Raw genomic sequence first — 115,343 nt, 5'->3', positions numbered from 1 at the left:
AGCGCTGGAGGGCTGCATATGATTCAGGAAAAAGCGTTGATTTTCGAGTTGAGCCATCCCGGACGGATTGCCTACTCTTTACCGGAGTTTGACGTCCCTGTTGAGGAAACCGAAGAGCTGATCCCAAGCTCGATGCTGCGGTCGGAGCCGGCCGCGCTGCCTGAAGTGTATGAAGTGGACGTCATCCGTCACTATACCGAGCTGTCCCGCCGCAATTTCGGGGTGGACAACGGCTTCTATCCGCTCGGCTCCTGCACGATGAAATATAATCCGAAAGTGAACGAAGATGTCGCCCGTTATCCGGGCTTTGCCAAAATCCATCCGTATCAGCCGGAGGACAGCATTCAGGGCGCGCTTGAGCTGCTATACCGCCTGCAGGACGATTTGGCCGGTCTGACCGGCATGGACGCCGTGACCCTGCAGCCGGCCGCCGGCGCGCATGGCGAATGGACCGGCCTCATGATGATCCGCGCCTACCACGAAAGCCGAGGCGAGCAGCGCGACAAGGTCATCGTGCCGGATTCCTCGCACGGCACCAATCCGGCCAGCGCCACCGTCGCGGGGCTGAAGACGATTACGATCCCGTCGACCAACAAAGGCCTCGTCGACCTTGACGCCCTGCGTGCCGCCGTCGGCAGCGACACCGCGGCGCTGATGCTTACCAATCCGAACACGCTTGGCCTGTTCGAGGAGCAGATCCAGGAAATTGCCGCCATCGTCCACGAGGCAGGGGGCCTGCTGTACTACGACGGAGCCAACTCCAATGCGATCATGGGTATCACCCGCCCGGGAGACATGGGCTTTGACGTCGTGCACCTGAATTTGCATAAAACGATGAGCACGCCGCACGGCGGCGGCGGTCCGGGAGCCGGTCCGGTCGGCGTGAAGAGCCGCCTGATTCCGTTCCTGCCCCGCCCGCTCGTGTCAAAAACGGCTGAAGGCAAATATACGCTCGAAGGCGGCAGCGACCAGTCCATCGGACGGGTCAAAGCGTACTACGGCAACTTCGGCATTCTCGTCCGCGCTTACACCTACATCCGCAGCTACGGCCCGGAAGGCCTGCGCCGCGTATCGGAGTGCGCCGTACTGAACGCCAACTATATGATGAGCCGGCTCGCGCCATACTTCGACATTCCGTATCCGGGCGTCTGCAAGCACGAATTCGTCATGTCAGGCTCCCCGCTCAAGCAGTACGGCATCCGTACGCTGGACGTGGCGAAGCGCCTGCTGGATTTCGGCTATCACCCGCCGACCATTTACTTCCCGCTGAACGTGGAGGAGTGCATCATGATCGAGCCGACCGAAACGGAGAGCAAGGACACGCTCGACGCCTTTATCGATACGATGATCCGCATCGCGAAGGAAGCGGAGGAACAGCCGGAGCTGCTGCTGAACGCACCATACGATACGCCAGTGACGCGGCTGGACGAAACGACCGCGGCACGCAAGCCGGTGCTGAACTGCGCCTGCAGCTGATTTTCGGATTTGGATTCGATATAATTCGGATTCAATTCGGGTTCAATTCGGGTTCAATTCGGGTTCAATGCGGATTCAATGCGGATTCAGATATTGGAGAGAATACCAGGGAGCACCCTTTTCAGGGTGTTCTTTTTTTATATATTTTCTGTAAACCCGAGACATACCCACATGAAAAAAGGCCGGCATTCCGTAGAATACCGGCCAAGCTCGGATAAAGATATGCGTTATGCGTGCAAAGCTTAGCTAAGCTCAGGTTGATAACTGAGGGTTATAACTCGTGATGCCTCTCCAAATCCCCGCTGGTCACCAGCAGAACCATCCGCTACTGATGGCTCTGTACCAGCTGCGTCACTTCCTCCGCCGTGCCGAGCTGCAGCGCCTGTTCGGCGAGCCGCTCCATGTCCGCACGGGACAGCTTGGAGATCTGACTACGCGCGGGAAGAATGGACGAGGCGCTCATGCTGAACTCGTCGAGCCCGAGGCCGAGCAGAATCGGGATGGCCACGGCGTCCCCGGCCATTTCGCCGCACATGCCGACCCATTTGCCCTCGCGGTGCGCGGCGTCGATGACCATTTTGACCAGACGAAGGATCGCCGGATTATAGGGCTGATACAGGTATGATACCTGTTCGTTCATCCGGTCGGCTGCCATCGTGTACTGGATCAGGTCATTGGTGCCGATGCTGAAGAAATCCACTTCCTTGGCGAATACGTCCGCCAGGACGGCTGTCGACGGAATTTCGACCATGATCCCGATCTGGATGTCATCCGCAACGGCGATTCCTTCCACCGCCAGCTTGTCCTTCTCTTCCAAAAGAACGGCCTTGGCTGCCCGGAACTCGGCAAGCGTGGCGATCATCGGGAACATGATGCGGAGGTTGCCGTGCACGCTGGCCCGCAGCAGAGCCCGCAGCTGGATCCGGAAGATGTCCTGCCGGTCCAGGCAGAGGCGAATCGCGCGGAATCCGAGAAACGGATTCATCTCCTTCGGCAGGTCCATGTAAGGAAGCTCCTTGTCGCCGCCGATGTCCAGCGTGCGCACGACCACCGGCTTGCCTTCCATCTGCTCCAGCACGGTCTTGTAGGCGTTGTACTGCACATTCTCCGAAGGCAGCTTGTCGCGGCCCATGTAGAGGAACTCGGTCCGGTACAATCCGACCGCTTCGCCGCCGTTGTCAAGAACGCCTGCCACGTCGTTCGGCGTACCGATGTTGGCCGCCAGCTCCACATGAACCCCGTCCTTCGTGACGGTCGGTTCCGTACGGAGCTGCTTCCACTCCTCCATCTGCTTCGCATAGGCCAGCTGCTTCGCCGTGTATTCGGCGATCACCTCTTCGGTCGGATGGATGATGACATCACCTTCCATCCCGTCCACGATCACCAGCTCGCCGCTTTGCACGGAGCTTAGAACGCTTTTCGTGCCGACCACCGCCGGAATTTCGAGCGAACGGGCCATGATGGCCGAGTGCGACGTTCGACCGCCGATATTCGTCGTAAAGCCTTTCACGAACTTGCGGTTTAAGCCGGCCGTGTCCGATGGAGTCAGGTCCTCGGCGATCACGATGACTTCCTCATCGATCTCCGACGGGCTCACGTATTGAAGGCCGAGCAAATGCTTCAGAATGCGCTTGGTCACGTCCCGCATATCCGCGGCGCGTTCCTGGAGATAAGCGCTTTTCATATTTTCGAACATCCGGATGAACTGCGCTGCCGTCTCATCCAGGGCATATTCCGCATTGACCGCTTCGCTCCGGATTTTGTCCTTCACCGGGTCAATGAGCTCCGGATCGCTTAAAATAAGCAGATGCGACTCGAAAATTTCCGCTTTTTTCTCGCCCAATTCCGCCAGTGTCCGCGCCTTGATGGCCTCAAGCTCCGCCCGCGACTTGGCCAGCGCATCATCCAGCTTCGCAAGCTCGGCCTGAACGTCATCCGCCTGCTTGCGACTTACCGCGTAATCCGGATGCTCCAAGATGAATGCGCGGGCGATCGCAATTCCCGCCGATGCCGCGATTCCCTTGATCTTATTCATGAATCTCGCCCAGCCCCTCGCCAACCATAACCTGCTCAAGCGCTTCCAGCGCTGCGCGCTCATCGCCGCCTTCCGCGATCAGCGAAATGATGTCGCCCTGCTCCAGATCCAGAGACAGAACGCCCAAAATCGATTTTAAAGTGACCTTCTTCCCGCCGGATTCGGCAAAGCACTCCGTATCCTTGAATTTGGTAGCTGTATTGACAAGCGCTGTCGCCGGACGCGCATGGATTCCGTCTTCATCGATAATTTTAAACGTTTGCTGCATGAGGATCATCCTGCTTTCTGCTGAGATTTTGTAAATACAAAAAAGGCATGAGTATCCGCTCGGGATCCTGGTCTCTACCGCTAAGCGTTAGATTGCCCCAGTAATGGGGAAAACAACCAAGATCTACAGGTTTACTCATGCCTGATCGTATCAGTAACACGTATGCATGTTCAATTGGGTTCATTACAGTCAGTATTGTAGCACCCATCCCGCCAAGTTGCAAGCGCTTGATATTCGAAAAAGGCGCCTGCGCTCCTTCCACAGTGAAAGCGGCGGGACCATACACAATCAAAGGCGCCACACCCGCAATCGATCAATCCACGCGCCCCTGCTTTTTGTGAACCAGACGCTGGAGATGGATCGTCAGATATCCCACTTCCGCCGGATATACGGGCCGACAGAGGCGCTCCTCCATCACTCCGGTCAGCTTTTGAGCGAGCCGGTACGTATCCGGATATTCCCGCTGCATCAAGGCGTCGAGCGTGTCTGTTTCCTCTACGGCCTCGCCTCTGCGGATCCGCTCCAAAGCAAAGCGGAGGTGCGTAATCAGGCGCGAGTAGTCCAGCGAATCCCGGGGGACCCGGAATTCCATCTCCGTCTCCACGATGTGGACCAGATCGCTGATCAGCTCGGAATGCTTGCGCACTTCGGAAATATGCTGATTGGTCAGCGCGCCGTGGATATGCAGGGCGATAAATCCGGCTTCCTCTTCACCCAGGTCCACGCCAAGCTTCTGATGAATCAGCCGGACGGCGAATTCCGCCATTCGGAACTCCTCGGGGTACATTTCTTTGGTCTCGTACAAAAAAGGATTATGGATATGAATGCCCTGCTGCATGCGCTTGATCGCAAATGCGATGTGATCCGTCAGGGCGATATGGACATGCTCGTTCAAGGCCCCTGAGCTTGTCTGGTCGGCATGCAGCAATATTTCGTTGACCGCTTCAATCAGTTTTTCGTCGACCTGGGGCAGCAGCTGCTTGTACTGCTCCTGCTCCTCCGGCTTGGTCAAAATAAACATCTTCTCTACCTCAGCCAGCGGAATGGCCTGACCGGTCTTCCGATTAAAGCCGATCCCTTTGCCGATGACCACCACCTCGCCGTGCTGGGGATGCTCGGCAATGATGACATTGTTGTTTAACACCTTGTTCACTTGCAGACTGCTCACACTATGCACCTCGTTTGCTGACGCCTGATAAGTTTATCATCTCTGACAGACAGAAAAAATATCAGAAATCGGCCGATTCGTCAAACCGAACGGACATGAAACCGTGCATTCCCTGTTTTAATCGCCTCGGCCACTATCTTGATGATGCGATGCAGCCAGCCTGGCAAAATAGTTTACGGCAAAATCGCGAAATAGTGCAGCGGTATGCGTCAAATACCGTTCCTGCGGCCAGGACAAGGCAATCGAGCGTTTGCACCAGCTTTCTTCGAGCCGCAGCAGAACGACGTCCGGCCCGGTTGAGCCGCCCCAAGTAATAGCCGGCAGGAAAGCAACGCCTTGACCCGCCCGGATCAAACCGCGAACCATGGCCGGGTCGTCGCTCTCAAACCGGATACGCGGAGTAAAACCGGCTAGGCGGCAAAAAGCATCCGTCGTTTCGCGCAGCGATTTGCCCGGAGGCAGCGAGATGAAGCTCTCTTCTCTCAACTCTTTCAAACTGATTTGCGTATGGTCAGCGAGCGCATGGCCTGCGGGAACCGCAACGAAAATTTCTTCTTCCAGCAAAGTAAGCGACGTTGTTCCCGGCGGCAGTTCGGCCCCGTCGGAAAGGCAAAGATCGAAACTCCCCGCCCCTTCGAACGTCGAATGCTGCAGCAAATGGAACTCGGCGGCTGGGCATTCTTTGCGGAAATCGGCCAGCAGGTCCGGCAGTAAATGCGAGGAAACGCGGACGTCGAGCGAGACGGCGGGAGAAGCAGAGCCGCCGAGGTCCTGCAGCTGCAGCTTGCCGTCCTCAAGGGCTTGCAGGGCGATATCCACTTGGTGCAAAAATAACTTGCCGTGCTCGTTCAGCCGTATGCTTTTGGGCTCCCGCTCAAACAGCTTCGTCCCCAGCTCGGCTTCCAGCGAGGCGATCATTTTGCTGAGCGCCGGCTGCGAAATATGCAGGCTGCGGGCCGCCTGGGTCATATGCTGCATCCGGGCGGCAACCTGAAAATATTTTAGCTGCAGCAGTTCCATTCCATATCCCTCTTTCGATCTCTAACATAACCTATAAGTTATGATAAACATAATTCAATATATATTATAGTTCATGGAATAAACAAGTTATAATAGTTCACAAATCAATAGGAACAGGAGACGAGCACCTTGATCGTACAAACCGCGTCAGGCAAAATTTCAGGAGTACCTTTACAAGGGGCCTATGTATTTCGGGGCATTCCCTATGCAGCGCCGCCGACGGGCAAACGGAGGTTCCAGCCTCCGGCGCCTCCGCAACCATGGCCAGGCGTAAGAAAATGCGATCACTTCGGTCCGCTCGCCCCCCAGCAAACCGATCCTTCAGGTGGAACTACACGTATCCAGTCCGAAGATTGTTTGTATTTGAACGTGTGGACCCGAGGATGTGAAAAGGAACCGATGCCCGTATTGGTGTATATTCATGGCGGCGGATTCGTATCGGGCACCGGCGCGGACTGCGACGGTTTGCGGCATGCGGCGGAGGATGGCATCGTCTACGTATCGATCAATTACCGCCTTGGCGCGTTAGGCTTCCTCTACTTGGGCGAGGTGCTGGGCGAGGCGTATGCAGCCTCGGGAAACAACGGTCTGCTCGATATTACGGCCGCGCTGCAGTGGGTTCAGCGTAACATTTCCGCTTTTGGCGGCGATCCGGCCCGCGTGACTGTTATCGGGAATTCCGCCGGTGCCAAGTGCACCGCTTCGCTTTATGCGATGGAAGCGGCACGAGGTTTATTCCACCGGGCCGTGGCACAGAGCGGCGCCACCCAAGCGATCCGGGATCGGCGCACCGCCAACGTCACCACCCTCCGAATCCTCGAGGAGTTGGGCTTGTCCGGTGCAGATCCAAGCCCGCTGCTGGAGCTTCCGTTCGAGCAGCTCATCGCAGCGCAGTCCGCCGTCGGATCGGATACATCGCGCAGCCTGCACATGTTCGGCCCGGTGGCGGACGGTCGGGTCATTCCCTTGGACCCTTTGGCCGGCATTGCCGCGAGTTCCGGCCTGCCGCCGCTTCTGATCGGCACGAACGAAAACGAAGCGTCGATCTTCATCCGGGACGATTCCACGATCCAGTCCCCAGGCATGGAACTGCTCGACAGATTTTTTGGAAGCCATGCTCCCGCCGTATGGGATGCCTATCAGCATTATGCCGAGGCGATGTCCCCGCCTGATGCATGGTGTACAACGTTAACCGAGCATCTGTACACGATTGGAGCTTTGCAGTTCGCACAGGCCCTCGCTTCCTCAGGAACGCCGGTATGGATGTACCGGCTTCGCGCTGGCAGCGCTCTCGGAGCGACGCATGGCTATGAGGGCAGCCTTATCCATTGGGATCCGGAAACGCAGCCTTCAGCTGCCCTTGCAACCGGCGATCCGTACGCTGTACCCGCCGAGCAATACCCGCTCGCAAGAAGTATGCGGGAAGCCTGGGTCGCGTTCATACGAAGCGGGGATCCCAATATCGATGCGCTGCCTGCATGGCCGGTCTATGGGACAAAACCGGCCATCATGGTGCTGGACACTACCAGCCGCGTTGCTGATGACCTGCCGGAACCGGCTGGAATCGGCGTTCCCCATCAGGTGTGGAGGGTGGACCGATGAAGCTGATCGATATCTCTGCCGTTATGATTCTGCTCGGTCTGCTCCTGGGCTTCGTGGGCGCGGGCGGCTCCGGTTTTATCATTTCGATCTTGACCGTTGTGTTCGGATATCCGATTCATATCGCGCTGGGAACCGCACTGGCGGCGATGTTCTTCTCGTCCCTTTCCGGTTCGGTCAGCCATTACCGCGAAGGAAATATGCTGCTGAAGTCGGGCGCGGTCGTCGGTTTGGCCGGAGCGGCGGGGGCGTGGGTCAGCTCCAGCTGGTCAACGCTGATTCCGGAGGATAAACTGGGCTGGATGACTTCCGGCATGCTGTTCGCCTCGGGGCTCGCTTTGTGGCTGCGAATGGCCGTCGTTTCGCGTCGGCCGGGTGCGTCCGTTAGCCAGGTTCCGCCTGCCGCCAAGGGGCTGCGGTATTGGTCATTCGCGCTGCTGATCGGCGTCGTTACCGGCATGCTGTCCGGCCTGTTCGGCATCGGTTCCACGCCGTTCATCCAGCTGGGGCTCATGCTGCTGCTTGGCATGCCGATGCGCTATGCGGCTGGAACGACGATGATGGTCATTATTCCGATCGCGCTGGCTGGCGGAGCAGGCTATTTTACGATCGGGTACCTGGATTTCCGGCTGCTCATTGCGGTGGTGTGCGGAACGATGATCGGCTCTTACGTTGGGGCGAAGTTTACGAAGCGCGTTCCCGTCCGTTGGCTGAAAACATGCATGGTCATTACCCCGATGATGGGTGCAGCGATACTGCTGCTGTAATGTGAAACAGTGCTTATGATTAACCCCTAAAACAAAAACGGCGACTTCACTTTGGAAAAACACCCAAAGCGAGCCGCCGTTTAAGCTATCATTCTGTTACTGTTTGATCGAGGATCGGGATACCCCGTCGTCTGCTTCGCATGCCGATCATTCGGCTTGCAAAGCGCCGGTTATCCCGCGTAGAGTTCTATGATTCCTTCGTTGCCCCCGCTTCCAGGGTAACCAAATCCTGCTGCGCGGCCGCAGCCGCAGGCGCCGCGGATGCAGCCGGAGGCGTTTTCCGTCCGGTCAAGCCTTGGATGAGGCTCTCCACGTCGATGCCGGACACGTTCTTGAGCATTTCCGGAGCCGTCGACATCAACTCCGTAACGTAATTGCTCACGCGTGCCGCGCCCTCTCCCTTGCCGGTGTCCACCACCGTCAGCTTGTCGATGGAAGCGATCGGCTCGGCGATTTTGCCCGCCAGGTCCGGCAGCATTTTCACGATAATATCGAGGATGGCCGCCTCGCCGAACTTCTGGAAGGCTTCAGCCAGCTTCTCTTTCGCATCGGCTTCCGCAAGACCCCGCAGGCGGATGACTTCCGCCTCGGCGGTACCTTTGGCACGTTCTGCGTCGGCAATGGCCTGGCCGTCCAGCCGCTTTTGCTCAGCCGATGCCTTGGCCTGGGTTTCGATGGAGTACTGCAGCGCCTCGGCCTCCAGCATTTTTCTCGCCTTGTCGGCTTCGGCCGCGACTTCGACTGCATACCGGTCGGCGTCCGCTTTTTTCTTCACTTCGGCATCATACTGCTTCTGCCGCACCAGAATTTCCTTCTCCTGCAGGTCGATCTCCCGCTCCTTGCGAACGAGCTCTACCTTCATCTGCTCTTCGACCATCGTCTGCTTGGCGCGGGCTTCCTGTATGTGATACGCCTGGTCGGCTTCCGCCTTGGCAGTGTCCTGTTCCTTCTTAAAGGAAGCTACCTTCAATTCCTTCGCCTTCGTCGCTTCGGCGATATTCGTATCGCGCAGCAGCTCGGCCTTCTGCCCCTGCTCCTCGGCGTTCGCCTTCTGGATTCGCGCATCGCGCATCGCTTCCGCCTCGGCGATCTCCGCGTCCCGTTTCACCGCCGCAATCCGCGGCTTGCCGAGCGCATCGAGGTACCCCTGCTTGTCGCGTACGTCCTTGATCGTAAAGGAGACGATCTGCAGACCCATTTTTTTCAAATCTCTTGCCGCCACGCCCTGAACCTCCTGGGCAAACTTGTCGCGGTTCCGGTACACCTCTTCCACGGTCATCGAACCGAGAATGGCCCGCAGATGCCCTTCCAGCACTTCCTGCGCCTCGCCCTTCAGGGCTTCGATCGGCTTGCCAATGAACTGCTCGGCCGCGGTCGCGACGTCCTCAATCGAGCCGCCTACTTTGATGATGGCCACGCCGTCAGCGATGACAGGCACGCCCTGCTCCGTGTATACCTCCGGCGTAGACACATCCAGCTTGTGGGAGAGCAGCGATATGAATTCCGACTGCTGGAAGACGGGCAGGATAAAAGCCCCTCCGCCCCGAACGATTTTGATTTTCCGTCCGGATTCATCCTCCGATATGTTTTTGCTTCCCAGAAACGATCCCGTCACAATCATGGCTTCATCCGGTCCCACCGTTTTGTAACGGGCCCAGAATGCCAAGCCAAGCACGACGATTACCCCTATAACGATCAGCGGTATTACCAGGTATTCAGGCACTGTCATCAAACCACATCTCCTTTTCTCTCTTCAAGTCCGGTCACGCGCAGGACGCCGTCCAGCACATCCACGACGACGACGCGGGTTCCGGCGGGCAGCGGAAGGCGCTCCAGACTGGAGGCGATGTGCAGCGTGTTGCCTGCCCCCAGCCTCACCATCACCTCACCGAACCCTTCCGGAGGAATGGGAATCGTCACTTCACCGATGCGGCCTTCGAGCTCGCGGATGGAATATCCCGTGGAATTCTCGCTGTTCTCCATCGGCCTGACATACGCCACATAGACGATACCCGCCATAGCAACGGCACCGATTCCAGCAATGAGTGCGCTTAAGCCCTGGTGCAAATTGGTGTAACGCAGCAGCAGAATACCTGCCCCTCCGAATACGGTCACCGCCGTCGCAATCACCATCGGCTTCAGCACGTCAACGGACAAAAAATCGAGAAGCCCATCCAGCGCATGGCTCAAAATATCGCCGAGCACCACGCTGACCACCGCAAAAATAACCCCGCCTGCCAGGCAGCTCCAATAAAGCGTTTCCATCCTCCGTTCCCCCCTGCGCGAATTCCTGACTGTCTATATAAGGGTATACGTTAGAAGTGCCTAAATTGTTTCAAAATTTTCCTTTTCCGTTAGGATTCCGGGAATTTTCCGCCAAAATCCTCCTTTTCCTTCCGGCTGGCTCACGGTTTCAAGCTCAGGAAGCCGAATCGTTTCGGCTGGTCGGCCAAACCACACTCCGCTTCAGGCGCTATTCCAATCACCTGAGAATCAATGAAATCCAGGATCTGCTGAAGAGAGTCCATCTGTTCCCTGATTTTCGCCCGGTGCTCCAAAATCAAATCGTGCAGTTCCGGATGCTCGCTGATGTCATCGCCGACCGACAATTTCAAAAACGGCTTCATCTCCTCCAGCGGCATACCTGTCTTCTTCAGGCAGGTGACCAGCTTCATCGTCTCCAAATCCTTTGGCCGGTACACCCGGTGGCGGTTTGGTTTGCGTTCTGCGCGCGGCAGAATCCCGATCCGTTCGTAATAGCGAATCGTTTCTTCGGGGATGCCGGTATGCTCCGCGGCTTCTTTGATCGTATATGCATCAGTCATGGCTTTCTTCCCTTTCGTTCTGGTCTGTTCATACCATCATACAACTTGGAGCTGACTCCAGGTCAAGTCCGGTAGGTTTTTCGAAAATAGGGATTGACTTGTAGCCGACTACAAGTTGTAGAGTGGCTTTACCGCAAATACAAAAACCTATTCATCTGCTAGGAGGCACATATGAAAACCAACTCAATTGCACTGATTACCGGGGCAAACAATGGCATCGGCCTGGAGCTGACCCGCAGACTGCTGGGTGAAGGCTGGACCGTTCTTGCCTTGGTCCGTTCCGCTTTCCCCAGCGACGACGCCTTGATTCAGAAAGCTCTCGCCAACCGGCAGCTTCGTCTATATAAAGCCGATCTCGCTGATTTCTCCGCCTTAAAGCGGGCTCTGGACGAGATCAAGAGCAAGGAAGACAAAATTGACGTGCTGTTTAACAATGCCGGGGGCAGTTTCCCTGAGCTTGCGTATTCCAAGCAGGGACGAGAGATGCACTTCGAACTGCAAACCGTAGTTCCCTATATCATCTTCATGGAGCTGAAAGATTTGCTAAAGCAAGGTTCCTTCAAAACGATCATCAACACCTCGTCCTCGACGATGAAAATGGTCCGCCGCTTCGAGCCGGCAGAGCTCGCATCTCCGCAGACGTTCAAGAAGCTGTTCGGCCCTTACGCCTCTACGAAGCTGGCGTTGTCGCTGTGGACCCGCGAAGTTGCCCCCTTGGCAGCCGCCGAAGGTTTGGCGATCCGCAGCGCCGACCCCGGGGGAAACAATACGATGCGGAAAGGAAAAAATTCCGGGCTGCCCTGGTATATAAAATTAGCGATGAAGCTGGTCATGAGTCCTCCTTCAAAGGGCGCTTCGCTTCTGTATGAAGCGGCATTCGGCAAGCACAAGATGCTGAATGGGGTATATCTGTCGAACAACGAGCCAGCGGAGTTGAAGTATGCCGAAGCCGGCAGACCAGTGCTGGAACTTGTTCAGGGCATTTACAAAAACGAGTATGCCGCACGGGCACAATGATTATGAGACGGGAATAACACGACGACCCACATCGCAACCGGGGTCATCAGCATCCTGAATGGGCAGCCGACAGGTGGATCATTTCTAAGCATTACGCAGAAATATCTGCTTGTTAACGGAATTATAATCATACTCAGCGCGTGGTTATTATACACGGTCGCTCGAACCGCCTGGCGCTGCCTTGGACCGTGGAGACCTGACCCTTCCGCCTCGTCCGCAAAATCTTTCAGAGTGATAGCCAACATCGTTCTGGAATTCGCAGGGCTTGTTTAATGTGTTCATATTGAGCATGACTCAGGTCGTGCCGGTATGGCATATTGCAGAAATTTATCAGCCGGACGTAGTCCTTTGGCTGAAGATGATGTCCGTTCTTCTGGCATTGAAGGGAATGATGGAGACGATTCGGTTGGTCCGGCTTTATTATTGGGTGCGGCGAAGCCGCCCGGTGAACCATTGAGAGCTCTCGTTCATTCCTGTCTGATTGCGTGATTCGAATGATCCCCTCGAAACGCAATCAAACGTCCGGTATAATCGTCGTCAGAGGTGATGATTGTGGAACCGTTGACTTCCATTTGTCAGCGATATTTCGGTGAAACCTTATTCGGCCAAAACAACGGAATCTCTTATATGCTTCGATCCGAAGTCGGCACCGGCATAGCATACAAGGTCACAACTTACAGCGGGATCGAAATCGTATACCATGAGGTTCACTATCACAAGCCGTATCCTTTTCGTTTTGCCTCAAAAGGGCGCATGGTTGAACTTCAGTTCACTCTGTCCGGTCAACGGCAGGTAGTGGTATCGGGCCGGGAACACGAAACTCCGGTCGGGCGGGGTACGCTTGCCTTCGTTCAGGACTTTCAAGCCCAGTTTTATCCATCGGCTGAAGAGCCGTATACTTCACTATCACTGGCTATCCCGGTAGCTCTATTCGATTATGCGGCTAATCCATCGGCAGCGTCGCCAAACAACCATTTGGATTTTAACCGGCTCCTGCAAGGGCAAACATTCCGGTCTTTTGATGTTGAACCCGATGCGAGAAGCATGATATTGATAATGCAATTAATCTCGGATTTAAAAAATGCCGACAGATCCCCGCTAATGATGGAAGCAGCTGCATTGGAGCTGCTGAACCGGCATATGCATCAACTATTTGTTGTGACGCCTATTCCGAGCGGTTTGTCTAAAGGGGATGTCCAAAAATTGCACCAGGCAAAGCAAATCCTTGAATCGTGTATGGCAGACCCTCCTTCGCTGTTGGCATTGGCAAAGATGGTCGAGTTAAACGACTTTAAACTGAAGATGGGATTCAAGGCATGCTTCGGCTTGACCGTGTTCGAATATGTAAGACAGATTCGCCTCGACCATGCGATGAGCCTTTTGCGAAACCGGGCCGCCAATGTGACCAAGGCTGCGATGACCGTAGGGTACAGCAACGTTAGCGCTTTTTCCGAGCAGTTTTTCCGGAGATACGGCATGAAGCCTTCCGAGGTCAAGAAACAATTTTAATCCGTTTGACCGCAGTTCCATCCGTAACGAGGGAGAACACTCAGCCCGCTTTGCTTATACTCCTACTCAAATGATCCATTTGAGAAAAGGAGTGCAGCGAATGAATAAAATCAAGGGAAGCGTCTTTTTCAGCGTTTTTGTAGCGATGTTAGGGCTTATGCTTCTTGCTCCAATCACACCGTCACTAATACGGGAATTAGGGCTCAAGGAAATTTACTCCGGAATCCTGATTTCCAGCGGATCGGTCATGATGGCCGTCATGGCTCCGGTATGGGGGAATATCAGTGACGCGAAAGGACGGAAACCGGTTATACTGATCGGGTTTATCGGCATGTGCATCAGTACTTTATTGTTGACGGCCGTGTTTTATGCCGGTCTCCACCACTGGATTAGCGGCGGGCTGCTGCTGTCTCTTATGATCGGGGCCCGCAGCCTGGTCGGCCTCTTCATTCCGGCCATCCTGTCCTCCTCACAGGCTTATATCGGCGATGTGACTGAGGGGAAAAATAGAGGAAGCGGTATGGCGATCATCAGCGCTGCGAATGGGCTTGGGCTTGTTCTGGGGCCGGCCGTTGCCGGCATCTTCACCATCATTGGTTTATTGTGGCCTTTATATTTCGGCATCGCGGTGGCAGCTGTCGCCTTTGCCGTCACTCTGCTGCTGATGCCTGCAGCGAAGCCGGCAAAACGGGAAGGGGCCGTCAAAGTCAGTCCGTTCCAACCCGGTTTACGGCTCTATTTACTTGCAGCGTTGGTGACAATGATCGGGCTCGTCACGATTCAGGTCGTCGGTGGTTTTTATTTGCAGGATCAGCTCGGTCTCCCGTCGGACCGGTTGGCAGGGGTCGTTTCCTTCGGGCTCATGTTTACGGGCCTGGCTATGCTCATCTCACAAGTCGTTCAGTCCAAATGGCTGAAATGGGGACCACGGGCGATGATCCTGCTCGGATCTTTGATTCTCGTCGCAAGCATGTTCCTATTCCTTTTTGCCATTCAGCTTCCTTTTTTCTATTTGGCGTTTTTGGTGTTTGGTTTAGGAGCTGGGCTTATGATGACCGGATTTATGGCAGGCGCTTCTCTGTCGGTAAGTCATGAACAGCAAGGAGGCGTTGCCGGCATGGTTGCAGCCATGCAGGGGATTTCCGCCATTATCGCCCCTATTGCAAGCACTACTCTCTATCAGGTCAACCGATACAGCCCTATGGTCATGATTGCCGTTCTGACGGCCCTCCTGGGCTCAGTGATGCTGGCACGCTCCCGAAAGAAACTGGGCCATCATGAGATCGACCTTATGGAAGGCCGAGAGGCTCAAGCAGGATCAGGAGGCATAAAGTAAGCCTTAAGTTCAGTAAGCTAAGGCTGGGCAACATCAACCCGTATTTTCAACGCAGGAAAAGCAGCAGAACGGCAAAAGGGGCTCTCCCAGGTCGGATCGACCTTTGGGAAAGCCCCTTAGCTATGTTTGTGAGAGGAAGGAAAGTTCCTGCCCCCGATCGCGCTTACGCCTTACAGCGACATTTTGTAAATTTCGATGACGTCTTCCTTGTTCAACTTGCGGAAGTTGCCAAACGGACCGAAGCGGACCGACTTCTCAGCCATCACTTCGATCTGGCTGTCGTCGATGTCGTAATCGGCAAGACGGGCCGGCGCACCGATGGAGCTCCAGAAATCGCGAAGCGCCTGAATGCCCTCTTCCCCGACCTGCTCGTCGCTCTTGCCGGCCGGATCCACGTTAAACACGTTGACGGCAAGGCGCTTGAAGCGGCCTGGATCCACGCTCAGGTTATATTTCATCCAGTTCGGGAACAGGATGGCCAAACCGCCGCCGTGCGGAATGTCATACACGGCGGATACGGCGTGTTCAATGTTGTGGGTCGCCCAGTCGCCGGACATGCCCATGTTCAGCACACCATTCAGCGCCATCGTGCCGCAGTACATGATCGTAGAACGGTACTCGTAGTTTTCCAGATCGTTAATCAGCTTCGGCGCGGTTTCGATGACGGTACGAAGGACCGTTTCACAGAATCCGTCCTGAACCGGCGTGTTGGTCTCCTGGTGGAAGTAATGCTCCAGCACGTGGGACATCATGTCTACCATGCCGTAAACGGTTTGGTCTTTCGGCAGGGAGTATGTGTTCACCGGATCCAGGATGGAAAATGCCGGGAAAGCATACGGGCTGCCCCAGCCCATCTTTTCTTTCGTTTGCTCGTTCGTAATGACCGAGCCTCCGTTCATTTCCGAGCCCGTCGCCGCCATCGTCAGCACCGTGCCGAGCGGAAGGGCCGCCTGCGGAGCGGCTTTGCGTTCCACAAAGTCCCACATATCGCCGTCGTATTTGGCGCCGACCGCAATCGCCTTGGAGCAGTCCAGGACGCTGCCGCCGCCAACCGCAAGGATCAGCTCAATGCCGTTCGTCCGGCACAGGTCCACCCCTTTATGTACAGTCGATAAGCGCGGATTCGGCTCTACGCCCGCCAGTTCGGTCACCTCGGCGCCGATTTCCTTGAGCAGCGCAAGCACATTGTCATACAGGCCGGAGCGCTTGATGCTTCCGCCGCCGTAGACCAGCAGCACCTTTTTCCCGTATTTCGGAACTTCGGTTTTTAATTTATCCAGCTGACCTTGGCCGAAAATCAGCTTGGTCGGGTTATGAAATTCAAATGCTTTCATTGACGGATTCGCCTCCATGATGTAATGAGTTGCCCTAAATATTATAACCCTCCGGCCGCAGAAGAAACAAACCGCCCATCCCATGCAGGGAATAAGCGGTTTGTAATGAAGGGGCGCATCCCCCGAAGATAACATATTACGCCTCGGTATAACCCATCGCAGCAAGGAAGCGGCGGAACGCCTGCTGCCCGGCTTCCGTCCGTTTGTAGACGCCGGCATGGCCCAAAATTTCCACGAAAATGCGTCCAACCTCCTCGCGGACCCATTCCTCGGCAGCAGTTTTGTCCCGCTCCATGCCCTGTTCTTCCACTAGGCGGGTGATCCACGGTTTGTGAACCTGGAGCGGATGGTTGTCGTCCTGAAGCAGCGCTTCATACAGCCCGCGGTTTCCGGACAGAATATCCGCGACCTGATCCAGCTCTTCCTTCAGCCGTCCCGGCAGAATCGCCAGGCCCATCACCTCAATGAGACCGATGTTTTCCTTCTTGATATGGTGCATTTCGGCATGCGGATGGAAAATCCCCGCCGGATGCTCCTCGCTGGTCCGGTTGTTGCGCAGCACCAAGTCCATTTCGTAAGCGCCGTCCGGCGTCCGATGGACGATCGGGGTCACCGTGTTATGCGGCACCTGCTCCCCGTTCTGTTCCGAATAAGCATAAATTTCGGCTTCCGGATCGCTGTACTGCTTCCAGGCTTCGTAGATGGAATCGGCGCATTCCAGCAGGACGGCACTGTCCGCCGACGCAAGCCGCAGCACAGACATCGGCCACTTGACGATGCTGACCGTGACGCCCGGGAACTGCGGGTGAGCGAAGGATGCTTCCTTCGGCGCGTTCTGGATCGGGAACGTATGGCGCCCGCCCTGGAAGTGGTCGTGGGTTAGAATGGACCCGCCCACGATCGGCAGATCGGCATTCGAGCCGATAAAATAATGCGGGAAGACGTCTACAAAAGCGAGCAGGCGGCGCAGGCTGTCCTTCGTCAGCTTCATCGGCACGTGATCGTGGTGGAACACGATGCAGTGCTCGTTGTAGTACACATAAGGCGAATACTGGAAGAACCAGTTTTCGTTGTTCATCTCAAGCGGAATGATCCGCAGGTTTTGGCGTGCGGGATGGTTGACCCGGCCGGCATAACCGACGTTCTCACGGCACAGCTGGCATTTGGGGTAGACCGGCGGCGGCAGCAGCTTGGCAATGGCGATTTCCTTCGGACTTTTCTCCGGCTTGGACAAGTTGATGGTCATTTCGATGTCGCCGTATTCCGACGGGTACGTCCAGTATACGTTTTTGCTGACCCGGTCCATCCGGATGTAGTTCGAGTCGATCGACAGCCGGTAGAACCGGTCGGTCGCCGCTTCGATTCCCTGTTCCCGTGCCGAGCGCTCAAACTCCGCAATCACTTCCGAAGGCCGCGCCATGAGCAGGCCCATAATTTTGGCGTCGAGCAGGTCGCGGTAGGTATCGGTGTTCTCGGGCATCAGTCCGATCTCAAACGCGTAATCCAGCAGCGTGTCGATCATCGGCTGCGGACTGTCCGCGGCCTCCGGCTCAGCTTCGCTCAGAGAAGGCTCGCTTGCGCCGAACAGATCCAGCAGCAGGTTGCGGCTGTAGTCGGCGTCTTCAGCCTGAATGAGCCGGTGATCCAAGGCGAAACGCACGAGGCGGTCGATCGCCTGCAAGGCTTGCTCTTTCAAGGGATTCGTGGTGTCGGTTTGTGAATTCAATGCGCTTCCCCCTTATTCTTTGCCATATCCGTCAGGATGGCTTTGATGCCAGCTCCAGGCGCTCTCGATAATGTCCTCCAGCTTGGTGCGCGAAGGGTTCCATCCGAGCACGGTGCGGGCTTTTTCAGAAGATGCAACGAGCACAGCGGGATCGCCGGCACGGCGGGCCTGCACGACCACCGGAATGTCCAGCCCAGTGACCTTCTTGGCCGTCTCGATCACTTCCTTTACGGAGAAGCCTTCCCCGATCCCCAGGTTAAACACGTTGCTGGTCTCGCCCTTGCGCAAATAATCGACCGCCCGCAAGTGCGCGTCAGCCAGGTCGCTCACGTGGATGTAGTCTCTGACGCAGGATCCGTCCGCCGTCGGATAGTCGTCGCCGAAGACGGCGATGCTCTCGCGCTGCTTCAGCGCGGTTTGCAGCACCAGCGGAATGAGATGGCTTTCAGGACGGTGGTCCTCGCCGATTTTGCCGCTGTCATGGGCCCCTGCCGCATTGAAATAACGCAAGGCTACGTATTTGATGCCGAGCACCTGGTCGAACCAGGACATCATACGCTCCATCATCAATTTGGTCTCCCCGTACACGTTCGTCGGCTGCGTACGGTCGCTCTCGACAATCGGCACCCGTTCCGGTTCACCGTAAGTCGCCGCTGTGGAGGAAAAAACGATCCGGCGCACGTTCGCCGCGTCCATCGCTTCCAGCAGGCAGAGCGTGCCGTAGACGTTGTTATCATAGTACTTCACCGGCTTCTGCATGCTTTCGCCCACGAGGGAATTCGCCGCGAAATGGATCACCGCATCGATCTCGTTCTCGGCGAACAGCTTCGCCAGCAGCTCCTTGTCCCGCAGATCCCCTTCGTACAGCTTGCCGCCGAGCAGCGCCCCTCGGTGCCCCGTTTGCAAATTGTCCAGCACGACAACCTCCTCGCCGCGCTCCAGAAGAGCCGCTACCGTATGCGACCCGATATATCCTGCTCCACCCGTTACGAGAATAGCCATGTTAGTGATCCCCCTTCAGTTCTTTGACTCCGTCGCCTGCGCTGCACACATAGAAATCGGCCTTGAGGCCTGTTCTCGCCTGGTACGCTTCGCCTACCTGCTGAATGAACCGTTCCACCGCATCTTCATGAACGAGCGACACGGTGCAGCCGCCAAAGCCGGCTCCGGTCATCCGCGAGCCCAGCGTGCCTTCGATCCGCTGCGCTTCTTCGACCATAACGTCCAGCTCTTCGCAGCTGACTTCGTACAGGTCACGCAGCGATGCGTGCGAAGCGTTCATCAGCTGTCCGAAGGTATGCAAATCGTTCTGCTTCAATGCTTCCACGGAATCCAGCACGCGCTGGTTTTCTTCGACTACGTGCCGGGCACGTCTTATGACTGTCTCATCGGCGATAGCTTCCTTCAGCGATTCGAACTGATCGGGTGTCAGGCCGGCCAAATACTGAAGCGAAGGCATCTTCACCTGCAGCTGGGCCAAGGCGGTTTCGCACTGCGAGCGGCGTTCGTTGTAAGCCGAATCTACCAGGCCTCTGCGCTTGTTCGTATTGCTGATCACCAGCTTGTAGACCCCGGTCTGGAACGGAACATGCTTGTATTCCAGCGTGTCGCACATGAGCAGGATCGCGTGGTCCTTCTTCCCGTTCGCGACGGCAAACTGGTCCATGATGCCGCAGTTGACGCCGACGTACTGGTTCTCGGCCTTTTGCGACAGGAGCGCAATCTGCACCGTATCCGTACTGCCCCCTTCCATCGACTGAAGTGCATACGAAGTGACTACTTCGATCGAGGCGGAAGAAGACAATCCGGCGCCGTTCGGAATATCGCCGTGGTAAAGGATGTCATAGCCTTTCGTAACCGGACAGCCGATATTCGCGTTCTCGACCATGACGCCGACGGCATAATCCACCCACTCGCCCGTTTTGTGGCTGCCGATTTCCTTGACGGCTAGTTTGTATTCGTAAGGCAAATTTGTGGAGGCCAGCTGAATCACATCGTCCCCGCGCTCCCGAATGAGCAGCGTCGTGCCGAACTCCAGCGCCGCGGGAAGAACGTAACCTCCGTTATAATCGATATGCTCCCCGATCAGGTTAACCCGGCCCGGAGCATGAAACACACGTACTTCCTCGCTGCTGTCACCGTATTTTGTCATGAATTGCTGTAATAAAGTTTCCGATGTCATAGGGATATGCACCCATCCTTTCCTTATGGTTCTGCTCTTTCATTATAAAAGGACTTCCTGTCCGCGTTAATGCAATTATGTTGACTGGATATGGATTTATGTGACCTTGGAGAATATAATGGTGTAAGAAGGACCGCATTTATTTTGATGTTTGTGAAAGGATCGATGAATCCATGATTCCGCAGGAGACCTACTCCGTTGCTTCAAACCCCGTCTATCATGACGACGGCCCGCTGCACGTGCTGTTTGCGGGGGAGAGCCAGACCAGGCCCGTGCATGCCGTCGGGCCAAAAATTTACGATTACTATCTGCTTCATTATGTAGAAGAGGGAAAAGGGACGTTCCGAACCGAGCAGCGCACCTATGAGCTCGGACAAGGGAGCTGCTTTCTCATTCATCCCGGCCAGCTGGTCAGCTACGCCTCCGACGCCGGCGAGCCTTGGCGCTACCGCTGGACCGCCTTCTCCGGCAGGGAGGCGCAGGGGCTCCTGGCGAACGCCGGCTTCGACCCGCTGCATCCGGTGCTCTTTACCGACGGGGACACCATGATCCCCGGCTCTATTGAACGGATGCAGGAGGCGTTCTATACGAAGCAGGAAAGCGCCGATCTGGCGTCGCTCGGCTATCTGTACCTGATCTTCTCGGAAGCGCAGCATATCCTGTCCAGCCATTCCCGGCTGACGGGAACGGAATCGCAGGTGCAGCGGACCGTCAAGCAGATGATCCACTACATGTCTGCACAGTACGCCCATCCGGTCTCCATTGAGCAAATGTGCGACAGCCTCGGTTATAACCGGGCCTATCTTTCGCGGATTTTCAAGAAGGAAACCGGCTGCTCGCCGGTGACCTATTTGCTTAAGCTCCGCATTGATAAGTCGCGCCAGCTGCTGCGCGAACGGCCGGAGCTGTCGATCGAGCAGGTGGCCGCCTCCGTCGGGCTGACGGACGCCCTGTATTTTTCCCGCCAATTCAAGCGGCTGTGCGGGCAGTCCCCGACGGCGTACCGCGCCGTCGTAACGGCTCCGGACCTTGTCGCTTCCTCCCGGCCGGACTCGCAGCGCGGATCCTAAGCGCCAGGCACACAATAACCCGCATGCCTGCCCTCCGGCAGACAAGCGGGTTATTGTGAGTTAGGCTCATGACAAGCGGGTTATTCCGATTAAGAGCCAGACAAGTGAGTTATTCCGCGTAACGCGTAAGATGTGCGTAAAATTAATTCAAACCAGTCATGTACCTGATATACGCGCAAGGTCAACCGCAGGATGGTCGCTAATATGGACTTAAGTTTCCGTCACCGGAATTTGCCTCTCATCGATCCGCAGGATATACACAGGATCAGGATTCGCTTTCCGTTTTCAAAATCGCTTCGATCCGGTCCAGCTCTTCCTTGCTGAATTCCTGATTCTTCAGTGCAGCCACGTTGTCTTCGATCTGGCTGACGCGGCTGGCTCCGATCAGTGCTGAAGTCACGCGCCCTCCGCGCAGCACCCAGGCCAGCGCCAGTTGGGCTAGGCTTTGGCCGCGGGCGGCGGCAAGCTGGTTCAGCGCCCGAATTTTGCGAAGCACATCCGGCGTAATGTTGCTCTCGTTCAGGAAAACCGACGGGCTCGCGGCACGCGAATCTTCCGGAATGCCGTTCAGGTATTTGTTCGTCAGCAGCCCTTGAGCCAGCGGGGTAAAGGCAATCGTGCCGATCCCCTGCTCATCCAGCACGTCCTGCAGGCCGTTCTCGATCCAGCGGTTCAGCATGGAATAGCTTGGCTGGTGGATCAAGAGCGGCGTTCCCAGCTGCTTCAGGATCGCGGCGGCTTCCGCCGTCTGCTCCGCCGAATAATTCGAAATGCCGACGTACAGTGCTTTACCGGAACGCACAATATGGTCAAGCGCCATCATCGTTTCTTCCAGTGGAGTATCCGGGTCAAAGCGGTGCGAATAAAAAATGTCGACATAATCGAGACCCATCCGCTTTAAGCTTTGATCCAGGCTGGAGACGAGATACTTGCGTGATCCCCACTCCCCGTAAGGACCGGGCCACATGTAATACCCGGCTTTGGACGAGATAATCAGTTCATCCCGGTGGCTCTTCAGGTCTTGGGCCAGAATCCGGCCAAACGTTTCTTCCGCCGAGCCTGGTGGAGGACCGTAGTTGTTCGCCAGATCGAAGTGGGTAATTCCTAAATCAAACGAGCGGGTGATCATGTTCCGCGCATTTTCGTACGTATTGATTCCGCCAAAATTATGCCAGAGTCCCAGCGATATGGCCGGGAGCTTCAGTCCCGAACGGCCACAGCGGTTATAAGTCATCTCTTCATAACGTGATTCGCTTGGTGTATATGCCATTGATATCCGCCCTTCTCTCTCACGGTTAATAGACTACTAGAACCATCATAAATCCTCGGCAAGGCATTTGACAAGAAACCGATTACACGGGCTGGAGGTCCCGGCTGATATCCTTCCTGTAAAAAGGGATGGACTAAGCTGTTCCCTCGCTTACCGCGCTATGAACATCTGCCACCCATTAAATACCCAGTTTACGCTCCACCTGCTCCATCACTTCGCCGATTTTATCAGCGATCAGCAGATCCGCTTTGCGGTCATATGGAGTGGGGTCCATATTCAGGAGGACGGTGCGGCTTCCTTGAAAATAGGACACCAGGTCCGCTGCCGGCTGAACCGTCAGGGAGGTGCCGCCGATGATGAGCATATCCGCCTGGGAGATCGCCTCCACCGCACCAAAGAGCACCTGCTGGTTCAGCGGCTCCTCGTACAGGACGACGTCGGGCTTGATAATCCCGCTGCAGCTTGGGCAGCGCGGAACGAGCTTGTTCGTCGCCATGATGTGCTCCAGGTCGTAAAACGCCCCGCAGCCCATGCAGTAGTTCCGGTGAACAGAACCGTGCAGCTCCAGCACCTCTTTGCTTCCCGCCTTCTGATGCAATCCGTCGATGTTCTGGGTTACGACAGCCTTCAGCTTGCCGGCTTGCTCCAGCTTGGCCAGCATCCGGTGGCAGCCGTTCGGGGCCGCATCGGGATGCAGCATTTTGCTGCGGTAAAAATCAAAGAACACCTCGGGAAGCTTCATAAAAAAGGACCGGCTCAGCATTTGCTCCGGCGGGTATGGCAGATGCTGTTCGGTCTGATACAGCCCGGCGGCGGAACGGAAGTCGGGAATGCCGCTTTCCGTCGACGTTCCCGCTCCACCGAAAAAAACGATATTGCCGCTTTGTTCAATCCAAGAGGCAAGCGTATCTATGTTCTGCACGATATGGTGCACCTCCACAAGTGTTGGTCCTTTTGATCCGATCCGCGGCTTCTCGCTTCATATGGAATAAGGGACCAGCCCGCCTCCACATGCGGGACGGCAGGCTGTATGGTGTAGTACCCGTTACGATCGGGTTTGATTCACAATGCTTAGGTTTTACTTATGATACAATGATTCCGCTCACAACATTCCGGCCGGCTTACAGCTCCGCCTTTGCCTTGCGGTAAGCCTCCATGTACTGCTCCGCTTTCGTGCGGACATGGCTTAAATCCCCAGTCTTCACAGCCTCGTTGGTCAGGTCCGAGCCGATGCCCACAGCGACCGCTCCGCCTTTGATCCAGTCGCCGAGATTGGACAGCGATACGCCGCCTGTCGGCATAAAGTCCGCTTGAGGCAGAGGCCCCTTCATCGTCTTGATGATGGACGGATCGTACAGGCTGCCAGGGAACAGCTTCACGATGTCGACCCCGAGCTCGAGTGCCTGCTGCACTTCAGCGATCGTCATGACGCCCGGCAGAATCGGCACCCGGTACAAATTGCACAGCTTAACCGTGTCGGGATTCAGTGAAGGACCGACGACAAACTGGGCTCCGGCCATGATGGAAGCGCGCGCCGTCTGAGGCTCCAGCACCGTTCCCGCTCCGATGATGGCGAATTTGTCCGGGTCGCTCGTCTCCCAGCTGTACATCCGGCTGAGCTTCTCGATCGCATGCAGCGCTCCCGGCACGGTCAGCGTAACCTCGATGACCTTGATCCCGCCGGCAATCGCCGCCTCCGCCATGTCAAACACCTGATCGGCCGAATCTCCGCGCAGAACGGCAACGACGCCGTTATCGATAATTTTTTGCAAAAGCTGGATTTTTTTCACAATGACCGCTCCTTTTGTTCATTATATGGAAAAGCTTGAAAGATGTCTATTTCCAGAGTCCCCCTCAAACTTTCGCCTTATCTCTCAATATGCGCCTTGTTGCCGAGCTTCGCCTCGACCTGCTCCCATGTCGGAAGCGCTTCCCAATCACCCACGGCCTGAATAACCATGGATCCGGTTAGATTCCCCAGACGGGTCGCTTCCACGGCGCTTTCGCCCTTCAATAGCCCGGCGATAAAGCCGGCACAGAAGCCGTCACCCGCTCCGACGGTATCCAGTACGTTGTCGGCTTTGAAGTACGGAACCTCCGTTACGTTCCCCTGCTCCAGCACATAAGTCAGGTCAGGACCGCCTTTGACGATCGATACGGCTTTCAGTTTGGAAAGGCTTGCAAAAATCGCCGCGTTATCGTCCGTATCGTACAGCAGCTTCAGCTCGTCGAGGCCCGGTAAAAAGTAATCTGCCTTTGCGGCCAGACGCAGCAGCACGCCCCGCGCCTCTTCCAGACTCCACAGCTTCAGGCGGAGATTGGGGTCAAAGCTGATTTTGACGCCGGCTGCCGCGGCGATGTCTATAGCCGCTTCGACGCAGGCCAGTCCGGACGGGCTGATCGCCGCCGTAATGCCGGTCACGTGCAAAATTTTGGCCCCGGCAATATAGGAAGCACTCAGCTGATCCGGCTGCATCCGGCTTGCCGCAGAGCCTTTCCGGTAATAGTACACCGATGTGCGGCCCGCCGTATTTTCACGGATCATCATGCCTGTCGGCGCCTCAACGCTGCGGACCGTTTGCGACACGTCGACGCCTTCGCCGCGGATTGACTTGTAAATCATGTCCCCGAGAGGATCCTTTCCCAGCGCCCCGAACCAGCCTGAGGTGTGACCGAGACGGGCGACGCCGATGGCCACATTGCTCTCCGCTCCGCCAAAGGATTTATGTAAGGTGGAAGCATACTCCAGGCCGCGGGAATCCTGCGCCGTGAACAGCCCCATGCTTTCTCCGAACGTGACAAGCTCGGGTGATCCAGGTAGGTTACTATCCTGCATGTTTTCTTCCCCTTTCCGTTACTTGGTCTGTCCCTATTGTCAGCGGAGGAAGAAGGGTTGTCAATATGTAACAATTGAAGCGGAGCCGTATTTCTCTCCTCCTCTCCACAGGCTTATCCGCTAGGGCTGATCTGATATGCCTCCTTCCGACGGGGCTGTATCCAAGCAAGTTATTTACCAATGATTTCATAATTTAATTGTTTCACTCCAGTAGGGCTGTGGTAAGTAAAGGATGCGCGCAACTAATATAGAGTGAGCTAAGGCTAACGTCATCCGCGCCTTCTTCGGAAGGCGGGCACGGACTTCGGGTCCGGAGGTGCACTTTAGTTCAATCTATATCCATCAAAAATACTTTCCAAGGAGTGATTTGAAATGGCACGTAACAACGATAATAACGGTAAAATGAGCAGAGAAGAAGCAGGTCGTATGGGCGGGGAAGCAACGGCCAAAAATCATGACAAGGAATTTTATCAGGAAATCGGCCGCAAAGGTGGCGAAGCCACTTCCAAAAACCACGACCGTGAATTCTATCAGGAGATCGGCCAAAAAGGCGGCGAAGCCACTTCCGAGTCTCACGACAAGGAGTTCTACAAAGAAATCGGCCGCAAGGGCGGTAAAAACTAATCCCTGCCTGACCATCAGCCAACAACGAGTGATGGATTGAACATAAGCCAACAGGCACCTTCATTCCCAGCGAATGGAAGGTGCCTTTTCCTGTTCGCCTGCCTGGGCCTAAAGTTCCCCGAATCTTTCGAACCATTGCTAGAAAAAGCTTTCATTTTGTGATAGACTCATTTAAAACCGTTTCGTTTTATACGGGCACTTTCATAGTTAACCGCGCTAAAGCGCGATACTTACAGTTAGGGGGAAAAAGACATCATGGCAGCTAATAAAATGCGCTCTGACATGATCAAGAAGGGCTTTGACCGCGCGCCTCACCGCAGCTTGCTCCGCGCGGCGGGCGTGAAAGAGGAGGATTTCGGCAAGCCGTTTATCGCCGTGTGCAACTCATACATCGATATCGTTCCCGGCCACGTCCACCTTCAGGAATTCGGCAAATTGGTCAAGGAGGCCATCCGCGAAGCCGGAGGCGTTCCATTTGAATTCAACACGATCGGCGTCGATGACGGCATCGCCATGGGGCACATCGGCATGCGTTATTCCCTTCCGAGCCGCGAAATCATCGCCGACTCGCTCGAAACCGTCGTCTCTGCACACTGGTTCGACGGCATGGTCTGCATTCCGAACTGTGACAAAATTACGCCGGGCATGCTGATGGGCGCGCTGCGCGTCAACATCCCTACGATCTTCGTCAGCGGTGGTCCGATGAAGGCCGGCGTAGACAGCAAAGGACGCCGCCTGTCCCTGACATCCGTATTCGAAGGCGTCGGTGCCCACCAAGTCGGAAAAATCAGCGACGACGATCTGCTGGAGCTTGAACAATACGGCTGTCCTACCTGCGGTTCCTGTTCGGGCATGTTCACCGCGAACTCCATGAACTGTCTGGCGGAAGCCCTTGGACTGGCAATGCCGGGCAACGGCACGATTCTGGCGGTAGCCGAAGAACGCAGAGAGTTCGTCAAGCAATCTGCACGCCAGCTGATGGAACTCGTGAAGATGGACCTGAAGCCGCGTGACATCGTGACCAGGGAATCCATCGACAACGCCTTTGCGCTCGACATGGCCATGGGCGGCTCCACAAACACCGTGCTTCACACCCTGGCTCTCGCTCAGGAAGCCGGCATCGATTATCCGCTGGAGCGGATCAATGAAGTCGCCAACCGCGTGCCGCATATCTCCAAGCTCGCACCGGCTTCGGATTACTTCATCGAAGACGTTCATACCGCAGGCGGCGTAAGCGCCGTGCTTAACGAGCTGCTCAAGAAGCCGGGCGCATTGTACGGCGACTGCATGACGGTTACCGGCAAGACGCTGGCCGAGAACGTAACCGGCTGCGAAATCCAGGACAAGAACGTCATCCATCCGATCGACCAGCCATACTCCGAGCGTGGAGGCCTGGCGGTCCTCTACGGCAACCTGGCTCCGGAAGGATCCATCATCAAAGTCGGCGCCGTGGATCCATCCGTCGGCGGCTATCATAAAGGTCCTGCCATCTGCTTCGACTCCCAGGAAGAGGCGCTGGAAGGCATCGCAAACGGCAAGGTTAAAGAAGGCCACGTCGTCGTTATTCGTTACGAAGGACCTAAAGGCGGCCCAGGCATGCCGGAAATGCTGGCGCCTACGTCCCAAATCGTCGGCATGGGCCTTGGAGCCAAAGTCGGCCTGATCACGGACGGACGCTTCTCCGGCGCATCCCGCGGGATCAGTATCGGCCACATCTCTCCGGAAGCAGCTGAGGGCGGTCCGATCGCCTTCGTCGAAGACGGAGACATCATCGAGCTCGACCTGAACAACCGTAAAATCGAGCTTCTTGTCAGCGACGAAGTGCTGGCCGAGCGCCGCACCCATTGGAAAGGCTTCGAGCCGAAGGTGAAAACAGGCTATCTCGCCCGTTACTCCAAGCTCGTTACCAACGCCAGCCAAGGCGGCGTCATGAAAATCTAATCCACTCTGCATCGAAATGAGATACATCCGAGGTGCTTCATAAGTCGCTCCGACTTATGAAGCACCTTTTTTATATAAAGCATAAGACTTTAAATAGTAAGGCTGCTTCATTCGGTTTCCGGTTCAACATCAAAAGGGCTGTCTCCAGCTGCGTTCTTTACCACAGCCGGGACAGCCCCGATCCATATTTTCGTATAAGTGCTGTTTGATTTACATAGCAGGCGGCGTGCTGCCGATACCCTGCGACGAAGCAACCAGATTCAGGTCAAGCAGCTCGCCCTTCTTCTCCTCTTGCGGATCGGACGGCTCCTTCACTTGCTGCCGGCGGTGAGATCCGCTCTCGGAAAACCGCTCGATTAGCTGAGCAACAGACATGACCAGCAGTTTCGGAACCATCTGTTCCGCATGGTCCTTCAGCCGTTCCTGTCCGGACGGATTAATGATCCGCAGCAGGAACTTCAAATACATCGTCGTCGATCTAGCGAATAAGCCGTCTTTCAAATCGACGATTTTGAATCCGAAGTTTTTTGGCCCCCGGTTAATCATCGTGATTCCGTATATGGCCTTCGCCTGCTGCAGTTCAGGGTCGCTCAGGATGATCCGGGCCAGTTCCGGGAACTGATCTTCGGTGGCGCGGATCATCTGGATGGCCAGGTGCACCATCGATCTGGACCGGACACCGAGCCGGAACAGCTTCTCGTTATCGAAGTGCAGCTCGATCACTTTATCTCCCTTGGACAGCGTTGCGCCGTCATTCATCTCCACCGTTTGTCCCTTATAGGTGCGCAGCCGGTAATGGATGAACGGATCATAAGGCCGGATTGATTTCAACCGGAACATCGCATGAAACAGCGTTTCCCACAGCAGCCAAACTTTGACCGAAGCCCGTTTCAGCCGCGGCAGCTTTCGCTCCGGCGCTTTCTCCTTCGCTTCGATCATCTCGTCGATCCGGATGGCTTTCATTCCGCGGCGCTCCGCTTCCTCCAGCACCCGCTCCAAAGCAATCAGCATCTGCTGCGGCGCGTCCGGGTTGGCTCCGGCGGTGAGGCCGCAATCATGCAGCAGCATCACTTCTCCGGGCTGAAGCTTGTTCAGCATCCGCTCGGTCAGCCGGTCCGCGCCGATGCGTTCCCGCCAGTCGCCGAACATGGACGACCACAGGACGATCTTGAACTGACTTCGCTTGGCAAAATCGAACAGGTTCACGATTCCCCACGGCGGACGGTAATAAGAACTGCGCTCCCCGGTAATCGTATGAATAACCTTGTCGGTCTTCATAATCTGTTTCTTGACCGTTCCCGGCCGCATGAGCCAGTTCGATTTATGGACATAATTATGAATGCCGATCAGATGACCTTCGTCATAGATTCGCTTGACGATTTCGGGATGCTGCTCCGCGTGCGAGCCGACGACGAAGAAGGTGGCCTTGGCGTTGTATCTTTTCAGCAGGTCCAGCAATTTCGGAGTGTACACCGAATCGGGACCGTCATCGAAGGTCAGCGCGTATTCATGCTCCGTGATCCCTCTGCGAAATACGCGGAAACCGAATATCCGGGTGATCAAGCCGGGAATAAACGCGTAAAACGATGAGATGTAAAATAACCAAAGCAGCAAAGTCTGCATGTCATATCCCCACTTTTCTCTGTATTGACTTTGACTTGCCGAAAGGCATGTGTTATTTGATAACTTTAATTTTCATAGGCACCCTATAAAAATCGCTACCTCTTATTTTATCACAGTGACTGAAGAAATAGGCGTTTTTTTATAAATCGTGTACAATGAAAAATAATCTGTTGTGAAAAGGAGAGATCCGCCCGCGATGCTTCCACTGTACAAAAAATACTGGCGAACCTTTGTGGATATCGGGTTCATCGTACTTACCGTTTTCCTCGTCATGTACATATTCAGCAAGCTGTACCAAATCGCCGCGCCCGTATTTTTATCCTTCGTCGTTTTCTTTATGATCGAACCGCTGGCCAAGTTTTTACACAAGAGGGGCATGCCCAAACCGTTCGCTTCCGCCATTTCCGTACTGGTGTTTATTCTGGTGATCCTGGGGATCCTGTTCGGAGTCGGACTGATCGTCGTTTCCCAGTTCGCCCAGGTCCAAGATAATTTGCCCAAATACACGCATATGATTCAAACGGAATTTACCAAGCTGACGCAATTTCTTCAGGAAAAAATCGCAGCCCTGCCGCCAAATGTCACTGCAAAAATGAACGAGTATTTTACAACGTTAACGGATTATGCCAGCGGGTGGGCCACCGCTTTCTTTAAATATATGGTCGGACTGTTCAGTTCGTTCTCGTCCTTTATGGGCAACTTCGGCATCGCGATCATCCTGGCATTTTTCCTCAGCACCGAAATCGGCAGCTGGAGAAAAGTGATGCGGGACAAGTCGCCGAAGACGCTGAAGAACGCCTATACATTTCTAAAGACATATGTCCTGAAAGCCATCGGCTCCTACATCAAGGCCCAGCTGATCATGGTGCTCATCACCCTCGTGCTCGTATATGCCGGGCTGTTGATTCTGCGCACAGGCAACGAGCTTGCACTAGCCTTGGTTTGTGCCGTATTTGATATTCTGCCGCTCGTCGGGGTTCCGGTTATCCTGATCCCATGGATCATTTATTTGTTTATTGTCGGCAATCTCAGTCTGGCGATCGGCCTTTCCGTCCTTCTCGTCGTGGTGCTTCTCACCCGCCAGCTGCTCGAACCGCGGATTACAGGCAATTCGATCGGCGTGTCGTCGGCATTCCTGATGCTCTCGTTCATGATCATCTCCCTGTCGATCTTTGGCATCGCCGGACTGATCCTCTCTCCCGTGCTGCTGATCCTGATCAAGGAACTGCTCCAGCAGGGATATTTGCAGAGCTGGATCCGCCTTCCGAAGGAAGAGTTCGACGTCTCGCCGTTTGATATGACCACCCGCACGCCGGATGCTACGCCGCCGGATGAGCCGCAAGCAGGTTCATAATGCGTCCGAACAGCACCGTCGCCTGGTTCCGGGAGGACGGCGACATATTTTGATACAGTACTGCAGCCGCGTATTTCGGTTGGTTCACGGGTCCGTACCCGATGAACCACTGATGATTACGCGGCTGCCCGTTTATGGTCACCTGGGCCGTTCCCGATTTGCCGGCAAGCGGCCATGCCGTGCCGCGGATCGACTGACCCGTTCCTTCGGTGACCACCTTCTCCATCCAACCGGTAATCAAATCCGCAGTTGCCGGCTGGACGGTACCAAGGGACGATGGGGCTAAATGGGGCTTCAGCTCTTTCATCAGCTGGCCGTTCGCATACGAGACGCTCTCCAGAATTCGTGGCGCGTGGACTTGTCCCTGCTGAAGAAGCGTCACGATCATGTTGGCGGCCTGCAGCGGGGTCACCTGTACATCGCGCTGACCGATGCCGGTCTGTGCGCGGATCCCCCCGTCCCTGTCGGCCTTATCCGGATCGGCAAAGATTTTTCCGCTGTCCTCATGATCGAACGGGCGCAGAAGAGGCAGGCCAAGGATGTCCTTTTCCTCCCAGCCCACCGTTCTGGCCAGGCCCAGCTTATGAGCGGCCGCTTCGATTTCGCCCGCTGTCAGCCGCTCCGCCAGTTCGGCAAACACGGCGTTGCACGATTCAGCATAAGCCTCAGCGAGGGTAATCACGCCATGCTCTTTGGGGCAGGAAAGTCCATATTTACCGTATGCGCCGGTGCACGTAAAGGTTTCACTCGGAGTAGTGACGCCTGCCTCCAGCGCCGCTGCCGCGATGACCGTTTTGAATATGGAACCAGGCACGGTTACCTGCAAAGCGCGGTTATTCCATGCCCTTTGCTGCGGATGGACGTCCAAGGGATTGTAGAACGGCAGCGATACCATGGCCACCACATCGGCCGTCTGTGCATCAAGGAGGACAACGGCTCCCTCCTTCATCCCCGATTCCTTGGCCAGCTGCTCGATCTGCCGCTGCAGCTCCAGATCCACCGTGGTGCGGAATTTGAGCGGATAATAGGCGTTACCTGGTCCTTTAATCCGGATGCCCGTACCCGGAATGGGCTGATCGCTTCCATCGACGGTATAATAGGCGGTCGTCGGACCCATCCCGCGCAGGAGCGGCTCCAGCGTCTTTTCCAGCCCGGCCGCCCCTTCCTGGAAGGCATACCCCGTGTGGATCAGATGCTTCTGTCCGGGCTGCTCCGTTAAATAGCCGAGCCACTGCATCCCGCTGGAAGCATCCTCATACCGCTTAGTATACGGCAGTACTTCGATGCCGCTGATTCCGGCCGTCCTTACCTGTTTCGCTTCGCTGTCCTTCAACGCCAGCGGATCGCTCTTGCGGGAGTCCGGCCACACGAGAGGGACGCTCAAGTGATCCCATACCTTCAGGAAGGCGGCCTGATCCGTCTTCAGGACCCGGGTGACTGCATTCAGTTTGTCCTTCGCCTCTTGCCGGATGGAACCGGAAACCGGGAACAGCACGGCGGCGGAAACCGTCTTCCCTGTTAAGGGCTCGCCGTTTCTGTCATAAAACTTGCCCCGCCCGGAGTCCAAAACCACGCCGCGCTCCCGCTGCAGCACCGACATTTCCTGCATCGTAAACCGGCTTCCAGGCAGCTCCGACACCCTCATAACGAGCTGGATGTAGGCTAACCTCAATATGAGTACCGTCATCATAAACGAAAGGATGACCAGCACATAGAAAATGCGCTGCTTATGTTTTACGCTCAAGAAGAACCCCTCTTTATGCCTTTTCCACTCAGTATATCCTTCAGCAGGCATGTCCAACCCGCCAAGCTTAGACCAGCCCATTTCCCGGAGAGAATCAGAAAGCCAACGCATCCCCGAGCGGAGGACACGTTGGCTCACTGTGAAAACTGTTTATTGGGTTAGGCACTACACTGCCAACGTTGCTGCATCGAATAAAGCTAAGCTTTGAACATGCTTCCTTATGCTTCCTTATGCTTCCTTATGCTTCCTCTAGTTCAACGTAAACCGGGACAGCGATTCCTTCAGCTGAATCGATACATTTTCCAGCTTGGCGGAGAGCTCAACGAGATGATCCCCTACACTTTGCTGCTCATTGCTGAGCGAGGCGACTTCCTCGGAGGTCGCCGAGGATTCCTCTGCGACCGCGCTGACGTTGCTCATGCCTTCCGAAAGAACGCTGTGCGAATCATGCAGCGCTGATATCGATTCGGTTACGGATTGCAGCCGCTGCGTGAAATCGCCCATCTGCTCCTGAACCGATACGAAAATTTCGTTCGTTTCCTTCACCGCAGTCATTTGGTGCTGGAACAGCGGATAAGCGTCCGACAGCGCTTCGACCGTTTCATTCATCTCGGACATGATTTGACCGGTGATCTGCCCTACCATGTCAATCGATTGTCTGGACTGGTCTGCAAGCTGGCGAATTTCGTCTGCAACGACCATGAAGCCTCGTCCGGCCGCCCCGGCCCGCGCCGCTTCGATCGTTGCGTTCAGGGACAGAATATTCGTCTGCTTCGTAATATTTTGCAGCACGACCAGCACTTTGTTGACAGAGCTTGCCGTCTGCTTCAAGGCATCCACCTTGTGCATCAGCTCACGCGTCATTTCTTCCGTTTGATGCGTTTTGTCCAGCAGCTCGTTCAGCTGTTTGGTTCCGTACTGGCTGGATTGTTCAACATGCCGCGCGGCGCTGCCCATTTCCTCATTGGCCGTGATCACCAATCCCATCTGCTTGGCCATATGCTCGGTCATCTCGTTTCCGCGCTCCGCCTCGGTAGCCAGACTGCTTGCCCCGTTGGCGATTTCCTCGGTCGCAATGGCAATTTCTTTGGCCGAGATCGCCGTCTTCTTGGAAGCATCCGTCAGCTCGCCTGCCGTTTCAAGCACGAGCTGGGCCGTCGTATTCGTCTGCTGAACAAGCTTCGTAATTTGGTCCACCATCAGATTGAAAGCTTGTCCCAGCTGGCCGATTTCATCCTTGGACTTATGCTGTGTCCGCACGTTCAGGTTGCCCTTGGCTCCCTCCAGCATCAGATCCTTCAGCTTGCTGAGCGGAGTTGCGATCATACGGGCCATCCAGAACCCGATCAGGATGGCGACCACGATCGCTCCAACGGCCATTCCCATGGTCAAAACCAGAATTCCCTTAGCATCCTTGACCAGCATTTCGACCGGAACGGTTCCGACCAGCCTCCAACCTGTCGTCTCGAGTGTGTTGTATACGGCAAGGATTTCATTCCCTTCGTTATCCTGCGTTTCCAGGGTCTTGGCCGGTTCTGTCTGGCCCTGCATGAACGAAAGTGTGGCTTTGGTTCCTGCTTCACTGTTCACGGTAGAGGCAACGACTTGACCGTTCGCGTCGCCAACCTGCAGCTTGCTTCCGTCACCCAGGCTGATTCCGTTGAGCTGGTTTTCGATGACGTCGGTCTTAAGCTCCACGATAATGACGTAGGCTCCGCCGCGGGACAAGCTCTGCAGCGAGCGGACCAGCTCAAAGGAAACGCTTCCATCCTTACCCTTTGAAGAAGGAACCCATGATGTCTGATTTGTTTTCTTCGCATTTTTAAACCAGTCGACTTCGCGGATCGTATTGATGTCCAGGCCGCCTGAACCGGAAGAGATGATCCGCTGCGACTCTTCGGGCGGAACCAGATAAATCGCTTTGATCGAAGAGTTGCTGTTCAGCTGGTTTGACAATTTTTTATTGATCTGATCCGTAAGTACGAAATTCTGGTATTCATCCTGCCGGTTCCGTGCCAGCTCGTCGATGACGCTCTGCATTTCCGGATCAAAAAACATCTGCATCGCCATATCTTCATACTGCTTCAGAATGATATCCAATTTTTCCTGAGTTTGCTGGATCGTCTGGCTGTTCGCCAGCGCCGTATTGTTCTTGATGGTGCTTTTGGCTTTGCTATAGGATGTTAGACCCAGGGTCAGCACGATCGCCGCTATCGCCACGAAAAAAATCAGGAACAGCTTCACGCCCACCGACTTGAACGGGTTTAAATTTTGCAGCTGTGCCCCGCTGATGCCCGGCAGGCTGGCGAACCGTGACGGCTTTTTCGGATCTCCCGGCCCTCCTGATGCTGCTGAAGCCTTCCGCTTGCTGCCGCTTCGCTCCTTTGAGCTGGAGCTATTCTGTTTCTGTTTTTCTTCCCCCATATCTTTCTTTCGAATCCATCCCACTCTCACTCACCGCCGTTTCAATTTCTTGCATTACGTCGTATGTAAGTTTAAAAAACGAATGCCTACTTTATTCTTCGACATTTTCCATCTCGAACCTTTGCTTTTTTGGCAATTTTTTTATAACTTTTTTCCTAAACCTCATAATTCTATTGAACTATGCATTGGAATGCCCATTAAAGATGATGAAACAGAGGCTGCCAGAGGCGGAAGACCTTATTATTCGACGAAAACAGTCAAGCCTCTTCTTTCTCTTTCGTATGAGAAAGGAACCATGCGGATGCTGCGTTCTCCTTCCAATTACATATTTTTTACATTTAAAATATTATTTTACAAAATAACATATTTATTTTATGGATAATATGGTATAAATTGTATTACATCAGCTGATAGATTTGGAGATCTCCCAAAATATCGACAAAGGAGCGTGAATTCTTGCGGAGGTTGTTTGCCTTAAGCTGCGGATTTTACCTGCTGATCGGAATCACCAGCGTGGTGCTCGGCGCGATGCTTCCCGTCCTCCTGGCCCATTACCATAAGGATTACGGTGACGGCGGAACGCTGCTCTTCCTGCAGTTTCTCGGTTTTCTCGCCGGAGTTACGGCTTCGCCTTTCATGTCGGCCCAGCTCGGCCGAAAGCGGATGCTTGCTGTTTCCTTGGCCTGCATCATCGCAGCCTGCATTGTCATGGGAAGCCTTCCGTCCTGGACCTGGATCATTCTGATGACCCTGCTCGTCGGTTTCGGTTCCGGCATCATTGAGTCTTCGATCGGCGCGTTTACGATTGAATTTGCCGAAGAACAGAAAGCGGTCGCCATGACCAAGCTCGACGTTTACTTCGGTCTGGGCGCGCTCCTTATTCCCGCGGCGGTCAGCCTGTTTCTTATGATGGACGCCTGGTTCCTCACCTTTTTTACGGTTGCCCTGGTATCGCTGATGCTGTTGATCCTGTGGCTGGCCATGCCGGCAGAGAGCTCCGTACGGCTGGACAAGGCGGTAACCGCTGATTCTCCGGAGAAAAGCCGCTACCGGGGTAGATACGCCGGGCTGCTGGGTATATTCATCATCTTTTTCTTTGTATATATGGGTCTCGAGCTGGGGCTGATGAATTTTCTGCCTTCCATTCTGATCGAGAAGGTGCACGTTAAAGATTCACTCGCTTCCCTTGGCGTCACCATCCTGTGGATTGCTATGGTCATCGGGCGGCTGTTCGTGGGTAGAATCGCGGAAACGGTAAGGTATATCCCGTTTTTGGTCTGGAGCACGGCGGCTACCCTGGCCTTTACGATCGGGTTCGCTCTATGGGCGAACGAATGGACAGCCTACCTGCTCGTCTTTGGAGTCGGCGTCTCGATGTCCGGGCTGTTTTCCATCGCCCTCGTGTATGCCAACGTGCTCATTCCGGGAATGACGGAGACAACCACCAGCATCCTGATCGCATCCGGCGGGATCGGCGGTGCGGTGCTGCAGTATCTGATCGGCTGGTCGATGGATCAATGGTCGGCCGGAATGGCTGTCTGGATCCTTGCCGGATTCAGCTTGATCCTGCTGGCGTCCCTGATCCTGACCAAGCAGCGGCAGTCCAGGAAACATAAGCTGGGAGGCAGCATTATAGGGCACGGCCACGAGGGATGATGGGCCCCTTTTTGGGAAATCCGATGTCCATACGGAAAATACGATATTCTTCTAACAACGTATTATCGTAATCAAAACTAACCTTTGGAGGGAAGACGGATGCAAACCTTAACCACAAACCGTTTCAAGTTTGGAAAAGGGATTACGTTGGTCGATGATGCAGGCACGGAGTATTTGGACGGCGTGTCCGGAACGTTCAATCTTTCGCTCGGCTACAACCATCCGCATGTCGTCGAAAAGGTTCAGGAGCAGGTGGGACGCCTGACTCACATGTCCTCCACTTTTACCGAGCCGTATGTGAACGAAGTGCTCGACCGATTGACCGAGCACGCCCCGAATGGGATCGATACCGGCTGGATGCGGGATATTACCGGCTCCACGGCCAACGAATGCGCGACCAAGATTGCGCAAAAATATACGCAGGCCACCGACATCGTCAGCCTGTTTCTGTCCCATCACGGCCAAACCCAGTTTGCCACCGCCATCTCCGGCAACGCCTTCCGGCGCAAGCACTTCCCCAACTCGACTGCTGCGAACAGCGTACACGTTCCCGCTCCTTACTGCTACCGCTGTCCCTTCAACGCCTCCCGCCCGAACTGCGGTTTTCAATGCATCGAATCGATCCATGACCACCTCGAATACGCAAGCTCCGGATCGGTTGCCTGCATCATCATCGAGCCGATCCTCGGCAACGGAGGGAATATCGTTCCACCCGAAGGATATTTCAAGCTGCTGCGCAAGCTTTGCGACGAACACGGGCTGCTTCTGATCGCCGACGAGGTTCAGACCGGAATCGGGCGGACCGGTTACATGTTCGCCAGCGAACGGTTCGACATTCAGCCGGACATGATCACCCTTGCCAAGGGCCTGGGCGGTATCGGCGTTCCGGTGGCGGCCGTGCTGATGCAATCCCGCCTGGACGTGCTGGAGAAGCACGAGCACTCCTTCACCTCGGGCAGCAATCTGATATCCGTTACAGCAGCCAAGTCCACCCTGGAGGTCGTATCCGAGCCTGGATTTTTGGATGAAGTCAAACTGAAAGGGGAAATACTCGGCGACCTGCTGCATGAGCTTGAGACCAAATACGGCTGCATCGGCGAAGCACGCGGAGTCGGGCTGATGTGGGGTTTGGAAATCGTGGACGAGGACGGGGCACCGGATGTCGCCAAGACTAACGCGGTCATCGATCGCGCCTTTGCCGATCAGCATCTGATCCTTCGCGGGTCCAGATACGGATTCGGAAACGTGGTCAAGGTCAGACCGTCCCTGACCGTAACGACGGATGAGATCGTAACGATCGTGGAAAGACTGGACGCGGTTCTGGCCAGCGTCGGTTAACAGGTCTGCTAATGTTCGCGAAAGTCAAATATCCATATCCAAGGAGGTAATACGTGATGCAGGCATTGGTATACAAATCGGCATGGGACGTAACGCTTGAGGAACGGCCGGAGCCGTCCATTACAGAGGAACATCAGGTTCTCGTCCGCATTCGCGCCACCGGCGTGTGCGGGACCGATCTGGGCATTGTGAGCGGCAAATATCATGCGGTATCTTCCGTCATCCTGGGCCACGAATCGGCAGGAGATGTCGTTAGCGTCGGCAGAGGAGTCACTACGCTGAAGCCAGGCGACCGGGTCGTGATCGACCCGACTTATTACTGCGGGCACTGTGAGATGTGCCGAACCGGCCGGCAAAATCACTGCATCCATAAATCTGTGACGGAAACCGGAGTCAGTGCCAACGGAACCTTTACCGATTATTACGTCACCGAAGACCGCTTTTTATATCCATTAAAAGATCATGTCAGCTACGAGGAGGCCACCTTAACGGAGCCGCTAAGCTGCATCCTGACAGGAATCAACCAAATCCGGCTCCTGCCGAATTTTCGCACGGTTGTTCTCGGAGCCGGGCCCATCGGCATTCTGTACAGCTATGCCCTGGCCTCCAAAGGCGTAACGGGAAGCATTGTGGACATCTCTAAAGAAAGGCTCGCCATCGCCGGGAGTATCGCCCCGGAACGCTGGAGAACTTACGATTCGTTCGAAACGGCCGTAGCAGAGGCTTCATCCGGCGGCGGACAGGTGGATCTTATCGTAGATACGACTGGCGTGGTCGGAACGCAGGTGCTTCCAAGCCTGGCAAACGGCGGTTACCTCATGCTTGTCGGCTTAAGAGACGGCGTCAGCACCTTTAATCCCAAAGAGGTCGTCGACCGGAGCCTCAAAATCATCGGCTCGATCGATTCCCTGGGCACCTTTTCCACCGCCCATTACATGATCGAACGCCAAATTATTCCCGCGCAAAAAATCATAACCCACACCTATCCCTTGGCCCAATACCGGGAAGCATTTCAAGCCCTGGGCTGTGATCTGGACGGGCGTTCGCTGAGCCCTTCGTCCCAGGCGATCAAGGTCATTCTGCAATCGGTCTGATGCCGTTTAGGCGCGAAAAAATAACGACAAAGGAGCGTTAAGCGTATGACATTGCAGAAGCAAGAATGGCAGAGCCCGCCGGTAAAGGCCGTTATTTTTGATATGGACGGCGTGCTCGTAAACAGCGAACCGATCTATTTTGAGATTGAACGCAGCTCTTTCGCCCACTTCGGCGCTCCCGTAACGGAAGAGGAGCATCACGGCTACGTGGGGGTAACGCTGGAGTCCATGTGGAGGCAGGTGCTGGAGAAGCATAAGCTCTCCTTCCCGCTGGAAGAAGTGCTCGCCTATCATCAGAACAACGTGCTGGACATCATGGCAGCACACCCCGAACTGCAGCCGATTCCCCACGTAACGCCGTGGCTGTATTGGCTGCGCAGCCGTCAGGTGCCGCTTGCGGTAGCTTCTTCCTCGCCCCCGTCCCTGATCCGGCTCATCATGGAACGTACCGGACTTGGAGCCTTTTTCAGCGTGCGGCTTTCCGGGGAAGAAGTGAAGTCCGGCAAACCGGCACCCGACATTTTTCTGCAGGCCGCCAAGCTGCTGGGAGCCGAGCCCTCATCATGCCTGGTCATCGAGGACTCTCGCAATGGGGTCAAGGCGGCGAAGAGCGCAGGCATGCGCTGTATCGGGTACCTTAACCCCGGATCCGGCCGGCAGGATTTGTCCCAGGCGGACCATGTCATCACCAGCTACCTTGAAATGGAAGCGATCCAGGACATGCTGTCCTTCGAGCCGCTCGCTCCAGTCCCTTTGGATTTGCAGGCATAACGCTGGCGGCTGTTTGATACGGCCCGGCTTCAAGAAACAACCGATTTGAATTCAACCACCAAAAGGCTGCAGCCTCCGTCCGGGTTCGGACAGGAGTCTGCAGCCTTTTTCGCCGATGAAGTCGACCTGTTCCAACGAAGGGCAAGCTCAGCCGTCAGGCATGGCCTTCATTGCGACTCCGGCGGCTGTTCATGCACATCCGTATCCGGCTGCGCCGTTGCCCATCGGGTAAAAGCCACTTTGAGCCCAGCACTCGTCGGCGCGCACAAATACGGTCCCGCTTGCCATTCATCCGGAGTAAGCCGGCATACGCGGACGGTTCTCCAGTCTTCCCCTTCCGTCCGCGCTCTGATAATAACCGCATCTTTCAGACGGGATGCCCGGATCGTCACGATCTTCTCCATCCACTCCGGGACAGGCGCAAGCGACCAATCCGAATAACCGTGGGTCACGACCGCTCCGAGATGAGGGACGCCGTCATTCATCTCGATTCCGGCTTTGATCCACTGCTGCCCATGGCTCCATAACATCAGCCCTGCCTGATCATACAAATGATCGAAGGCAGTCAAACGAAAAGTTACCTCTACCGCTTCTTCCCCATCCCATGGCAGCAGAAGCGAGTGGCCGTTGTCCCGTTCAAAACCGTACATGGTCGTTTGCCAATAATCACTGCCCTGGCACGCTTCAACGATCAGCTCCCCGTCCTTCTCTTCACAAGCTGCCGGTTCCGTCGACCAGCGGCCGCTAGTCCACGGTATCACTTGTCTAGTCATATTCATGCCACCCTCTCTCCAAACGAATTCTAACATTTTGAACGATTCCCAGGCGAAACTACAGTACTTAAAAAGCACCCCGGACCCGGCGGAAGCGCGTGTCTCCGGCAGAGTCTGAGGTGCTTTGATGCTCGCAGCGGCAAATGGATTCTGGGCGATACTTGCCCCGCAGCTACTGCTTCGCATTGCTGTTGCTTTTCTTGATGTTGTTCAAATGCTCCTGGTACGTCTTCGCAAATAGATGCTCATGCGAGCCGTCCTTCTTGGTCACGTAATACAAATAATCGGAAGCTTCCGGCGATAATGCGGCTTCGATCGAAGCGATGCTCGGACTGCAGATCGGTCCTGGCGGGAGCCCCGGATGCAAATACGTGTTATATGGACTGTCCACCTTCAGGTCCTTGTACAGCAGCCGTTCCTTCGGCTCCTTCAAAGCGTACTGCACCGTTGCGTCGATTTCCAGCTTCATCTCCTTGTGCAGGCGGTTGTAAATGACACCCGCAACAAGCGGACGCTCCTTGTCGACGACAACTTCCCGTTCGACGAGCGAAGCCACCGTCAGCATCTCGTGCAATGTAAGGCCATGAGCCTTCAGCTTCTGCTCCAGATCAGGGATCTGATCCAGCTTGCTCTGCATTTGCTCCAGCATTCGGGTCAGGATCTCTTCCTGCCCGGTTCCTTTTTTGAATTCGTACGTGTCCGGGAATAGGTACCCCTCGGCCTTATGCTTTAACGAAGTATCCGCGGGGATCTCCTTAAAGGCCGGTACGTCCGTCTGACCGCCGGTATCCGCCAGCTTTACGAACGCGGCCGGATCACTCTGGCTTGCTTCTCCCACCGTCTTTGCGATCTGCTCCACCGTATAGCCTTCCGGAATCGTAATGCGGATCATTTCCGCCTTCACCACTTGGCCGCTGTTCAGCTTGGCAATCAACTCGTCGTAGGTTACCCCCGGCTTCGCCTCATAGGTTCCCGCCTGAAAACGGGAGCCCTGGTTTTTCCATTTCAAGTAGATTTTAAAGAACATATCGTTTTTAATGAGTCCACTTTGTTTAAGAACCCCGGCTATTTGCGAAGTTCCCATTCCCTGCTCAATGGTAAACTTGACGGCATTCTGCGAAGCCTTCACCGGCTGCATGCCGTTCCAGACGTAATAGGCCCCGCCGGCAATGATCACCAAGATGATCACCAGCACTACCAGAGCCTTTTTGGCAGCTTTCAAACCGATCCAACCCTCCATAACCAAAAAAATCCCCACAAAGCAGCGCAATGCTCCGTTTCACGCATTCCGCTGTCTTTGCGGGGACTCCGGAGTTATCAATTTTGGTACTTGATCAAACCTTGTGCCCGATTAATCTTCGCTGTCCTCAGGAAAGGTCATTTCATCGTACAGCTCGCTGATATTTTCCCATTCATCGTCATCATCTATGGTGACAAGCCCAAGAGTTCCTTCAGGCGAGGAGACCACTTTCAGGATATCGAATTCTCCGCTTTGATCTCCTGGCTTTTGGAGCACAGCATAGCTCTGACCGTTGATTTCAAACTCAGCTGTAAGATCGTAGACGGAAGTGACTCCGTCCTCATCTTCCAGTTCCACAGTTGGACCAAAGGCTTCCTTCAGCTTGGAAGTCCATACGGCCTGATCTGCAGAGAAATCATTCATGTTCATTCCCTCCATCAAGTTCGGCAACCAGCGTATTGAACGTTTCCTCGACGATTTCCCACTCTTCGTCGTCCTCGATCATATACAGCTTCAGATCGTCTCCGTCCTCCTCATAGCGAAAGGCATAGACCTCGTCGGAGTCATCATCCTCGGAGTCCAGCGGAACGACCATCATATACTTGGAGTCCGAGCCGTCGACCTCGAATTTCATGATGACTTCAAACTCCTCTTCATTGCCTTCGTCATCGGGAATATAAATAATTTCCGGTTCTTCTTCTTCCATACGATTACGGTCATTAGCCATTTGTATCACCCTCACCTTTTACTCTTAGAGTCCAAATAGTTTTGCAAAATCAAGCTGGCAGCCATTTTATCCACGACCTGCCTGCGTTTCTTCCGGCTGACATCCGCTTCAAGCAGCGTCCTTTCGGCGGATACCGTCGTCAACCGCTCATCCCACAGATGAACCGGCAAGTTCAGCATGTCTCTCAGCTGGTCTGCAAACGCAATGCAGATTTCGCCGCGCGGACCAATGCTGCCGTTCATATTCTTCGGGAGGCCAACCACGATTTCTTCCACTTCCTGCTCGCGGACCAGATCCGCAATTCGCTGCATTTCCGCCCCGTCGCGGCGGCGTTCGACCACTTCAAGCCCCTGGGCGGTCCAGCCGAACATATCGCTCACGGCCACCCCGATTTTGCGGTCCCCGTAATCGAGTCCCATAATTCTCATAAAGCTCTCCTATCGGTGATTGGCTAGATAGAACCGGACCAGCTCTTCAATCAACTCATCACGCTCTTTTTTTCGAACCAGGCTTCTCGCGTTGTTCTGGCGCGGTATATAAGCGGGGTCTCCGGATATCAGGTAGCCGACGATCTGGTTGATCGGGTTATAATCCTTCTCCACCAGCGCGTCGTATACCGTCAGAAGGATATCCTTCGCGGAGGCCTCCTTCTCATCACCCTTCACGTTAAACTTGACTGTCTTATCCATGGAATCCATTTGTGACACCTCGCTTCTTCAAAAACATGTCCATGCATGTTTTGACGAATTGAATCTTTAAGGTTTCCTACTTTTTCTATCATACCATACCGGGCCGCGCCGAAGGAAATTCCACGGAAATAAAAAACAAAAATTTTACAAAATCCCGGGTAGCCGCCGGAGTCTTTACAATGTATTGGATGCAGAAGGCATAGATGATATGCCTAAATTCCAGATCCAACCAATTGTTCAGCCAGCTTCAAAGCGTCTTCCAGCTTGCTGGCGTCCTTGCCGCCAGCCTGGGCCATGTCGGGACGTCCGCCGCCTCCGCCGCCGCAGACTGCCGCGATCTCCTTCACCAGCTTGCCTGCATGAAGCCCCGACTTCACGAGCTCCTGCGGAACGGAAACGACGAAGTTCACCTTCTCGTCCATCGCTGCTCCGAGAACCAGCACGGCATTCGGGAGCTTGCCCTTCAGTTCGTCGGCAATCGAGCGCAGGCCGTCCATACTTCCCGCATTGACGCGGACAGCAAGCAGCTCTCTTCCGTTCACCTGCTTCACCTGCTCGGTGAGCTGGCCGGCTTCGATCGTGCTCAGCTTGCTCTGAAGCGACTCGTTCTCGCGTCCCAGCTCTTTCAGCTGGCTGTGCAGCGCTTCAATCCGTCTCGGCACGTCGTGCAGATTCGATTTAAGAAGCTCTGCGGACTGCTTCAGCAGCGACAGCTGGCCTTCCAGGAATTCGTATGCCATGCGGCCGGTTACCGCCTCGATCCGGCGTACCCCCGAGCCGATGCCGCTTTCGCTGACCAGCTTGAAGATTCCGATCTCGGACGTGTTGTTCACGTGGCAGCCGCCGCACAGCTCCAAGCTGTAATCGCCGACCTGCACGACGCGGACGATGCTGCCGTACTTCTCGCCAAACAGCGCCATGGCGCCCATCGCTTTGGCTTCGTCGAGCGATTTATATTCAATTGTTACATTAGTGCCCTTCCAAATTTGTTCATTCACGCGGCGTTCGATATCCGCCAGTTCTTCCGGCGTAATGCTGCCGAAATGCGAGAAGTCGAAGCGCAGGCGCTGCGGCTCAACGAGCGATCCGGCCTGATTGACGTGGGTGCCGAGTACTTCCTTCAGCGCTTTATGAAGGAGGTGGGTCGCCGTATGGTTCTTCTCGATGTCTCTGCGTTTGTCATGATCGACCTCCGCCTTGACAGTCTCGCCGACCTTGAGCTCCCCGGCTTCCACCGTCACCTGATGCACATGCTGTCCGTGCGGGGCCTTGAAGAGACCTTCCACTCTGGCCGTCACCGATCCGCCGCGCAGCAGACCCTGGTCGCTGACCTGGCCGCCGCTCTCCGCATAGAACGGAGTGACGTCAAGCACCACCTGGGCGCTCTGTCCTTCCCCGGCGATGTCCACCATGGCGTCATCGACAATGATCGCCACAATTTTCGACTCGGTTACCGTGTCATTATATCCAACAAATTCACTTTTAACCGTATAATCGGACAGGACGCCGCCCTGAACCTTCATGCCGCCGCTCTCCTGACGCGCTGCACGCGCGCGGTCGCGCTGCTCCTGCATCGCTGCGTCAAAGCCTTCACGGTCAACGGTCAGCCCATGCTCAGCCGCATAGTCTTCCGTCAGGTCGAACGGGAAACCGTACGTATCGTACAGCTTGAACGCGTCGCTGCCGCCGATCTGCTTCGTGCCCTGCTCCAGCGCCTGCTTGCTGATTTCCTCGAGGATCGCCAGGCCGTCGGACAGCGTCTCATGGAAACGTTCTTCCTCCGTGGAGATCACCTTCTCGATGAATTCGCGTTTCTCCACCACGTTCGGGTAGTATACGCCCATAATGTCGCCGACGGTTTCCACCAGGCTGTACAGGAACGGACGGTCAAGACCCAGCACTTTGCCGTAACGTACGGCGCGGCGCAGCAAACGGCGGATGATGTAGCCGCGGCCTTCATTTGACGGAAGCACGCCGTCGGCCACCGCAAATGTAACGGTGCGCACATGGTCGGCAATGACCTTCAGTGCGACGTCTCCCTCTACACTGGCATTGTATTTAACGCCGGCCAGCTCTGCTGTTTTTTGAATGATCGGCTGGAACAGGTCGGTGTCGAAGTTGGAGTCGACGTTTTGCAGAATGGATGCAAAGCGTTCCAGGCCCGCTCCGGTATCGATGTTCTTGTTGGGAAGCGGCGTATAGGAGCCGTCCTTGTTGTGGTTGAACTGCGAGAAGACGAGGTTCCACACTTCCAGGAAGCGTTCGTTCTCCCCGCCCGGGTACATTTCCGGATCAGACAGGTCACCATAGGCTTCGCCGCGGTCATAGAAAATTTCCGTACAAGGACCGCAAGGGCCTTCGCCGATGTCCCAGAAGTTATCCTCCAGCTTCACGATCCGCTCGGCCGGCAGGCCAATCTTTTCGTTCCAGAGCTTAAAGGCTTCTTCGTCCTCCGGATATACCGTGACCGACAGGCGCTCCGGATCGAATCCGATCCATTCCTTGCTGGTCAGAAATTCCCATGCCCATGTAATAGCCTCTTCCTTGAAGTAGTCGCCGATGGAGAAGTTGCCGAGCATTTCAAAGAAGGTGTGATGCCGGCGCGTCTTGCCTACATTTTCGATATCGTTGGTACGGATACACTTCTGCGAGTTCGTGAGCCGGGGATTTTCGGGACTGATGCGTCCGTCAAAATACGGCTTCAGCGGGGCCATACCCGCGTTGATCCACAGCAGGGAGGGATCGTTATGCGGCACGAGCGAAGCGCTCGGCTCGATCTGGTGTCCCTTGCTTGCGAAAAATTCAAGCCATTTGGAACGAATTTCACTTGCTTTCATAGTAAACAGCCTCCAGCTCTCTCGTAAATTGCATGCAAATGGACGGTTAAACGTAAAAAACGCCCCTGATCAGATCAGGGACGAATGAATTCGCGGTACCACCCTGGTTACCGCCTGAACGACTGCCGGGCGCCATACGCCGGCTGCCAGCTTGAATGATCAGGCGATCGCCTTGTTAAGGCCGTTAACGGGGCCAGCCGGTGAATTTGTCACACTCCGAAATCAGCTTTCCGGACAGTATCGCTTGGGGGCTCTTGCAGCCGTCACGCTTACCGTGAAGGAGCCCTTCTCTGAACAAGGAGGAACTGCCGTACTTCATTTCATCGCCGTTTTGTCCATTTTTGCATAGTATTGTCTGAATTATATCCGATAGCGCGGACGCTTGTCAAACCGCTCTACGTCGTCTTCCGCTTGACGTAATAGGCAAAGAAGTGCTGAATGATGACCTTGAGCACCGCGAATAAAGGCACCGCCAGAATGAGTCCGACGACCCCTGCAATCTCTCCGCCGACCAGAAGGGCAAAAATAATCAGCATCGGGTGCAAATGCAGCTTCTTCCCCACGACCTGGGGCGATACGATATTGCTCTCCAGGAGCTGGCACAGCCAGTTCACGATGATGACCATCAGCACCATTTTCCAGGATATTGTCGAAGCCATGACCACCGCAGGCGCCGCGCCAAGGAACGGTCCGAGATAGGGCACGATGTTGAATACCGCGACGATGCTCGCCATCAAGAGGGCATACGGCATGCCGACGATCATATATCCGATATAGGCCAGAATGCCGACGATGAGACATACCAGGAACTGCCCGCGGACATAATTCCCGAGCGCCTCATCGATCTCCTTCAGCAATCTGACGGAAGCCTTGCGCCGCGTGCGCGGCAGCAGCGATACGACCGCCCGCTCAAAAACGTCGAAGTCCTTTAATATGTAGAAAATCAAAAACGGGATGATGAAAATGTTCAGCACGATGTTAATGGTACTGCCGATATGGTCCATGAAATTGGAAATGCCTTTGGCCAGCCGATCCTCCCACTGCAGCAGCCACTGATCCACGCCCTCCTTGATCCCCACCGGAACCCCTCGATTATCCAGGTTGTTCATGATGTTCTGGGCATGCATCGTCATCTCCGGCAAATGCTCGTTCAGTTCCTCCATCTGCTCGATCAGCATCGGGATCAGATTGATCAGAATCACCGCAAGGCAGGTCAGAAAGACGGCGTAAATGAGCAGCACGGCGATTCCCCTCGGCATTTTCCGCGCGGCCAGCATGCATACGACCGGATTGAGTACATAGGAAATGATCATCGCCACGACAAAGGGGGCAAGGATCGCTTTCAGAAATTGATAGATATTCATGAACATCGGCCGCAGCAGCCAAACGAAATACAGAATAATCAGACCAAGCAGGACCCAAATCATCCCCCGGAACCATTTATTGGCCGTCAGTTTATCCACCTTGTCTCCTCCTTCCGGACGTGCTGTCAAGTTAGTATATGTCCCGAAATTCGAATTTAACCTATTGGCGGCCTTAGGAGGAGATATATAGGCAAACGCAAAGAAACCCGGATACCGGCGTCCGCCATGGAGGCAAAAACGGGTACGGGTTTCCAAGATGACGGCAATAAGACCGTGTATCGTTCTTCCGCGCTATGGATGCTATGTAACCAATAAAAGGAATGAAGCTGCCGGGGTGAATCCCCCTTGCGGGCCGTGGCAAACTGAAGACAAACCACAATTAGCGGAAGGGGCGGCTCCATTTACGCAGCATAAATCAGAAAAATATTCGTTAGGACCCGAGAGTCTGCGGAAATGTTCTGACCGGTACATGCATATTGTTTAAGAGGAAGCGTGCAAATGAGGAAAATCCTGAGGAATCTCCTCAAAGAACAAATCGTCCAGCGAGCTGAGCGTACCGTCCTCTTCTACCTGGTATACGGACATTTTCTCCCCGTTCACCGTCAGTTCAATAAAGCAGCCCCAGCAGTAAAATTGGTGGGAACCGATTTTTCCTATATCTTTGGAATTGCAGTTAGGACATCTCATATTCATTGATCACCTATCCGTTAACAGAATTAATGGCTTTTTCCAAACGCTGTTCGCTCATAGGCGGAACCATGACCGCATTCTCCCCTATGGACATTTCCGTGGTGCAAGGCAGCCATTTCCGCCCCTCAATCAAATCCGAAACAAATCCGTCGCTTATTTCGAGACCTAATATTGTATTTCCCATTTCCTGGTCAAAATAAACGTCCGTCACCTTACCGAGCATCGTACCGTCCTCAGTAAGCACGTCCAGATCCTTTAATTTATTTTTACCCAAAAGATAGGTGTATTGTATGTCGTCGGCATCCGTCTTGCGAACAGCCTGTTTATTACGAATCATCACAGCATCTTCGCCATAAGCAACGACGTCCTCCCAGGACACCGTCTTCGCTGTGTTGGAGAACAACCCTTTGCCTTCCAGCTCAAGACCTTGAATTTTCCAATCTTCGGTGATGATAATATCGTATATTTTGCCGATCTCCTTGCCTTCTTCCACATCAAATACGGCAAGTCCGATCATCTCTTGGAATTTCATGGCCAGGATCCCACCTTACCCTCTTCAAAATTGAAACGAACCCCTTCACGTTACCACCGAAGTCAGCCAATCCAATGCGGCACGCGCAGGTCGATTTGTCTCGCGAACGGTATGGAGCACTCATCCCTCCCTCTCCATCCATGGAGAATCCCTACCTTTCTTACGTAAGACGACGCAGAATGGTTTCAATTTTTTGGGCTGTGTACTCCATATCTTCAGTAGTATTACCCAAACCAAAGCTGAATCGAATCGCCGAACGCAAAACATTTTGAGGCAGCTGCATGGCCTCCAGCACATGGGACAACTCCAGCGAGCCTGAAGTGCATGCCGAACCGCTGGCCGCGGCGATGCCCTCCATGTCGAGATTCATCAGAAGCGTCTCCGTATCTGTCTGCGGGAAGCTGATGTTCACGATGTGGGGAAGGCATTCCTCTTGGTGGCCGTTGATTACAAAAGCGTCCCTGCCGATCTCCTGCTCCAGCGTGCTGATCAAGGCCTGACGCAAACGAAGATCATGCTCTCTTCGCTGCTCCATCTGGCGGGAAGCAATCTCCACGGCTTTGCCGAAGCCGGCGATTCCGGCCATATTTTCCGTTCCGGCGCGCCGCTTTTTCTCTTGGAGTCCGCCGTGAAGGCGCGGTGCGATGACCAGTCCTTTGCGGACGTACAGCGCTCCTACACCTTGGGGTCCGTTGATTTTGTGCGCGGAAAAGCTCATCATGTCGACCGGAAGCTCATGGCAGTTGATGGGCAGCGCTCCAAGAGCCTGAACGGCGTCCACATGAAAAAGAATGTCTCTGCTTCGGGCGATTCTCCCGATTTCTTCAATCGGCTGAATCGTTCCTACCTCGTTGTTCGCATACATGATGCTGATCAGAATCGTATCCTCCGACAATGCTGCCTCCAGATCCTCGGGCCGAACCCGTCCGGTATGGTCTACCGGCAGGTAGGTGACACGGAAACCTTCCTTCTCCAGCTCTTCACAGGCGTGAAGCACAGCATGATGCTCGATGGACGACGTAATGATGTGGTTCCCCTTAGACCTGCGCATGGAGGCTGCGCCGAATAAAGCGAGGTTGTCGCTTTCCGTGCCCCCGGCGGTAAAGACGATCTCATCGGGCAGGCAGCCGAGAAACTTGGCGATCCGGTCCCTTGCCCCGCTGACGGTGCGCTTGGCCGCACGGCCGAATGCGTGAACGCTGGAGGCGTTGCCGTATTGTCCGGTCATGACGCGCATCATTTCTTCCGCCACTTCCGGATGTACCGGAGTGGAGGCCGCATGGTCCAAATAGATTGATTTCATGATTACACCACCTTGGTCTTGTGTAGTATTTCGCTTATGATGTCCAGTGAAATTGTTGTATTCAAATCAGGAATTTGGAGCCTGTTCATACAGAGTTTGGCTCGGATAGAACGGTTTCCGGGCAGTCATAATATGTCGGTAATCCAATCCCGATATGGAGGTAATGACATGAACCCGTATTCCCAATCCCAGCAAATCAACCAAATCATTCATCAGCTGACGCAACAAACCCAACAAGCTTCTATGGCTTACCAGCAAATGCTGAAGCAGGAGCAGCAAAATGCGATGCAGCTGGAGCAGCTCGCTCAGCGTGAGCAGCAAACGTCGCAAATGATCCAAACCGCTCTTCAAGGCCACCAGCGCGCCATTCAACAGCTGCAGCAAATCTCCAGCCTGGCCCAGCAAATGGTGAGCTCCGTTTCCCAGCCGGTATCGGGATATATGGAAACGCAGCAGCCGCAAGGCTTCCAAACGGGGTTCAACAACCAGTTCCGTCAACAGTAACAACCGGAAACAGACTCGCCGAAGCGGGTCTGTTTTTAATTTGGAAAACATTTACTTACAAAACTTTGGAAGTTGACGATCCTTACAGAAGGCCCGCTCAGAAGGTACGCCGTTTGCAAAGCCGAATGCCACTCGCAAGGGGCGAGTGGCTGCAGCTTGTAGTCTAGATGTAGAACATGTAGTTCTCAGACGTCTCTTTCTCCTGGTAGGAAATCAGGTCGGCAAGCGTCGTCGAATCCAGCACGTTGGCGATTCCGTCACGGATCCGCAGCCAAAGATTACGTTTGGCCGGATCATCCTCTTCTGTAAAATCGACCGGCGAAATCGGCCCCTCGAGCACGCGAATGACATCACCGGCTGTAATCTCGGAAGCTTCACGCGATAAGATGTAACCGCCATAAGCGCCGCGGATGCTCTTAACGAGTCCGGCGTTCCGGAGCGGAGCGATCAGCTGCTCCAGATAGTGCTCGGAAAGTTGGTTTTTCTCGGCAATGCTCTTCAGGGATGTCGGCCCTTCGCCGTATTTGGCGGCAAGCTCCATCATGATTGTCAAGCCGTAACGGCCTTTTGTCGATATTTTCAAAGGTGGCACCTCTCTCAAGTAAAATTCATGGTATCTAATATAGAATGAACTCAAAAACTTCATGTTGAAGGGCTTGGATAAGCCTATTACAACAGGGGATTCAAATTTCGAAACTTGAGTTGCATCTATTTAGCTCTTACTCATGTATCGTTATCAATGGTTTTGGTTCAACATGCGGGTGGTGAATCCAAGAGAATACAGCTTATGTAAGCTTTTTCCATATCTGCGTATTCCGATCATTTCCCTAGCCTATGTTAACATATCCGGCTCCGTTTTGGTTTAAAAAACAATGACAAAACAAAGAAATGTTCGCGACCGGTGGACAACCTATGTGGTGTGATCTGTGGACAAATGTGTTAAAATAGTAGCTATGGGCACAATCTCATATGAAAATGGTGATGACTTTTGTCTACAGATAATCAAAATATACGTGTCGTCGTCGGGATGTCCGGCGGTGTCGACTCATCCGTCACCGCGCTGCTTCTGAAGCAGCAGGGCTACGACGTCATCGGCATTTTTATGAAAAACTGGGATGACACCGATGAATTCGGCAACTGCACCGCGGAAGACGACGCCGAGGACGTCCGCCGCGTCTGCGAGCAGATCGGCATTCCTTATTACACGGTGAACTTCGAAAAGGAATATTACGATAAAGTATTTTCCTATTTTCTCGATGAATATAAGTTGGGCCGCACACCAAATCCCGATGTCATGTGCAACCGCGAGATTAAATTCGGCGAATTTTTGACGAAAGCGTTGAATCTGGGCGCCCAATATGTAGCCACCGGCCATTATGCCCGTGTTGTCGAGCAGGACGGCGTCTATACGCTGCTGCGCGGCGTGGACAGCAACAAGGATCAGACCTACTTCCTGAACGCGCTCAATCAGCAGCAGCTGTCGAAGGCGATGTTCCCAATCGGACATCTGCCTAAGCCGGAGGTCCGCCGAATTGCGGAGGAAGCCGGGCTCTACACTGCCAAGAAAAAGGACAGCACCGGGGTATGCTTTATCGGAGAACGCAACTTCAAAGAGTTCCTGAGCCAATACCTGCCTGCCCAATCCGGCCAAATGGTCGATATCGCCACCGGCGAAGTCAAAGGCCGACATGACGGCCTCATGTACTACACGCTCGGACAGCGCCAAGGCCTTGGTATCGGCGGTTCCGGCTCGGGTGAACCGTGGTTCGTGGCCGACAAGGATCTGGAGAAGAACATTTTGTACGTCGTGCAGGGGGATCAGCATCCCAGCCTGTACTCCACCGGGCTCATCGCTTCAGGCGTGAACTGGATCGCGGGACAAGGGGCCGTGCCCAAAGAGCCCTTCCAATGCACCGCCAAGTTCCGCTACCGCCAGCCCGACCAGAAGGTTACACTGGAATGGCTGCCGGACGGCAGCGTCCACGTTACGTTTGCCGAGAAGCAAAAGGCCATTACACCCGGCCAAGCCGTCGTGTTCTACCAGGACGATGTGTGCCTGGGCGGCGGAACGATCGACAAGGTGGAAAAAGTTCAATACGAAGCTGCCATCTAAACGCAAAGCATATGTGCAATCCGCCGGCTCTTTCGAGGGCCGGCGGTTTTTTGCATGCCGTCCTTAAAGATTCTCCCCGCCATCATTATTATCCTGCTGTCATCGCAAAACTAATCCCCAATCGAAGTAGGTTCCCAGGCATTGGCAGTTTAAGACTGATCCTTCCGGAGCTGCTGGTTATGCCGGATTTTCGCCTCGTTGCCCTGCTCCGACGCTTCATAGAATACCCGGCCGGCGATTTCCTTCGGCAGGTAGTCCTGCTTCACATAATGGCCGGGATAATTATGCGGGTACTTGTACCCTTCATGGCCCAGCTTGACGGCGCCCTTATAGTGCGTATCCCGCAAGTGAAGCGGCACTTCTGCGGATTTGATCTCGTCCATGGCGGACATCGCATTCGAAATCGCCGTATAGACCCGGTTGGATTTGGGGCTCTCCACCGCGAATAGGATCGCCTGCGCGATGTTTAGCTTCGCCTCCGGCCAGCCGTTGTTCCGGTAAGCGTCCAGCGCGCTGACGGCCTGAACCATCGCCTGCGGGTTGGCCAGCCCGATATCCTCGCTGCTGGCGGCAATCAGCCGGCGGATGAACACCATCGGGTCCATGCCCAGCTTCTCCACCGCGTAGAGGAACCAGAACAGCGCGGCATCGCTTGATCCGCGGATGCTCTTATGAAACGCCGAAAGCACGTCATACTGGGTCGACTCATCCGCACGTACGATCGGCCGGCGGATTGACTCCTCCGCCACTTCGAGCGTGATATGGACGGTTCCGTCCGCCTCGGGAGGCGTCGTCAATGCCGCCAATTCCAGCGCATTCAGCGCGCGCCGGATATCCCCGTTCGCCATCGTCGCAATATGATCCAGAGCTTCCTCGTCAACCTTCAGGTTCATGAAGCCGAGCCCCTTGTCCGGATCCTGCAGCGCCCGCTTCATCGCCAGCATGGAATGCTCCTTCGTAAGCGGATGAAGCTGGAACAGCGTCGAGCGGCTCATCAAGGCGCCGTTCACATAATGGAACGGGTTCTCCGTCGTCGCTCCGATAAAAATAATCGTTCCCTTCTCCACCGCAGGCAGCAGCGCGTCCTGACGCGAGCTGTTGAAACGGTGCACCTCGTCCAGAAAGAGGATCGTTTTCGTTCCGTACATCGATTTATTGGTCTGGGCCTGGTCGATCACCTCGCGGACATCCTTGACGGAAGCGTCTACCGCGTTCAGCCGGACGAAGTCCGCCTGCGTATGCTGCGAAATAATATGGGCGAGCGTCGTCTTGCCGCATCCCGGAGGCCCGTACAGGAGGATCGAGGATACCTGGTCGGCTTCGATCGCCCGGCGGAGCAGCTTGCCAGGACCTACGATATGCTCCTGCCCGATATATTCATCCAGCGTGGTCGGCCGCATCCGGTCGGCCAAGAGCCGTGCGCCCGGATTCGCGTCCTGCTGGAAAGAAAATAAGTCCATTCGATTCACGTCCTTGAAAGTCTAAAATGCTTGTCCCTGCGGACCAAAGCTGTTCTTCTATCATACCATACCCGGCCGGGATAGTTCATTCCCTTCTGTTTCCGGGCGAACAGGCGGGACGCTCATGACTTGCTCGGACGGCGGTAGGCCTTTTCGTGAAAGCGCAGGATCGACTGAAACAGCTCCTCGCCGCCGTCATGCGATTCGACGGGATGCTCGGGATCAAGACTGAAGTACATCGCCCGGTACGTTTCAGGCACCCAAATGTACGAATGTACGTACGCCGTCGGCGTAAAACCGGCCTTTTTCCAAAAGGCGATTCTGCCGGCGTTTTCTTCCGACGGATCGGCTTCCGCTTCGATCACGATACCTCTGAAGCCCCTGCCGCCGGCCCATTCACGCAAATCCCGGAGGCAGGCAAGTCCGACACCTTGTCCCCTTGAACTTCCCCGTACCGCAATATAATCGATGACCAGCAGGTTTTCCTTGGCATCCGTCCCCGTCAGGGCCATGGCCGCTGCGGTTTGGCCTTCGCTCCAGACGTGCAGTGCACACAGTCCCCTTTCAAACATGCGCATGATGATCGCTTTCGTTTTCCGCCCATGCTCCGGAAAAGCCTCCTCATAAACCGGCTCCGCCTGCTGCCACATCGCTTCGTCCCAATGTTCCGTCACCTGATGCTGCATCGTTCGTTGTTCTCCTTCTTTGTAGAAAATGGATGGTCATGCCTTTATTATAATGGCCCGCATGACGAAAAACACCGCAGAGCCGGCCAGCCGGACTGCGGTGTGATATGAACAACGGCTCTCTTCGTTGCGGCGAGCTGCTAAGCTTCGGGCTTCCCCTCCAGCGTCGCTTGGACCAGCACGGCGATCGCCCGGTCCAAGGCTTTGGCGAAGCCTTCAGGGTCCGTCATCGCCACCAGCCGGGATTCGCGGACAGCTGCCATGGCTTGCTCCACCGTCTCGTCCCGGATCCCGGCGGATTGCAGCAGCTCCAGCCCCTTCTCCAGCGTATCCGCGAGCCGCATCGGCCCGTAGGACTGGGGCTCACGGTAGAGGGCGCGGGCGCTGGTCAGCACATAGGCCGCAAAATCCAGCATTCGCTCCCGCATATCCCCTGCACCCGGGTTAGTTTCCGTAGCGTTCAAATGAAATCATCTCCTTCGGCGGCTTGGACATTTTCGGACGGGGCGGCTTGTCGGCGTAGCCGAGGCTGATCAGCAGCTCGGGCTTCACTTCCTCCGGCAAACCGGTGATGGCCGCAATGGACGGGGCGTGGAACGACCGAACCGGACAGCTGGACGCGCCGAGCGATTGAGCGGTGAGCATGATCGCGGAAGCGGCGACCCCCAAATTAATGAACCTAAGCGTGTCGGCACTGTCTGCTCCGCCCCGTGCCAGCGCCTCCTGATGGTTGCTGCAGAGAACGACCACCGCTGCCGGCTGCCCCGACAGCCCCTGCGCAAACCGCTTGATATGGCGGATCTGCATTTCGTCCTGAACGATGACAAAATGCGATTCCTGCGCATTGCTCGCCGACGGGCTGTGAAGAATGGCTTCCTCGATCGCCTCGACGATATGCGTCTCAAGCCGCTGGCCAGTAAAAGAACGCGCGCTGCGCCTTGCCTTGATGGTTTCCAGTACATCCATGATGTTATCCCCCTCTCGCCTAACGCAAGGAAAATCCTCTCCGCATCAAAACTTCCCGTAAATTCTCTCTCAAGCTTGACGATGCCGCGATCGTCTCCGGTCGCGTGCAGCGTCTGGCCGTGTGCTCACACCAGCCATAATCCGATCCTTCCTTCTCCGGCTCGCCGGCAATCGAGACCCGGCGGCCGTCATACGAACGGCGTGATATCATTTGCTCATCGTACGCCTCCAGCCCTTCATCCAATGCGGCGGCCGAATACCGTTCTTCATGAACCGTAACGCTCCGCGGCAGGCGGGGCTTCACCCCTCTGCGCACCCCTTCACGCTCCCGGCCGACCGCCAGACCAACCACGGCAAACATCCCCTCGGGAAGGCCGAGCTCAAGCGCCAGCTCCTCCGGATGGTTGCGGACGGACCCGACCGGGACGGCGCCATAACCGAGCGCTTCGGCAGCGACCAGGGCGTTCTGCATCGCCAGCGCGGCATCGACGGAAGACAGCAGGAACATTTCCAGCGTATCCGCCTTAAAGTCGTAGCCCTGCCGCTGCGTTACATATTTCAGCCGATGGATGTCCGCGCAGAAAACCAGCATCACCGGCGCTTCCTGAATAAATCCCTGGTGGCCCGACAGTGCCGAAATTCGCGATTTCCGGTCCGCGTCCCGGACAACGATGATGCTGTAAGCCTGCAGGTTGGAGGATGTAGGCGCGCTTCTGGCGGACGTCAGGATCGCTTCAAGCGCAGCCGGCGGCACCTCCTCCGGCGTAAAGCCCCGGACGGACTCATGGCTGGTCAGAACCTGGATCGTCCCGTTCAGGTGCGTTTCGTCCAACACGCTTCCTTCCAGCTCGAAGCGGTTTCGTATCATGTTCCGTCCCATGTCTCTCCCCCTCAAGCAATGGCATTCCGCTAGAACACTACAGCGTTCAGCCGTTCAATTCCCCACTCTTCATGATTTGACGGCCGTCCAGATACACATCCGGCTTGCCGACGACGCAATCGATATGCACACCTGCGGCGACGACGCCGCCGAACGTATTGTTGCTGCCGAAGGCCACGTGGATGGTGCCGTACACCTTCTCGTCTTCCAGCACGACGCCGGTGATCCGGGCCTTCTCGTTCGTGCCGATGCCGAACTCGCCAAGCAGACGGCCGTCCCCGTCGCCAAGCATCTGCAGCAGCTTCTCTCCCTCCGGTCCGCCTTCGGCCGCGGTCAGGCGTCCCTTTTCCACGGTCAGCACGATCGGGCCCGACAGCTTGCCGATGCCGGCAATGGAGCCGTCAACGACGATTTGACCTTCGGCCGTTCCTTCGACCGGAGCGATATAGGCTTCACCCGAAGGCAGGTTTCCGGATTGCCCCGGCTCCAGGTACATGCCCGTGCTGGGCACCCCGTCCCGCCCCTGGATGGAAAACTCCAGCGAACGGCCGTCCTTCTCGATGCGCACCGTTTGGGCGCCTGTCAGCATATCCGTCACTTTCTCGGTCAGCGCTTTGACCTGCGTATAATCGGCGGCAATAGCGCCTTCCAGGAACATGTCCTCGGTGATGCCCGGCATGGTAGCCAGACGCGCTCCGGCGGCTGCCGCCTGCTTGCGGGCCTGTGTATGCGTCAGCGAGTGCTTCGTAATGCACACCACGACCTGCGCTTTGGCCATTGCGGCCGCAATCGCCTCAGGCGGCTCCTCTCCCGACTTCGCGCGCTCCTTCATGACAGCCAGCATCGACTCGGCTCCGAGGCGCTTTCCGGCTTCATGCAGCGCTTCGGCCAGCTCCTTCCGGCTCTCATCGGTAACGACCAGAAAAGTTTCTCCGGATTTCAAGCCAAGGCAATCGGCCAACGTGTTCATACTGATTTCAACGATCTTTTCATTCATTGTGAAACAGCTTCCTTCCATATAAAAAATAGGGCTCGACCGGCTCAAATCATTTCCGATACGATTTTAGCCATAATAGCATTCGACAGAATGACCGGCAAGCCGGAGGCTTCGGCCACGATACGGCGCGCTTCCTCCGTATATCCCATGCAGTCCAGCAGGATCAGATCCGTCTTGTCCTTCAGCGTGCGTGCGGCAGCTTCGAAATTCCCTTCCTCAACAATGTACGGCGAAGCAACGGCAAACGCCGGATGCAGTCCATGAAGCTCAAACTTTGAGTTCATGCTGTCCTTCTGCTCCTCCAGCGGAACGATGACGCCCAAACGTCTTGGGCCGACCATCGCTTTCACCGCCGGGGGAATGATATGATCCGGCTCGATCAAATAGGAAGATTGGGTGGCGAGTCCCGGAAATACGCCTGTGCACAGCAGCAAAATCTGCCGGATGCCCTGCTCTTCCATGGCATAAATTTTCTGCTGAAGGAGCGGCTGCATCTTGCTTCTTCCCATCACGACCGACTGCCCTGTCGTTAACCGCGATGTGAGCGTATGGTCCCCTTCCTCCGGCTTCAGCTTTGCGTCGATTTCTTCCTTGGTCATTCCGTCCAGCACGCCGGCCTGAACGATGTCCACCCCGCTTGGCAAATGCTCCTCCAGAATCGGCGTAACGTCCTTCCGCGGCGCTTGCCCGATCGTAATTACCCCCAGTTTCGTCATACCACTGATCCTCCTTCACCATGATCGATATCGAATGAAGCTTCCCCATTCCACATTGTTCATGGTCCCCTGGTTACGTCATGATTGAATAGTCCCCAAGCGGGGTTCTCCCTGCTGAAAAAGGGAAGACAGCCGTTTGGCCTCTTCCCTCTTCCGTGCTGACTCAGGCATTCCCCGCCGTCTGCAGCACTTTCATCGAACCGTACAGCTTGACGATCCGGTCATATTCATCCGGATTATAAAACGCGCAGGTTCCGTTCGTGACCTCTTTGGCGACTTCCACCGCAAAGCGGACCGCGGCGGCGATGTCGATCTCGTGGCTCGCCCCCGTGCCGCATCCCGGGACGACCGACTGAGCTGTTACGGCTACCCCGACGACCGGTGCCGAGGTGGCCACGGCAGGCTGCAGGATCGAGTTAATGTGGTACAAGTCGTTGCCGTAAGGTGTAATGTCCTGCATCGTGATCGGGAACGTCACCGGCAGCAGTCCCGTCGTCATTTCCATAATGCGCAGCAGGTCCTCGCTCACCCGCAAAATGTAACCTTCCTTGACGGTCGGCGAAATGGCGAAGCCTTTATGGTTGATGACCCGGTTGCCCTTCGTTGTGTCGATCGAGAGGACCGCGTCCATTTCCGGCAGCACCTCGTGGGCGTTCATCGCACCGATATCGACCGGCGAATCCATAAAATCTACCGGCTCATGCGGACGGGTCGGGGCGTCCGGACAAATATGCGTCGTCACGATGACGTCGCCTTTGAGCCGGTCTCCCTTGACCTGCATATCCGCGAGCTTGAGCGCGGAAGCAACCGCCGCTACTGCTCCGTCAGCGTCGGAGACGAGTCCAATCCGGTTTGGACGGGCGCCGATGCCGCCAAGGCGTCCAACGATGCCGAGGGTCGGAACGGACCCGCCCTTGGACTTGCCCTCGGTTCCCGGAATGACGATTTTAATAAAATCGGTGCTTCCCTTTTCGCCGGTTACTTTTTGTACGTGGGCGGAAATCTCCGCATAATCGGCGAACAGCGCTTTGACCTTCTCTCCCGTTACATAGCCATCATCCATTGTATCCAGCGAAATCATCGTTTGCTTGAGTGTCATATGACCGATACCTCCATCGTCTGTCTGTTGTGCGGGTGTTCTCTCTGTAACTTTCGAACGATCCGTAACGATTTAGAACAAATAATCCAGAACCGGCTTCTTGATAATGTCTTCCACCGGCAGCATCAGCTTCTTGTTGCGCATCGTGGTGCTGAGGAGCAGCTTCTCCTTCGGCACGACGATCACGGCGAGCTGCTGTCCCTTCTCCAGAGCAGCAGTCACGACCGGTCTGGCCGTCTTGGCGTCCAGGGTCATGATCAGGTCCGGGAATGTCGCGAAGCGTTCCCCGTCCTTTTCCAGCGTCATATATTCATTCCAGAACGTCATTTCGAACCCGTCAATCTGCACGGTCCCGACATCGAATCCGCCGGTGGTCTCGATCTGGAAATCCGTCACTTCTCCGGCCGCTACGATCCGGCCGCCCAGCTTGGCGACAACCGCTTCGATAGCTGCTTCACCTTTGGCGCCGAGCAGCGCCCGGCCGACTTCGATCGCCTGCGAGATGGCTCCCGGAGCGCCGTTTTGCTTCGCATAAGCTGCGGTCACCGGATTTCTCGCCACTGCGACCAGGCCGCCCGCTTCAACCGATGCCTTGCGGACCATCGATGCCGCTTTGCCGAGGGAGCCGGAAATGCTGAACTCCAGATAGTTGTCGCCTTTGCCGCCGATGGCCGTTTGATGGGACACGTAATCTTCCACCTCCGTTAGATTCAGCGCGCCCATCGTGCCTGTCGGATGCGCTCTGCCGTTGCAGGCGAAGTCGACCAGCGGAATTCCGGTAATGACCGACTGCAGCCATCCGTTGACCGTTGTGCCGGCCCCGTTCTCGTTGGTGTGAATGGCCGAGATCGGCTTGCCGAGCAAGCCGGCCAGCATGTCCAGCGCTTTGGAGTAGTGAATGGGCTTCAGATACTTATCCTTTGCCCCCGGCGCACCGACCAGCGATACGGTCACGAGCGTATCGTTATCGGCGAATTCGTCGATGGTGCGCAGCTCCGGCTGCCCCAGCTCGAGCGCAAGCCTGCCGATCTGAAGGCCTTCCTCGATCCAGCCGCCACCGCCGCCGCCCAATACTGCGCCGCCATAAACGGCGCTCTCCATCATGCTTTCATCCAAAGGTATACGTGCCATTGGTGTATGCACCTACTTTCTGATTTTGAATATCGAGTTAAAGAAGCTGTACAGCGCGTCTCCTGCGATAAAACCGGCCGCCAGGATACTCATTGGCGTTTCGGCTTCCTTCCCCTTCACTTTCAGGACAACGATCCGGATCAAGAGACCCGCAAGGACCGCCCAGCAGGCGTTCGGTGTCGCAATGAGGAGGCCTGTCGCGAACATGACGCCGATCTGGCGCTTGGCGCCGCCGATGAGCTGCAGAATGGCGCCAGGAATGGCCCACAGCAGCAGCTTCATCGCCACGTCGCCCGAGGTTCCCGCTTGAATCGTCGATACGTAAACCGTATCGATCGGCGGAACGAGCTTTTGCGAGAAGTAGGAGTTATACGTCAGGGCAACAACGATAACGGCTACGCCGAAGGCGATCATGCCTGTCATGTACTGCTGCTTTCTGCCCCGCTTTTCAAATTCGGGGTCTTCCCCGTTGCCGCGCAGAATGTAGCCTGTCTTCAGGTCGTATCCCATGTCCGCAAACGCTGGGCCGGTAGCGGCACTGAATCCGGCCAAAAGGGCCAGCGCCACCGGTGGAAAGCCGATCAGCATACCGAACAAAAGCGTAATGAACGCGACGGCAAACGCCGGGAACCAGCCGGAATGCATCGCCGCGATGCCGACGATAATTTCGTGCACAAACGCGGCAAAGGCCGCAAAGAACAGGAAGCCGATCAGCATGCCGAGCGACATCTTCGTCATCAGGCCGCCGATGATGGCGATAATAAGTGCGATGATCAGGTAAGCGACAAAGCCCAGTCCCAGGGAGCGTCTCGCTTCACCCTCCGTACGGGTATACTTCGAATCGTCAGCTTCCCGTTCCGATTTTTTCGGCCGTTTGAAAATCAGAATCGCGGCTTGAACGAGGGCGACGATCCCTGCGCCGATCATGACGCCATGGGCGATATAGAGAGCCTCCACGTTAATGTTGAACCACGGAATAGAATACTGCCGGATCAGAAGGCCGATGCCGAACATGCTGAGCGCCCAGATGTTGCCGATAAAGGCGACGCCGAAGGCCGACATCGAAATGTGGAAATAGGAACCGATGAGTCCGAGTACCGTACCGACGCCGAGCAGTCCGGCGCGCTTGCCGCCCTTATCGCCGGCTATGATCGATTCGGCTGTCGCTACGCCCGGAGCCCATGTCCCTGACGCGGGGAACAGCTTCGAGTCGAACAGCTTGTACAGCAGCGCCGCATCCACGAACATGGCCAGCGCTGCACCGATCAGCATCGGAACGATCAGCTTCGTTTCCCCCATCACGAACGGAATGCCGATCGGAATAAACAAACTGTTGGCCGCCCCGAACGTGGCCGAGGATATCGAAGTCTGCACCATATTTTGCCGGTGTACCGACTTGTATTTTTTAAAGACCGCAATCGGAATCCTCGCGATCAGCATCGCTACGAGCGCTCCGATAATAGCCGTATTCGGCGTAACACCAAGCGTGGTAACGATTTGTATCCCGACGATGGCACCCAGGACGGCGGTAACGATGTTGAGTATCAAGCCAAAGGGCTCAAAAATGCTGGGGTGCTTCTCTTTGCCGCCTGCTTGTTCTGCTTCGTGTTTTACTTCGCTCATGATAACGCCTCCAATATATATGAATTTCACTTGGCACTTTAACATTCATTTCTATAGTTCAATCTATATTGCAGGCCGCATTTGAAGGATATGTTTTATGCCACGCCACAAGCGGTGTTGCTGGGCCCGGATGCCCACTCAGAGGTTAAGGGAAAGTATCTTCTTCCCAATCCTTATGAGAAGGGAGATTCCACCGCCTCGCATCAGGGTAATACAGTACTGGCAAATTCGAGCGATCAGGAAGCGGAAATAATCTGCTTATAATAGTTGGCGGCCATCAAGCCTTCCGCTTCGACGATATCAACGACGGGAACCTGCAGCTCTTTCCGGATCACATCGGCAAAATGAATAGTAGAGAAACCGGTACAAGCGAATACAATCGCTTTTGCTCCCTTCTCCACCAGGGACCGTGCTCCTTCCAGCGCTTTCTGCCGTCCCGCTTCCGTCATCAGATCCGTCGTATTGGTCACGCCCTCAGGCCGGGAGTATCCTACGATCAGCTCATCCAGCAGTACTTTCATGACCGGTGGAATCCCTTCGGTGATCCCCATTAATCCGACGGGCTCGCCGAGCGAGAGAGCGACCAAGGCAGCCGAGCTGCCGGCCCCGATGACGGGGATCGACACGCGGCTGCGCAATTCCCGGACGCCCGGATCGGCGGCGCAGCTGACAATCAGCAGGCGGCAGCCTTCCTGCTCCATCTGGATGCCCAGCTCTACGATTTTCGGAAGTGCTGCTTCCTCCGACGCATCATCGTAAATGCCCAGCGGTTGATCAGGTATGCTTCTGCTCATGACAGGGACTTCAAATTGCTCTTGAATCATGTTTCCGTGCGCTTGCAGCACTTCATTATCTTTCGCCGTAAATACACGAATTAATCCTATCAAGTCGATCACCCCTTCGTTCCTTTAAACTATTGATGTTAAAATATATTACATTAGATTTTATGCCTTTCACCCCGATGGAACAATGTACTCATCCACCAAAACTGAAAGCGACCCTTTGTGCTCATGGCACAAAGGGTCGCTTTGATCCGCTAATGATTTATTAAATAAAATGTCGTACATAAGTACAATTCGAAACGGCACCTTGGATTGTTCAAATCCAGGCCGAGAATCGATTTAATCCGGTCCATCCGGTAATTTACCGAATTGCGGTGAATAAACATCCGCAACGACGTTTCGTTCAGGCTGCCGCCTGTCGCCATATAATGATATAGCGTCCTGACGTAATTTGTGCCGTGGGTCCTGTCATGTTCAGCTAGCACGCCTACCTTTTCCTCAACGAACCGGTTCAGGCGGGCAGGGTCGGTCGATTCCTGCAGCAGGTGGATCATCTCCACTTCCGTGTAGGTGAACATCCGGCGCTCCTGGTTCAGCCGGTATCCGATTGACACCGCCGTTCGGGCTTCGCCATAGCTTCGGTGTGCCTCGACTAGGGAGCCCGGACGGCCGATGCCCATCCGCACCCCTTCCCAAGAGCTCAGCTGCCCGGAAAGGGCATCGCACCACGGAAGCGGCACATCCTTGTCCACGATCCGCCGGTCCTGTCCCGCAGGCTTGGCGGAGGGCAGAAACAGCACGATCCTTCCCCCATGGATTTGGAGCTGGGACCGGACTTTCCGCGCGGCAGACTCCTTACGTATGAACGCCTGAATATTCGTGACGACCGTACTGTCCTCATTGTAAAAAGGCTCGTCCGCCTCGACGACAGCCACTTCCCACAGCCACTCGGGCGAAAGACCGAGCTGCCGTCCCCTGGAGGCCGTCACCCGCTCATCGGACACCGTGTTCAAAATCAGCTCCTCGAAAAACGTGCCCCGCAGCCGGTTTTCCGTGTCCTTGGCGATTTTGTTCCTCATCAGCTCAAGCGAGAAAACGAGCCTTGCCTGCTCAATCAGCATGAGATCCAGCTCATTCAGCTCCCGCTTCTCCACCACAAATTTACCCAGCATTTTGTTGTCGACGCTAACCTCCCACTGGTGATGCTTCCCCGAAGACCGGTAAGGGTACCCTTCCGGCGACGACGCCAGCACCTCTCCGGCCTTACCGATGATCCATATCGGCGAATCAATCAACTCCGAGACGTTGTCAGCGACGACTTGAATGCCTTTATTGTTTAATACCAGCCGGGTCAGCGCCTTATTGACCTCTTCGGCCCGCCTTAGCAGCACGGCCTGTCGGTTTAAAATTTGATCCATAACATGATATGTTATGTCGATGTAAGCCATCCCGATAGGAAGCTGAATGATCGGAATATCGTATTGGTTGCTTTTATCGATCATTTCCTGCGGGATATGGGGAATAAAGCGTTCCGGCTTAATGGCCACCCCCGCCCCGTTCACTTTGGCGAGCTGTTCGATCATTTCGACCAGCAGCGACGGGTCGTTCCGGGTCGAATAGCCTGTCGTCAGCACCATCTCGCCTTCCCGCAGCCAATTTCCGATATCGGGAACCTCCCAAATATCTATATATTGTACGATACGGTCAAGACCACGTTCCCCGCTGATCAGCTGCGCATGCTCCATCACCGGCAGCTTCAGCATTTCCCTGACCGTCAAACCTTTCGGACTCATTGCATCACCTCGCGGTTCACGGATATCTGGGTGCAGCATGTCCTTTTGCTTTCGTAACCGCTTGAATATGCCCCCTCTTCATTGTACCTTACTGCTTAGCCCCGATGCTATTGCTTTGTAACCGCACCCAAAAGAAGGAAAGAGGCGGACTTCCGGGCATAAGAAAAACGTCTATCGACGTACTTCCAAAGAAGACAGACCGCGTTTAGCTGAAGTTTTTCTTGCGATTATAGAATGGTTCAGCTTCGCTGAATTTTATAAATTCTATAATCTTAAACAGCAAAAAACCGTTCAGCATCCGAACGGTTTCTTTAGAAACGGCCCGCCTGCTGAGCCATTTCGAGCATATGAAAAAGAGGGTTTAACGCTGCGCGCACTCTTTACTGCTGCCGCATTTTGGAGCGGAACAAACGTGAGAGCATACCTGTCCATGGACTGTTCCATCCGCCGTACAGCTGTACTGTGCTTTCCACAGGTTTTTCCTTTGCACGCAGCAACCGGCTCCTTCGTCTGTGCAGATCCGCGTGCTTGTATTCCATCAATTTCTCTTGTACATAGTGGTGTTCCATCATATTTTTTCTCCTCCGATCTATATTACGCATAGATGGGGAGGTGTTCGCCTACTGGCGTGCCGACACTTTTTGTTTCGAGGCATCCGCGGCATGTTCCGACCGTTTCTTAAAAATCACCTTACGGATGCTCTCCTGAGACAGGTGGAAAGCCTGTTTCAAGTATTCGATTGAATGACCTTGGCAATGAAGAGCAAAGATCTCCTCGTTTCTGCGTTCGATCATTTGCCGTGTCCCGCTGTTTACACCCCATCCGACGCGTTCGTTGCTTCTCTTTGGGATGTAAATCAGCTCGCCCTCAATATGTTTCTGAAGTTCCTTCAGCAAACTAGGGGGAAGCACATCCCTCCCGTTTTTGTAATTCACGATAAACGTCCTCCTTAAACTTCAACAGATGTCCAGTTCCGACGGTTGTTTCAAACCCGCTAAATGCTTGGATCATGCTGTTTTCGCCTCCTTTCGAATTATGTACCCATATATTTTAATAAAACGGTATAAGGGGAGCCGATCGGCCCCCCGATACTGCGGGGCTTCGCTTACGCGAAGACCACCTCGTATTGTGTGATCAAATTGCATCAGCCTCCTTTCATACAGAATCGTCGGCCGTCCGACACCTTTATTAACTCATATTTTGGGAATTCCAGCAAGTGAAAGAACGGATATAAATATTCTTTACCTCTTCAATGATGATAGGATATTCCTTACCACCGCTGCTGTACCGGGCTACCGTAGGAGAATTCCCATCAGAAGGCCGCTCTCATTCCGCCAATAATCCGGCTGTCCCGGTACCTCCTGCAGCATTAAGCCCGTCAGCGCAGACAGATAGAGAAACAGCAGCCGGCGGGGGTCTCCTTCGCGAAATTCGCCTGCTTCCTGGCCTTTGACCAGAATCGGGACCAGCTGCTCAATCGTATCCTCCGGCGAATACCGCCCGATCATTTCCTTCGCCCGCTCCGGAACATCGCTCGAGGTTTGAGCCTGGTGGATCAGCAGAAAGGCATCCTTATTATCACCCTCCAGCATAGCCTCCGTCAGGACGCGGATTTGCTCGGCAGGGCTTCCCGGCATACGCCCCAGCTCCTTCATCGAGTGCTGCGCCTCCTCCATCGCCTCCTGCACGAGTTCGGTAAACAGCTCTTCCTTGGAGCTGAAGTAGCGGTAAGACAGCCCTTGGCTGATTCCAGCTTCGGCGGCAATCATGCTCATTTTCGTTCCGTTGATTCCGTGCCGGGCGAACACCTTCAGCGCCGCCTTCTTGATCTGTTCCCTGCGTTCATCATGAATTTGTTCCAACTGCTGCTCGTTCAGCGGTGCCACGTCGGCGACCTCCTTTTTATCAGTCGTCATCCCTGCTTTTATTGTATCCGTCGTAAGCCCGGTCCGGCAAGGAGTCCGGTCTGCTCTTCACTCACCTGCCATAGACGGCTCGCGCCGGCTTCATCCCGCGCAGCATTGGATGGCGTCTGCAGCTTCATGTCCGCGTAATAACCGCCGCTCTTCAGCAGAAGCTCCGATGATTCTGCGAGCCATACGAGCGTCTGCGCCCCTTGTTCAGGCGTTCGGGAAAAAGGCTTCATGCAGGCCATCGTCAGCCGGGCCAGCCCTCCGTTATCCTGGTTGAAGTTGGTCGCCACCAGACCGGGATCAAAACAGTGGGCCGTAACTCCCGTATCCTTGAGCCGTCTGGCCAGCTCGGCGGTGAACAAAATGTTCGCCAGCTTGCTCTGGCCATAGCGGAGGTTCGCGCCTCCGAGAAGCGCCTTTGATCCGCTGTACAGGCGGTCACCGTTCATATCGTTGAAGTCAATGCCCCTTCTCGCCATTTTATGACCATGGGAGGAAGTCGTAATAATCCGGGCATCGCCGCTCGCTATCAGCCGATCCAGCAGCAGGCTGGTCAGGAGAAACGGGCCCAGATGGTTCACCGCCCAGGTCATTTCCAGGCCGTCCTCGGACAGCTTCTTCTTGACAAACATCGTTCCCGCGTTGTTGATTAGGCGGTCGATCCGTGGAACGCGGTTCAATATTTCGGCCGCTGCACGGCGGATATCCTGCTGGGATGACATATCCGCAATGAAGCAGTCTACCTGGGCTTCCCCGTTTGTCAACTTACCCAGCTCTGCCGACAATTCAGCAGCTTTACTGCGGCTGCGGGCCACGATTCCCAGCTTCGCCCCTTTCAGTACCAATGCCTTTGCCGCCGCGTAACCAATGCCGCTGGTGGCTCCTGTGATCACGATATATTTGCCTTCTAGCGTCCGGTTACTGCTCAACCCTACCGTATGATTCATATTCGATCGACCGCCTTTACTCACGATTTATGAATGAATTATTCATTCATTTGTCTTCAGTATATCTTCCCTCCCAGGTACTGTCAATCGTATTTTGAAAATTGGGCTGCAAACCGGCATCAAAAAAAGAAGACCGTCCCTTGAGAAAGGAACGGTCTCGTTCGATGCTATTTCCACCCGCTTGTGACGATATCTTCCTGCGGGTTGTTCAAATATTGCGGCACCGCATCCTCATGCATAATCCACAGCTCGTGCAGCGCGCGCGTACAGCCGACGTACATCAGCTTGGCATCCCAGGCCTGATCGCCGTAATGGGCGAGATCCGCATCGGCCACGATGACCGCGTCGAATTCCAGACCTTTGGACAAATACACGGGTAGAACCGATAAACCGCCTTCGTACGCCTTTTTGCCGCCGTCTATCAAATGCAGGTCGGGTATTCCAGGGGCCAGCTGCTCATGCAGCCGGGCGGCGTCGGCCAGCGTCCGCGTCAGAATGGCTACCGTCCGGTAATCGCCGCCGGCCAGCTGCTGCAGCCCTTCCTGAAGGGAGCGCACCCTCCCCGCTTCTCCCGTATGATACGGAAGAATGCGCACCGGATTGCCGCTCCGGAAAACGGGCACGGCGAGCAGATCGCTCTTCACGCCATTTTCCAGGATGCCGTTGGCGAATTCGATAATTTCCATCGTCGAACGGTAGCTTCGCGTCAGGGCAAAGTAGGCGGTGTTCTCCGGAGCGAACAGCGAGCTCATCTCCTCCCAGCTGTGGACGCCGCGGTAGGCGTGGATCCCTTGCGACAAGTCGCCCAGGATCGTGAAGGAGTGTCCCCGCACAAACAAGTCCAGCACCGCCACCTGAAACGGGGAGAAATCCTGCGCTTCATCGATGACGATATGGTCAAAGCGCTGCTCCCCCGTAATGTCGTTCAGCAGGTAGTGCATATAGAGGAGAGCCGGAAGATCCTCTTCCCGGATGATGTCCTTTTTCAAGTCGGACTGGGTAGACTTCAGCACCGCGGCAGGGATGCCGCTCAGCGCTTCCTCGGGCCAGCCGCCGGCGGTTTTGACCGCTTTGAACATCTGCTTGTACAGCAGCAGCGGCTCGTACTTCGGCCATTTGTTCGCATACGACTTTTCACGCTGCGCCGCCTTCTTCTTCCGGTCCTTGAGCGCTGCCGCCGAAGGCGACTTTTTCAACTCCATTTCGATCCAGCGGTGGATTCTGGCCATGACCCTTTCTTTTCGCTTCGCCAGCGGGTATGGCTTATATTCCTCATTGAACCAATGCAGAATCGTCTCCCTAGCCAAGGTTGCCCCTTCCCACGGCATAAAATCGCCGGGAGGCACTGAACTCGATTCCATAGACGACAAGCAGTCACGGATCATCTGCATAAATCCAATCGACCCCTTGAACCGTCCAGGCACGTTATCGGTAATTTCCGGCATGCCCCCCGGCGTCTCGAACCAATACCGCAGCGTTTCTTCGTTATCGGCCAGTGGAAGGTCAAGTCCCAGCAGCTGGAGTGCCCAGTCCGCAAACGTGCTTTGCTGAATATCCCCGACCCCAAGCTCAGGCAGCACGTCGGAGATGTAATCCAGGAACATATGGTTCGGGGCAAAAATGATCATTTTGTCCGCCGACACCTGGTCCTTGTACTGGTACAGCAGAAAAGCCAGGCGGTGCAGCGCCACGGTTGTTTTACCGCTTCCCGCCACCCCCTGGATGATGAGCGCCGTGTTCCGTGCGGCCCGGATGATCCGGTCCTGCTCCGCCTGGATCGTCGACACGATGTCCCGCAGGCGGTTGTCCTTGTTCTCACCCAGCCGGTACACGAGAAACTCGTCGGACACGGCAGGCTGGTCGCTCTCGCGGTTGTATGTATCGGCCACCCTCTCCAAAATCTGCTTGCGGATCACCACGTTCCGCTTCAAATACACCAGCCCTTCGATGATGCCCTCAGGCGCTTCGTACGAGGCCGTTTCCTCCCCGCCCGTAAACGAATAGAACAGGCTGGCCACCGGCGCCCGCCAGTCAATGACCATCGGCTGGTCGCCGACCTCCGCTTGGTCCACGCCGATTTTTCCGATGTAGAGCGGCTTGCGCTCCCCGCTTCCTTCCTGGAAATCCAGTCTGCCGAAATAAGGCTCCTGCAGGCTTTTGGCCAGGGCCTGGCGCTTCTCTTCCCGGCCCGCCTCCAGCACCTGTTCCGTAAAATCATGCCCGGTGTATACCGGAATGCCGCGCAGCCTCTCAAGCTGGCGGTCGATCTCAGTGATCGTCGCATTCAGCCTACTCTCTTCCTCTTGATAGGCACTTTGAAAATCGGTCTCCACTTTCAGTTACCTCCTAAAAGTATTCAGGAGCGGACGAACCGCTCCTGCTCTTGTAAGCCAATGCTTAAGGTTTATCCATAAGCCGCGCTTAAAAAGGATATTCAGTATATCATAACCCGGAGGCATTTTACCATAGAGATTTCAGATTCCCTGGAACCAAGGAAAAGAATACAGATGGCCCATGTTTCCCGCGCTGCGGCTTTTGCAGCGTTACTGCAGCTTATGCTCGTACCTGACCTTTCCCTCCCGGTCCAGTCCTTTGATGGATTGCCATGAGAAATCCCGCCCCTCCGTTTTCCACACAAACAGGAACATGCGGTTATCCGATATGCGCTGCCGCTCCGATCCGGACGTCGCTGTATTGCTGTCGCGGTCCTCCATCACCACATCCAGTTCCACGGTAACGATGTCGGGATCGTTGACATAACCGTAAAATTTGGCCAGCCCGCCATCCGATCCGGTGCTCTTCATGTCCCAGCTGTAGGCCAGCGGTTTTTCCGGGTTTTTGGGTACACCGGCAACACCTCCGCTGGGGTGCCATTTAAAATGGCTCCAGGTGACCGTATCGGCAGAAAACCACTGCTTGTAGGTGCCCAGGAACACCACCGTATCCTGGTCCACCTGAACTTTCCTCACCACCTTGGAAGGCCCGTAATGATAGCTTCGCTCGGAAAGCTCATGGGCGCCCTGCGCCGTAAAGCTGCCGCGATCCAATCCGGATACCCACAGCAATATGATGAACAAAATCAGGACCGCACACCATTCCAGCACTCCGCCCAGCCTGCTGATCTTCATTTGGCGCCCTCCTCCTTCTCCAGGAGAATCGGCAGCTCACTCTGCCGGTCATACCAATCATAGCGGAGGGTCAGCTTCTTCGTCCCCGCAGGCAGCGGGTCAAAATAGATCCATCCGTTCTCTCCCCATGGCACTCCGGTGCTGCTCGCCCCGTGCTGGATCAGTTCGTTTCCTGACGCGTCCAGCAGCTTGACGGAAGCCGTCGGGAAGGACCACCCGTCCCTCACCTTTTTACGGAAGGCGTAGCGGATCGCGGTTCGCTTGGAGGTGGTGTACAGCTCCTTTAAAGTAAATGTATCGTCATCCATGCTCAGTTTCCGGTTCACCGGATACGCCGTAACCCGGCCGTCGTTTTTCAAGTCCGAGATCATAAGCCGGTTGCCGTCTCTCCATGGGAGCCAGTCGACCAGCTGAAACAGCAGCAGTGCGGCAAAAACAAAAATTAGCAGCCTTCGTATAATCATTCCCACCGGTACAGTTCTCAAGGGCATGCTCCTTTATTTCATCATGGATCTCAATAGCCATTTGTATTGGTGAAGATTTTACCATAAACCGGAAAAATCGCAATCTGATCCCTGGGCAGTAATCGACCCTCCGCTCAGCCGCTTCTCAGACGGTGGAAGATCCGGCTGCCCAATGCGTTGTTTTTCCGCTGAAGATCAAAAAACAGCCAGGGCGGGTTACCGCACACTGACTGTTTTAACATTCCCCATTATTGATGAATTCAGGATCGTATATCGTATAAAGTCCGGAAATCAGACGAAAATGCTCACAACGTTAAGCCTTGCCGTATTTCGAACGGTAGAACGCCTTGTTCTCCAGCGCCCGTACGGGCGTGGTCCATTCATCCGTCATGGACATCGTATCGATGGCATCCTCGGCGGCTTGCAGCTTGGCATCCATCTGGTCGATGAGATGCAGGGCAAGCGCCTCCGGTATTTGCGGCTGCACCGGACTGCCCCACTCAGCCAAATTATGATGGGCCAGAATAACGTGCTGCAGCAGCACAATTTTCTCCGCGTTCAGGTCCATGCCGTGAAGCACCGCCGCCTCCGTGATCCAACTGACCGCAAGCGGAATGTGGCCGATCAGCTTACCGGTGAAGCTGTACTCGCTGACGATGCCCAGCTCCGCCGTCAGTTCTTCCGTCTTGGCAATATCGTGCAGAATAATGCCCGCCACGAGCAGATCCCGATTCAAAAACGGCCGCTGCATGCACACGAACTCGGCCAGCTCCAGCATACGCACGACATGGTAGGCCAGGCCGGCATAAAAAGCATGGTGCATACCTTTGGCAGCCGGATAATGCATGAGCTTATCCCCAACCTTGCTATAGCAGTGCTCGATAATTTTGCGGAGCTCCGGATCCTGGACGCTTGCCGCCGCCGCCTTGATCGTATAGACCAAGTCCGCCGGCTGTACGGGAGCCGACCGTACGAAATCGGTGATGCTGTACCCGTCTTCATCCTTGGCCGGCCGGATCTGCGTTACTTTAAATTGCAGCCGCTCCCGGTACAGCTGGACGATGCCCCGCACTTTGACGAGCATCGGCGCGAAGAACGTCTCCTTGTCCGTCGAGGAGGTATCCCACAGTTTCGCCGGGATTTCCCCGCTCGTATCCGATAAGATCATATCCAAATAATCCTTGGGCGGCGTGGCGTTCGTCTGTTTGACCTGCAGCGATTTCAGCAGATAGAAGCCCGTAATTTCCTGCCCTTCGGTAAACGATTGAATAAGTGTCATCTCTTGAAATCCTCCTAAATAATTCACTGAAAAAACGGTTCAGGACAGCTGCTTAGCTGTCCCTATCCATTACCCCAAACCGGAAAGATCCACCCGCTCATAAACGGGTCCCCTTTCACGCGCTTCCACTTCGGCGATTTATGCCTTAGAGGAATGCATGCAGCACGAAGTTCGCCACAAACAGTACGGCAATGCCGTACAGCACAGGCGAAACCTCCCGGCCTCTGCCCTGGGCCAGCTTTACCACCGGGTAAGCGATAAAGCCGAAAGCCATGCCGTCCACAATGCTGTACGTAAAAGGGATCATGACCATAATGAGAAACGCCGGAAACGCTTCGGTCAAATCCGAAAACTCCATCTCTTTGACGTTCTGGACCATTAGCCCGCCGATCACGATCAGTACGGGCGCGATGGCACTGTCCGGTATGTAGCTCAGAAGCGGAATGAAGAAAAAGGTCGCTCCGAACAGCAGGCCGGATACGAGCGCCGACAGCCCGGTTCTTCCCCCTGCGGCAATCCCGGCGGAGGTTTCCGCAGCCGCCACTACGGGACTGCTCCCGAATATTCCGGCGAAGATGTTCGATATCGACAGCGCTCGGAGGCTGCCTTTAAAATGTTCCGGCCGGCCGATCATCTGGGTTTGCGCCGCGATGAGGCCGATATTTTCAAAGACGACGATCAGAAGCAGCAGAAAGACGGCGATCCAGAACACCAGGCTGCCGATCCCTGCCGCTGACAGATGGCCGAACAGCTCCCCGTACTGGCGGAAGGTATGTCCGGATTCGAGCTGTACCGGCTTGACGGCACCGAGCAGATAAGCCAGTCCCGTTCCCAGCAGAATGCTGATGAGCAGTCCTCCCTGCACGCCACGGATAAACAAAATCAGGGCAAGCAGCAGCGTAAAGCAGGACACGATGACGGCCGGATCGCTGAAATGCCCGATGGTGACAAAAGTCGTCTGGTGGGCGATCACGATTTGGCTTTTCTGCAGCCCGATAAACGTCAGAAACAGCCCGATCCCTACCGTGATGCCGTGCTTCAGGTTGTGCGGGATGGCCTCGCTCACGATCCGGTACAAGGACGTAAAGGAAACGACCGAAAATAATACGCCCGTGACCGCGACGACCATCAGCGCTTCCTGCCAGGACAGCTTCATGGAATGCACCAGGGTGTACGTGAAGAAGGCGTTGATGCCCATGCCCGGTACGACCACAATCGGCGATTTGCCGCCAAAGGCCATCAGGAGGCAGCCCACAACCGACGTCAGCAGCGTTCCCACCATGGCGGCCTTCAGCGGCATCCCCGCGTCGTGCAAAATATTCGCGTTAACCATCACAATATATACGACGGAAAAATACGAAACAGCACCCGCAATCCATTCTTTCTTCCAGCTGTCCCCCGGCAGCAGCCCCAGGCTGCGGTGCCAAAAACTAGATTTCAACAGTAGTCCTCCTGTTCGACAAACGGTGTCCAACCTAATTTATTTATACCATATTTGTAAAATAAAAGGCGCGAGCGCCGTTATACGGCCTCGCGCGCCATCACTTGCTTCAGTTATGCCCGTTATTTCGCGAGCGTCTGCCCGGTCGGCTCCGGGATTTCGTTATACCTGAATTTCTGCTTTGGCCAGCAGGTCCTTCACGGCAACGCTCACCATGATGAGGCCGACGACAGGAGGTACGTAGGCGTTGCTGGCCGGCGGCTGCTTTGCCTTACGGATTTCCGGTGCGTTCTCCGGAACGATTTTTTCCGTCACGTCTACGCGCGGCTTGATCGGCTCTTCGGTCGAGAACACGACCTTGACGCCTTTTTTGATGCCGTCTTTGCGCAGCTTCGTCCGGATGACCCGGGCGATCGGATCCATCGTCGTCTTGGAAATATCCGCAACCTGGAATTTGGTCGGGTCCATTTTATTGGCCGCGCCCATGCTGGAAATGATCGGGATTTTGCGGTTCAGGCACTCTTTGATGAGATGGATTTTGTAGGACACGGTATCCGAGGCGTCCAGCACGTAATCCAGCTCATACTTAAACAGCTCCTGATAGGTTTCTTCGGTATAAAACATGTTCAATGCGATCGCATCGATGTCCGGATTGATCAGTTTGACACGCTCTACCATCAGATCCGCCTTCTTCTGGCCGATGGTCGTCGTCAATGCATGGATCTGGCGGTTGATATTGGTAATGTCAACCACGTCTTTATCGATCAAAATAATGCGGCCGACCCCGGTGCGGGCCAGGGCTTCCACCGCAATGGACCCCACCCCGCCGATGCCGAGGACCGCCACCGTGCTGTTTTTCATGACTTCCAGGCCTTCCGGCCCGATGGCCAGCTCCGTACGTGAAAATTGATTAAGCATATCGTCAGGTGGCCTCCCTTAACTTAAGAATGAACTTTCTTTTCTTCTCCCGGCTTTTTCACGACCTTGATGTGAAGCTGTTCAAGCTGCCCTTGGTCGACCGGCGACGGTGCATCCATGAGCAGATCGGTCGCGCTGGCCGTTTTCGGGAAGGCGATCGTTTCGCGAAGGTTGCTGCGTCCGGAGAGCAGCATCACGAGCCGGTCCAGGCCAAATGCGATGCCGCCGTGAGGTGGCGTGCCGTATTCAAAGGCATCCAGCAGGTGGCCGAATTTGTCTTTGGCATCCTCAGGCGACAAGCCGAGGGCCGCGAACATTTTCTCCTGCATGTCGCGCTTGTAAATCCGCATGGAACCGCCGCCAACTTCGTAACCGTTCAGCACGATGTCGTAAGCCTGGGCCAGAATGCTGCCCGGATCGGTTTCAAACAGATGCTGGTCTTCGTCGCGCGGACGGGTGAACGGATGGTGCAGAGCAACGTAACGTTTCTCTTCCTCATCCCACTCGAGCAGCGGGAAGTCGACCACCCAGGCAAATTTGAACTCATTTTCGTTGATCAGGCCGAGCTGTTTGCCGATTTTCAGGCGAAGCGCGCCAAGCACGTCAGCTACGACTTTTTTATTGTCAGCGGAGAAGAGCAGCAGGTCGCCTTCTTCGGCTCCGGTGCGCTCTTTCAGCGCTTCGATCTCTTCAGGCGTAAAGAACTTCACGATCGGCCCTTTGAATTCGCCTTCCTTGACTTGAATCCAGGCCAAGCCTTTGGCCCCGTAACGGGCCGCAAACGGACCCAGATCGTCGATTTCCTTACGGCTCCAGGTGCCGCAGCCTTTGGCGTTCAGCACTTTGACCTCTCCGCCTTTTTCGACGACGGAAGCAAACACCTTGACGCCGCTGGAAGCTACCAGGTCGCTGACTTGGATCAATTCCAGCCCAAACCGGAGGTCCGGTTTGTCAGAGCCGTATTTGTCCATCGCTTCGGCATAAGTCAGGCGCTGGAAAGGCAAAGGAATGTCTACGTTAATCGTTTCTTTGAACAGGCGGGCCATCAGCTGCTCCATCATGCCCAGAAGCTCGTCCTGGTTCATAAAGGACGTTTCGATGTCCACCTGCGTGAACTCCGGCTGCCGGTCGGCGCGCAAGTCTTCGTCCCGGAAGCAGCGGGCGATTTGGAAATAACGCTCGATGCCGCCTACCATCAGAAGCTGCTTATATTGCTGAGGGGACTGCGGCAAAGCGAAGAACTCGCCTTCGTGCACCCGGCTCGGTACGAGATAGTCGCGTGCGCCTTCCGGGGAGCTTTTTGTCAGGATCGGCGTTTCGACTTCAATGAAGCCTTCTCCGTCCAGGAAGTCACGGAAGATCTTCGATGCTTTGGAGCGGAGCAGCAGCGTTTTTTGCATTTCCGGACGGCGAAGGTCCAGGTAACGGTATTTGAGGCGAAGCGACTCGTCGACTTCCACGCCGTCTTCGATGAAGAACGGAGGCGTTTTGGCGCCGTTCAGCACTTCGATCTCGGTAATCTGCACTTCGATTTGGCCGGTCGGCAGGTTCGGGTTGACCGTTTCTGCGTCGCGCTGCACAACTTTACCTGTGACGGACAGCACGTATTCGCTGCGCACTCGGTCGGCGATAGCCAGGGCCTCGCCGGAGTATGCCGGATTGAATACGATCTGCACGATGCCGCTGCGGTCGCGCAGGTCGATAAACAAGACGCCCCCGAGGTCACGGCGGGTTTGCACCCAGCCGTTTAATGTTACCGTTTCTCCAATGTTCGCGGTGGTCAGGCTACCGCATTGATGGGTCCTATGCATGTTTTGTCATTCCCCTTTGAATTGGTATATTTATTCAGCCTTATCGGCGGATTTACGTAATGCCAAATGCAGTTCGCTGAGCTTCACCGTCTGCTGCTCACCGGTTTCCATCGACTTCAGGGCGATTTCCCCGCGCGACAGCTCGTCATCCCCAAGAATCGCGGTATAACGCGCCTTCAGGCGGTCAGCGGACTTCATCTGCGCTTTCATCTTACGGCCTAGGTAGTCACGCTCTGCGGCAAAGCCTTCCTTGCGCAGCAGGTACAGCTGCTTGGTGATCTCGCGGTCGGCCGCTTCGCCGAGGGCCACCAGGTACACGTCCAGCGGCTTCACCGCTTGAAGGTCGATCTCCTGCTTGTCGAGGATCAGCAGGATCCGCTCCAAGCCGATACCGAAGCCGATGCCCGGCTGGTCCGGACCGCCGATTTCGCCGACGAGGCCGTTATAGCGCCCGCCGCCGCCGATCGTATCGATCGCGCCGATGCCCTGCGCCTTGTATTCGAAGGCGGTGTGGGTGTAATAGTCCAGGCCGCGCACCAGCCGGTGGTTGACCTTGAAGTCGACCTCCATCGCTGTGAGGTATGCCTTCACCTGCTCGAAGTGCGTGGTGCACTCCTCGTCCAGGCTGTCCAGAATCGATGGCGCATCGATGAATTTGTCCTGGTCGATCTTGCAGTCCAGCACCCGCATCGGATTACGCTCCATCCGCGACTGGCAGTCCTTGCACAGCGTGTCTTTCATCGGCGTCAGAAACGCGAGCAGCTTCTCGCGGTACGCCGCCCGGCTGGCGGGATTGCCCACGGAGTTGATCTCCACGGTCACGCCCTGCAGGCCGAGGTCTTTGCAGAACTGGTATCCGAGCGAGACGACTTCCGCATCGATGGCCGGATCCAGGGCACCAAACGCCTCGATCCCAAACTGATGGAACTGGCGGTAACGTCCCGCCTGAGGACGCTCGTAGCGGAACATAGGGCCGATGTAGTAAAGCTTGGTAACATCGGGTTCTCCGTACAGTTTGTTTTCGACGTAGGAGCGGACCACGCCGGCCGTGCCTTCCGGGCGCAGCGTCATGCTGCGGTCGCCCTTGTCCTTGAACGTGTACATCTCTTTTTCGACGATATCCGTCGTTTCGCCAACACCGCGCTCAAACAGTTCGGTCTGCTCGAACATCGGCGTGCGGATTTCGCGGTAATTGAACCGCCGGCACAAATCTCTGGCTTTTTCTTCGACAAACTGCCATTTCTCCACCGTGCCCGGCAGCAAATCCTGCGTGCCCGTCGGTTTTTGGTAAGCCATAGCAACCCCTCTTTTCATAGATCATTTGTGGCTAACAAAAAAATCCCTCACCCCTGCGCTTGAACAAGCCAACAGGGACGAGAGATCGTTATTCATTGATTCCCGTGGTACCACCCACATTCCGGATACTCCTTATTCCTTATGTATCCGCTCCAAACGATTAACGCCCGTTCAGCGCAGCACGGCTACTCATGATCTGGAACAGCGCACATCCTGCGCTGCAAGCCACTTTCGCCGTCTGTTCTCGGGGAAGTCATTCATCCGGTCATCCATAGAATCCTCTCAGCCTAAGGGATTCCTCTCTGCATGGTGGGGCACGGACTACTTGGTCCCGTCATCAAATCGATTTTAGATTATTTTTAGATTGTAATGAACCGCTGCACTAAAGTCAAGAGCCTCTGTCACAAATTGGATGCAGCTGTCAATTTACAGACATTTCTGCAAAGAAAAAACCTACAATCCATATTGTAGGTTCAATAAGGTAATATATTAAAAAAGGGGGTCATGCTGTTATTATAGACAGCCAATATTAAGGAAATATGAAACTAATATTACAGTTATATTACATAAAAGAAAGCGCTTTACCCAGCGCTTTCTTTGCATCGGTTTCTGAAGAAATCAGTCGAAAATTTCCACATAACCGCCGCTTGCCCGCAGTTTATTGACAACTTCCTGATAAGAATCGTCAGGCACTTTGGCAGCAAGGACGTATTCCAGGTCCCGGTAGTCCTCATCGTCCGGGGACACGTCCACCGCTCCCGATAGCAGGTCGCCTCCCTCGTCCGCACGGCGTTCGCGGTCCTCCTCGGACAGCTCGTCCGGATCCCGGTCGTCCACCACGGGGATGCCTGCGGCCGGGTAAGCGGTAGGCACACCTACCGCACCTGACGTTCCTGCAGCATTGGAGCTGCCGCTAAAATTGACGGGGGCGATGGGAAGCAGGATGCGGCGGTCACTGCCGATGCCCTCTCCAAGCCGGCTTACCTCCAGGTGCTCCGTTTGGAAGCCAATCAGCTTCGTTTTTGCGCTTTCCGCGTCATCCTCGGTTTTGAAGTACGCTTGAATTTGCTTCGTCATGATACATTACCTCCATCTCTATTTAAAATCATGAATCACAAAACGAAAGCTTCCAAGGCACTCCCGGAGCCTTACAGCACGTTCAGCAGTTCCCGGACAAAGGCCGGTTCGTCTTTGGGAGTCCGTGAAGTGATGAAGTTGCCGTCCAGGACGACCTCCTCATCCTTGAATTCCGCGCCGGCGTTCACCATGTCATCCTGCAGCGGAGGGTACGAGGTGATCGTTCTGCCTTTCAGCAGACCGGCGCTGATTAAAATTTGCGGGCCGTGGCAAATCGCGGCGATCGGCTTGCCGGCGCTGTTGATCTCCTTCACGAAGTTCAGCACATCTTTGTTCAGCCGCAGGTTCTCCGGAGAAGAACCTCCGGGAATGACGACGGCGTCATAATCGGCCGCCTTCGCGTCCGCGATAGCTTTGTCCGCCGTATACGAGGCTTCGCCGTTTTTGCCGGTCAGCTTCTCACCCTGCTGGAGGCCGATAATATCCGTGTCATGGCCCGCTTTGTTGACTTCATCATATGGGACTTTCATTTCCGAATCTTCAAATGCGTTCGCTAGCAAAAATGCAACCTTACTCATGGAATATCGTTCTCCTTTCATGGATAAGTGGTCCACGCCTTGTTATTACCCGAAACGCGCACGTTTATAACATGCTCGCGGATTCATTCGCGAGGAAAGAAAGGAGAAGAGGCGGAATTTTCGGATTGCAAGCTGGGCAAGTCAAAATGGGGGGATGATTTTCGTAATAAACTTTGGGTGGATCATCTCAAATAACTGAAAAAGGGCTCTTTTCTACAGAAAAGAACCCTCTTTCGCAACAAAAGAGGGTTCTGCTCGGTTCTATTTACTTGAAACAATCATGGGCCGACTACCGGATGGTCTGCTGCCGGCCGATACCCTTCGTGTACAAGGTCCATAAGGGAAAAGGGATTTCCCGCACGGCCTGCATCGTCTTGGCGGCCTCGTGCAGCGAGGCGACTGGCGCAAGCGGCAGCGACTGCAGCGTTTGGGTCTGAACGGATTGGCGCATATTGGATGAACTCCTTATGTGTATATAAATGGCGGATGCTCATCCCTATTTTGCCCGATATTTACCGTTTCTATGCCCCTTTGCTGTCGATAATCAGCGTGACCGGTCCCCAATTGGTAAAGGTGACGTCCATCATCGCCCCGAACCGGCCGGTGGCGACCTCAAGCCCTTTGTCTCTGAGCTCGCGGTTGAATTGTTCGTACAAACCTTCCGCGATATCCGGCTTGGCCGCGGCCATGAAGTTCGGGCGTTTGCCTTTGCGGCAGTCGCCGTACAGGGTGAACTGCGACACGGACAGTATGCCCCCGCCAACTTCCATGACGCTGTAGTTCATTTTCCCCTCATCATCTTCAAAAATGCGCAGTCCGGCAACCTTATCAGCCAAATATTTCGCGTCTTTCTCCGTGTCCTCATGGGTCACGCCGACGAGCACCATCAGCCCCTGGCTGATCGCCCCCGTGACTTCTCCGTCTACCATAACCTGCGCTTCCTTACAGCGCTGTACAACCACTTTCATGCTGTCTCTCTACGCTCCTTCGCTTGTTCCGCTCCCCCGGTTACCTTGAGCTATCAATGAATACTCAGGTGTGCGACGTGCATCCCCAGGCTTCTTACTGAATGATCCGGTGCACGGTGTACACATCCTTCACACGCTTGATCCGTTCCACAACCGACTGCAAATGATCGGTGTTGCGGATCAGAATCGTCATGTGAATGAGCGCCATTTTGTTTTTGTCCGAGCGCCCGGTCACCGCTGAAATGTTCGTTTTGCTCTCCGATACCGCCTGAAGCACCTCGTTCAGGAGTCCATTCCGGTCATGTCCCGTAATTTCGATATCGACGCTGTAATTCGCCTCGATCTCGGTTTCCCACTCGACTTCGATCACGCGTGCGGCTTCTTCACCGTCGCCCGACGCCGGAATGTTCGGACAGTCCGCGCGGTGCACCGATACGCCGCGGCCGCGGGTGACGTAACCGACGATATCGTCGCCGGGCACCGGATTGCAGCAGCGGGCGAACCGCACGAGCAGGTTGTCGATTCCTTTGACCCGAACGCCGTTGGTCGGGCGCGATCTCTTCTCGGCCGGCTTGATTTCCTTCTTCTCGGTCGTGAGCTCCAGCAGGCTGGCTTCCTCCTGCTCCTTGCGGAGCCGCTCCGTCAGGCGGGTACAAATCTGTGCTGCGGTGATGCCGCCAAAGCCGACGCCCGACAGCATGTCTTCGATATCGTTGAACGAAAACTTCTTCGCCACTTCCAGCAGCTTCTCGTCGGTCATCCATTCAGAGATGTCCAGGCCGCGGCCTTTCAGCTCGCGCTCGACCATTTCGCGGCCCTTCTCCACGTTCTCTTCCCGTTTTTCCTTCTTGAACCACTGCTTGATCTTGCTTCGCGCATGCGAGGATTGGGCGATCTTCAGCCAGTCGCCGCTCGGTCCGTAAGAATGCTTGGACGTCAAAATCTCGACGATATCCCCGGTTTTGAGACGGTGATCCAGCGGTACGATCCGCCCGTTCACCTTGGCCCCGATGGTCCGGTTTCCGACCTCCGTATGAATCCGGTAAGCAAAATCCAGCGGCACCGAGCCGGAAGGCAGTTCAATGACCTCGCCTTTTGGCGTAAACACAAAAACAAGATCCGAGAAAAAGTCCATTTTGAGCGATTCCACAAATTCCGAAGCGTCCTTGGCTTCATGCTGCAGCTCCAGAATCTCGCGGAAAAAGGTCATTTTATTCTCAAAGTTGCCGCCGACGGCCGTTGTACCTTCTTTATATGCCCAGTGTGCCGCGATTCCGTACTCGGCGGTCCGGTGCATTTCCCAGGTCCGGATCTGAACCTCGGTCGGCTCGCCGTTAGGCCCGACTACGGTCGTATGCAGCGACTGGTACATGTTGGCCTTCGGCATCGCGATATAGTCCTTGAACCGGCCCGGCATCGGCTTCCACAGCGTATGGATAATTCCCAGGGTGGCATAACAATCTTTAATGTTATCCACAATAATACGGATCGCGAGCAAATCGTAGATTTCGTTGAACTGCTTGTTTTTGGTCGTCATTTTATTAAAGACGCTGTAGATATGCTTCGGCCGTCCCGACAAATCGCCCTCAATGCCCATCTCCTCCAGCTTTTCGCGGATCCGGACGATGACGTTTTCGACGAACTGCTCACGCTCAGCCTTCTTCTTGTGGATCAGGTTGGCGATGCGGTAATACTGCTGCGGATTGAGGTAACGGAGCGACAAATCCTCCATTTCGCTCTTGATCGCTGAAATACCGAGACGGTCGGCAATCGGACAAAAGATTTCGAGCGTCTCATAAGCGATCCGCCGCTGACTCTCCTCGGACTGGTATTTCAATGTACGCATGTTGTGCAGGCGGTCAGCCAGCTTGATGACGATGACACGAATATCCTGCGCCATGGCGATAAACATTTTACGGTAATTCTCGTTCTGCTGTTCTTCCTTGGAACGGAACTGGATTCGCTCCAGCTTGGTCAGTCCATCGACAAGCATGGCACAGGTAGCGCCAAATCGGGTACGGATATCCTCGAGCGATACGGTCGTGTCCTCGACCACGTCATGAAGAAGCGCGGCGACGATGGAGGTCGTATCCATCATCAAGTTCACGACAATATCTGCAACCGCAAGCGGATGCAGGATATAAGGCTCGCCTGATTTGCGCACCTGACCGTGATGGGCCTGTTCCGCAAATTCATAGGCTTCCCTGATGCGGTCCAAATCCGGCTCTTTTATATAGGCTCCAGCCTTTTCAAGTAATCGCTCTATGCCCATTCTAGTCGTTTCCGTTTCCCTTCTATATAAAATAGAACCCGCGTCATATTCCATCTTTGCAGGTTCTGTCATGTAATGATTTTATATAATTATGACGCTTGAACGGCGTTACGTCAACATTTCCTGCCAGGAACAGGAAGCCTGGGAACAACAAACAAGTTTTTTGGCCAAATTACGCTCCGGGAGTGAAAAAAAAGATTGAAAAATGTCATAATTCCAGATAAATTAGATTGAATGAATTTATTGATATGGACGAAATCACGTATGGGAGTGAACGAATTGCAACGCGAAATTCAAGTGAATGAGAAGCTTCCGTTTGGACCGGGGTTGCTGCTCAGCCTGCAGCACCTCTTCGCCATGTTCGGAAGCACGGTGCTCGTGCCGAACCTGTTCGGCGTCGATCCGGGCATGATCCTGCTGATGAACGGGATCGGCACCCTGCTGTACATCCTGATCTGCCGGGCCAAGATTCCGGCGTATCTGGGCTCCAGCTTTGCTTTCATTTCTCCGGTGCTGGCCGTGCTCGGCAACAATCCGAAGGAAAATTACCCGCTGGCCTTGGGGGCCTTCATCATTACGGGCATCATCTTCGTCATCGTGGGCCTGATCGTCCAGTTCGCGGGTACGAGCTGGATCGACGTCGTGTTCCCGCCGGCCGCCATGGGCGCAATCGTCGCCACGATCGGACTGGAGCTGGTGCCGACCGCAGCTGGCATGGCCGGACTGCTTCCGAAGGCAGACGCGGCTTCCGGCGCGATGACCTATGACATGAACAGCATTATTTTATCCATGACGACGCTTGGCGTAACCGTCATCGGTGCGGTCCTGTTCCGCGGATTTCCGAAGATCATCCACATTCTGATCGGTATCGTCGTCGGATACGTCCTGTCCTTCTTTATGCCAGGCATGGTTAATAAGGACGCGATCGCCAGCGCCCACTTCTTTACGATGCCGACGGTCACCACACCAAGCTGGAATTGGGCCGCCATCGCGACCATCATCCCGGTATCCCTGGTCGTCATCGTCGAGCACATCGGCCACCTTCTAGTAACGAGCAACATCGTGGGCAAAGACTTGTCGAAGGACCCGGGACTGAACCGCTCGCTGCTGGGCAACGGCATTTCGACCATCCTCTCGGGCTTTGTCGGCTCCACGCCGAACACGACGTACGGGGAAAATATCGGCGTCATGGCGCTGACCAAGGTATATTCGGTCTTTGTCATCGGCGGCGCGGCCGTCATCGCGATCCTGCTGTCCTTCTCGGGAACGGTCTCCTCGGTCATCTCGAACATTCCGACGCCGGTTATGGGCGGCGTATCCCTGCTGCTGTTCGGAGTCATCGCCGCTTCCGGTCTCCGGATCTTCGTCGAGCAGAAGGTTGACTTCTCCAAGCCGACCAACATGATCCTGGCGACACTGGTTCTGGTCGTCGGCATCAGCGGCGTGCAGCTCAACATTTGGCATGTTCAATTGAAAGGCATGGCGCTCGCCACGATCGTGGGCATCGTGCTCAGCCTGTTCTTCAAGCTGATTGAGGTCACCGGGTTGTCCAATGAACCGGGCGGCAAGGAGCAGGAACTGGTAGAAAAAATTCCGGATTGAGTGACAACGAATCGGAAGACAGTAAATCGGATGGTGTCACATTGAATCGGCTGTCTCTCAGTGAATCGGAACAACCGTATAACCGCCAACTCTAATATGAAAAGCATATGCAAGAAAGCCGGACAAGCACCCGAAAGATGCCGTCCGGCTTTTTCGTATATTTAGGGCCTCAAACAGGGCATCTACATTTCCAATGTCCCTTCCGGCCAGTGAAGCTGAACCCCATATCGCTCCAGCATCGCCTGGTAATCGCATAAATGCGCAGCCGAGGCCCTTACTTCACGCGGAGGAATGCCGTGTATCACCGAGTAAGCGGCTAATAGTCCGGCGGATTCGCCGATGTTCCATTCCGTCGGATGCAGCCGGTAGCAGCCATTGGCGATCTGCGTCATGCCGATATTTTTGCATGCCGGAAGCAGGTTGGTCATCCGCACCGGAATCAGCGATCCGAGCGGAATTTCATAAGGATAGTTCGGAATAAAGAAAGCCCGCTGGTTCACCGTCGTCGGATGCAGGTCCAAATAATAGCTTCCGACGCCGACGCTGTCCTCATACCGCTTGATTCCCTTCGCGCCGCGAAGCTCCTGGCTGACATCATGCTCGGTGATCGTGTACTGCGCGCGGATCCGCCTCGACTCCCGGATATAAGGGGACTTCGCCAATCCGTCTTCCGTGCCGAGTACATCGCCGCGCAGCCGGATGCCTGAATACCCGTATCCCCCGTCAAGCCGGGGAGCTTCGGTCTGCAGCCAGTACACAAGCGACAGCGTAAGCCCGCGGGCCGCCTCCAGATGACGCTTGCGCTCCTGCTCCGAAACGCCGATCACAGGCCCCAGATAATAATCGTTCATCGGCCAGTTAAGCAGCGTCACCTCGCCGTCGCTCAGCGGTACGCGCCATAGGGAGGGGTCCACGATCCGCCGGTAATCCCACAGCGACATAATCCCCTGATCGTTCGGAAACATCGTAAACCGCCGCAATTTGGACGTATCCTCGGCTTCGTTCGCATACCAGCTTAAGATCGGATAAGTAGAAAATGAGGGCTTGTATTCATGCCAAAAGTCATAGCTGTCCGGCTTTGGGATCGTAAAGTTTCCGTCTGGGATGTATTCCACAGCCGCCACATGGGTGATGGACTGCATATCGAGCGGATCGGCTACCTCCAGCGCGTGCGGCTCGTTCGTTTCGCTGCGCGCCTCAGCTCCGCTCACATATTCCGCACCAGCCAGGGGAAGAAGCTCTCCGGTTTCGGTAGCGTCCAGAAAATACGCGCCTCTCAGCTTATACCTGGTCTGCCCATCCATCTTCTCAACCGTTACCGACGCCACCTGATCACCTGTCGTCTCGCAGTGAACAGGGCGCGTGTTAAGCAGCACCTGGATCCGGCGGGTGTTCACGTATGGGGCCAGCATATCCTCCAGCACCTGCAGGGCAACCTTCGGCTCATGCGCCACCCTGCTGACCCAGGCGTTCCCCGGATTGAGCTCCGGGTCGTTTAATGCCTGCTCGTTGAGCGGGTAGTTGCGTTTGTAATAATCCCTGACCCGGTTTCTGAACTCCCGGTAGGATGCCGTGCAGCCGAAGCTTTCGATCCAGCGGTGCTCATCGGGAGGAACCGCCTGCGAGGTCAGCTGCCCTCCGAGCCAATCGGTCTCCTCGGTCACAACCACCTTCATCCCGGCTTTGGCCGCCGCCAGGGCGGCTGACGTTCCGCCGAGTCCTCCGCCGATGATAATGACATCAGCCACCAGCTCTTGAATCAACGTTATCCACGCTCCTTTCCTTATTAACCAGTCATATTCAGTGGACGCCCGTCCTTCTCATGCTCTCAGCGACTGGGCTGCCTTCCGGGCCGCGTTCGAGAAGCGCCGCGTGATCTGCTGCGGTCTGGAAATGGCCCCGCCCACCACGACGGCGTGCGCGCCGAGCTTGAGTGCTTCTTCGACCTGGTAAGGCTCGTGAATCCGGCCTTCGGCAATGAGCGGAATGCTCAGCCGGGCCGCCGCTTCTTCGATCAGCTTCAGGTCGGGACCTTCGAGCTGCGGCGAATAATCCGTATATCCCGACAGCGTCGTCGATACGCAGCTGACGCCGAGGGAGGCGGCATGAACGGCTTCATCCAGCGTCGAAACATCCGCCATGCTGGCAACGCCCGCCTGCTTCATCCGCTGGATCAGATCCTCCAGCCGGGCTCCGCCGGGCCGACTACGTCCCGTCGCGTCAAAAGCGATCATGTCCGCACCAGCCTCAAGTAGCTCCTCCACCTCCTTGAGCGTAGGCGTAATATAAACGTCCGATCCCGTATACTCCCGCTTGATGATCCCGATGACCGGGATCGAAACCGCGGCCTTGATCGCCCGGACGTCGTCCGCCCCGTTGGCCCGGATCGCCGACGCTCCGCCTTCTTCGGCGGCCTTGGCCATGCGGGCCATAATGTGCGCACCGTGCAGCGGCTCATCCGGCAGCGCCTGGCAGGATGCGATCAGGCAGTATCGCAGAGATTGCAGTATTGGCTCCAGTATGTCCACCCTCTCTCATCTTTTTATGTGACTTATCAAAGCCACTATTATCTATATATCGGCGGTTTCACATGAAAGCGCGCTTGTAGTCCCACTTCGAAGGTACGGTTCCAGGGCATGAAGCAATCCGTGATCTCCACCACCCCTTGATCGCTGTTAATGCGCTTATCCAGCATTTCTCCAAGGCGTTCCTTGACCAGCCTGGACACTTCACCTCGCTGGCCGTCCAGTTCGAACACGCTGAGCCCCAGCTGTTCAACCAGACCGGCGTTCAGATCCATCCGGACACCTGCGCAATAGCAGACATCCTCGGCATACCGCAGCGCCAGAAAGTCAAGATGCTCCTGCGTTCTGCCATAATGCAGGTACAGCATGGATTGTGAAATGACCGTTCCCAGCGAATTGGAGCTCGTATTCCATCCGGCATAACCCGCCAGATTAAACAGCATCCCTTTTTGCCGCAGCAGCTTCACTAGCTTCAAATCGCCGCCGTTCGCATAGCCGACGTCCGCGACAGCCGCCGGCTTGCTCTGGACCCGCATCACGTAATCCCCGTACTCCACCAGCTCGATAATGTTCCGGTTGATGTCGTAACCGAAGAACGGGTGCGCCTGGGATACGGCTTCGACCATCGTTTCACCCGGCGTATTCACGAGCAGCACCAAATCCGAGTCGCTGCAGCCGGATCCGATTAAGCCGCCCGCCGCCATAATTTGATACTTCAGCGTCTCATAGAAGTACCGGTCCTCGTACAGCGGTGTGACGAAGCTGCCCTGAATCGCCGCTAGGCGCGGATAAATGAGCGGCGTGCTTCCCTTGATTTCGTTGACCATGCGAGCCAGCAGGGTGCATCCGACCTCATCGGCGCCGGGATACATGTATGCCCGCAACTCCACATCGAGCTCAGAGATTTGTGCTCTGACCTTCTGCTGATCCTTGGCCGTATAACCGTATGGCGCCGAATCGTCTTGAGGGAAAATCATAAAATCAATGCCGCCGTCTGCAATCACATCCAGAACGCGGCCGATCGCCTCGATGTTCACCGCCCTGCGGTCCAGGTAATCCTGCAGCACGTCAGCGGGCAGCCGGGTATCGATCTCGGCCAGTTCCATGCTTTCTTCCACCGTGGCCAGCCCCAGCTCCTGCCGGTGGCTGATAAAGCCTTTGCGGAAGATTTCCCGGCCCCAGTCGCCGTAGTAATCCGGCTCCTCGTCGGCGATCGAATACTGCGGACAGCGCATGATCAGCTGAAAGGCAAAGAGCCTCAAGTTCGGATTCCGTGCCTTCAGCCGACGCAGCCGGTCCACCCGGTTCGCAAGCTCCATCGGCTTCAGGTAATGCAGGCGCGACGGGATGATGCCTCCATACAGCAGCGTGTCTATGGCGATGATGGCCCCGTCGGCGTCAGCGGCCTCTTTCTCCAGCCAGGCCCACAACCTTTCGGTATCGCCCGGGCGCTTTTTGAGACCCATCATGCCCATCGGCGGCCGGACCATCTCAAACTCGGTTCCCTGCGCCAGCATATACGGGAATTCATAGTTGCAGGGACGTTCGTCTAGAGGGACGAACACCAGTTTGTGACTCTTCTCCATGTCTGCAAGCTTCCTTTCCTAGCGTAAATTAGCCTCCTCTTACCCTTTGATCGCGCCTGCCATGCCTTCCATGTAGTAACGCTGGGTAAACAGGAACACGATAATAATCGGCAGCACCGAGATCATCGTTCCCGCTGCGATCCATCCGAAATTGTAGGAAAACTGGCCGTTTAGGTAGGTCAGCGCCGCGGCGAGCGGATACTTCTGCGGATCGTCCAGCACGACGATCGGCCACAGGAAGTTGTTCCAGAACGCCATCATTTCCAGCAGCGAAATGACCGCAATCGCCGGTTTCACCAAGGGCAGGATCAGCTGCAGCCAAATCCGGAACTCGGAGGCACCGTCCATTTTTCCCGAATCCCGCACGTCCGAAGGAATCCCGAGAAACGTCTGGCGCATCAAAAAGATGTTGAACACCGACACGGCCGAAGGCAGTACGACCCCCAGAAAGGACCCGGTTAAATGCAGAGACTGAATCGTCAGATAATGCACGATCATCGCTGTCGAAGACGGGATAATCATCGTGGCCACCAGTAAGGTAAACACGAGATCCCTTCCTTTGAAGCGAAAGGTCGCCAGCGGATACGCGGTCAGGCTGGAGAGAACGACGTTCGTCACAACCCCGAGCACCGTAATCACGACCGTATTATAGATATACTTCGGAAAGTTCATGAACTGCCAAACCTTCACGTAATTATCGAAGTCAATGAACGTCGGCAGGATGGCCGGCGGGTTGGCGAACACGTTTTTCCCCGGCATCAAAGACACGCTGAGCAGCCAGAGAAACGGTCCCATCATAAACAGAGCCAGCGCGACCAGCAAAATATAGACGATCGTCAGCCGAACCCCTGTCTTCACTTGCTTCATCCCACGATTCGCTATCATCAGTATGGATTGACACCGCCTTTCCGGTTAAATCGGAACACGAGCACGCTGAATATGGCGATAATGACGCTGACGATGAGCCCCAGCGCCGAGGCGTACCCGAAGTTGAACTGTTCCAGACCTTTTTGGAAAATATAGACGCTCGATGTCAGCGTTGATGTACCCGGTCCGCCTTTGGTCAAAATATAGACCTCGTCAAAGACGCGGATCGCCCCCATCAAAGAGATCAGGGTACAGAATAAAATGTGGGGTCTCAGCAGCGGAATCGTGATGTTCAGGATCAGGCGCAGCCTGCTTGCTCCATCCACCCGCGCCGCCTCGTACAGATCCGAAGGAATGCCCTGGAGTCCGGCCAGGTACAGCATCATGTAATAGCCCAGGCCCTTCCACATCGTAATGAACATAAGCACGAACAGTGCTGTATTGCTGGTGGCGAGCCAGGATACCTGGTCGCTGATGATTCCTATTTTAATCAAAAGAAAATTGACGACCCCGTTGTTGCTCAGGAGCCAGCTCCAGATCAGCGCCACGGCGACCATGGAGGTCACGACCGGAATATAATAAGCGGTTCGGAAGAACTTCACGCCCGGAATTTTCCCGTTGACCAGAATTGCCATCAGGATGGACAAAATCTGGATGATCGGCACGACGATCACATAAAGCAGTGAATTCCACAGCGAAATGATGAAATTGTGGTCTTTAAACGCGTTCACAAAGTTATCGACACCGACGTAATGCGTTTCGGAAATAACCGAGTAGTCCGTGAAGGACAGCGGGATACCGTAAATAATAGGCCAAAATACGAATACAGCGACAACCAGAAGTCCCGGGGCCATAAAAGCCCATGCCGTGAATGACTCCGACCGCATCCATTTGTACACTCTGTGATCACCACCTAACTAGAATGTACGGGGGAACCCAGTCCCCCCGCACGCCTTCCGTCAACGGGTCCCTTACTTCTTAAGCACCCCGTTGACTTCCTGTTCCATTGCATCCACCGTCGCTTTGACATCAGCCCCGTTCAGGAAAATTTTCTGCAGGCCGCGGGCGATGGCGGAGTTGATATCCCCTGCGTTCGGCACGCCGACCATGTAGTCGACCGCCTTATCCAAGCTGTTGGCCGAAGCGATCTTGGCTTCCGCCTCCAGCGACTTGTCGGTTTCCGTAAAGAACGGATCCTTGATCGATTCCTTGGTGGACGGCAGCGTGTTGGCCGCTTTGGAGAACGACGTCTGATTTTCGGCATTCGTTACGAAGACCGCAAACTTGACCGCTTCCTTCTGATGCTTCGACTTGGCCGGAACGACCAGGTTCATGGAGTTGGACAAGCGGACGTCGGCTTTTCCGGTCGGCAGCGGTACGGCAATCGTGTTCTTATACACGTCCGGAGCCGAAGTCTTCAGGAAGTTGATAAAAGTGGGACCGGCCAATTCGAAGGCGACCTGCTCCCCGGAGTAATATTGGATCTGCTTCGTGAACGGAACGTCTTCTTTCATGATGACGCCGTCGGCGATATTTTTCTGAATCGTTTCGATCATGCTGGTCATCTCAGGTGTGTTAAAGGCTGCGGCCGTTTTGTCATCATTCAGAATCGGAATGCCGTTGACCGGAAGCAGCTTCGAGGCGAACTGCTGCGAATATCCGAGCTTACCGGTTTTCGCCTTCACTTGGCGCGCCCAATCGGCCAGCTCCTCCATCGTTTTCGGCGGATTCGCCGGATCCAGGCCGGCTTCCTTCACGATTTTCGTGTTAATAAAAAGCACCTCGGTGCCTGTATACCAAGGTAGGGCATAAGCCTTGCCGTCGATAACGGTGGAGTTGAAGATGCCGTCGAAATAAGCTCCCTTCTCTTCATCCGTCAGGAACCCGTTCAAATCGAGCACGGCTCCTTTGGAGCCCATCTGGCTGGCAAATTCGGTGTTCAGGTTCACGACGTCCGGGCTGTTGCCGCTGGCGATGCTGGTCAGCAGCTTGTTGGTCACCGCGTCATAAGGATAGTCTTTCCAATCGATCGTGACGCCCGGATGACTGCCCTGGTAATCGGCAATGAGCTTATTGAAGTAGTCCGTGAATGTAGGCTGCAGCGCGATGGTCCAAAATTCCAGCTTGACCGGATCACTGCTCTTGGTCTCGGTGGACGGCTGCGGTTCGGAGGATTGCGATGGCGGAGCATCCGCCTTATTCCCTCCTCCACAAGCGCTGAGTACGACCGACAACAGCATGACAGACAGCAAAGTCAGAACAAAACCTCTACTTCTACCTCTTCCCTGTTTCCTCATTAGCAATGGCCTCCCCTTTGATCATAAAAGATGATTCCAAGCATGTGTTTCCTGCTTTAGGCAGATTATAGCAAACCGCATAAAAATAAAAAAGATATTTTTCATATTTATTAAAAAAAGTGGAGTTATTTTCCCAAATAGATTAATCCAGCTCCGTTCCTAATGCAGCCACTTTTCAACAAAAGCTCAACATATTGCAGCGGCAAACTCTGCCGCTCCACAGCGATCCTGCGCCAAGCCTGATGAAACGAAATCAACGTTGCTCCTTCATGTGCGAGTAATTCCTCCGGTATTATAAGTAGACTCAACTATATACTGAGTGCACTTGGCGCCGGCAATCTAATCACAATAACAAAAAAAGAGCCGCCTGAAAGTCATTTCGACTTCAAACAGCTCTTCGTTTATTTCCCGGGAAACGAACTCCCGGTTTTTAATCTTCGTAGGACATGAGGGAGAATACTTCCACGCCAGGCAGCTTGTCGCGTCCCTTCAAAGCTTCAAGCTCAATCATGAACGCCGCCCCAACCACGTTGCCGCCCAGTTGGTTAACCAGATTTACGGATGTGGAAATGGTTCCGCCCGTGGCAAGCAAATCGTCAGCGATCAGAACGTTTTGGCCTTTCTTGATCGCGTCGGTGTGCATGGCCAGCTTATCCTTGCCATATTCGAGATCATAACCAACTTCAATCGTTTCGTAAGGCAGCTTGCCGCTCTTGCGGATCGGCGCGAATCCGACGCCCAGCGCATAAGCAAGCGGCGCCCCGACGACGAAGCCCCGGGCTTCCGGACCGGCAATGACATCGATCTGCAAATGAGACACCATGGCCTTGATGTCATCGATGGCCTTTTTGTACACTTCCCCGTTTTGAAGCAGGGTCGTAATATCTTTAAAACTGATTCCAGCCATCGGGAAGTCCGGAATCACCCGGATATAATCTTTGTAATTCAACATAATCTCTCCTTCTAGAGTTTTACGAAGTAAAACGGACTCCGTAAGCGTTACTTGGTTTTACGAAGTAAAACTGACTTCGTAAGCGTTGCTTGAGATCACGAAATCATACGGACCCTCGTAAGCATTCATTTCGACCGATCGTCCCCGGTCACGAAGCTCCCTGCATGCGGGAAATGAACCAGCTCGTGACCTGCGGCGTGCTGGCATACAGCAGATGCTGTTCCATTTCCGCCAAGTTCCCTAGCGCAAGGAAATGGCGGGATGAAGCCAAATCACGCTTGGGCGGTTTAGGAATAAAACGGATAAGGCCTTCCTGCCTGTCTATGAAAGAAAGCTCCTCGAACACATCCATCATCTTCGTCACCATGCGGATGCTGCACGATGCCTGCTGACTGAGCCTCGATAAGGCGGTTTCTTCTTGGACGGGCTCGGCTGCGATTCTTGACAACAATATATAGAGCTTCTTGAACTGATCCCTGTCCGGCACAGCGAGTCTCTCTCTCTTATGTACCTGATGAAGCAGAAATACGTTGGACAGTTTCGGAAAAGAAAACAGAACTGCATCCAGCTGCTCCGGCGTCTCCGGCGCGTTCAGCATGAACAGCGTCGTCACGTCGTCCTGGCCGGACCGCTCCTCGTTCGGATGATACGCCAAAATTCCAGCATTCTTATCATATACCCAAAGGGTGGATTCATTCAAACGGATTTTTGCCGGATCCAGAATCTCCCGTTCCAGCACCGCCGCCACCTGCGTCGGCCCCAGTCTGAAATGCGATCCGATCAGCTGGCTGACCCGATCTATCTCCTGCCAAGGATCCTTGGATCCGCGCAGGTCGAACACCTGCGGCTGCGTAAGCTTCAGATCCTGCAGCATCAGCTGCGGTCTGCGCGAACCGTTCCATTCATTGACGCTCATTTCGCCGAGCAAATCGAGCTCCGCGCCTTCCGTCAACACTTCAGCCAGCTCGCCTTTGCCGAATGCGACCACTTCAAGGCGGATGCCTTCCTGCTGAACGACCAGCTTGAGGTGCTTGCTGTCACGTCCCATCTTCCGGGTCTCGAGCAGCCTGCAGCCTCGAAAAATAAACTTGGGCACAGGATTGGCCATACCGAAGGGCGACAGCATTTCCATCTCATCGATGACCGACAAGGGAACGTCCGACAGCCGCCACTCTCCGTCTGATGCCGCGACGGGAATAAAATCGGATTCGGTCAGAACCCCGGCGGCATACTCGTTCAGTGCCTGCTCGAAGGCGTCCAGCTGATCCCTGTGCAGGCTCATACCCGCAGCGGACGGATGCCCGCCGTAATGGTCCATCAGCGATTTGCAGGAGGTCAGCGCCTCATAGATGTCGAGCCCCGGAATGGAGCGGGCTGACCCTTTGCACATGCCGGTATCCGGATCTATTCCCAATATGATGACCGGGCGGTAATACCGTTCCAAAATTTTGGAAGCGACAATGCCGACGACGCCCACATTCCAGCCTTCTCCTGCCAGCACGATCACGTCGGGCACCCGACTTCCATCGGTCTTGGCCAGCAGCTGGCTGGTCGCCTCCTGGACGATATCGTCGACCACCTGCTGCCGCTCCTTATTGAGTTCATCCAGTCCATGGGACAATCTTAATGCCTCGTCCTCGTCTTCCGTCGTCAGCAAGGCTACGGCCGATCCTGCATGATCCAGCCTCCCGCTGGCATTAATGCGCGGGGCCATGCCGAAGGCGACATTGATCGATGTAACATTCCGCATCGTAATGCCCCCAACTTCCATAAGGGCACGGATCCCCGGAAACGCAGAGTTGCGCATCTGCTCTAAGCCGCGGCTGACCAGAATGCGGTTCTCGCCGCTCAGTGGCATTAAGTCCGCAATGGTACCGATGGCCACAATTTCCGTCCATTCCACCGGCGGCTGGCCGAGCATCGCCTGGGTCAGCTTGTAAGCCACCCCGACGCCGGCCAGACCTTTAAACGGGTACGGGCAGTTTGGCTGCTTCGGATTGATCAGCGCATAGGCGTCGGGTAGCACTTCCGGAGGCTCGTGGTGGTCGGTGACGATCACATCCATCCCGAGCGAGTTGGCATACGCGATCTGCTCGACGGCGCTGATGCCGGTATCAACCGTGATAATCAGGCTGACTCCCTGCTGATGTGCCCAATCCAGCGCATGGTTGTGCAGTCCGTACCCCTCATTGGAGCGGTGCGGAATATAGATGTCGTAGGACGCTCCAAGATAGCGCATGAAATGAATCATGAGCGAAGTACTGGACACACCGTCAGCGTCGTAATCCCCGTAGATTAATATATGTTCGCCGGTCTCGACCGCTTTTTGAATCCGCGGAACAGCCTCCTTCATGCCGAGCAGCAGGAACGGATCATGCAATGCGTCCAGGCCTCCGTTTAAAAACATGGCGGCTTCCTCTGCACTGTTAATTCCTCTGGCCGCCAGGAGCGAGCCTACCAGAGGAGAGACCGACAGCTCCTGTGCCAGCCGTCCCGCCTTCTCCGGATCCGTTTCGGAAGTCCGCCATTCATATTTTGAATCAAACAATCGTCTTCACCTTTCTTTCCCCGTCCCGTCTTCTGTTCGTATACGTCATGAGCAAGCTATTGGAGCAGTGTCGGCTGCTCATTATCCGTCAGATGATGGTTCGACTTGTACGGATAACCGGGATCATAAGGGACGACCTGGATATTTACGATGCTGACATGCAAAAAACGGTGCATCAGAAGCTTCTTGACCCGGTCGGCGATCTCGGCGCCTTCCTGGACGGTAATCCGCGGATTGACGCTGATCTTCAAATCGATCGTAATATAATGTCCCTGCTCCGATGCTTTCAGGTCATCCACCGTAATGACGCCGTGAACCCGCTGCACCGTATCAATAAAATTAATCGCGTCCTCCTGCTCGGTCTCCTGCACCAGCTGTCCGTACACGGAGCTGACGATGAGCCGGTAGCCTCTGCGCAGCAGCAGCGCCGCGACGATCAGAGCCGAGATGGAATCCATATACTGCAGCATGGACCAATGAAAGGCGCTGCCGGTCATCGTCAGAATGACGCCGATTAATACCGTGATGGACGAATACAAGCTGAAGCGGTGGTTGTCGGCGTACATCGTATGCATGCCGTCACCCTGCTTCTTGGATTGGCGGTACTGGAACTGAAAGAGCGCTTCTTTGACCGCAAGCGAGACGAGAATCGCAATCAGCGTAAACTGCCCGGGTGTCTGCACACGGCCTGAAGCCAGATCGCGGACCGCCGCTACGGCAATTTGCAATCCGCCCATCAGCACAAGAACCGAAAACAAAATCGCCAGAATCGGCTCTGTTCTTCCGGCCCGCAGATCAGCCTGCTGCGCACTCCGGAGCTTTGACGACGTCCGCCATGGAATGCGCCGGGCCAGTGCGCCGGCTGCGTCCGATGCGGAATACAGCGCATCTCCCAGCAGTGCCTTGCTCCCTGTAAAATATCCGACCACGCCTTTGAACAAGGCAAGTAACAGTTCACCGGCAATTCCCGTCCAGGCGACGGTACCCGATGGATTTGAACGCTCTATACTCATGAAAGCCTCCCCCCGGCAATCTGAATACCGATTCTGATCTGTTATTTGAAAAAGATATGACATTCACGACAATAAGTTTAGATAAAGTCAGATAAGTTCCAGCGGAAAAGCCGCGCCCAATCAGACGCGGCTTTCCTTCATAACATTCGCTTCACAAGGTTAAGCCTTGGAAGGTTTGGCTGGCTTGGCACTGGTCTTTTGTTTGCTTTTGAATACGAGCCACAGCGGACTGGCGATAAAGATCGAAGAATACGCTCCGAACAACAGCCCGATAACCATCGCCAACGAGAACATCTTGATCGATTCCCCGCCAAACAAGAACAGGAAGAAGGCCGCAATAAACACCGTCAGCGCCGTATACAAGGAGCGCATGAGCATCTGGCTCACGCTCTTGTTCATAATAGCTTTCAAATCGTCTTTGGTCTTCTGCTTGCCGAACCGCAGATTTTCGCGGATCCGGTCGAAAATAACGATCGTATCGTTAATGGAGTAACCGATGATGGTCAATACCGCCACGATAAACGTTAGGCTGACTTCCAATCGGAAGATCGAGAAAACAGCCACGACCATGAAGGCGTCATGCAGCAGCGCCACGATGGCCGCCAGGGCGAACCGCCATTCAAACCGGATACTTACATAAATGATAATCCCGATACAGGAAATCAGAACCGAGTAAATGGCATTCCGCCCGAGCTCCTTGGCCATTTCCGTATCGACCGTGTTGATTTCGAACGATGCTGTTTTATCCAGCTCCTGGATCGCCGACTTGAGCTGTTCACTCTGGTCTTCGTTAAGCTCTTTGGTAAAACGGATGTTGACCCGCTTGTCCCCAGGGGAAACCGTTGCACCGTCGCTGAGGTGGATCTTGTCCAGCAGCGGCTCAATTTCAGCCTTCGTCACGTTCTTCGACAGCTTGACATCCACATTGGAGCCTGCTTGGAAATCAACGCCGTAATTTAATCCAAAAGCGGAAAGGGTAATGATTCCCGCAATCGTCAGGACGATGGAGAAGATGAACGCGTACTTGCTCATCTTCATAAAATCGTAATCTTTTTTAAAGTGCACGAATATCACTCTCCTTTACCCCGAACTGCTTCGGCTTCTTCAGCACGCCGGCTTTAACCAAAAGGCTGAGCAGGTAATGGGTGAAGTACACATTCGTGAGAATACTGAGTACGATTTCCACGATCAGTACCAGCGCAAAGCCTTTGACGGCGCCTGTACCGAAGGCAAACATAACCGCTCCGACGATAATGGTTGTAATGTTGGAATCGAGAATCGTACGGAAGGACGACTTGTTCCCTGCTTTGACCGCAGACATGACGCTCTTGCCATTCCGCATTTCTTCCCTGATCCGTTCATTCGTAATGATGTTGGCGTCAACCGCCATGCCGATACCGAGAATAAACGCCGCGATCCCCGGCAGGGTCAGCGTAAAGTCGGCCCAGACGAAGACGAGAATGAGCAGCCAGGTGTGGGCAATCAGTCCAAAGCTGGCGATGACACCCGGCAGGCGGTACATGCCGATCATGAAGATCAGAATCAGGATGGAAGCGATGATGCCCGCTTCGATCGTTTTATGCAAAGACTGCATGCCCAGCGTTGCGCCCACGCTCTGAGAGTATTTCTCCGTCAGCTTCAAAGGCAGCGCCCCGAGGTTGATCGTATCGCGGATCTGGTTAGCTTCGTCCATGGTGTAATTACCCGTGATCGAGGCTTTGCCGTCCGTCAGCTCCTGATTTACGGTCGGAGCGGATAAAAGGGTATCATCCAGGAAAATAGCGAGCTCTTTGCCGACCAAACGCTTGGTCACGTCGGCAAATTTCTTTTTATCTTTGACTTTGATATCGATTTGCGGCTGGTTCAGCTGGTTATAACCCACCTGTGCGCCGTTTTCCACGAAATCGCTTCCGATGAGTTCGGTTTTACAATAGAGATCCTTCGGATCTACCGTGCCGTCTTTCCCCGCTTCGGGAGTCTTACAACCATCCGCACTTCGGAAGGTCAACGACGCCGGTTCCTTCATTTTCTTGCGGACTTCGGCTTCGTTCGTCACGCCTGCGATTTTCAGACGGATCCGGTTTGTGCCCTCAGTCGTAACTTCAGGCTCGCTCGTTCCGAGTGCGTTGGCGCGTTTCTCCAAGCTTTCCGCCGTCCGTATGAGGGACTCTCTCGTAATCTTCTGCCCCTGCTCCAGCGGCTGGGCCTCATACAGAATCTCAAAGCCCCCTTTAAGATCGAGACCGAGTCGTACGTTGTCGAGCAGCGCAGGGCTTGTCCCAGCCATGACCGCAATCGATACGAGCACGACGATGATGAAAGTGACAATTCTTTTCATGCCGTTCCTAGTTCCCCTTTCGTTCTCAATATTCCTATTATAGCCATGCGCCAAAAGGCAGTCAATTTATCAATATTTGTCGTTTTCCGATTTTACCGTATCCCTCATCCCTTTTAACACAAGCAGAAAAAAAGATCCCTTTCAATCGAAAGTGGATCCTTTATATGCGGATATGGTCATAAAATTCATAAATGTCATCACTTTCAAAGAGAGTATATCGTTAACCAGCTTGTAGAGCGGCGGAATCCCTTCCTTCTCGTATTTGACGCTGATGCAGTTCCAAATGTCCTTGCTGGTTACATGCTCATAGCCGACGAGTCTGAATTCCTCCGCCTTGCTGCGGCAGAGCGTTTCAATCGCTTCCTCCAGCTGCCTGTCGTTCATTTCCTCAGAGCTCACTCTACGGCCTCCTCTCATTGCCTCTTTCCACGCACGATCTGTTCTGGATGTCCTACAGTCCATTGTAGCACTGATTTGTTCTGTATTCGACCCCATCGCCTTCGATTCCTTCTTTTATCCAAATGTTACCGGAAAGGATGAATGAGTTGGGACAGGTTCAGCATATCCATTAAACAAGGTCTGACATTACCAAAAGTGGCAGCACAGCTTCGACACGGGAAGAGGGAGTGGACAATTGAACAAGCATCCTAAAAATCCAGGCATCAAAAAGCAAACCTTTATCCAAGGCACGATGATTTTGCTTGCCGCCGGCATCGTGAACCGCATTCTCGGGTTTATACCGCGCATCGCCCTGCCCCGGATCATCGGCGCCGAAGGGGTGGGGATTTATCAGCTGGGTTATCCTTTTTTCCTGGTGATTATGACGCTGATCACAGGGGGTGTCCCGCTGGCGATCGCCAAGCTGGTGTCGGAAGCGGAAACCGAAGGCAAACCGCAAAATTCAAAGTATGTCCTGCGGGTCAGCCTCGGGTTGACGGTGGGTCTCAGCGTGCTGTTTATGGCTTTATGCCTGTGGCTGGCCCCTTGGATCACGACAACGATTATAACGGATTCCCGCGTGTACTACACCTTTGTCAGCATGACGCCCATGCTCGTTATCGTGGCCATCTCGTCCGTCTACCGCGGGTATTTCCAGGGAAGGCAGAACATGATTCCGTCCGCGACCTCTTCGATTATCGAGACCGTTTTTCGGATCGTGTGCACGCTGTGGTTCGCCTACCTGCTGCTGCCAAAAGGAATAGCTTATGCAGCTGCCGGAGCCATGCTTGGCGTGATGGCCGGAGAATTTTTCGGGCTGCTCGCCCTGCTGTGGCAGTACCACCGGGACGAGAACTGGCTGTCGTCCAGGCAAGCCCGGAGAGAGAAAGCAAAGCAGCACAAAAAAGCCGGCCTTCAAGACAGTTCCGGCAGCCAAATCAGCCGCGGATTGTTTCCACGCCTGCTTGGCATCACCGTACCGGTCACCGCCGGGCGTTTGGTCGGCTCCTTTTCCTACCTGCTTGAATCGATTATTACAGCCCAGAGCCTAGCGCTCGCCGGAGTCGTCACTGCTGTAGCCACCGCCCAGTATGGCGCGCTGCAAGGCATGGTCATCCCGCTGCTGCTGCTTCCGGGCGTACTGACCTCGTCCCTCGCGGTCTCGCTTGTGCCTTCGCTGTCTGAAGCCGCCGCCCGCAAAGACAAGCTTACGATCCACAAACGGTTAAACCAGACGATCCGGCTCGCGCTCGTCACCGGCGCCCCCTTTGCCGTCATTATGTATGTCCTTGCAGAGCCGCTGTGCCTGCTGCTGTACAACAATGCGGACATCTCCAACATGCTGCGCACGATGGCGCCATTTGCGCTGTTTCTGTACGTTCAGGCACCGCTTCAGGCCACCCTGCAGGCGCTGGACCGGCCAAGCCGCGCCCTGTTCAACACCTTGGTCGGAGCCGTCCTCAAGCTGTTCCTGATCTGGTACCTGTCCTCCCAGCCGGAGTACGGCATTTACGGGGCCGTTATCGCGATTATCATCAACAGCATTGTGGTCACGTTCCTGCACGGGTTCAGCGTCAGCCGGCTGCTCGCCTACCGTTTCCGGATGTTCGATCTGCTGAAGCTGGCGGGAGCCATGATTATCATGACGGGCATTACCCAATACGGCTATCTTCACCTGCCACTGGGAGGAATCGTTTGGATCCGCTTTTTGGCAGCCATGTCTATAGGCATGATCGCTTTTCTGGCCGCCGTGTTTGCTTTAAAGCTGGTGTCCCTGCGAGATCTGTCCCGTATGCCCTACCTTGAAAAATGGTTCAAACCTAGAAATCCGAGAAACCCCAAGACACCTGCCGCCTGATCCGCTGCACGGAAATTTCCGTCTTATTTGCGGTCGATGTAAAGCCGGCCTTTATGGTCGATGGAGCAGAGAAACACGTCTTTAAACTCTTTGATTCCCTGCTGTCGAATCTGATTTTTCAGCCAGAAACGATTTTTGTTCAGCCGCTCCAAATTGTCGTCCTGTACTTTTCCGTCCATAATGAGCGGGATCGGCAGTATGCCATAGGTGAATTTTCCGCTGGGAACCAGAATTTTTTTGCTGCGGTTTCTCGCCGGGACCCGGGACGGATCGGCATATGGGGTTCTATAAGTCTGTTTTGGCTTGCCGGCGATCTCCTCTGAACGTGAAATGGCTGCCGCATTGCCAGAGGAGCTTTGTGGTTTGCCGTTTCGATTTGACTTCTCCGGGGAAACGGGCATGTCGTACTTTTCTCTTTTTTCATTCCGTTTGGATTTAGGAATAACCGTCAACTGCCCGGAGTTTTCCAGAATCGCAAATTCCACATCCGCCACGTTTTCGATACTTCGCCCACGCAATTGAAGAAGCAAATCGTCCAGATTATACCGATGCTTCCTCATTTCTTCACGGTTGAGCTTGCCTCCCGATACGAGGATGGCCGGTTTTCCTTCGAATAACAGGCGGATTTTCCGACTCTTCAAGCTGATGAAAGCAATCGTGATCTGAATCAAGACAAGCGTAGCCATCGGAAAGAGTCCGTCCGTGATCGGACGCGCCGTATCCTCCAGCACAAAAACGCCGATTTCAGCGATCATGATCGAGATGACCAGGTCAAAAATGGACAGCTTCCCGATCTCCCGCTTGCCCATGATCCGGAGGGTCAGGTAGATGACAAAGTACATCAGGACGGTTCGGAAAACAGGAATCAGTATATCGGACATCACGGCCACCTGCTCCTTTCTGCGCCATTCATCATGCCAATTAAGGATATTTTGACCTTTCGGGAACACAGACATTCAGAAGCCGGAGCGATAAATTATTGGAAAATTACTTGTACTACTGGGGCAAGCCGTCACATAAATTTACATTAAATTGTGGAACTATGAAGGGGGTTCTCTTATGCATTTGATCCGTCGCCTGTTCTCTTTTCGGATCTCCAATCCCACTTTGTCGGGACTGTATTATTCCTTTTTCTGGATGATGGTCGGGGCGCTTATTCTTTCTTTCCTGTTGTGGTCCAGCGGCATGAAAGAACAAAGCCTGTCCCGCTACATTTACGTGGTTCATGCTGTCGCCGCGGCATTTGGAGGTCTTGTATCCGGGAAGCGTTCAGGCAGACGGGGTTGGTACCAGGGCGGATTAACCGGCATTTTGTACGGTCTCATGATCATCATAATCGGATTTCTGGCCCTTGACAGCAGCCTTCGGCTTGGAGATTTGCTGTTGATCGCAGCCGTTATTGCTTCGGGAGCCATCGGGGGCATGTTCGGGGTGAATTTAAAAAACAAATCGTAACCATTAAACTCCTCGCATGTGCTACACTAAGTGCACTTAAAGCAAGAGGAGGACGTCCCCGACGTGTTGTATGACTCTATGAATTATATTTCGGCAGCAACGCTTGTTATGGCGATCGGGCTGATCTGGCTGGGCACCCTGCGCAACCCTATGAGGGCCGGATGGCTGCTGATCCGGGAGTTTGGAATCAATCGCAAATTTTTGGGTCTATTTGCTTTGATGGCTGCGATCCTCCTGTTCAACAGGTACGAACTGCAGATCGAAGCAGCCATGCATGTGAAGCAAGACTTCACCCCATGGGTATTCGGGATCGAGGGGCATTTCGTACAGCACCTGCAGCAATTTTTTCACAGCCCTTACATTACGCCCGTATCGGTATTTTTTTACGTAGTGGTGTTCCAATCCTTACTGATCGCTATGCTTGGAATCTTTGCGGCCGACGGGAACAAAGCCTTTCTCATGGCTGCCTGCATAGCCGTCTTCATCAATTATGCGGTGGCCATCCCGTTTTACCTCTTCTTTCCCGTGAACGAGGTTTGGTCCTTTCCGCCATCCGGCACGTCGTTCTACATGCTGGAGGTTTTTCCGAAATTCGAACAGGCGTACCGGCCGCTATCCGGTATTAACAACTGCTTTCCAAGCCTTCACACTTCGATTTCCATCACCATGCTGGTGCTCGGAATCCGTTCGGGGAATCCACGACTGGCCCTCATGACGCTGGTCAGCGCCGTCATCATCATTTTCAGCATCTTCTACCTCGGCATCCATTGGCTGACGGATTCGGTCGCCGGTACCCTGCTCGGTCTGCTTGCCGCTTCCGCCGGGATCTACTGGGGACGGAGGCTTGCGCACCCGAAGCAGCAACAAGTAAAGCCCATCGTATCCGATCTCTAATACAAAAAGGCTGCACCCTTGTCCGTAGACAAGCTGTGCAGCCTTTTGTCATCCGTAAGTATGAACATCGGCGACAGCAGCAGAGCTCCCTCTGCCGCTATCGTTATGTGATGTGCTTGGTCTTACTGGAAATGTTGCTTATGAACGCTCTCCCGTGTATCCGGATCGTCTTAGGACGATTTCTCGGATTCGCCGGAGCTCGAGCTAACCGCGTGGCTGATGGAACCGCGATCGAAGGTCAGCTTCGTCACGTCGTTCACCCGCAGGACCACGATATCGTCCGTAATTTCCATAATCGTTCCGTGCAGGCCGCCGATCGTGACGACCTTATCCCCCTTCTTCAATGCGCTCAGCATGGAAGTCCGGGTCTTCTGTTTCTTCTGCTGCGGACGGATCAACAGGAAGTAGAAAATCGCGAACATCAGGACGAGCGGCAAAATCAAGCCGACAAGGCCGCCTCCTCCGGAGCCGGTAGCACCAGCTGCTAATTCAAAGGTTTGAGTTTGGTTGAACATATGCTTTTCCCCCCTTTCAAATACAATACTGCAGTTGAAGCTTAAAACCCTTTATCATTGTCATAAAGCCCATATTGTTCAAAAAACTCATCGCGAAAATCAAGCAGCCTGTCCTCCATAATGGCCTGGCGCACCTGCTTCATCAGATTGATGAGGAAATGCAGGTTGTGGTAAGTGGTCAAACGGAGTCCGAAGGTTTCATCCGCTTTGATCAAATGCCGCAGATAGGCTCTTGAATAGTTCCGGCAAGTATAGCAGTCACATGCTGGGTCAAGCGGGCCAAAATCTCTGGCGTATTGCGCATTGCGAACGACTAGCCGTCCCTGGCTGGTCATGGTCGTTCCGTTCCGGGCAATCCGTGTCGGCAGGACGCAGTCAAACATGTCCACGCCCCGGATGGAGCCCTCGATCAGTGCGTCCGGCGACCCTACGCCCATCAAATAGCGGGGCTTGTTGTCCGGAAGCAGCGGAACGGTGTAATCCAGCACTTCGTACATCAGCTGCTTGGACTCTCCTACGCTGAGTCCACCAATAGCATACCCCGGGAAATCCATGGAAGTCAAATCACGTGCGCTCTGTTTGCGCAAGTCTTCATACATGCCGCCCTGAACGATGGCAAAGAGCCCCTGATCATGCGGTCTGGCATGGCTGTTAAGGCAGCGCTCTGCCCAGCGGGTCGTGCGTTCCAGGGACTTCTTGACGTAGTCGTACTCAGCCGGATACGGCGGACATTCGTCAAAAGCCATCATGATGTCCGAGCCAAGCGCGTTCTGGATTTCCATGGCCACTTCCGGCGACAGAAACAGCTTGTCTCCGTTCAAGTGGGACCGGAAATGCACGCCTTCTTCGGTAATTTTGCGCATCTCGCTCAAGCTGAACACCTGAAATCCGCCGCTGTCCGTCAGAATCGGACGGTCCCAGTTCATGAAGCGGTGCAGTCCCCCGGCTTCGCGGATGATGTCATGGCCCGGGCGTAGGAACAGATGGTACGTGTTGCTCAAAATGATCTGCGCATTCATTTCCTTCAGTTCTTCCGGGCTCATTGTCTTGACCGTGGCCAGCGTTCCAACCGGCATAAAGATCGGCGTCTCGATCACGCCGTGGGGCGTATGCACACGCCCCAGCCGGGCTCCGGATTGCTTGCACGTTTTAATATGCTCATAAGTAATTGCTGCTGCCATGATTAAATACCATCCTCTTATATGCCGATCAACCGGTCTTAATAGATAAACATCGCATCGCCGAAGCTGAAGAAGCGGTATCTTTCCTTCACAGCCTCCGCATATGCGTTCAAAATATGCTCGCGTCCCGCCAGCGCGCTGACCAGCATGACCAGCGTCGACTTCGGCAGGTGGAAATTAGTGATCAGGGCGTTTACGACTTTGAACGTATACCCCGGATAGATGAAAATATCGGTCCAGCCGCTGCAGGCTTCGAGCAGGCCGCCTTCAAAGCGCGTCCCGATCGTCTCAAGCGTCCGGCAGGAGGTGGTCCCTACGGCAACGATTCTTCCTCCGCGGGCTCTGGCCTCGTTCAGGATATCCGCTGTCTCCTGGTTCACCGAGTAATACTCCGCATGCATGACATGATCCTCTACGCGTTCAACCGACATCGGCCGGAACGTGCCAAGACCGACATGAAGCGTAATGAAAGCGACCGTCACGCCTTTGGCACGGATTTGATCCAGCAGCTCTTCGGTAAAATGAAGGCCGGCGGTCGGAGCCGCAGCGGAACCTTCATGCTTCGAATAGACCGTCTGGTAACGCTCCTTGTCATCCAGCTTCTCCTTGATATAAGGCGGGAGCGGCATTTGGCCCAGCCGGTCGAGAATCTCCTGGAAAATCCCTTGATAGGTAAAGGTCAGCTTCCGCTCACCCATTTCCCCCTCATCCTCTATGACCGCCTGGAGCTCGTCGCCGAACCGGATCACGCTGCCCTTTTTCAGCTTTTTCCCAGGCTTTACGAGCGCTTCCCAGGTGTCCCCCTGCAAATTTTTCAGGAGAAGCACCTCGGCTTTGGCCCCCGTCTCTTCTTTCACGCCGAACAGTCTCGCCGGAATGACCCGGGTATCGTTGAGAACCAGCGTGTCGCCGGGCTGAAGCTCATCTGCGATATCTTTGAAGGTGCGGTGGGCGATCGATCCGTCCTGCTTGTTCAATGTTAACAGGCGGGATGCCGTCCGCTCCGGCAAAGGAGTCTGTGCGATTAATTCTTCTGGCAACTCAAAATCGTATAAGTCTACATTCATCTGTTCGTCATTCCTTAACAATAGTTACATTCTGATAATAGTGTTTCAAAATGTCCTGGTACCCATACCCGGCGTCCGCCATTCCTTTGGCTCCCCACTGGGAGAGTCCGAGGCCATGGCCGTTGCCGCGGCCCACAAACAGAAACGCTTCCCCGGCTTCGATCCGGCGCGCCTTCGAATCCCCGTTCATGACGATCGTGCCTTTTCCTGCGATGGAAGAAGTTCCTGAAGCGGAAATGACCGACGTGTCGGACGTGCCGGAAACCTTCGTCGTAGTCCCGTTTGCGCTTAATACAGTATAGCTTCCTGTTGGTACAATATCAAACAATGTGCTTGGCAGACCGTTCAAAGCCGAACGGAACATATCGGGATATTTCACATCTAAAATTTGCCCGTTGGCCTTAATTTGGATCGCCCGTCCGGACGGTCCCCGCTTGGTAACCTCCAGCGTGCTGATCGTGGAAGGTGCAGCCGTTGAGGTCTTGCCCTTCAGCGTTGCGACCAGCTCGGCCGAAGTATAAGGTCCCCGAACCCAGTCGTAGGTTCCCGATTCCTTCACCTGCTCCAGAACGACGGCGGTATCGCCGGGGGTCATCTGCGCGGCAGGCTCGACGTTCGATTGAATAAGCGGAAGCGGACGCACGTTGGTGTTCTTGGCCGTCACCGTGATTTTTGCAAGTCCGGCAGCCGTCGCCGTACCGAGTTCCTTGACGTTGTCCTCTCTGACATAACCGGTAATCCCGTTGCTGAGAAGAACGTGATACCAGGTTTTAGCCCCGTTTTGCGCGGCTACGTCTTCCTTGCTCTCGACGGTGCCGAACGCAGCTCCACCGCTGTTCCATACTTCGGTCGGGTCGGCCGATGCGCCCCCGGCATTGGAAGAGAAAACGGCCTCGACAACATTGCCGTTTTGCAGCAGCACTTCGCCCTCTGTGGCGTCTACAGCACCGATGACGCTTGGCGCTTCGGAGGCAACGCCGTTGTAAACTTGGCTGAGCGTCGTATCCACGACATCCGCCACCTTGAACTTATTATTGCTGCTGCTGATCTGGAAAGCAGCATAGCTGCGCGCAGCCACGGCTTGGGCTTTGAGCGACTCCTCCGGCCAGGACGACGGCACTTCGCCGCCGACGACCGCATAGAGGTATTGCTCAAAAGGCAGTTCGTTCACGAGCGCCAGCTGGCCGTTCACCATGCTGATCTCCATGCCGCCCCGGTATGTACGCCCCGATCTTTCCGCCACTTTAAGTTGGTCACCGCTGCTGGTAATCCAGCCTTTGGCATTGGTCCCGCTGACCACGATATGTTTCACCGCGGCGGTGCTTCCCGGGCTGCTCCCGGCATCACTGCGGATGATCAGCGCCGGCTGCGATGCATCCACCTCCGACAGCGTGGCCGCTGGGAGCTTTGCGCTTACCGCGCTGCGCACCGCCGCAAGGCCGGATGCGTCTGCCGCTTCGCCGACCCATACCGCATAACGGCCGCCGCCGTCTCCGCCCGGCTGAACCGCCACAAACGCATCGGCGCCGGCTGCCTGGATTTGCTGGGCCGCTGCTGCCGCTTCAGCCTCCGATGCATAGGTCCCTGCCGACAAGTGATTGCCGCCGGTCACGATCGGAGTCTGTCCGTTCAGCTGTCCCGCTGCTGTCTTGGCTGTCCGCGCCGCGGCATCGTTAGCCGCCTGCAGGCTCGCATACATGCCGGTATACACCTGATACACCGTTCCGGCACCAGTCGATGCGGCAAAGATGACCGGCTTGTCGGCCGTCGCGTTCAATTTTTTATAGGCATCCGCCGCCGTTTTGGCATCGGAAGTGGCGAGTACTTTCACGCGGAAACCATCCACGCTGAATTTAGCCGTCTCGTTAGCCCCAAAGGACACAAGAGCCGGAGCCCCCGCAGAAGCCGATACCCCTGCAGACCATGATTGTCCCGATGACAGAGTGACGACAGGCGTCGTTGATTTATAGGTACTTCCCAAGTCGAGGAACAAGCCTACGCGGATTTGATCCAAGTTCGTTCCAGCAGCTTCTGCGGTCTCAGCCGGCAGCTGTAGGACTCCCGTTGCGAGCACGGCAGCCAAAATCCCCTTGCTTCCCCACTGGCCCGCTTTCGTTCTCCACCAATTTCCCACTCGTCATTCTCCTCCCACTTCTGTCTGAAAATGTGTTCGAACCATTTCACGTCCGGCAGCCTCGTAACAATTACGCTTTACTGGTCAGTCGGCATCGGCAGACCTAAATGCTGATAGCCCGCAGCCGTTACCATTCTTCCCCGCGGCGTCCGCTGGAGAAATCCGATCTGAAGCAGGTAAGGCTCGTATACGTCTTCGATTGTCTGGCTCTCTTCGCCGATGGTGGCTGCGATCGTATCGAGTCCGACCGGACCGCCACGGAAGCTCGTGATCATGGCGTGAAGCATTTTATAATCGATCTGATCCAGTCCTTTCGGGTCGACCTGCAGCATCTTCAGCGACTCCTCCGCAATGGCCGGCGTAATCATGCCGTCCCCCCGGACCTGGGCAAAATCCCGGACCCGGCGCAGCAGCCGGTTCGCGATCCGCGGCGTCCCCCTGGACCGCAGGGCGATCTCGTCGGCCGCATCCCCGATAATTTCGATGCCGAGAATGTCAGCACCTCTGGAGACGATGTAGCTGAGCTCGTCCACCGTATAAAACTCGAGGCGGCTGACGACGCCAAAGCGGTCCCGCAGCGGTGCGGACAGCAGCCCGGCCCGTGTCGTCGCTCCGATCAAGGTGAACGGGGGCAAGTCCAACCGCACAGACCGTGCACTGGGCCCTTTACCGATCATGATGTCCAGTGCAAAATCCTCCATCGCCGGGTAGAGCACTTCCTCTACCGTCCGGTGCAGCCGGTGGATTTCGTCAATGAACAGCACGTCCCCTTCCTGGAGATTCGTCAGCAGTGCCGCCAGGTCACCCGGCCGCTCAATGGCCGGCCCCGACGTCGTCCGCAGGTTCACGCCCAGCTCGTTGGCAATGATATTGGCCAATGTCGTCTTTCCGAGACCCGGAGGCCCGTACAGCAGCACGTGATCCAGCGCTTCATTGCGCATTTTGGCTGCCTCAATATAAATTTTCAGGTTTTCCTTCACCTGGTTCTGTCCGATATATTCCGCAAGATAACGAGGACGCAGGCTAAGCTCTACCGCCTGGTCCTCCATCATCAGGTTTGCCGATATGATACGGTCATCCATTGCTATCGCTCCTCTTGTAACGCCCGCTTACCATAACTATCCCGCATAGAGCTGCTTGAGCGCCCGTTTCATTAAAATGTCCACCGAATCCCCAAACGCCGTGTCATCCTTGATCTTGTGCCATACCCGATCCAGCTCGACGTCGGTATAACCGAGCGCCTTAAGGCCTTCGCGCGCTTCGGACCAAGCCGATCCGTCGCCTTCCACCGGTTCAGGAACCGCAAACAGACCTGTCGCCATAGCTGCCGTGCCAAAACCGTCGAGCTTGTCCTTCAGGTCCAGAATCATGCGCTGTGCGGTCTTCTTGCCGATCCCCGGCAGCTTGGTCAGGAACGTAATGTTCTCCTGATAAATGGCCGTCACGACATGATCCGGCGTGCCCCCGCCGAGAATGCCCAAGGCTACCTTAGGGCCGATCCCCGACACATCGATCAGCTTGCGGAACAGCTGCTGCTCCTCGCGCGTTGGAAAGCCAAACAGCAGAATGGCGTCTTCCCTGACGTGGTGGTGGGTATATACGGTGACCGGACCATCCGTCTTGGCGAACACGAAAGGGTTCGGGCAAAATACCCGGTAGCCTACTCCCTGCACGTCAAGCACAATGTACTCATTCTCCAGATGGACCACAGGTCCTCTCAAAAAATCGATCATTTTCTCAATACCTCATTTATTCTGGAATTTAACGTGTACGAATGGGCGTGGCAGATCGCCACGGCCAGCGCGTCGGCCACATCATCCGGCTTGGGTACCGCCTGCAGCTTCAGGAACATGCGAACCATTTCCTGCACCTGCTTCTTCTCCGCTTTGCCGTATCCTACAATGGCCTGCTTCACCTGCATCGGGGTGTACTCGGCGATCGGCAGCCCGCGCTGCGTTGCCGCCAGAATCAGAACGCCGCGCGCCTGACTGACGGACATAGCCGTCGTGACGTTTCTATTAAAAAACAATTTCTCGAAAGCTACCGCTTCCGGCTGATACTTATCAATAAGCTGGAGCATCGCCTCATAGACGTGCAGCAGCCGTTCTTCATCAGGTGTATGGGCTTCCGTCTGAATACATCCATACTGAACCGGAGTGACCTTACTTCCGTTTTTATCGATAAATCCGAATCCGACGATCGCAATCCCCGGGTCAATTCCTAAAATTCGCAAGTCATTTCTCTCCCTTGGTATAAAGCGAACATATGTATTCGTTCTCTTCATTATAATGTAAAACTTCATACCAAGTCTATGATTCTACTAAAAGAGGTATGCCTGCATCCGGGACCAGCCTACACAGACTCCGTCCCGGAAGTAGAGAACGTCCGGATGAGCTCGTTGATAAAAGCAAGCATCGCTGTGCTCAGAAACGTCTGCTTCCGGTAAACGATGCCGACCTTTTTCTGGGGGACGGGCTCAACGATCGGTACCGTGCAGATCGACGGATCGGAGTCTTGTACAAGGTAAGACCGGGGGAGTATGGTCGCGCCGACCCCGAGCCGGACCATCTGCAGCATGGAGTCCATCGTCGACAGCTCAAACGCCGGTTGAAGCTGCACCCCTGCTTGAGCGCTGTAGCTGTCCACCATTTGACGTACCAGAAACTTTTCAGGAAAAAGGATTAGCGGAACCTCTGTCAGTTGGTCCAGTTTCACAGCTTCTGCGGCTGCGAGGTGATGCTGCTTCGCGACAGCCAGGCACAGCTCTTCGGTGTAGAGCTCTTTGCTGACCAGCTGCTCGTCCTCCAGCGGGAGAAAAACGACTCCAAGATCCAGCTTGTTAGCCAGCAGACCAGCCCTCGTTTCCTCCGTCGCCAGCTCCACCACCGAAATCGAGATGCCTGGCTGCTTCTGGTGAAAAGAAATCAGCGTCCTCGTCAGCAGATGGTTGCCTGAGCAGCCGATCGTCAACCTCCCCCGCTGCATCCCTTTCAGTTCATTGATTTCGGACTGCGCCTGCTCCAGCTCATGAAAAATGTTCAGCGCATGCTCCTTCAGCGTTTGCCCCGCTTCCGTCAAATAGTTCCGTTTTCCGATCCTTTGAAAAAGGGGCATGCCCACCCTCTCCTCGAGCAGGCGGATTTGCTGGCTGAGCGTCGGTTGGCTGATGCCCAATTGAACGGCTGCTTTCGTAAAATGAAGCTCTTCGCATACGGCAAGAAAGTATTCCAGCAGGCGGAAATCCATAAGCCTCCCCCTTCACCCTAACCATAGTTAATAACTATTATTTTAATTGATAACATTGAATTGACCAATCATTTTTTATTCCCTATAGTGAGAATAATAAATTTTTATAGATGAGGTGAGCGTTGCAATGACACAAGAGATCAGCATTCAGTTAACCACCGAGCCGCGAACACGTCCGGACAGCGAGAAGCTTGGCTTCGGCAAGTATTTTACAGATCACATGTTTATGATGGATTATATGCTGGAGAAGGGATGGCATGATCCGCGGATCGTTCCTTACGCCCCGCTGCAGATGGATCCGGCTTCGATGGTATTCCATTATGGGCAGGCTGTATTCGAAGGTCTGAAGGCATACCAAACTGCTTCCGGCGAGCTTCTTCTGTTCCGCCCTGACAAAAACATGACGCGGCTGAACCGCTCCAACGAACGCTTGGGCATTCCTGAAGTGTCGGGCGACTTTGTCATTGAAGCGATTCGCACCCTCATTAACATCGATCGTGCTTGGGTTCCGACGGCTCCAGGAACATCGCTGTACATCCGGCCTTTTATCATTGCTACGGAAGCTTGCCTCGGCGTGAGAGAATCCCACACCTACCAGCTGATCGTCATTCTGTCGCCTGTAGGCGCTTACTACTCTGGCGGGCTTGCCCCGGTAAAAATTAATGTGGAGAGCTCCTATACCCGTGCCGTGCAGGGCGGAATCGGGCATGCGAAGGCAGCCGGCAACTACGCGGCAAGCATCAAAGCCCAAAGCAATGCCAAGAAAGACGGCTACTCCCAGGTGCTGTGGCTCGATGCGCTGGAAAAGAAGTACATTGAAGAGGTCGGCAGCATGAACATCTTCTTCAAAATCGGCGGTAAAGTGATCACCCCGGCCATTAACGGCAGCATTCTGGAAGGTGTGACCCGGGCTTCGGTTCTGGAGCTGCTCGGCAGCTGGAACATCCCGGTGGAAGAGCGGAAAATATCGATTGAGGAGATTTTTGAGGCCAATGCCAAGGGCGAATTGGAGGAAGTGTTCGGCACGGGGACTGCGGCTGTCATTTCCCCTGTCGGCGAATTATATTGGAATGACCGGCAAGTCCTCATTAACAACGGCCAAATCGGTCCGTACTCGCAAAAGCTGTATGACACCCTAACGGGTATCCAGACCGGGCGGCTTCCAGATCCATTGAAGTGGACGATGCCCGTTTAAGTCCCTATAGGATGAATGCAAAAAAGCTTTCCTGTTCGCCTCATCGCTGGCAGGAAAGCTTTTTCATTTGCGTTCTATTCCTTTTATCGATATTACGTTTAAAGCAAAGGACATCGAATATCCCGGTCCTTACCCTTTTCGGGCATAATCGCTGAATGTGGACAGCACGCTGTTGTATTCGTCAATGTCCTGCACCCGGATGCCGTCATACAGCTGTTGCACGGCTCCGTCTGGCAGGGAGGATTCCATCGAGTTGATATCCAGTTGGAAAAAGGTTTTAATGACCTTTTCGTGTGTCGGTGGTCCCTCGAACAAGGTCAGATTCCCATCTTTGTCGAGGCTGATGTAAGCCTGTTCCTTACAGGTCGGGGATAGATCCGAAATGGTTTCCTCAAACCGGATTTGTCCCTTCCCGGTAAACTCGCCTTTCCAGGTTGGATGCTCATTCATCAGGGAGTAGATGTCATCGCTGCTCAGTTGCCCGAGCACCTGTTCCTCCTCACCGCATATATAAACTTGGCGAACGGTTACTTCGTTTGTACCCTTCGTTTGATTCAACGTCTTCCAGAATTCCGAATTATCTACAGTGTCGTCGGAACCTTCCGTCTGCTCATAATGCTGAAGCGTTTCAATGGCAACCGGCGGTTTCGTGCTGAGCAGGCTCTGTACCTGATCCGGAAGATAGGATCCGAGCCAGACCAAAGCAAGCATTAACGAAGAGATCCCCAGCGTCAACGCTCTGCGTCTCCAACGTCTCCATTGCTTTTGTATTTTCTTTTTAATTCGCGCTGCATTCACGGTAATCCCCTTCTATTCTCTATCTTTTTCCTTTATTGTGACCGGGGAAATACCAAATTATACAGCAAAAAACCACCGAAATTCATTCGGTGGTTGATCTGATCGGGACGACACGATTTGAACATGCGACCCCCTGGTCCCAAACCAGGTGCTCTACCAAGCTGAGCTACGTCCCGTTATTCATCTGAAAATGTTAAAATGCCGGTGAAGGGACTCGAACCCCCACGGTTTCCCTCACGATTTTGAGTCGCGCGCGTCTGCCAATTCCGCCACACCGGCTCGGTAAAACATAAATACGCGCCCTAAGAGATTCGAACTCCTGACCTTTTGATTCGTAGTCAAACGCTCTATCCAGCTGAGCTAAGGGCGCCGGTAAAGGCAAAAAAAATGGAGCGGACGACGGGAATCGAACCCGCGACCCTCGCCTTGGCAAGGCGATGCTCTACCGCTGAGCCACGTCCGCAAAACCAAAAATAAAACTGGTGAGCCATGAAGGACTCGAACCTTCGACACCCTGATTAAAAGTCAGGTGCTCTACCAACTGAGCTAATGGCTCTTAATTCAAGAGGATTCTCATCCCTGAAGTAAAGATCATGGCGGTTCTAACGGGATACTCTCTCTTCGTTCGAGACTGCGATGAAGCGCTAACGAAGCGAATGCTTCGACGAACCCGTTAATTCGGATTCTGATCCCTTGAAGCAATTTAAAATGGCGGAACCGACGGGATACTCTCTCTTCGTTCGAGACTGCGATGCAGTGCTAACGAAGCGAATGCTTCGACGAACCCGTTAATTCGGATTCTCACCCCTTGAAGCAATTGAAAATGGCGGAACCGACGGGATTCGAACCCGCGATCTCCTGCGTGACAGGCAGGCATGTTAGGCCTCTACACCACGGTTCCACGGCCTTTGGGATCTCCATCTTAAGGAGATAATTGCGGGGGCAGGATTTGAACCTACGACCTTCGGGTTATGAGCCCGACGAGCTACCGGACTGCTCCACCCCGCGTCATTAAAAATTATTTATTTTCTTTAAAGTATACATGGTGGAGGCTGAGGGGATCGAACCCCCGACCCTCTGCTTGTAAGGCAGATGCTCTCCCAGCTGAGCTAAGCCTCCATAATGAGTAAACGAAGTAATGCTCCGACGAACCCTTTTTGGGATTCTCATCCCTGATGCTATTAAAGAAAGTGACCCGTATGGGATTCGAACCCATGTTACCTCCGTGAAAGGGAGGTGTCTTAACCCCTTGACCAACGGGCCTCGCTATGAAAATCCAAGCTGGCGGAGAGAGAGGGATTCGAACCCTCGAGACGCTTTTGGCGCCTACACGATTTCCAATCGTGCTCCTTCGGCCAACTCGGACACCTCTCCACAAGTGGCTCCCCGAACAGGACTCGAACCTGTGACAACTCGATTAACAGTCGAGTGCTCTACCAACTGAGCTATCAGGGAATATGTATCGCTTGGCAACGTCCTACTCTCCCAGGACCCTTCGGTCCAAGTACCATCGGCGCTGGAGGGCTTAACGGTCGTGTTCGGGATGGGTACGCGTGGAACCCCTCCGCTATCGCCACCAAACGGAGCATTGGTTAATCACCAAATGCATAATTCAGGTTTCAGCATCGCCAAATGCTGAAAGTCATGCACGCTTCTCTCACCCACTTGGAGTGAAATCAGCAATTTTGACTCCCTGAAAACTAGATACGAAACGAATCTGTGTTTTATATTTATTGGATAAGCCCTCGACCGATTAGTATTGGTCAGCTCCATGCATTGCTGCACTTCCACCTCCAACCTATCTACCTCGTCGTCTACAAGGGGTCTTAC

At 54.9% G+C, this 115,343-nt stretch carries 103 protein-coding genes, 11 tRNA genes, 2 rRNA genes and 1 pseudogene (1 of these 117 running past the window's edge); 23 read left to right on the top strand and 94 right to left on the bottom strand.

Going from position 1 to position 115,343, the window contains the following annotated elements:
• Positions 1-22: the 3' end of an aminomethyl-transferring glycine dehydrogenase subunit GcvPA gene (gene gcvPA / locus C7820_RS00580; RefSeq protein WP_181908915.1), read on the top strand. It extends 1,331 nt beyond the left edge of the window; only the last 22 of its 1,353 coding nucleotides appear in the window; its start codon lies beyond the left edge, outside the window; its stop codon occupies positions 20-22.
• The gene (gcvPB, locus tag C7820_RS00575) at positions 19-1,476 is read left to right on the top strand and encodes an aminomethyl-transferring glycine dehydrogenase subunit GcvPB (protein WP_116229413.1); all 1,458 of its coding nucleotides are present in this window, start codon (positions 19-21) and stop codon (positions 1,474-1,476) included. The genes gcvPA and gcvPB overlap by 4 nt, the downstream gene beginning before the upstream one ends.
• Positions 1,477-1,801: 325 nt before the next feature.
• On the opposite strand, the gene ptsP is transcribed toward gcvPB, so the two are convergent.
• The 4 genes from ptsP to C7820_RS00555 form a co-directional block, all read right to left on the bottom strand.
• Entirely contained in the window at positions 1,802-3,511 is a 1,710-nt protein-coding gene (gene ptsP / locus C7820_RS00570; RefSeq protein WP_116229412.1) for a phosphoenolpyruvate--protein phosphotransferase, read from the bottom strand.
• Positions 3,504-3,779 carry an HPr family phosphocarrier protein gene (locus C7820_RS00565; RefSeq protein ID WP_076169674.1) on the bottom strand — a complete coding sequence of 92 codons (276 nt, stop codon included), beginning with the start codon at positions 3,777-3,779 and terminating at the stop codon, positions 3,504-3,506. Before C7820_RS00565 ends, ptsP begins: the two co-directional genes overlap by 8 nt.
• A 313-nt stretch (positions 3,780-4,092) precedes the next feature.
• Entirely contained in the window at positions 4,093-4,947 is an 855-nt protein-coding gene (glcT, locus tag C7820_RS00560) for a glucose PTS transporter transcription antiterminator GlcT (protein ID WP_116229411.1), read from the bottom strand.
• A 117-nt stretch (positions 4,948-5,064) separates the two neighbouring features.
• Positions 5,065-5,967 (bottom strand): LysR family transcriptional regulator, encoded by a 903-nt coding sequence (locus C7820_RS00555; RefSeq protein WP_116229410.1) that lies wholly within the window; start codon positions 5,965-5,967, stop codon positions 5,065-5,067.
• 129 nt (positions 5,968-6,096) lie between these two features.
• Between C7820_RS00555 and C7820_RS00550 the strand changes: the two genes are divergently transcribed.
• Positions 6,097-7,569, top strand: coding sequence for a carboxylesterase/lipase family protein (locus C7820_RS00550; protein WP_116229409.1), 1,473 nt, complete (start codon positions 6,097-6,099; stop codon positions 7,567-7,569).
• Positions 7,566-8,333 carry a sulfite exporter TauE/SafE family protein gene (locus C7820_RS00545; protein ID WP_116229408.1) on the top strand — a complete coding sequence of 256 codons (768 nt, stop codon included), beginning with the start codon at positions 7,566-7,568 and terminating at the stop codon, positions 8,331-8,333. The genes C7820_RS00550 and C7820_RS00545 overlap by 4 nt, the downstream gene beginning before the upstream one ends.
• Positions 8,334-8,520: 187 nt before the next feature.
• Here C7820_RS00545 and C7820_RS00540 read toward each other — a convergent pair whose 3' ends face one another.
• From C7820_RS00540 to C7820_RS00530, 3 genes are all read right to left on the bottom strand, one after another.
• Complete coding sequence (locus C7820_RS00540; RefSeq protein ID WP_251677329.1) at positions 8,521-10,062, bottom strand: flotillin lipid rafts scaffold protein FloT; 1,542 nt, start codon at positions 10,060-10,062, stop codon at positions 8,521-8,523.
• Entirely contained in the window at positions 10,062-10,598 is a 537-nt protein-coding gene (locus C7820_RS00535; protein ID WP_116229407.1) for an NfeD family membrane protein, read from the bottom strand. Before C7820_RS00535 ends, C7820_RS00540 begins: the two co-directional genes overlap by 1 nt.
• 140 nt (positions 10,599-10,738) lie before the next feature.
• Entirely contained in the window at positions 10,739-11,158 is a 420-nt protein-coding gene (locus tag C7820_RS00530) for a MerR family transcriptional regulator (protein WP_116229406.1), read from the bottom strand.
• A gap of 171 nt (positions 11,159-11,329) precedes the next feature.
• Between C7820_RS00530 and C7820_RS00525 the strand changes: the two genes are divergently transcribed.
• The 4 genes from C7820_RS00525 to C7820_RS00510 all read left to right on the top strand — a co-directional run bounded on the left by C7820_RS00525 (position 11,330) and on the right by C7820_RS00510 (position 15,020).
• Entirely contained in the window at positions 11,330-12,175 is an 846-nt protein-coding gene (locus C7820_RS00525; protein WP_116229405.1) for an SDR family NAD(P)-dependent oxidoreductase, read from the top strand.
• Positions 12,176-12,464: 289 nt separating this feature from the next.
• Positions 12,465-12,632 carry a hypothetical protein gene (locus C7820_RS33365; protein WP_181908914.1) on the top strand — a complete coding sequence of 56 codons (168 nt, stop codon included), beginning with the start codon at positions 12,465-12,467 and terminating at the stop codon, positions 12,630-12,632.
• A 170-nt stretch (positions 12,633-12,802) separates the two neighbouring features.
• A complete protein-coding gene (locus tag C7820_RS00515; RefSeq protein WP_116229403.1) occupies positions 12,803-13,684 on the top strand; it encodes a helix-turn-helix transcriptional regulator in 882 nt (293 codons plus the stop codon).
• Between the two features lie 100 nt (positions 13,685-13,784).
• Positions 13,785-15,020, top strand: a complete 1,236-nt coding sequence (locus C7820_RS00510) for an MFS transporter (RefSeq protein ID WP_116229402.1) — start codon at positions 13,785-13,787, stop codon at positions 15,018-15,020.
• A 170-nt stretch (positions 15,021-15,190) separates the two neighbouring features.
• Here the strand turns inward: C7820_RS00510 and C7820_RS00505 are convergent, their stop codons facing one another.
• The 4 genes from C7820_RS00505 to C7820_RS00490 form a co-directional block, all read right to left on the bottom strand.
• Positions 15,191-16,354: an iron-containing alcohol dehydrogenase gene (locus tag C7820_RS00505; protein ID WP_116229401.1), complete on the bottom strand. Its 1,164-nt coding sequence runs from the start codon at positions 16,352-16,354 to the stop codon at positions 15,191-15,193.
• A 136-nt stretch (positions 16,355-16,490) separates the two neighbouring features.
• The gene (locus C7820_RS00500; RefSeq protein ID WP_116229400.1) at positions 16,491-18,080 is read right to left on the bottom strand and encodes a UDP-glucose--hexose-1-phosphate uridylyltransferase; all 1,590 of its coding nucleotides are present in this window, start codon (positions 18,078-18,080) and stop codon (positions 16,491-16,493) included.
• A gap of 12 nt (positions 18,081-18,092) precedes the next feature.
• Entirely contained in the window at positions 18,093-19,082 is a 990-nt protein-coding gene (gene galE / locus C7820_RS00495; protein ID WP_116229399.1) for a UDP-glucose 4-epimerase GalE, read from the bottom strand.
• A 1-nt stretch (position 19,083) separates the two neighbouring features.
• On the bottom strand, positions 19,084-20,262 hold the full coding sequence (locus tag C7820_RS00490) for a galactokinase (RefSeq protein WP_116229398.1): 1,179 nt from the start codon (positions 20,260-20,262) through the stop codon (positions 19,084-19,086).
• Positions 20,263-20,435: 173 nt separating this feature from the next.
• On the opposite strand from C7820_RS00490, the gene C7820_RS00485 reads away from it, so the two are divergent.
• Positions 20,436-21,332: an AraC family transcriptional regulator gene (locus C7820_RS00485; protein WP_116229397.1), complete on the top strand. Its 897-nt coding sequence runs from the start codon at positions 20,436-20,438 to the stop codon at positions 21,330-21,332.
• 265 nt (positions 21,333-21,597) lie between these two features.
• Here the strand turns inward: C7820_RS00485 and mgrA are convergent, their stop codons facing one another.
• The 4 genes from mgrA to C7820_RS00465 form a co-directional block, all read right to left on the bottom strand.
• Positions 21,598-22,602 carry an L-glyceraldehyde 3-phosphate reductase gene (mgrA, locus tag C7820_RS00480; RefSeq protein WP_116229396.1) on the bottom strand — a complete coding sequence of 335 codons (1,005 nt, stop codon included), beginning with the start codon at positions 22,600-22,602 and terminating at the stop codon, positions 21,598-21,600.
• Positions 22,603-22,780: 178 nt separating this feature from the next.
• Positions 22,781-23,524 (bottom strand): NAD-dependent protein deacylase, encoded by a 744-nt coding sequence (locus tag C7820_RS00475; RefSeq protein ID WP_116229395.1) that lies wholly within the window; start codon positions 23,522-23,524, stop codon positions 22,781-22,783.
• 199 nt (positions 23,525-23,723) lie between these two features.
• Positions 23,724-24,392: a bifunctional 2-keto-4-hydroxyglutarate aldolase/2-keto-3-deoxy-6-phosphogluconate aldolase gene (locus C7820_RS00470; RefSeq protein WP_116229394.1), complete on the bottom strand. Its 669-nt coding sequence runs from the start codon at positions 24,390-24,392 to the stop codon at positions 23,724-23,726.
• A 77-nt stretch (positions 24,393-24,469) separates the two neighbouring features.
• Positions 24,470-25,438, bottom strand: a complete 969-nt coding sequence (locus C7820_RS00465; protein WP_116229393.1) for a sugar kinase — start codon at positions 25,436-25,438, stop codon at positions 24,470-24,472.
• Positions 25,439-25,810: 372 nt separating this feature from the next.
• Between C7820_RS00465 and C7820_RS00460 the strand changes: the two are divergent.
• Positions 25,811-26,056 (top strand): annotated as a pseudogene (locus C7820_RS00460) (KGG domain-containing protein); the annotation flags it as partial.
• A 261-nt stretch (positions 26,057-26,317) separates the two neighbouring features.
• Positions 26,318-28,003, top strand: a complete 1,686-nt coding sequence (gene ilvD / locus C7820_RS00455; protein WP_179232034.1) for a dihydroxy-acid dehydratase — start codon at positions 26,318-26,320, stop codon at positions 28,001-28,003.
• 210 nt (positions 28,004-28,213) lie between these two features.
• On the opposite strand, the gene C7820_RS00450 is transcribed toward ilvD, so the two are convergent.
• Entirely contained in the window at positions 28,214-29,626 is a 1,413-nt protein-coding gene (locus tag C7820_RS00450; protein ID WP_076169655.1) for a polysaccharide deacetylase family protein, read from the bottom strand.
• 196 nt (positions 29,627-29,822) lie between these two features.
• On the opposite strand from C7820_RS00450, the gene C7820_RS00445 reads away from it, so the two are divergent.
• The gene (locus tag C7820_RS00445) at positions 29,823-30,980 is read left to right on the top strand and encodes an AI-2E family transporter (RefSeq protein ID WP_076169654.1); all 1,158 of its coding nucleotides are present in this window, start codon (positions 29,823-29,825) and stop codon (positions 30,978-30,980) included.
• On the opposite strand, the gene C7820_RS00440 is transcribed toward C7820_RS00445, so the two are convergent.
• Positions 30,946-32,724 (bottom strand): peptidoglycan D,D-transpeptidase FtsI family protein, encoded by a 1,779-nt coding sequence (locus C7820_RS00440; RefSeq protein WP_309545728.1) that lies wholly within the window; start codon positions 32,722-32,724, stop codon positions 30,946-30,948. The genes C7820_RS00445 and C7820_RS00440 overlap by 35 nt on opposite strands.
• A gap of 249 nt (positions 32,725-32,973) precedes the next feature.
• Positions 32,974-35,148, bottom strand: coding sequence for a methyl-accepting chemotaxis protein (locus C7820_RS00435; RefSeq protein WP_089548314.1), 2,175 nt, complete (start codon positions 35,146-35,148; stop codon positions 32,974-32,976).
• A 456-nt stretch (positions 35,149-35,604) separates the two neighbouring features.
• Between C7820_RS00435 and C7820_RS00430 the strand changes: the two genes are divergently transcribed.
• From C7820_RS00430 to C7820_RS00415, 4 genes are all read left to right on the top strand, one after another.
• On the top strand, positions 35,605-36,804 hold the full coding sequence (locus C7820_RS00430) for an MFS transporter (protein WP_116229391.1): 1,200 nt from the start codon (positions 35,605-35,607) through the stop codon (positions 36,802-36,804).
• A gap of 99 nt (positions 36,805-36,903) precedes the next feature.
• Positions 36,904-38,142 carry an aspartate aminotransferase family protein gene (locus C7820_RS00425; RefSeq protein WP_116229390.1) on the top strand — a complete coding sequence of 413 codons (1,239 nt, stop codon included), beginning with the start codon at positions 36,904-36,906 and terminating at the stop codon, positions 38,140-38,142.
• Positions 38,143-38,198: 56 nt separating this feature from the next.
• On the top strand, positions 38,199-39,236 hold the full coding sequence (locus C7820_RS00420) for a zinc-dependent alcohol dehydrogenase (RefSeq protein WP_105444409.1): 1,038 nt from the start codon (positions 38,199-38,201) through the stop codon (positions 39,234-39,236).
• Positions 39,237-39,281: 45 nt separating this feature from the next.
• Positions 39,282-40,007 (top strand): HAD family hydrolase, encoded by a 726-nt coding sequence (locus C7820_RS00415; RefSeq protein ID WP_116229389.1) that lies wholly within the window; start codon positions 39,282-39,284, stop codon positions 40,005-40,007.
• A 167-nt stretch (positions 40,008-40,174) separates the two neighbouring features.
• Here C7820_RS00415 and C7820_RS00410 read toward each other — a convergent pair whose 3' ends face one another.
• The 11 genes from C7820_RS00410 to C7820_RS00360 all read right to left on the bottom strand — a co-directional run bounded on the left by C7820_RS00410 (position 40,175) and on the right by C7820_RS00360 (position 50,162).
• On the bottom strand, positions 40,175-40,780 hold the full coding sequence (locus C7820_RS00410) for a DUF1349 domain-containing protein (protein ID WP_116231567.1): 606 nt from the start codon (positions 40,778-40,780) through the stop codon (positions 40,175-40,177).
• Between the two features lie 172 nt (positions 40,781-40,952).
• Positions 40,953-42,020: an endolytic transglycosylase MltG gene (gene mltG, locus C7820_RS00405; protein WP_181908913.1), complete on the bottom strand. Its 1,068-nt coding sequence runs from the start codon at positions 42,018-42,020 to the stop codon at positions 40,953-40,955.
• Positions 42,021-42,131: 111 nt separating this feature from the next.
• Complete coding sequence (locus tag C7820_RS00400; RefSeq protein WP_116229388.1) at positions 42,132-42,443, bottom strand: DUF1292 domain-containing protein; 312 nt, start codon at positions 42,441-42,443, stop codon at positions 42,132-42,134.
• Positions 42,436-42,747 (bottom strand): DUF1292 domain-containing protein, encoded by a 312-nt coding sequence (locus C7820_RS00395; RefSeq protein WP_076169646.1) that lies wholly within the window; start codon positions 42,745-42,747, stop codon positions 42,436-42,438. The genes C7820_RS00400 and C7820_RS00395 overlap by 8 nt, the downstream gene beginning before the upstream one ends.
• Before the next feature lie 11 nt (positions 42,748-42,758).
• Complete coding sequence (ruvX, locus tag C7820_RS00390; RefSeq protein WP_076169645.1) at positions 42,759-43,175, bottom strand: Holliday junction resolvase RuvX; 417 nt, start codon at positions 43,173-43,175, stop codon at positions 42,759-42,761.
• A 9-nt stretch (positions 43,176-43,184) separates the two neighbouring features.
• Positions 43,185-43,445 (bottom strand): IreB family regulatory phosphoprotein, encoded by a 261-nt coding sequence (locus C7820_RS00385; RefSeq protein ID WP_076169644.1) that lies wholly within the window; start codon positions 43,443-43,445, stop codon positions 43,185-43,187.
• A gap of 203 nt (positions 43,446-43,648) precedes the next feature.
• Positions 43,649-46,273: an alanine--tRNA ligase gene (gene alaS / locus C7820_RS00380; RefSeq protein WP_116229387.1), complete on the bottom strand. Its 2,625-nt coding sequence runs from the start codon at positions 46,271-46,273 to the stop codon at positions 43,649-43,651.
• A gap of 395 nt (positions 46,274-46,668) precedes the next feature.
• Positions 46,669-47,700 carry an AI-2E family transporter gene (locus tag C7820_RS00375; RefSeq protein WP_397334147.1) on the bottom strand — a complete coding sequence of 344 codons (1,032 nt, stop codon included), beginning with the start codon at positions 47,698-47,700 and terminating at the stop codon, positions 46,669-46,671.
• Between the two features lie 417 nt (positions 47,701-48,117).
• Complete coding sequence (locus tag C7820_RS00370) at positions 48,118-48,324, bottom strand: hypothetical protein (RefSeq protein WP_076169641.1); 207 nt, start codon at positions 48,322-48,324, stop codon at positions 48,118-48,120.
• 13 nt (positions 48,325-48,337) lie between these two features.
• A complete protein-coding gene (locus C7820_RS00365; protein ID WP_076169640.1) occupies positions 48,338-48,859 on the bottom strand; it encodes a PRC-barrel domain-containing protein in 522 nt (173 codons plus the stop codon).
• Between the two features lie 160 nt (positions 48,860-49,019).
• Entirely contained in the window at positions 49,020-50,162 is a 1,143-nt protein-coding gene (locus tag C7820_RS00360) for a cysteine desulfurase family protein (protein WP_116229385.1), read from the bottom strand.
• Positions 50,163-50,330: 168 nt separating this feature from the next.
• On the opposite strand from C7820_RS00360, the gene C7820_RS00355 reads away from it, so the two are divergent.
• Positions 50,331-50,666 (top strand): AMP-dependent synthetase and ligase, encoded by a 336-nt coding sequence (locus tag C7820_RS00355; protein WP_116229384.1) that lies wholly within the window; start codon positions 50,331-50,333, stop codon positions 50,664-50,666.
• Positions 50,667-50,829: 163 nt separating this feature from the next.
• Here the strand turns inward: C7820_RS00355 and cymR are convergent, their stop codons facing one another.
• Complete coding sequence (cymR, locus tag C7820_RS00350) at positions 50,830-51,249, bottom strand: cysteine metabolism transcriptional regulator CymR (protein WP_076169637.1); 420 nt, start codon at positions 51,247-51,249, stop codon at positions 50,830-50,832.
• A gap of 405 nt (positions 51,250-51,654) precedes the next feature.
• Between cymR and mnmA the strand changes: the two genes are divergently transcribed.
• Positions 51,655-52,779 carry a tRNA 2-thiouridine(34) synthase MnmA gene (gene mnmA, locus C7820_RS00345; protein WP_341013333.1) on the top strand — a complete coding sequence of 375 codons (1,125 nt, stop codon included), beginning with the start codon at positions 51,655-51,657 and terminating at the stop codon, positions 52,777-52,779.
• Between the two features lie 149 nt (positions 52,780-52,928).
• Here mnmA and C7820_RS00340 read toward each other — a convergent pair whose 3' ends face one another.
• The 29 genes from C7820_RS00340 to C7820_RS00205 form a co-directional block, all read right to left on the bottom strand.
• The gene (locus C7820_RS00340; protein WP_116229383.1) at positions 52,929-54,239 is read right to left on the bottom strand and encodes a replication-associated recombination protein A; all 1,311 of its coding nucleotides are present in this window, start codon (positions 54,237-54,239) and stop codon (positions 52,929-52,931) included.
• 122 nt (positions 54,240-54,361) lie between these two features.
• Positions 54,362-54,925 carry a GNAT family N-acetyltransferase gene (locus C7820_RS00335; protein ID WP_116229382.1) on the bottom strand — a complete coding sequence of 188 codons (564 nt, stop codon included), beginning with the start codon at positions 54,923-54,925 and terminating at the stop codon, positions 54,362-54,364.
• A 140-nt stretch (positions 54,926-55,065) separates the two neighbouring features.
• Complete coding sequence (locus tag C7820_RS00330; protein WP_258875087.1) at positions 55,066-55,389, bottom strand: DUF6092 family protein; 324 nt, start codon at positions 55,387-55,389, stop codon at positions 55,066-55,068.
• Positions 55,370-55,891 (bottom strand): nitroreductase family protein, encoded by a 522-nt coding sequence (locus C7820_RS00325; RefSeq protein ID WP_116229381.1) that lies wholly within the window; start codon positions 55,889-55,891, stop codon positions 55,370-55,372. The genes C7820_RS00330 and C7820_RS00325 overlap by 20 nt, the downstream gene beginning before the upstream one ends.
• A gap of 19 nt (positions 55,892-55,910) precedes the next feature.
• On the bottom strand, positions 55,911-56,771 hold the full coding sequence (locus tag C7820_RS00320) for an NADPH-dependent oxidoreductase (protein ID WP_116229380.1): 861 nt from the start codon (positions 56,769-56,771) through the stop codon (positions 55,911-55,913).
• A gap of 46 nt (positions 56,772-56,817) precedes the next feature.
• Positions 56,818-57,768: an aminopeptidase gene (locus tag C7820_RS00315; protein WP_116229379.1), complete on the bottom strand. Its 951-nt coding sequence runs from the start codon at positions 57,766-57,768 to the stop codon at positions 56,818-56,820.
• A gap of 44 nt (positions 57,769-57,812) precedes the next feature.
• Entirely contained in the window at positions 57,813-58,484 is a 672-nt protein-coding gene (locus C7820_RS00310) for an AroM family protein (RefSeq protein ID WP_116229378.1), read from the bottom strand.
• A 163-nt stretch (positions 58,485-58,647) separates the two neighbouring features.
• Entirely contained in the window at positions 58,648-59,583 is a 936-nt protein-coding gene (locus C7820_RS00305; RefSeq protein ID WP_116229377.1) for a DUF1177 domain-containing protein, read from the bottom strand.
• 72 nt (positions 59,584-59,655) lie between these two features.
• The gene (locus C7820_RS00300) at positions 59,656-60,714 is read right to left on the bottom strand and encodes an S-methyl thiohydantoin desulfurase family protein (RefSeq protein WP_116229376.1); all 1,059 of its coding nucleotides are present in this window, start codon (positions 60,712-60,714) and stop codon (positions 59,656-59,658) included.
• Between the two features lie 12 nt (positions 60,715-60,726).
• On the bottom strand, positions 60,727-62,337 hold the full coding sequence (locus C7820_RS00295; protein ID WP_116229375.1) for an OPT/YSL family transporter: 1,611 nt from the start codon (positions 62,335-62,337) through the stop codon (positions 60,727-60,729).
• Between the two features lie 236 nt (positions 62,338-62,573).
• On the bottom strand, positions 62,574-63,224 hold the full coding sequence (locus tag C7820_RS00290; RefSeq protein WP_076169626.1) for an aspartate/glutamate racemase family protein: 651 nt from the start codon (positions 63,222-63,224) through the stop codon (positions 62,574-62,576).
• Between the two features lie 149 nt (positions 63,225-63,373).
• Entirely contained in the window at positions 63,374-64,912 is a 1,539-nt protein-coding gene (locus C7820_RS00285; protein WP_116229374.1) for a PucR family transcriptional regulator, read from the bottom strand.
• 380 nt (positions 64,913-65,292) lie between these two features.
• Positions 65,293-65,484 (bottom strand): hypothetical protein, encoded by a 192-nt coding sequence (locus C7820_RS00280; RefSeq protein WP_116229373.1) that lies wholly within the window; start codon positions 65,482-65,484, stop codon positions 65,293-65,295.
• Positions 65,485-65,532: 48 nt separating this feature from the next.
• Positions 65,533-65,847 carry a CD3324 family protein gene (locus tag C7820_RS00275; protein WP_076177008.1) on the bottom strand — a complete coding sequence of 105 codons (315 nt, stop codon included), beginning with the start codon at positions 65,845-65,847 and terminating at the stop codon, positions 65,533-65,535.
• A 357-nt stretch (positions 65,848-66,204) separates the two neighbouring features.
• A complete protein-coding gene (locus tag C7820_RS00270) occupies positions 66,205-66,798 on the bottom strand; it encodes a TetR/AcrR family transcriptional regulator (RefSeq protein ID WP_076177007.1) in 594 nt (197 codons plus the stop codon).
• Between the two features lie 38 nt (positions 66,799-66,836).
• On the bottom strand, positions 66,837-67,772 hold the full coding sequence (locus tag C7820_RS00265) for an SDR family oxidoreductase (RefSeq protein WP_116229371.1): 936 nt from the start codon (positions 67,770-67,772) through the stop codon (positions 66,837-66,839).
• Between the two features lie 167 nt (positions 67,773-67,939).
• A complete protein-coding gene (locus C7820_RS00260; protein ID WP_116229370.1) occupies positions 67,940-70,105 on the bottom strand; it encodes a HelD family protein in 2,166 nt (721 codons plus the stop codon).
• A 210-nt stretch (positions 70,106-70,315) separates the two neighbouring features.
• A complete protein-coding gene (locus C7820_RS00255; protein WP_116229369.1) occupies positions 70,316-70,900 on the bottom strand; it encodes a DUF5044 domain-containing protein in 585 nt (194 codons plus the stop codon).
• Positions 70,897-71,385 carry a DUF5643 domain-containing protein gene (locus C7820_RS00250; protein WP_147306249.1) on the bottom strand — a complete coding sequence of 163 codons (489 nt, stop codon included), beginning with the start codon at positions 71,383-71,385 and terminating at the stop codon, positions 70,897-70,899. Before C7820_RS00250 ends, C7820_RS00255 begins: the two co-directional genes overlap by 4 nt.
• Positions 71,386-71,677: 292 nt before the next feature.
• On the bottom strand, positions 71,678-72,643 hold the full coding sequence (locus tag C7820_RS00245) for a 3'-5' exoribonuclease YhaM family protein (RefSeq protein ID WP_116229367.1): 966 nt from the start codon (positions 72,641-72,643) through the stop codon (positions 71,678-71,680).
• A 145-nt stretch (positions 72,644-72,788) separates the two neighbouring features.
• Positions 72,789-74,084 carry an NCS2 family permease gene (locus C7820_RS00240; protein WP_116229366.1) on the bottom strand — a complete coding sequence of 432 codons (1,296 nt, stop codon included), beginning with the start codon at positions 74,082-74,084 and terminating at the stop codon, positions 72,789-72,791.
• 162 nt (positions 74,085-74,246) lie between these two features.
• Positions 74,247-75,002: a tRNA threonylcarbamoyladenosine dehydratase gene (locus tag C7820_RS00235; RefSeq protein ID WP_116229365.1), complete on the bottom strand. Its 756-nt coding sequence runs from the start codon at positions 75,000-75,002 to the stop codon at positions 74,247-74,249.
• A gap of 23 nt (positions 75,003-75,025) precedes the next feature.
• Positions 75,026-76,813, bottom strand: a complete 1,788-nt coding sequence (gene aspS / locus C7820_RS00230) for an aspartate--tRNA ligase (RefSeq protein WP_116229364.1) — start codon at positions 76,811-76,813, stop codon at positions 75,026-75,028.
• Between the two features lie 30 nt (positions 76,814-76,843).
• The gene (gene hisS, locus C7820_RS00225; protein WP_116229363.1) at positions 76,844-78,109 is read right to left on the bottom strand and encodes a histidine--tRNA ligase; all 1,266 of its coding nucleotides are present in this window, start codon (positions 78,107-78,109) and stop codon (positions 76,844-76,846) included.
• Positions 78,110-78,727: 618 nt separating this feature from the next.
• A complete protein-coding gene (locus C7820_RS00220) occupies positions 78,728-79,186 on the bottom strand; it encodes a hypothetical protein (RefSeq protein ID WP_116229362.1) in 459 nt (152 codons plus the stop codon).
• A gap of 71 nt (positions 79,187-79,257) precedes the next feature.
• On the bottom strand, positions 79,258-79,764 hold the full coding sequence (locus tag C7820_RS00215; RefSeq protein WP_076176996.1) for a type 1 glutamine amidotransferase domain-containing protein: 507 nt from the start codon (positions 79,762-79,764) through the stop codon (positions 79,258-79,260).
• Between the two features lie 289 nt (positions 79,765-80,053).
• The gene (locus C7820_RS33360; protein WP_163879807.1) at positions 80,054-80,215 is read right to left on the bottom strand and encodes a hypothetical protein; all 162 of its coding nucleotides are present in this window, start codon (positions 80,213-80,215) and stop codon (positions 80,054-80,056) included.
• Between the two features lie 70 nt (positions 80,216-80,285).
• Positions 80,286-80,732, bottom strand: a complete 447-nt coding sequence (gene dtd / locus C7820_RS00210; RefSeq protein WP_116229361.1) for a D-aminoacyl-tRNA deacylase — start codon at positions 80,730-80,732, stop codon at positions 80,286-80,288.
• A gap of 94 nt (positions 80,733-80,826) precedes the next feature.
• Positions 80,827-83,004 carry a RelA/SpoT family protein gene (locus C7820_RS00205; protein ID WP_116229360.1) on the bottom strand — a complete coding sequence of 726 codons (2,178 nt, stop codon included), beginning with the start codon at positions 83,002-83,004 and terminating at the stop codon, positions 80,827-80,829.
• Positions 83,005-83,283: 279 nt separating this feature from the next.
• Here C7820_RS00205 and uraA point away from each other — a divergent pair, with 279 nt between their 5' ends.
• Positions 83,284-84,606, top strand: coding sequence for a uracil permease (gene uraA, locus C7820_RS00200; protein WP_116231564.1), 1,323 nt, complete (start codon positions 83,284-83,286; stop codon positions 84,604-84,606).
• 182 nt (positions 84,607-84,788) lie between these two features.
• Here the strand turns inward: uraA and C7820_RS00195 are convergent, their stop codons facing one another.
• The 12 genes from C7820_RS00195 to C7820_RS00140 form a co-directional block, all read right to left on the bottom strand.
• Positions 84,789-86,369: an FAD-dependent oxidoreductase gene (locus tag C7820_RS00195; protein WP_258875086.1), complete on the bottom strand. Its 1,581-nt coding sequence runs from the start codon at positions 86,367-86,369 to the stop codon at positions 84,789-84,791.
• 57 nt (positions 86,370-86,426) lie between these two features.
• Complete coding sequence (locus C7820_RS00190; RefSeq protein ID WP_397334062.1) at positions 86,427-87,134, bottom strand: N-acetylmannosamine-6-phosphate 2-epimerase; 708 nt, start codon at positions 87,132-87,134, stop codon at positions 86,427-86,429.
• 38 nt (positions 87,135-87,172) lie between these two features.
• Positions 87,173-88,717: a DUF4127 family protein gene (locus C7820_RS00185; RefSeq protein ID WP_116229358.1), complete on the bottom strand. Its 1,545-nt coding sequence runs from the start codon at positions 88,715-88,717 to the stop codon at positions 87,173-87,175.
• Between the two features lie 39 nt (positions 88,718-88,756).
• Positions 88,757-89,515: a carbohydrate ABC transporter permease gene (locus C7820_RS00180; RefSeq protein ID WP_397334146.1), complete on the bottom strand. Its 759-nt coding sequence runs from the start codon at positions 89,513-89,515 to the stop codon at positions 88,757-88,759.
• Positions 89,516-89,601: 86 nt separating this feature from the next.
• Positions 89,602-90,483, bottom strand: coding sequence for a carbohydrate ABC transporter permease (locus C7820_RS00175; RefSeq protein WP_116229356.1), 882 nt, complete (start codon positions 90,481-90,483; stop codon positions 89,602-89,604).
• A 72-nt stretch (positions 90,484-90,555) separates the two neighbouring features.
• Positions 90,556-91,881 carry an ABC transporter substrate-binding protein gene (locus C7820_RS00170; protein ID WP_116229355.1) on the bottom strand — a complete coding sequence of 442 codons (1,326 nt, stop codon included), beginning with the start codon at positions 91,879-91,881 and terminating at the stop codon, positions 90,556-90,558.
• Positions 91,882-92,311: 430 nt separating this feature from the next.
• Positions 92,312-92,830: an adenine phosphoribosyltransferase gene (locus C7820_RS00165; protein WP_116231562.1), complete on the bottom strand. Its 519-nt coding sequence runs from the start codon at positions 92,828-92,830 to the stop codon at positions 92,312-92,314.
• A gap of 151 nt (positions 92,831-92,981) precedes the next feature.
• Positions 92,982-95,381, bottom strand: a complete 2,400-nt coding sequence (recJ, locus tag C7820_RS00160; RefSeq protein WP_116229354.1) for a single-stranded-DNA-specific exonuclease RecJ — start codon at positions 95,379-95,381, stop codon at positions 92,982-92,984.
• 56 nt (positions 95,382-95,437) lie between these two features.
• A complete protein-coding gene (locus C7820_RS00155) occupies positions 95,438-96,394 on the bottom strand; it encodes a cation diffusion facilitator family transporter (protein WP_116229353.1) in 957 nt (318 codons plus the stop codon).
• Positions 96,395-96,553: 159 nt separating this feature from the next.
• Positions 96,554-97,459: a protein translocase subunit SecF gene (gene secF, locus C7820_RS00150; RefSeq protein WP_116229352.1), complete on the bottom strand. Its 906-nt coding sequence runs from the start codon at positions 97,457-97,459 to the stop codon at positions 96,554-96,556.
• The gene (gene secD / locus C7820_RS00145; protein ID WP_116229351.1) at positions 97,449-98,732 is read right to left on the bottom strand and encodes a protein translocase subunit SecD; all 1,284 of its coding nucleotides are present in this window, start codon (positions 98,730-98,732) and stop codon (positions 97,449-97,451) included. Before secD ends, secF begins: the two co-directional genes overlap by 11 nt.
• 141 nt (positions 98,733-98,873) lie before the next feature.
• Positions 98,874-99,116: a post-transcriptional regulator gene (locus C7820_RS00140; protein WP_373319005.1), complete on the bottom strand. Its 243-nt coding sequence runs from the start codon at positions 99,114-99,116 to the stop codon at positions 98,874-98,876.
• 277 nt (positions 99,117-99,393) lie between these two features.
• Between C7820_RS00140 and spoVB the strand changes: the two genes are divergently transcribed.
• Positions 99,394-101,028, top strand: coding sequence for a stage V sporulation protein B (gene spoVB, locus C7820_RS00135; protein WP_116231561.1), 1,635 nt, complete (start codon positions 99,394-99,396; stop codon positions 101,026-101,028).
• 23 nt (positions 101,029-101,051) lie between these two features.
• Here spoVB and C7820_RS00130 read toward each other — a convergent pair whose 3' ends face one another.
• On the bottom strand, positions 101,052-101,909 hold the full coding sequence (locus C7820_RS00130; RefSeq protein ID WP_116229349.1) for a DUF421 domain-containing protein: 858 nt from the start codon (positions 101,907-101,909) through the stop codon (positions 101,052-101,054).
• A gap of 178 nt (positions 101,910-102,087) precedes the next feature.
• Here C7820_RS00130 and C7820_RS00125 point away from each other — a divergent pair, with 178 nt between their 5' ends.
• Positions 102,088-102,483 carry a TIGR04086 family membrane protein gene (locus C7820_RS00125; RefSeq protein ID WP_076176984.1) on the top strand — a complete coding sequence of 132 codons (396 nt, stop codon included), beginning with the start codon at positions 102,088-102,090 and terminating at the stop codon, positions 102,481-102,483.
• A 63-nt stretch (positions 102,484-102,546) separates the two neighbouring features.
• Positions 102,547-103,377, top strand: a complete 831-nt coding sequence (locus C7820_RS00120) for a phosphatase PAP2 family protein (protein WP_147306248.1) — start codon at positions 102,547-102,549, stop codon at positions 103,375-103,377.
• A 170-nt stretch (positions 103,378-103,547) separates the two neighbouring features.
• On the opposite strand, the gene yajC is transcribed toward C7820_RS00120, so the two are convergent.
• The 8 genes from yajC to C7820_RS00080 form a co-directional block, all read right to left on the bottom strand.
• Positions 103,548-103,892 (bottom strand): preprotein translocase subunit YajC, encoded by a 345-nt coding sequence (gene yajC, locus C7820_RS00115; protein ID WP_116229347.1) that lies wholly within the window; start codon positions 103,890-103,892, stop codon positions 103,548-103,550.
• A gap of 41 nt (positions 103,893-103,933) precedes the next feature.
• Positions 103,934-105,073: a tRNA guanosine(34) transglycosylase Tgt gene (gene tgt, locus C7820_RS00110; protein WP_076176982.1), complete on the bottom strand. Its 1,140-nt coding sequence runs from the start codon at positions 105,071-105,073 to the stop codon at positions 103,934-103,936.
• A 38-nt stretch (positions 105,074-105,111) separates the two neighbouring features.
• Positions 105,112-106,140, bottom strand: coding sequence for a tRNA preQ1(34) S-adenosylmethionine ribosyltransferase-isomerase QueA (queA, locus tag C7820_RS00105; protein WP_076176981.1), 1,029 nt, complete (start codon positions 106,138-106,140; stop codon positions 105,112-105,114).
• Positions 106,141-106,147: 7 nt separating this feature from the next.
• Entirely contained in the window at positions 106,148-108,274 is a 2,127-nt protein-coding gene (locus C7820_RS00100) for a SpoIID/LytB domain-containing protein (protein WP_116229346.1), read from the bottom strand.
• Positions 108,275-108,351: 77 nt separating this feature from the next.
• Entirely contained in the window at positions 108,352-109,356 is a 1,005-nt protein-coding gene (ruvB, locus tag C7820_RS00095) for a Holliday junction branch migration DNA helicase RuvB (protein ID WP_076176979.1), read from the bottom strand.
• 36 nt (positions 109,357-109,392) lie between these two features.
• Positions 109,393-110,007: a Holliday junction branch migration protein RuvA gene (gene ruvA / locus C7820_RS00090; RefSeq protein WP_116229345.1), complete on the bottom strand. Its 615-nt coding sequence runs from the start codon at positions 110,005-110,007 to the stop codon at positions 109,393-109,395.
• Complete coding sequence (gene ruvC, locus C7820_RS00085) at positions 110,004-110,507, bottom strand: crossover junction endodeoxyribonuclease RuvC (protein ID WP_076176977.1); 504 nt, start codon at positions 110,505-110,507, stop codon at positions 110,004-110,006. Before ruvC ends, ruvA begins: the two co-directional genes overlap by 4 nt.
• A gap of 119 nt (positions 110,508-110,626) precedes the next feature.
• Entirely contained in the window at positions 110,627-111,520 is an 894-nt protein-coding gene (locus tag C7820_RS00080) for a LysR family transcriptional regulator (protein ID WP_116229344.1), read from the bottom strand.
• 127 nt (positions 111,521-111,647) lie between these two features.
• Here C7820_RS00080 and C7820_RS00075 point away from each other — a divergent pair, with 127 nt between their 5' ends.
• Complete coding sequence (locus tag C7820_RS00075; protein ID WP_116229343.1) at positions 111,648-112,715, top strand: branched-chain amino acid aminotransferase; 1,068 nt, start codon at positions 111,648-111,650, stop codon at positions 112,713-112,715.
• A 129-nt stretch (positions 112,716-112,844) separates the two neighbouring features.
• Here C7820_RS00075 and C7820_RS00070 read toward each other — a convergent pair whose 3' ends face one another.
• From C7820_RS00070 to C7820_RS00005, 14 genes are all read right to left on the bottom strand, one after another.
• Positions 112,845-113,513: a BofC C-terminal domain-containing protein gene (locus tag C7820_RS00070; RefSeq protein WP_076176974.1), complete on the bottom strand. Its 669-nt coding sequence runs from the start codon at positions 113,511-113,513 to the stop codon at positions 112,845-112,847.
• A gap of 102 nt (positions 113,514-113,615) precedes the next feature.
• Positions 113,616-113,689 (bottom strand) — tRNA-Pro (locus tag C7820_RS00065).
• A gap of 23 nt (positions 113,690-113,712) precedes the next feature.
• Positions 113,713-113,792: transfer RNA gene (locus C7820_RS00060), tRNA-Leu, on the bottom strand.
• Positions 113,793-113,809: 17 nt separating this feature from the next.
• Positions 113,810-113,883 (bottom strand) — tRNA-Arg (locus tag C7820_RS00055).
• 18 nt (positions 113,884-113,901) lie between these two features.
• Positions 113,902-113,976, bottom strand: a tRNA-Gly gene (locus tag C7820_RS00050).
• 17 nt (positions 113,977-113,993) lie between these two features.
• Positions 113,994-114,069, bottom strand: a tRNA-Lys gene (locus C7820_RS00045).
• Positions 114,070-114,337: 268 nt separating this feature from the next.
• Positions 114,338-114,414 (bottom strand) — tRNA-Asp (locus C7820_RS00040).
• Between the two features lie 33 nt (positions 114,415-114,447).
• A tRNA-Met gene (locus C7820_RS00035) sits at positions 114,448-114,521 on the bottom strand.
• Between the two features lie 35 nt (positions 114,522-114,556).
• A tRNA-Val gene (locus C7820_RS00030) sits at positions 114,557-114,632 on the bottom strand.
• A gap of 72 nt (positions 114,633-114,704) precedes the next feature.
• A tRNA-Glu gene (locus C7820_RS00025) sits at positions 114,705-114,776 on the bottom strand.
• Between the two features lie 19 nt (positions 114,777-114,795).
• Positions 114,796-114,887 (bottom strand) — tRNA-Ser (locus tag C7820_RS00020).
• Between the two features lie 5 nt (positions 114,888-114,892).
• Positions 114,893-114,968 (bottom strand) — tRNA-Asn (locus C7820_RS00015).
• Between the two features lie 9 nt (positions 114,969-114,977).
• A 5S ribosomal RNA gene (rrf, locus tag C7820_RS00010) occupies positions 114,978-115,094 on the bottom strand.
• A gap of 152 nt (positions 115,095-115,246) precedes the next feature.
• Positions 115,247-115,343 (bottom strand): 23S ribosomal RNA (locus tag C7820_RS00005); the annotation flags it as partial.

This window comes from Paenibacillus sp. VMFN-D1 (assembly GCF_003386155.1).
Classification (GTDB): Bacteria; Bacillota; Bacilli; order Paenibacillales; family Paenibacillaceae; genus Paenibacillus_AQ; species Paenibacillus_AQ favisporus.
The sequence above is the reverse complement of the archived record's forward strand: the minus strand, read 5'-3'. Positions and strand labels throughout refer to the sequence as shown.

Bases quoted from the DNA above. Each gene is read 5' to 3' on its own strand.
- C7820_RS00340 (WP_116229383.1), bottom strand. From the start codon at position 54,239: ATGGACTTATTTTCTTTCCAGCAGGACGCGAATCCGGGCGCACGGCTC.
- C7820_RS00410 (WP_116231567.1), bottom strand. From the start codon at position 40,780: ATGACTAGACAAGTGATACCGTGGACTAGCGGCCGCTGGTCGACGGAA.
- C7820_RS33360 (WP_163879807.1), bottom strand. From the start codon at position 80,215: ATGCGCCAATCCGTTCAGACCCAAACGCTGCAGTCGCTGCCGCTTGCG.
- secD (WP_116229351.1), bottom strand. From the start codon at position 98,732: ATGAAAAGAATTGTCACTTTCATCATCGTCGTGCTCGTATCGATTGCG.
- C7820_RS00515 (WP_116229403.1), top strand. From the start codon at position 12,803: ATGCTTCGATCCGAAGTCGGCACCGGCATAGCATACAAGGTCACAACT.
- C7820_RS00320 (WP_116229380.1), bottom strand. From the start codon at position 56,771: ATGGGACGGAACATGATACGAAACCGCTTCGAGCTGGAAGGAAGCGTG.
- C7820_RS00540 (WP_251677329.1), bottom strand. From the start codon at position 10,062: ATGACAGTGCCTGAATACCTGGTAATACCGCTGATCGTTATAGGGGTA.
- C7820_RS33365 (WP_181908914.1), top strand. From the start codon at position 12,465: ATGACTCAGGTCGTGCCGGTATGGCATATTGCAGAAATTTATCAGCCG.
- C7820_RS00485 (WP_116229397.1), top strand. From the start codon at position 20,436: ATGATTCCGCAGGAGACCTACTCCGTTGCTTCAAACCCCGTCTATCAT.
- C7820_RS00235 (WP_116229365.1), bottom strand. From the start codon at position 75,002: ATGCTTAATCAATTTTCACGTACGGAGCTGGCCATCGGGCCGGAAGGC.
- C7820_RS00255 (WP_116229369.1), bottom strand. From the start codon at position 70,900: ATGAAGATCAGCAGGCTGGGCGGAGTGCTGGAATGGTGTGCGGTCCTG.
- C7820_RS00300 (WP_116229376.1), bottom strand. From the start codon at position 60,714: ATGGCACGTATACCTTTGGATGAAAGCATGATGGAGAGCGCCGTTTAT.
- C7820_RS00400 (WP_116229388.1), bottom strand. From the start codon at position 42,443: ATGAATGATTTCTCTGCAGATCAGGCCGTATGGACTTCCAAGCTGAAG.
- ruvB (WP_076176979.1), bottom strand. From the start codon at position 109,356: ATGGATGACCGTATCATATCGGCAAACCTGATGATGGAGGACCAGGCG.
- C7820_RS00075 (WP_116229343.1), top strand. From the start codon at position 111,648: ATGACACAAGAGATCAGCATTCAGTTAACCACCGAGCCGCGAACACGT.
- aspS (WP_116229364.1), bottom strand. From the start codon at position 76,813: ATGCATAGGACCCATCAATGCGGTAGCCTGACCACCGCGAACATTGGA.
- C7820_RS00335 (WP_116229382.1), bottom strand. From the start codon at position 54,925: ATGCAGCATCAGGTGACGGAACATTGGGACGAAGCGATGTGGCAGCAG.
- C7820_RS00445 (WP_076169654.1), top strand. From the start codon at position 29,823: ATGCTTCCACTGTACAAAAAATACTGGCGAACCTTTGTGGATATCGGG.
- ilvD (WP_179232034.1), top strand. From the start codon at position 26,318: ATGGCAGCTAATAAAATGCGCTCTGACATGATCAAGAAGGGCTTTGAC.
- C7820_RS00425 (WP_116229390.1), top strand. From the start codon at position 36,904: ATGCAAACCTTAACCACAAACCGTTTCAAGTTTGGAAAAGGGATTACG.
- mltG (WP_181908913.1), bottom strand. From the start codon at position 42,020: ATGGAGGGTTGGATCGGTTTGAAAGCTGCCAAAAAGGCTCTGGTAGTG.
- C7820_RS00080 (WP_116229344.1), bottom strand. From the start codon at position 111,520: ATGGATTTCCGCCTGCTGGAATACTTTCTTGCCGTATGCGAAGAGCTT.
- C7820_RS00365 (WP_076169640.1), bottom strand. From the start codon at position 48,859: ATGAAATTCCAAGAGATGATCGGACTTGCCGTATTTGATGTGGAAGAA.
- C7820_RS00305 (WP_116229377.1), bottom strand. From the start codon at position 59,583: ATGACACTCAAGCAAACGATGATTTCGCTGGATACAATGGATGATGGC.
- C7820_RS00490 (WP_116229398.1), bottom strand. From the start codon at position 20,262: ATGACATCGGAAACTTTATTACAGCAATTCATGACAAAATACGGTGAC.
- C7820_RS00530 (WP_116229406.1), bottom strand. From the start codon at position 11,158: ATGACTGATGCATATACGATCAAAGAAGCCGCGGAGCATACCGGCATC.
- hisS (WP_116229363.1), bottom strand. From the start codon at position 78,109: ATGGCTTACCAAAAACCGACGGGCACGCAGGATTTGCTGCCGGGCACG.
- tgt (WP_076176982.1), bottom strand. From the start codon at position 105,073: ATGGCAGCAGCAATTACTTATGAGCATATTAAAACGTGCAAGCAATCC.
- C7820_RS00415 (WP_116229389.1), top strand. From the start codon at position 39,282: ATGACATTGCAGAAGCAAGAATGGCAGAGCCCGCCGGTAAAGGCCGTT.
- C7820_RS00140 (WP_373319005.1), bottom strand. From the start codon at position 99,116: ATGAACGACAGGCAGCTGGAGGAAGCGATTGAAACGCTCTGCCGCAGC.
- dtd (WP_116229361.1), bottom strand. From the start codon at position 80,732: ATGAAAGTGGTTGTACAGCGCTGTAAGGAAGCGCAGGTTATGGTAGAC.
- C7820_RS00465 (WP_116229393.1), bottom strand. From the start codon at position 25,438: ATGCAGGATAGTAACCTACCTGGATCACCCGAGCTTGTCACGTTCGGA.
- C7820_RS00285 (WP_116229374.1), bottom strand. From the start codon at position 64,912: ATGAGTCCGAAAGGTTTGACGGTCAGGGAAATGCTGAAGCTGCCGGTG.
- queA (WP_076176981.1), bottom strand. From the start codon at position 106,140: ATGAATGTAGACTTATACGATTTTGAGTTGCCAGAAGAATTAATCGCA.
- C7820_RS00205 (WP_116229360.1), bottom strand. From the start codon at position 83,004: ATGGGCATAGAGCGATTACTTGAAAAGGCTGGAGCCTATATAAAAGAG.
- C7820_RS00355 (WP_116229384.1), top strand. From the start codon at position 50,331: ATGAACCCGTATTCCCAATCCCAGCAAATCAACCAAATCATTCATCAG.
- gcvPB (WP_116229413.1), top strand. From the start codon at position 19: ATGATTCAGGAAAAAGCGTTGATTTTCGAGTTGAGCCATCCCGGACGG.
- C7820_RS00215 (WP_076176996.1), bottom strand. From the start codon at position 79,764: ATGAGTAAGGTTGCATTTTTGCTAGCGAACGCATTTGAAGATTCGGAA.
- C7820_RS00555 (WP_116229410.1), bottom strand. From the start codon at position 5,967: ATGGAACTGCTGCAGCTAAAATATTTTCAGGTTGCCGCCCGGATGCAG.
- C7820_RS00535 (WP_116229407.1), bottom strand. From the start codon at position 10,598: ATGGAAACGCTTTATTGGAGCTGCCTGGCAGGCGGGGTTATTTTTGCG.
- galE (WP_116229399.1), bottom strand. From the start codon at position 19,082: ATGGCTATTCTCGTAACGGGTGGAGCAGGATATATCGGGTCGCATACG.
- C7820_RS00525 (WP_116229405.1), top strand. From the start codon at position 11,330: ATGAAAACCAACTCAATTGCACTGATTACCGGGGCAAACAATGGCATC.
- C7820_RS00315 (WP_116229379.1), bottom strand. From the start codon at position 57,768: ATGAATGAAAAGATCGTTGAAATCAGTATGAACACGTTGGCCGATTGC.
- C7820_RS00565 (WP_076169674.1), bottom strand. From the start codon at position 3,779: ATGCAGCAAACGTTTAAAATTATCGATGAAGACGGAATCCATGCGCGT.
- C7820_RS00360 (WP_116229385.1), bottom strand. From the start codon at position 50,162: ATGAAATCAATCTATTTGGACCATGCGGCCTCCACTCCGGTACATCCG.
- C7820_RS00395 (WP_076169646.1), bottom strand. From the start codon at position 42,747: ATGGCTAATGACCGTAATCGTATGGAAGAAGAAGAACCGGAAATTATT.
- C7820_RS00435 (WP_089548314.1), bottom strand. From the start codon at position 35,148: ATGGGGGAAGAAAAACAGAAACAGAATAGCTCCAGCTCAAAGGAGCGA.
- C7820_RS00245 (WP_116229367.1), bottom strand. From the start codon at position 72,643: ATGACACTTATTCAATCGTTTACCGAAGGGCAGGAAATTACGGGCTTC.
- C7820_RS00185 (WP_116229358.1), bottom strand. From the start codon at position 88,717: ATGGAGAAGAGTCACAAACTGGTGTTCGTCCCTCTAGACGAACGTCCC.
- alaS (WP_116229387.1), bottom strand. From the start codon at position 46,273: ATGAAAGCAAGTGAAATTCGTTCCAAATGGCTTGAATTTTTCGCAAGC.
- C7820_RS00180 (WP_397334146.1), bottom strand. From the start codon at position 89,515: ATGATGGGACCGTTTCTCTGGCTGCTCAGCGTGTCTTTGATGCCGGGG.
- C7820_RS00125 (WP_076176984.1), top strand. From the start codon at position 102,088: ATGCATTTGATCCGTCGCCTGTTCTCTTTTCGGATCTCCAATCCCACT.
- C7820_RS00370 (WP_076169641.1), bottom strand. From the start codon at position 48,324: ATGAGATGTCCTAACTGCAATTCCAAAGATATAGGAAAAATCGGTTCC.
- C7820_RS00505 (WP_116229401.1), bottom strand. From the start codon at position 16,354: ATGAAAGCATTTGAATTTCATAACCCGACCAAGCTGATTTTCGGCCAA.
- C7820_RS00155 (WP_116229353.1), bottom strand. From the start codon at position 96,394: ATGAGTATAGAGCGTTCAAATCCATCGGGTACCGTCGCCTGGACGGGA.
- C7820_RS00280 (WP_116229373.1), bottom strand. From the start codon at position 65,484: ATGATGGAACACCACTATGTACAAGAGAAATTGATGGAATACAAGCAC.
- C7820_RS00130 (WP_116229349.1), bottom strand. From the start codon at position 101,909: ATGTCCGATATACTGATTCCTGTTTTCCGAACCGTCCTGATGTACTTT.
- C7820_RS00450 (WP_076169655.1), bottom strand. From the start codon at position 29,626: ATGCAGACTTTGCTGCTTTGGTTATTTTACATCTCATCGTTTTACGCG.
- C7820_RS00310 (WP_116229378.1), bottom strand. From the start codon at position 58,484: ATGACGAAACTGGGGGTAATTACGATCGGGCAAGCGCCGCGGAAGGAC.
- C7820_RS00510 (WP_116229402.1), top strand. From the start codon at position 13,785: ATGAATAAAATCAAGGGAAGCGTCTTTTTCAGCGTTTTTGTAGCGATG.
- C7820_RS00375 (WP_397334147.1), bottom strand. From the start codon at position 47,700: ATGATTTGGGTCCTGCTTGGTCTGATTATTCTGTATTTCGTTTGGCTG.
- mgrA (WP_116229396.1), bottom strand. From the start codon at position 22,602: ATGGCATATACACCAAGCGAATCACGTTATGAAGAGATGACTTATAAC.
- yajC (WP_116229347.1), bottom strand. From the start codon at position 103,892: ATGTTCAACCAAACTCAAACCTTTGAATTAGCAGCTGGTGCTACCGGC.
- C7820_RS00220 (WP_116229362.1), bottom strand. From the start codon at position 79,186: ATGACGAAGCAAATTCAAGCGTACTTCAAAACCGAGGATGACGCGGAA.
- C7820_RS00385 (WP_076169644.1), bottom strand. From the start codon at position 43,445: ATGGATTCCATGGATAAGACAGTCAAGTTTAACGTGAAGGGTGATGAG.
- C7820_RS00170 (WP_116229355.1), bottom strand. From the start codon at position 91,881: ATGAGGAAACAGGGAAGAGGTAGAAGTAGAGGTTTTGTTCTGACTTTG.
- C7820_RS00325 (WP_116229381.1), bottom strand. From the start codon at position 55,891: ATGGATGTACTGGAAACCATCAAGGCAAGGCGCAGCGCGCGTTCTTTT.
- ruvA (WP_116229345.1), bottom strand. From the start codon at position 110,007: ATGATCGATTTTTTGAGAGGACCTGTGGTCCATCTGGAGAATGAGTAC.
- C7820_RS00295 (WP_116229375.1), bottom strand. From the start codon at position 62,337: ATGAGCGAAGTAAAACACGAAGCAGAACAAGCAGGCGGCAAAGAGAAG.
- ruvX (WP_076169645.1), bottom strand. From the start codon at position 43,175: ATGAGAATTATGGGACTCGATTACGGGGACCGCAAAATCGGGGTGGCC.
- C7820_RS00265 (WP_116229371.1), bottom strand. From the start codon at position 67,772: ATGAATCATACGGTAGGGTTGAGCAGTAACCGGACGCTAGAAGGCAAA.
- ptsP (WP_116229412.1), bottom strand. From the start codon at position 3,511: ATGAATAAGATCAAGGGAATCGCGGCATCGGCGGGAATTGCGATCGCC.
- C7820_RS00420 (WP_105444409.1), top strand. From the start codon at position 38,199: ATGCAGGCATTGGTATACAAATCGGCATGGGACGTAACGCTTGAGGAA.
- C7820_RS00545 (WP_116229408.1), top strand. From the start codon at position 7,566: ATGAAGCTGATCGATATCTCTGCCGTTATGATTCTGCTCGGTCTGCTC.